Origin of the sequence: Roseovarius sp. CH_XMU1461, from assembly GCF_037027165.1 — a bacterium.
Classification (GTDB): Bacteria; Pseudomonadota; Alphaproteobacteria; order Rhodobacterales; family Rhodobacteraceae; genus Roseovarius; species Roseovarius nubinhibens.
In genome coordinates this window covers 509,425-621,134 of record NZ_JAYMDV010000002.1, presented here as the reverse complement: position 1 = coordinate 621,134, position 111,710 = coordinate 509,425, and the positions used below count along the sequence as shown (strand labels likewise).

Sequence of the window (111,710 nt, the reverse complement as noted above, 5' to 3'; positions counted from 1 at the left end):
GCTGCAACCAGAGATAAGGGCAGGGGCCGGTCGCAGGACCGGCCCTTTTCCATGAGGACCCCCTGAGCGAAGGAAGGAAGCCCGCATGTCCATCTCCCGCGACACGGCCCCGCATTACATCTGGGGCGCTGCCTGCGATGGCTGGCATCTGGTCGCGGGCGCGGATCTCTCGGTGATCGAGGAACGAATGCCGCCCGGTACGTCCGAGACCCGCCACAGCCATGCGCGGGCCCGGCAATTCTTCTATGTGCTGGGCGGCGCGCTCACCCTCGAACGGGACGGCAAGCGCCATGTGCTGAGCCAAGGGCAGGGGATCGAGATCGCCCCCGGCACGCCGCATCAGGCGCTGAACGAAGGCGATGCGGACGCGGTCTTTCTGGTGATCTCCAGCCCCCGCGCGCAAACCGACCGGCAGCCCGCCTAGAGCGGCAGCTCGGTCGTGTCCTTGATCTCTTCCATCACGAAACTGGCCGAGACATCGCCCATCGGCACCCGCGCGATGAGCCGCTGATAGAGCCGGTCGTAATCCTTCATATCCGCCACCCGCGCCCGGATGAGATAATCGAGATCGCCGGTCATCCGGTAGACGCTCTGGATTTCCGGCATCGCCTTGGTGGCCCGGGCAAAGGCGCTGAGCCATTCCGCATCATGCCGCTCGGCCCGGATCTGCATGAAGACGGTGAGGCCGAGGCCCAACCGGTCGGGATCAAGCAGCGCCACCCGGCCGAGAATCACCCCCGCCTCGTCGAGCGCCCGGATGCGCCGCCAGCAGGCATTGCGCGACAGCCCCACCTTGTCGCCCAGCGCATCGAGACCGATCGCCGCGTCACGTTGCAAAATGGCGAGGATACGCCGGTCTGTGTCATCAATTTTCACCATGACCGACTATATGCGTTGAAAATATCCCATGAGTCACGCATTTTTCGCAATCATTGGGAAAATCTCACCTCCCTCGCGCGGTATCTTGGAGGAAATCGCATCACAGGAGGCAAACCCATGATCACCCGCATTTTCCTCGCCCATCCCCGCAGCGTCGATGAGACCTATCTGCAACATGCCCGTTTTGCCGGGCTCTTTGCGCTCACGCTCTTCGCGGCGGCTTTTGCCGCGCTGATCCACGCGATCATCCCCGCCGCCTTTGAAAAGACCGCAAGCCGCATCATCACCCGGCTCTATGAGCGCATCCACAACCGCGGCTGAAGCGGCAAAACCTCCACAGTCGCTTTACCGCCGCGATACCGACGTGTCACCGACATGCCATTTCCGGGGCTTGCGCGGCGGCCCGCGCCCTGCTTAGGCTAAGGTCCGACAAGGAGGAGCGCCCCATGAAGCTACTGGTACTGCTGCACGAAGACACCGACCGCCCCGGCGTGTTTCATGAGTTTCTGGACGAGGACGGGCACAGCTATGACCCGGTCCATATGCACCGCAACACGCCCCTCCCGAGCCTCGATGGCTATGACGCGCTCTGGGTCATGGGCGGGCCGCAGAACACCTGGGAAACCGAGCAATATCCGTGGCTTGTGGCGGAAAAGGCGCTGATCCGCGAGGCCGTCGAACAGCGCGGATTGCCGTTCCTTGGCATCTGTCTCGGGCATCAATTGCTGGCCGAGGCGCTGGGCGGCGAGGTCGGCCCCGCCACCACGCCCGAGATCGGCGTTTTCGACGTACAGCTCACCGAAGCGGGGGCCACCGGCGTGTTCTTCGACGGGGTCACCGAACGCTTTCCGGTGCTCCACTGGCACAGCGCCGAGGTCCACAAACTCCCCCAAGGCGCCCAAGTCCTCGCCACCGCCCCCGCCTGCGCCGTCCAGGCAATGCGTTGGGGAACAAGGGCTTTTTCGACGCAGTTTCACCTCGAGGCCGACGAGGACACGATCACCCGCTGGATGGGGCAGCCCGATGGCGTGGCGGCTCTGGTCGACACGCTCGGCAGCGACGGACCGGCCCGCTATGAGGCCGCCGCGCGCGACCGGATGAGCACGCTCAACGAGACGGCAGAACGGCTTTATATCAACTGGTTGCAATGCGCGGCGCAGGCCGTGCCGGCCTGATCACGCATCCGCCGCCCGCATCAAAGACACCCGCGCGGTTTCGAGATGGACCTTCATCGCATTCGCAGCCTCTTCCGGTTCCCGGCTGCGGATCGCGGTGAGGATGCGGCGATGTTGCTCGTTATATTTACGAATAATTGACGGCTCTAGCGTCACATGGCGCATGCGGGTCCAATCATCCATCGAGCGTACCGCGTTGATCTGACCGATCACCCAGATCAACAGGTTGTTGCGCGAAGATTTGGCCAGCGCGTGATGAAAGGCGGTATCGGCCTCGGAAAAGGCGACGGGATCATGCTCGGCGCGTTCCATCCGTTCGCATTGCCGGGCCATTTCCTCGAAATCGGTCTGTCGGCCCTGCAGGACGCTCAACCGGCACAGATGCGGTTCGAGCGCGAAACGCGCGTCGATAAGTTCAAGCGGGTTGGCATGTTCCAGCGCCTCGATGGTCTCTGTGCCTTTTTGGTAGGTCACATAGGTGCCGCTGCCCGCCCGCGTCTGGATCAGCCCTTCGCGTTCCAGCTGGGACAGCGCATCGCGCAGCGTGTTGCGCGCCACGCCATGGGTTTCGGCCATCTGGCGTGAGGCAGGCAATCGCTCATGCTGCCGGTAGATTCCCTTGATGATATCGCGCCGGATCAGTGATGCCACATCCGCAGAGCCCAGTTTTGCCATGAAACCTCCTTACAAACTGATCCGTAGATGAACCAATTGACGGCATTTGTCCAGAAACCGGGCTTCATTGGTTCAAAAAACTTGCTTGAAAAATCGATTCGTCCCTAACGTCAACCACAGCAGGGTCCGGGCTCATTCTCCCGGAGCCAGCGAATTAAGAGCTTAACGGTAACAATCGGTGCTTTTGCAGGGCGTATCGCCTCATGACCACAGGTCAGGGTTGAACGGAAAGCAGGGCCAAAATCGAAAGGCGAACAAGATAGGGCCTAAACCAGGTCTGAACCAAAATAGTCCCAGCAATTCAAAAAGACGCGGCACCAAAGATCGCGGACCCGACCAGCAAGGAGAGACAGACGTGGCTGAAACAGACCTCGAAAGATTCGTCGAAGCGCCAGGGCGTGACGAAAAGATCAAAGAAGTCCGTAAGATGATCGATGCCAAGGGGATCGAATATCTTTACCTCCAATTCGTTTCCGTAACCGGCAAGATCATGGGCAAAGGCATCCCGGCAGATCACTGGGAAAGCGTTGCCAAGAAAGGGTTCCAACTGGTCTACGGGGCCACGGTGAACCTCTTTACCAACCGCGCCGGTGAATATCTGGGCTATGGGCCCGAAGCGGCCGAGCTGATCGGCATTCCCGAGCCAGAAACCTTCATGCAGCTGCCTTGGGCGCCGACCATCGGCCGGTTCTACTGCACGCTCTTCCGCAACCGCGAGGAAAAGGAAAACCCGGGCGGCTATCTGACCTCGGATTGCCGCGGCAACCTGCGCCGCATGCATGATGATTTCGAGAAGAAACACGGCCGCCGCCTGCGCATCGGCACCGAGCCCGAAATGATGTGGCTCAAATTCGATGAAAACGGCAAGCCGCGCGACGGCTATTCCAAACCCTATTGCTATCACATTGATCAATTTGAGAGCCTGCGCCCGGTATCGATGCAGGTGATCCGCTATGCCCGTCAGATGGGGCTCGACATGATCCAGGGCGACCACGAGGATGCGCCCGGCCAGCTCGAATTGAACTGGATGTTCGACGACGTGCTGCGCAATGCAGACCGGCTCACCACCTATCGCCAGATCTGCGCCCAGGTGGCGCGGGAGAACGGGATTTTCGCCTGTTTCATGACCAAACCCTTCATGGGCGTGTCGGCCTCGGGCTGTCACCACAACATGAGCCTGTGGCGCGGTGGCGAGGATGAGTTCGTCAAATGCGGCAACGATCCGGATGATCTGCCGGGCATGGCCGAAAACTACATGTATGTGCGCGGCGGTGAAAACACCTTTATGCCTGATGACGACGATCCGCAAATGCCCGGCAAGGAAGGGCTCGAGGCGATCGGCGGGGTGGTGCATCACCTGCAGGCGCTGACGGCAGTGGGCTGTTCCACCGTTAACTCCTATCGCCGGCTCTGGGACACCGGGTTCTGGGCACCGGTCTTTGCCGACTGGGGCTTTCAGAACCGCACCACGGGTCTGCGCGTCTCGGCCCCGGGGCGGTTCGAATACCGCTCGGTCGACAGCATGGTGAACCCCTATCTCATGGGCACCACCTTGCTCGCGGCGATGGATGACGGGATCGACAATCAGCTCGACCCCGGCGCGCCCGAAGAGCGCAACATCTATGCCGCCATCAAGGCCGGCAAAGAGGTCAAGAAGCTGCCGATGAGCCTCGGTGAGGCGCTCGAGTTCCTGAAAAACAGCGAGGTGGTCCGGCGCGGCATGCCCGGTGAGATGTACCGCCTCTATGACGAGTACAAACAGGACGAGTACGCACGGTTCATGTCCACGGTCACCGATTGGGACAAGGATACCTATATGGAGTGCCTGCCCTAAGGCGCCCCGAAAAACTGAGCGAAGGCAGGGTGTTACACCCGCCTTCACCCATCAACGCAACCTGGAACGAAGGAGGCGCATTCAAGATGTGCGGGATTGCAGGATTGATACATAAGGGCAAAAGCAGCTCGGTCGGGTCAGAGATGACCGCCATGCTGCAGGCGCTCAAACACCGGGGGCCGGACAGCACCGGCTATGCGGTCTACGGCGAACCGACAGAGGGCGACTATATCATGCGCCTCAAGGTGGCCGAGGCCGAAGACATGGACCGGGGCCGGGGCATCCATCAGGTGATCAAGGACCGGATCACCGAGGTGGAAACCATCCTCGCGGAACATGGCGCCAAGGTGAAATCGAAATCAGCGCCGCGGGAATATTCGCTGCGCTATGTGCTGACCCATTCCGGTGACACCGGCGAGATGGCGTCACATATCGAAGAGACCGAAGGGGTCGAGATCCTCAGCATGGGCAACGGGCTCGAGCTGATCAAGGATCTGGGCGACGCGAGCGTTGTGTCCGAGGCCTATGGGCTCAATGATTTCAAGGGCACGCATGGCATCGGCCACACCCGGATGGCCACGGAATCGGATGTGGATATCAAATCCGCGCACCCGTATTGGGCCTTTCCTTATAATGACGTGAGCGTCGTCCATAACGGCCAGATCACCAACTACTGGATCATGCGCCGCGAGATGGAGCGCAAGGGCCATCGCTTCATGTCGAACTGCGACAGCGAGCTTTTGGCGGTCTACACGGCGCATAACCTCGCCAATGGCGTGTCGCTGGAGGAAAGCCTGCGCAATTCGATCAACGAGATCGACGGTGTCTTCACCTACCTGGTGGCGACCAAGGATCAGCTCGGCATGGCCAAGGACACGATGGCCGCGAAACCGCTGGTTCTCTACGAGAGCGATGATCTCATCGCCATGGCATCCGAAGAGGTGGCGATCCGCGCGATCCTGCCCGAGGAAATCGACACATATGATCCCTATGATGAGGAGGTTCGGGTATGGCAGGCGTAAGCGACGCAGAGCTCAAGACCATGAGCCAGGACGAGCGCGCCAAGGCGCTCGGCATGACCACCGAACAGCTGACGGGCAAATCGCTCTATGTCGAGTTCGACCCAGACGCCGAAGAGCGCTTTACCTATCCTTGGGCGCCCGAGGTGGATTTCAACAAGCGGACCGAGATCGACACGGATGACATGACCTCGACCCAGGTCAACAGCCGCATCCGGTCGCTGATGGCCGAAGGCTATGGCACGATCGTGCTCAAGAACCCGCGCGGCAAGCACAGCCTTGGCGTCGGTATCCTGAGCAAGCTCAACCTGATCATCGAAGGTTCGACCGGCTATTTCGGCGTGGGGCTTCTCGATGGGCCGAATGTGCGCATCACCGGCCGCGTCGGCTGGTCCTGCGGCGAGAACATGATGTCCGGCACGGTTCTGGTGGAAAAGAACGCAGGTTCGACCTTTGGCGCGGCGATCCGGGGCGGTGATCTCGTCTGTCGCGGTTCGGTGGGCTCGCGGACGGGGATCGACCAGAAGGGCGGCACGATCATCGTCGGTGGCGACACCGGCGCGCTCTCGGGCTTTATGATGCAGCGGGGCCGGATGGTGGTCTGCGGCAATGCCGGCAAGAACCTGGGCGACTCGATGTATGACGGCACGATTTTCGTGGGCGGAGACATCAAATCGCTCGGCGTCGATGCGGTCGAGGCCGAGCTGACCGAGCTCGACAAGAAATGGCTCACCCGCAAGCTCACCCAATATGGGTTGATGCCGGACAAGGGTGTGGATCATTTCACCAAGATCGTCGCGGGCAAACAGCTCTGGAACTACGACAATCTCGAACCCTCCGAGAAGAAACTCATTCTGTGATGGCTGGCGCGCGCCCGGGTGTCACCGGGCGCAGTTCTCCAGCTCTCCGCAAGACAAGGAACACCACCATGGCTGACGGTGACATGCCGAAAAAACCAGCGCTGGCCCGCGATGTGAACCGCATCGGTGACAGCTTTATCTTCCCGCCGAGGGTGATGGATGACATCCACATCAAGTCCGAGCTCGGGCGTTATCGGATGCGGGGGTTCTCGCTCTTCAAGAAGATCCCGCATTGGGATGACCTGACCTTTCTGCCTGGCACGCTGACGCGTTTCGTGATCGAAGGCTACCGCGAGAAATGCGAAACCAAGACGGTCATTGGCCCGCGCGCCAAACGCCCGCTCGAGCTTGATATCCCTGTCTATATCACCGGCATGTCCTTTGGCGCACTGAGCTATGAGGCCAAGACCGCGCTGGCGCGGGGGGCCACCATGGCGGGCACCGCGACCTGTTCGGGCGAGGGCGGCATGATCCCCGACGAGCGGCGCTATAGCTCGAAATGGTTCTACCAATGCATCCAGTCGCGCTATGGCTTCAACCCCAACCACCTCGTGCTTGCCGATGCGTGCGAGTTCTTCATCGGGCAGGGCTGTAAGGTCGGGCTTGGCGGGCATCTCATGGGGCAGAAAGTGACCGATCAGGTGGCCGAGATGCGGTCCTTGCCTGCCGGCATCGACCAACGCTCGCCCGCGCGGCACCCGGATTGGCTCGGTCCTGATGACCTTGCGCTCAAGATCCAGGAGATCCGTGAAGCGACCGATTGGCAGATCCCCATTCAGCTCAAGCTTGGCGCGAGCCGCGTCTATGACGATGTGCGGATGGCGGTGAAATGCGATCCCGACAGCATCTATATCGACGGGATGGAAGGCGGCACAGGGGCCGGCCCGCACCTCGCCACGGAGGACACCGGCGTGCCTGGCATGGCGGCGATCCGTCAGGCCCGCAAGGCCATCGACGACCTCGGCAAGCGCGGCGAAATCAGCCTCGTCTATGCCGGCGGTATCCGCAACGGCGCGGATGTGGCCAAGGCGATTGCCCTTGGGGCGGATGCCATCGCCATCGGCCATTCGGCGATGATGGCGCTCAACTGCAACAAAGACATCCCCGAGGCCAACTTCCCAGAAGAGATCGGCGCCGAGCCGGGCTATTGCTACCATTGCCACACGGGCCGTTGCCCGGTCGGCGTGGCGACGCAAGACCCCAAGCTGCGCGAGCGGCTTGACCCGGATGCGGCGGCGGAGCGCGTCTATAACTTCCTGCACACGCTGACCATCGAGGCCCAGCTCTTTGCCCGCGCTTGCGGCAAGACCTACATCCACAGCCTCGAGCCCGAAGATCTGGCGGCGCTGACGATGGAAGCCTCGGCCATGGCCGGGGTGCCGTTGGCGGGCACCAATCACACGGTGGGCGTCGAGGACTACCACCACCTGTAAGAGCTGCGTGTCGTTCGCCCAGAGCCCCGAGGGGCAGGGCGGACGACCCCCAAAACGGAGGAAAGACCAAATGGCTGGAACACAGTATCGCGGCTCCGAGATCAAGGATGTCGACCAGTTCCTGAAGGACAAGGACGGGCTCGAGAGCGAGCGCGAAAAGGAAATCGGGCAGCACATCGGCTATCGCTATGATGTGAACCTCGTGCCCGATTACGAACGGATCACGCCTTTTCTGACCAAATATATGGAGACGATGGGCTGGGACGATCTCAATTGGCTTGAAGATGTCCATATGGGCTATGAAGAGGGCAGCCCGGCGGTCTTCGACCGCAACAACAATGGCTGGGTCCGGGTGCCCGACACGATCTCGCTGCCCGACAATCAGCAGGATCGGGACATGATCGCGCGCGAGCTGCTCATCAAGTTTCAGATGTCCGACAGGCATCCGCTGGTGAACCTGCGCAAAGCCTATATGAAGTTTTGAACCCCGTGCCGCGCCCGCTGCATATCGCCTGTCTGCAGACCCGGCCTCTGGCCGGGTTTCAGCCCGCCTTGGACGAGGCCATCGGGCTGGCCGAAGAGGCGGTGGCGGCGGGCGCGGAAATTCTGTTCCTGCCAGAATATTGCGGCGGGCTGCGCACCGAAGGCGGGCGGCTTGCCCCACCGGTGGCCGAGGAGGAGAGCCATCCCGTCCTGCAGGGCCTGAGCGACTGGTGCGCGGGCGCGGGCGTCTGGCTCAATATCGGCTCGATTGCCGTTCGCGGGCCAAGCCCCGAGAAATTCATCAACCGTGGCTATATGGTCGCTCCCGATGGCACCATCGCGGGGCGTTATGACAAGATCCATCTCTTCGATGTCGATCTCGGCCCTGGGCAGACCTATCGCGAAAGCGCCACGGTCACGCCGGGCGGACAGGCTGTAATCCATGACACCCCCAAGGCGCGGATCGGTCATGCAATCTGTTATGATCTGCGCTTTCCGGCGCTGTTTCACGCGCTGGCCCGCGAGGGCGCCGATATCCTGTGCTGTCCCGCGGCCTTTACCAAGCTTACCGGCGAGGCCCATTGGCATATCCTGAACCGCGCCCGCGCCATCGAGACCACGCGTTTCATGGTATCGGCCTGCGCGACAGGCCCGGTGCCGGGCGGCGGCGAAACCTATGGGCATTCCCTGATCATCGACCCTTGGGGGCGCGTGCTGGCCGATGGCGGCCGCGACAAGGGCATCATTTCCGCGACCATTGATCTCGACATGGTGGCCGCCACCCAATCCCGAATTCCAAGTCTCAACAACGCGAGGAGCTTTGACACCCCAACAGCTTTTTCAACGCAAGAGCGCGCCTGACCTCTCCGAGTAACGCCGAACATAGTCCGAGTATTGCGGGGGTCGGCACGAAAATCAGCGAAAAATAACAAACTGAACAGTGGAGATGTGAGAAATGACTTTGGCAAATGAAAATGTCGGGGCGGCGTCAGGGGACGGAACCCTGCACCGCGCCATTCGATGGCCTCAGGCCTTTTGGCTCGCCAGCGGTGTTCCGGCTCTGGTTCTGTTTTCCATCGGCGGCATTGCCGCCACCATTGGCAACCCGTCCTGGGTGATCTGGATGCTCTCGGTAAGCTTCGGCTTTCTGCAGGCCTTTATCTATGCCGAGATCGCCGGGCTTTTCCCGTCGAAAAGCGGTGGCGCCTCGGTCTATGGCGCGGCGGCTTGGGTGCGCTATAGCAAGCTTTTGGCGCCACTATCAGTCTGGTGCAACTGGCTCGCCTGGACGCCGGTTCTGGCGATCGGCGGCGGGCTTGCAGCGGGCTATATTCTCAACGTCTTCTTCGATCCCGAAAGCGCCATTCGCAGCTGGCAGATCACGCTGGTCAATCTCGATGGTCTGAAAGAGGGGCTGAGCCTGCGGATCGACGCGACCTTTATGCTCGGCGCGATGATCCTTTTGGTGGTCTTTGGCGTTCAGCATGGCGGCATTTTGCGCGCGGCCAAGTTCCAGACGATCATGGGGCTTGCCGTGGTGATCCCGCTTTTGATCGTGGGGATCGTGCCGCTCCTGACCGGGGATGTTCTGGCGGAAAACCTCACGCCGCTCAAACCTCTCGCTTTTGATGCGGATGGCAATGTGACCCAAGGCCAGTGGGATATCCCCGGCTGGACGCTCTTCCTCGGCGGGCTATTCATTGCGGCCTGGTCGGCCTATGCTTTCGAGACGGCGATTTGCTATACGTCCGAGTTCAAGGACCCCGCCTATGACACGCCTCGGGCGATCCTCTTTGCCGGGCTTCTGTGCATCTTGGTCTATACGCTGGTGCCGCTCTCGTTTCAGGGGGTTCTGGGCGTCGAAGGCATGTTGCAGGACGGCATTGTCGACGGCTCGGCGGTGGCAGGGGCCATGGCCGGCATGGTCGGCGGTGGATCCTTCGTCTTCTCGCTCATGGTGATCATGCTGATCCTCGCGCTGCTGCTGGCGGTGATGACTTCGATGGCGGGGTCGTCGCGCACGCTCTATCAGGGCGGTGTCGATGGCTGGCTGCCGCGCTACCTGGCCAAAGCCAATAGCCATGGCGCGCCGACCAATGCGATGTGGACGGACCTTGGGTTCAACCTGATCCTGCTGATGATGTCGGATTACCTCTTCGTGCTGGCGGTGTCGAACTGCTGCTATCTGATCTTCAACTTCCTCAACCTCAACGCTGGCTGGATCCACCGGATCGACAGCCCCGACACACCGCGCCCGTGGCGCTGCCCGACGCCGTTGATGGCGGTGGGTATCGTGCTCAGCTTCATCAACGCGATCCTGCTTGGGGCCGGTGCGAATGTCTGGGGCGAGGGGACGCTGATGTCCGGGATCATCGCGGCGCTGCTCATCCTGCCGGTCTTTGCCTATCGGCATTACGTGCAGGACAAGGGCCAGTTCCCCGATGCAATGCTCGACGATCTGCATCTGAGCTCGCGCGATCTCAGCGTGAAGAAGGCGGGTATGCTGCCCTATCTGGCGCTGGCCGGGGGTATCGCGGTGGCGATCATCGCCAACCAGATCTTCCAGCTCTGAGCTACCAAAGACCACCCGGAGGGCGCAGGCCGCGCCCTCCGACCCCAAGAAAGAAAAGAGAGTATGGCCCGTGTCGATGCTTCAGGACCAGTTCGGAATAGCCCGCGATCCCAACCCGCTGCAGATGACCTTTCTGCGCTGGCAATGTCGTGTGCGGCAAATGGCGATGCGCGATCAAGAGGGGCGGCCCGATGACGCGATCACCCCGGCGGTCTTTCTGCCCGGCGAGGACGACGCCATGGGCCATATCATCACGCTCTTGAACAAGAGCCCCGGCTATTCGGTGACGGCCGAGCTCGATTACATGGCGGCCAAGACCAATGACCCGGCCCAGCGCCGCGATCAGGCGCTGCAGTTTCTGGCGGCAGGCTATTATCAAAACGCGGTCGAATTTTCCGACATCCTGACGGCCACCTTTCCGCCGGGATCGGAAGGGGCCAAGACCCTGCATGAGGCGGGCCATGTGACCTTGGTCTTTGAGGCGTTCAATCAGCGGTTTGATCTCAAGTGCAAGGTCTGGCGGCTGGCGGCGCATAATCCGCTCCATGCGGCGACCATCGCCCATAACCGCCTGTTCAACCCGGCACTGCCACCGGGCACCGAGGTGCTCGGGTTCGAGCCGGATTGGGACGCCTCAAGCGCGGTCGCGCCGGGCCGTTAACCGAGGCTATGGGCAGGCTGCGCCGGCGGCGTGTAGCGTTTGCGCGCGGCGCTTTCCTGCAAGAGCCAATCCTCGACGATCTGACGCTCGGGAAAGGCCTGCTGTTCGGTCGGGCGCAAGAGGTGATAGCCTGACTTGGTGCGCAGGCAGGTGTCGCCCAGAGGCCGCACCAAGCTGCCCGCTTCGAGCTGCCGATCGACCAGATGCGCCCAGCCCAGCGCCACGCCGAGCCCATCCACCGCTGCCTGCACCGCCAGAGGATAGGTGTTGAGCTGTATCCGGCTGCCGGTGTCATGGGTCAGGTCGTAATTGACGTGGTTCTGCGTGAGCCACGTGCGCCAATTCATCCATTCCGTATGCTGGTTCGCCACCTCGATGAGATCATGTCGGGGCAGGGCCGCAGCGCAGTCGAGCTCTGGGTGCGCCTCGAGATAATCGGGCGAGCAGACCGGAAACACCGTTTCGCCAAAGAGCTGGCTCGCCTGAAAACAGGGCCAATGGCCTTCGCCACGCAGAATGGCAAGATCGACCGTATCGGCCAAGCATTCACCGTCATCATCCGACGCGATGAGCGTGATCCGAATCCGCGGATTGGCCCGGTTGAACCGCGCCAGCCGGGGCATGAGCCAGAGCGCCGCGACCGAATTGGTGGCGGACACCGTCACCGTGTTGCGCTGATGTTTTGACAGCATGTCCTGCGATGTGTTGCGGAGCTGGTTCATCGCCTGCTGCACCGGCACCAAGAGGCTATGCCCCTGCGGGGTGAGCGTGACAGAGCGATGCCCGCGCACGAAGAGTGGCACGTCGTAATGCTGTTCCAACAGCCGCACTTTGCGGCTGATCGAGGTCTCGGAGATGTTCAAAAGCCGCCCGGCGCGGGCAAACGACCCGTGCTGCGCCGCCGCCTCGAAGGCCAGCAGGTAATCCAATGGGGGCAGTAATTTTCCGGCTCGGCCCATGATGGTGACACCTTTTGCGACGTCATGCGGCAGGGACAGAGGGTAGATCCCTTTGGCCTTCCTGCGCAACAGGTTGATTAGACCAGAAAAACCCTGCCAAGGCTATAAAATATGAAGGCTCAGCCTCGCAAATCTCTTATTCAGGATTTGCCCCTCCTGACGTCACAATACGGCAGCCCGGCGGCGTAGCGCTGCAAGAGGCAAAACAAAATCAGATATCAGGGAGTTGTCATGAAACTGAACCGTAGTTTGCCCATCGCGTTACTCACCTCGGGGCTGGCCCTCAGCGGCCCGGCTCTGGCCGAGGACAGTTCTGATCCGATCGTGATCCCGGTGCACAACTGGTCGAGCCAGATCGTCATGTCGAATGTCACCGGCCAGATCATGGAAGAGGCCGGGCTCGCCGTGGAATATGTCACCACCGACAGTCAGGCGGTCTACGAATCCGTGCGGCTCGGCGATGTGACCCTCGAAATGGAAGTCTGGGAAGGGGCGTTTGGCGCGTCCTTCCGGGCTGCGATGGAAAAGGGCGGGATCGTCGATGTGGGCGATCATGACGCCGTCACCCGCGAGGATTGGTGGTATCCCATGTGGACGAAGGAGGCCTGCCCGGGCCTGCCCGACTGGAAGGCGCTCAACGATTGTGCCGAGAAATTCGCCACACCCGAGACCGGCGACAAGGGCCGTTATCTCGACGGGCCGGTGGACTGGCTCAAACATGGTAAGGAACGTGTCGAAGCGCTCGACATGAACTTTACCGTGATCAACGCGGGCTCTGCTGCGGCGCTCTGGGCCGAGATCGGCTCGGCCGAGGCAGACAAACGCCCGGTGGTGGTGTTCAACTGGACGCCAAACTTTGCCGAAGCCGTCTGGCCCGGCGAATTTGTCGAGTTCCCGGAATGGGAAGAGGGCTGTGACACCGATCCCGCGGTGGGGCCCAACCCCGACGCGCTCTATGATTGCGGCAACCCATCGGCTGGCTACCTGAAAAAGGCCGCCTGGGAGGGTATGGAGGCCAAATGGCCCACCGGCTACTGCCTGCTTGAGGCGATCAGCTTTACCAACCCGCAAATCGCCGAGATGGCCAAGCTGGTCGACACGGACGAGCTCGAACCCGAAGAGGCGGCGGCCGAATGGCTCGATGCCAACACCGACGCCTGGGAGCCCTGGGTCGCGTCCTGCAAAGCCTAAGCCTTTCACCTAAAGCCAACGTCGCGCCCGCCGTCGCGGGCGTGACCCCAGCAGCCCCAGGGGGACCAATGACCACAGATCAACCAGTGATTTCCGCGCGAAACGTATGGAAGCTTTTTGGCGCCAACCCCAAGAGCTATCTGTCCAAAATGCCGCAAGGGCATTCTTTCGACGCCATTCGCGCAGATGGGTATATTGCCGGCGTCAAAGATGTGTCGATTGATGTGGGACGGGGCGAAATGCTCGTCATCATGGGGCTGTCGGGATCGGGAAAATCTACGCTTGTGCGTTGTTTTTCGCGGCTCCATGACATCACCGGCGGCACGATCGAGGTGGATGGCGAGGACATCATGGCGATGTCTGAGCAAGAGCTGATCGAGCTGCGCCGCTCCAAGATGGGGATGGTGTTTCAGTCTTTCGGGCTTTTGCCGCACCGTACAGTTCTCGACAATGTGGCCTTTCCGCTCGAAATGCGCGGGCAGGATCGACATGCCCGCCGCGAACGGGCGATGGAGGTGATCCAGCTCGTCGGTCTCGACGGGCGCGAGGATTATTTCCCGCGCGAACTTTCCGGCGGTCAGCAACAGCGCGTCGGCATCGCCCGCAGCCTCGCGATTGAGCCGGATATCTGGTTTCTCGACGAACCGTTCAGCGCGCTCGATCCGCTCATCCGGCGTGAAATGCAGGATGAGTTCCTGCGCCTGCAGGAAATGCTCGGCAAGACCATCGTGTTCATCACCCATGATTTCGACGAGGCGCTGCGCCTTGCTGACCGGATTGCCATCATGCGCAACGGCGCGGTGGAACAATGCGACACGCCGGACAAGATCGTGCTCAACCCGGCGACAGACTATGTGCACAAATTCACCGAAGATATCGACAAGGCGCGGGTTGTGCGCGCCCGAGGGCTGTTGCGCCCGGTCAATGGCTCTGCCGTCGAAGGCCAGCCCATCGCCGGTCACCTGACCATTCACGCGCTGGCCCGGCAATTGGTCAATGACCCGCGTGAATTGATGCCCGTCAGCGACCGCCAAGGCGCTGTGATCGGCGTGCTCGAACGCAAGGCAGCTCTGGATGTGCTGCTGGGGGCGGAATAATGGCCGAGACGCAGCTTGTGACGGAGTTGGAGCCGACGCGCTCGATCTGGCCGCAGAACCCGGTGCTCTGGGCGCTCTTGGGGGGATCGGTGGCCCTTGTGCTGCTGCATGCGCTCGGGGCGCTACCTGCCTGGCTCGTGCGGGTGCCCGAATGGGCGGTGCCGCCGATGGCGGTCTGGCTTGACGCGGTGTTCAATTTCATCAAGGACGATCTGGGCCTGATCCATCTCACCCGAACGCTGACCGCCGGGCTCGAGGTGATCCTGGACGCCACGGCCAACCTCTTTTACGGCAAGCGGCGCTGGCCCAACATCGGCCCGATCCCATGGACGGCGATTGCCGCGTCAGCGGCGGTTCTCGGCTACTACCTTGGCGGCTGGCGCTTTGCACTGCTGGCGGGCGGGACATTCGTCTGGACCGCGCTGATCGGCCAATGGGACATCGCGATGCAGACCATGTCGGTGCTCGTCGTGGCCGCACCTTTCGCCTTTGTCATCGGGCTGACCCTGGGCATTCTCGCTTGGAAATTCCGCGGCTTTGAGCGGATGATCAAGCCGATCCTCAGCGTGCTTCAGACCCTGCCGTTCTTTACCTATCTCCTGCCGGCGGTGATCTTTTTCAAAGTGGGGCCGACGGCGGGCGCGGTGGCGACGATCATCTATGCCATCCCGCCGATGGTTCTGATGACGACGCTCGGCCTCAAGAAGGTCAGCCCCGAAGTGGTCGAGGCGGGCAAGATGTCGGGCTGTACGCGCTGGCAAATGCTCAGCCGGGTCTATGTACCTTCGGCGCGGACCGAGATCCTCGTGGGGCTCAACCAGGTGATCATGCTCTGCCTTGCGATGGTGGTTCTCACCGCCTTTATCGGGATGCCGGGGCTTGGCGCCAAGCTCTTGGCGATGATGGGCAGCTTCAAGCTCGGCCGGTCGTTCGAGATCGGCGTGACCATCGTCCTTCTGGCAATCATGCTCGACCGGCTGAGCAAGGCCTGGGTCGTCAAACAGCCCGAACATTTTGAGCGCGGCACGCCCTGGTGGAAGCGGCATATCTACCTGCTGGCAGGCGTCGGCGGCTTTGTCCTCTTCCTCTTGCTGTCGCAGGTGATCGAGGTTTTCGCCGAGATCGGCCGCCGTCAGCATTTCAGCCAGGGCAAGGAAATCGACAATATCATCAAGAACTTCCTCGCCCTCGAGGCGGTGCGCGGCGTAACGGATTGGCTGCGCTGGTTCCTCAATGTAAAGATCCTAATCCCGTTCCGGGATGCGCTCTTGTGGGTGCCGACGCCTGCATTCGTGCTCGCCATCGTGGCCTTTGCCTATGGGGTAGGCGGGCGCAAACCGGGGATCTATGCGGCGGTGTTTTTCTCGATTGTCGCCTTCTCGGGCTGGTGGGATCGGTCGGTGATCACGCTCTATACGGTGATCTCGGCGGTGATCCTCGCGACGCTTCTCGGCATTCCGCTCGGCATTGCGGCGGCGCGGTCGGAGAAATGGTCGAAACGGGTGCTGCTTGCCTGTGACACGGCGCAGACCTTCCCGAGCTTTATCTACCTGATCCCGGCGATCATGCTCTTTGGGGTGAATGATGTGGCGGTGGTCTTCTCCATCCTGATCTTCGCCATGGTGCCGCTCTGCCGCTACACGGTGGAAGGCCTGCGCTCGGTGCCGCCAGAGATGACGGAATCTGCCGATATGTCGGGCGCGACGCGGCGGCAGAAGATGCGGTCGGTGCAACTGCCCATCGCGCTGCCGACCATGGCGGTGGGGTTCAATCAGGCCATCATCTTTGCCTTTTTCATGGTGATCATCGCGGCCTTTATCGGCACGCAGGATCTCGGTCAGGAGCTGCAGCGGACTCTCGCCGGGACCGAGATGGGCAAGAATTTCGTGCTCGGGATGAACGTCTCGCTGATGGCGCTGACCTTCGATCTCGCGATCAGCTCTTGGGCCGAAAAACGTAAGAAATCATTGGGGTTAGGGTGATGAATATAACACCGGTTTTTGAGGTGCCGTGGGAGCGGCAGGGGGTGTTGACGCCGGGGTTGCCGATCCTGCCGCCGGGGGTGGAGAGGCATCCGGTGCCGGGCGGGGGCAGCCGGGCGGTGGCGGTCTGGCGCGGCGATGAGATCATGGTGCTCGACCGTGAGGGCATGCAGCCGGTGGAGATGGTCTTTTTTGGGCCCGACAAACGCTCGGACGCCGGGCGGCTTGGGGCCAAGGGCTATGGCCGGCCCGAGGGCATCATCGCGACGCTCAACAATGGCTCAAGATCAGGCGCCAAAGTGTTGAAATCGCTGGATGCGGCCGGGTTCAACATTGGCCGGGGTGACGCCATAAGGGCGCTGGGCGAAGGCTCGCGGCCGGGGGATATGGCGCGGTTCACGGCCGAGCAGGATGGGCTGTTGATCGTGGCGGCGCCGGGGGGTGAAATGGGCCCTGAGGGCGAGGGTCTGGCCACGGAATTAACCCTTTATATCCGTAGGGCCGATCCGAAGCTGGTCAAAATGACCGGGCAGAGTCACGATCCGCTGGCTGATCCGCTCTTGGATGCGACCATTATGCCGGGCGAGGCGAAACCCTATGAGGTCCGAAAAGGCCAATATATTCAGATCCTTGACGTGCAAGGCAGAGAGTGTTCGGACTTTCAGGCCTTCTCGATGCGGGCGCTGGACAAGGGGCTCGAGCGCGAGATCGACCCGACGACGACACGGGCGTTAATGGGAAATCTTTACCCGACCCCCGGAATTTTTTCGAAATACTGGTCGTCGGACCAGGAACCGCTCGTCGAAATCGTGCAGGACACCTGCGGGCGGCACGACACGTTCGGGCTCGCCTGTACGGCGCGTTATTACGAGGATTTGGGCTATCCGGGCCATGTGAATTGTTCGGACAATATGAACGCCGAACTCGCCGCCTATGGCATCCGGCCGCGCGGCGGCTGGGCTGCGATCAACTTCTTCTTCAACACGATGCTGGACGACGCCAATGCGATCGGGATGGACGATCCCTGGTCGCGGCCGGGCGATTTCGTGCTGCTGCGGGCACTGACCGATCTGGTCTGTGTCTCGACGGCCTGCCCGTGTGACGTGGACCCGGCCAATGGCTGGAACCCCACGGAAATTCAGCTTCGGACCTATAAGGAAACCGAGAGTTTCCAACGGAGTATCGGTTACAGGAAATCCACGGAGGCAGATGTGGAAGAGACCAAGAAAACAGCGTTCCACGAGTGTTTCGCACGCCATACCCGCGATTTCATCGAGTATAACGGCTATTGGCTGGCCAATACGATGACCAACCACGGGGCGATTGCCGAATATTGGGCCTGTCGGGACAAGGTCGCGGTGATGGACCTCAGCCCGTTGCGCAAATACGAGGTCACGGGGCCGGATGCCGAGGAGCTCATGCAGCTCTGCGTGACGCGCAACATGAAGAAGCTCAGCGTCGGGCAGGTGGTCTATACCGCCATGTGCTATGAGCATGGCGGGATGATCGACGATGGCACGGTCTACCGGCTCGGCGAGACCAATTTCCGCTGGATTGGCGGCAATGACACGAGCGGGCTCTGGCTGCGCGAACAGGCCGAGCGGCATGGGCTGAACGCCTGGGTCCGCAACTCGACCGATCAGCTGCATAATATCGCGGTGCAGGGGCGGCACAGCCGCGATATCCTGTCTAAGATCTTCTGGACCCCGCCGCAGCAGCCCACCATCGACGAGCTGCCGTGGTTCCGGCTCACCATCGCGCGGCTTGGCGATCTGTCGGGGCCCTCGGTGGTCATCTCGCGCACCGGCTATAGCGGTGAGCTCGGCTATGAGATCTTTTGCCACCCGAAACACGCCGTTGAAATCTTTGACAAAGTCTGGGAGGCGGGGGCGCCCTATGGGATCACCCCGCTGGGGCTGGCGGCGCTCGACATGCTGCGGATCGAGGGCGGGCTGATCTTTGCCGGCTCCGAGTTCGACGACACCACGGACCCCTTTGAGGCGGGCATCGGCTTTACCGTGCCGCTCAAATCCATGGAGGATGATTTCATCGGCCGTGCGGCGGTCGAGCGGCGCAAGGCCAGCCCGCATCGCAAGCTCGTGGGCTTTGAGGTGCAGGGCGGCGTGGTGCCGGTGCCGGGCGATTGCGTGCGCGTCGGCAAGGCGCAGGTGGGCGAGATCACCAGCGCGATGAAATCGCCCATTCTGGGCAAGGTCATCGCCCTGGGCCGGGTGGCCCCGGAATATGCCGAACCCGGCACGGTGATCGAGATCGGCCAGCTCGACGGGCTGCAAAAACGGCTGCGGGCGACGGTGTCGGCCTTTCCGCATTTCGATCCGACAAAGTCCCGGGTGAAGGGCGAATATGCGAGTGAGATGGCCTGAGACCGGGCCATGAGGTAGATGGTTAACGGCGGCGGGTGCATGGGATCGCACCCGCCGTTTTCTATGGGGTTGGGGTTTTGCAAGTTTATTACATAAGTGCAGTATTACAGGTGCTTAAGGGCCATTCTTAAACAATTAACCGAAATGCCGTCTGAGCGGGTTTTGACCGCTTGTCGCGCCGCGTTAACCTTTGGAGAGACCCCGATAAGAGGGTCAAAATGGCCCGTCGGCCGCGCGTCGGTATCACGTCGGTATTGCGACGGTGGGGGAGTCGGGCGCGGTTGTGGAGGGCGCAAAGCTTGCCACAAGGGGCGATGGCTTAGCGTAGCAGCGTCCGCATGCCGCGATCGAGCCCTTCGAGCGTCATCGGCACCATGCGCCCGTCGAAAATCTCGGAGATCATCGCGATGGATTGGGTGTAGCCCCAATGCCGTTCCGGCACCGGGTTGATCCAGAGATTGGCCGGCCATTGTTCGCGGGCGCGGATGAGCCAGAGCTGACCGGGTTCTTCGTTCCAATGCTCGTTGGCGCCGCCGGGATAGGCGATCTCATAGGGTGACATGCTCGCATCGCCGACAAAGATGCATTTGTAATCGGGACCATAGGTGTTGAGCACCTCCCAGGTCGGGGTTTTCTGATCCCAGCGGCGGTGATTGTCGCGCCAGACGCCTTCGTAAAGGCAATTATGGAAATAGTAATATTCGAGGTGTTTAAATTCGGCACGGGCGGCGGAAAACAATTCCTCCACCACTTTGATATGCGGATCCATCGAGCCGCCAACATCGAGAAAGAGGAGGATTTTAACCGCATTGCGCCGTTCCGGGCGGGTCACCACATCGAGATAGCCGTGATCGGCGGTGGCGCGGATCGTGCCGTCGAGATCGAGCTCTTCTTCGGCGCCATCGCGGACCCAGTTGCGCAGCCGTTTCAGCGCCACCTTGATGTTGCGCGTTCCGAGCTCGACGCTGTCGTCGAGATTGCGAAACTCGCGCTTGTCCCAGACCTTGACGGCGCGCTGGTGGCGGCTCTCGTCCTGGCCGATGCGGATGCCTTCGGGGTTGTAGCCATAGGCCCCGAAGGGCGAGGTGCCGGCGGTGCCGATCCATTTGTTGCCGCCCTGGTGGCGGCCCTGCTGCTGCTTGAGCCGCTCTTTCAACGTCTCCATCAGCTTGTCAAAGCCGCCCAGCGCCTCGATCTCGGCCTTTTCCTCGGGGGTGAGGTGTTTGTCGGCCATCTTCTCGAGCCAGTCGGCGGGCAGGTCGACGGCGTCGAGCACCTCTTGGGCGGAGAGGTTTTCAAGGCCCGAAAAGCTCGCGGAGAAGGCGCGGTCAAAGCGGTCGATGTGGCGCTCGTCTTTGACCATGGCGGAGCGAGCGAGGTAGTAGAAGGCCTCAGGGTCATAGGTCACGAGACCGGCGCGCATCGCTTCGAGAAAGGTCAGGAATTCGCGCAGGCTCACCGGGACGCCGGTTTTGCGCAGGGTCTCGAAGAAGGGCAGGAACATCGCGGCGCGCCCCCCGGATCAGGCCATCAGGCGGAAAAAGACGATGCCGCCAAAGAGCGCCAGAAGGGCGAAGATCAGCGCGTGGACCGCGCCATATTGCACCATGTCGGCGCTGTTGCCCTTGCGGCGGCGCGCCCGGAGTGCGCCAAGGGCGGCGCCCAGAAGCGCCGCGAGTAGAATATGCATGGCGGTCCTCGTCAGAAGCTTGGCCTTGGAGGCCCAAGCCCCCGGTTCAGAAGGACTTGAGCGGGTTGAGCGCCGCGACCTCGCGCATTTTGGCGCGCACGGCCCAGTCGGCCCCGTATCCGTATCGTGCCCAGCCGAGGCTGTCCAGCCGAACGGTCTTGGCCTCGGAGCTGCGCCCGGTGAGATCGAGCGCCTCGGCGCGCAACAGCAGGAGCGTGGCCAAAAGCGCCGCGTTTTCATAGCGTTCCGCGACTTCGATCTGCGGGTTGATGAGCATCAGCGCGACATCGCCACGGCCTTGCGAAATGGCGTTGGCGGCCAGTTGCGAGGCGGTCAGCGCGCGGTGCGGCGCGGTGGCGGGGCTTTGGCGGTAATAGGCGTCGGCGGCGGAGAAATGTTTCTGCGCGGCGGCGGGGTCGGTCGATTGCGCGATGCGACCCATGGCGTAATGGGAAAACCCGCGGCGGTGATCGGTCCAGCCCATGGTCTGGGCGATCGAGACGGCCTGGGACGCGGCGCGCTGGCGCTGGCCATAGCTCGCGCCCGGGCCGAGCGCCGTCTGCACCGCCTGGATCCAGGCGCGCGGGGTGCTCGAGATGGCGCCGGAGGCCACGCTATTGCCGCGCGGGTTAAGCCGCGACAGAAGGGCGGGCAGCCGTTCGGCCACCTGATTGTAGCTCATGCCGGAGCGCAGTTCGGGCGCGTAATAGGCGCGCAGGATCAGCATGTCGAAGCCGGTGAGTACGGTGTGGACATTGTCGTCGTTGAAGACGCTGTCGGGCAGGCGGTAGAGATCGTTGAGCGGGCCGATGGCCTGGGCCAGTTCCTCGTGCAGGCAGTCGCGGACCTCTTGCGGGCTCGCGTCATTGGGCAGGAAGATGGCGATCTTGTCGCGGCGGGTGAGGCTCGACCAATTGGTGCGGCCCGCCATCCGGGCGCGGCGATATTGCGAGATGTCGTCGATATTGGGGACGACGAAACAGGCGGCCTGGGGCAGGTGACGGCGGATTTCGGCGCGGCTCACGGCCTGAATGGTCAGGTTGGCGGGCGCGTTGGAGCCGGCGTGATCGATGTCGATCCCGGCCTCGCTGCGCAGGCGGTGCAGCACGCGGGCCAGATCGGGCAGCAATGTGGTGGGCGGTGCGCCGGTGACGCGGACCCGGATCGGGGCCTCGAACCGCGAGAAGCTGCGCAGCTGGCGGCCGCTTTCGAGCTGCATCGAGAGATCGAGGAAATCGCGGGCGATGTCGCGGTTGGAGCGCATCGGCGGCGTCGGATGGGGCACCGAGAAGAGCTTGATCGAGCCGATGTCAGCCGGTGAGGGGGTCGCGGCGCGCGACGGAATATCGCCCGAGTTTCCGGGCATACAGGCGCCCAGAATCAGGCAGATTGGAAGAAGGATGCGGCGCATAAGCCCCCCGATATTTGTCAGTTTCACCCATCCCGCCACACACACGGCGGGGATACACGGCCACGTACCAGATCGGATCACGCCGAGCAGGTGATGTGGTCAAGGGTGACACTCTTGCCCCTTCCAGTCACCTGTAAGGTTGGATGAGGGCAATAATGTGACTTTTGCCACCGGAGCAAATTAACAACCGGAGCGCGAGGGACAAAGCTTTTGTTGCGAGGGGGCCGACAGCCGTGGGCTAGCGTTGCCGGCGTGCCATAAAGGCGAGCCGCTCGAAGAGATGCACATCCTGTTCGTTTTTCAGCAAGGCGCCATGCAGTTTCGGCAGCGCATCGGTGGCACCGGCGCGCAGATCCTCGGGCGCCAGATCCTCGGCGAGGATGAGCTTGAGCCAGTCGAGCACCTCGGAGGTGGAGGGTTTCTTCTTGAGCCCTTGCTGATCGCGAATCTCGTAGAACTGGGTGAGGGCGGTGGTCAAGAGCGCCTCTTTGATGCCGGGGTGATGGACCTCGACGATCTTCTTGAGCGTCTCCATGTCGGGAAACTGGATGTAGTGAAAGAAGCAGCGGCGCAGAAAGGCGTCGGGCAGCTCTTTTTCATTGTTGGAGGTGATGATGATCACCGGGCGCTGTTTGGCGCGGATCGTCTCGCCGGTCTCGTAGACATGGAATTCCATCCGGTCGAGTTCCTGCAGCAGGTCGTTGGGAAACTCGATATCGGCCTTGTCGATCTCGTCGATCAGGAGCACCACCTGATCGTCGCTGTCGAAGGCCTGCCAGAGCTTGCCGGGGCGGATGTAATTGCGCACGTCATGCACCCGGTCCTCGCCGAGCTGGCTGTCGCGCAGACGGCTCACCGCGTCATATTCATAGAGGCCCTGGGCGGCGCGGGTGGTCGATTTGATATTCCATTCGATCATCCGAAGGCCCAGCGCCTGCGACACCTGACGCGCCAGTTCGGTCTTGCCAGTGCCGGGCTCGCCCTTGACCAGCAGCGGACGCTGAAGGGTAATGGCCGCGTTCACTGCAACCTTAAGGTCATCGGTGGCGACATAGGCCTCGGTGCCTTGGAATTTCATGTCTTTTCAACCCTTTTCTGGAAATTGCTCAGGCGCTGCACGCGGCAAGCTATCGCGAAGCTCAATTCACCGCAACTCTGTGTGATTGGCTAGTGACAATCGGGTTTCATTGGAGTAAACGCCACGTCATGAGGGGCCAGAGTCTGAAGGTAAGATTGTATGACGACAGACAATGGTATTGACGAGGGGGACCTAATGAAGTCCGAAGTTTTTCTTCCGGAAGATTACCAACCGGTCGAGGACGAACCGTTCATGAACGAGCGTCAGACCGAATATTTTCGACGTAAATTGATCACGTGGAAAAATGAGATCCTGGCAGGCAGCCGCGACACGATCGAAGGCTTGCAGGACGGCACGCGGGCCATTCCCGATGTGGCGGACCGGGCCAGCGAAGAGACCGACCGCGCGCTTGAATTGCGGACCCGGGATCGGCAGCGCAAACTGGTCGCCAAGATTGACCAAGCACTGCGGCGTATCGAGGATGGCGAGTATGGCTATTGTCAGGTGACGGGCGACCCGATCAGCCTCAAGCGGCTGGACGCGCGACCCATTGCCACCATGAGCCTTGAAGCTCAGGAACGTCACGAACGGCGCGAAAAAGTACACCGCGACGACTGATAATAGATCGTCGCACGTATAAAGAACTCGGCGCCGGGGCAATGGCCTCGGCGTTTTTGTTTTCGGAACGGATTGGGGGTTTTGGGGTCTGTGAAGGGACGCAAGGTCATCATCGTGGGGGCCGGGATCGGCGGGCTGGCGGCGGCAACGGCGCTGGCGCGGCAGGGCGCGATGGTGACGGTTCTCGAACAGGCCGAAGCGATCACCGAAGCCGGGGCGGGCATTCAGGTCAGCCCCAACGGGTTTGCGGTGCTGCGCGCCTTGGGGCTGGCGCAGGAGGCCTGTGACCTCTCGACCAAGGCCAGCGGCGTCTGTCTTTATGATTACCAGCGTGGGCCGGTTCTGCCGCTCGATATGGCGGGCGGCCAGTATCGGCTGTTTCATCGCGCCGATCTCATCGATCTCTTGCATTGGGCGGCGCGGCGGGCCGGGGTGCGGGTGCTTCTCTTGCAAAAGGTGCGCGAAGTGGTGCCGGGGCCCGAGCCTTTGGTGCGGCTGGCGTCGGGGGCCGAGCTCTGTGCCGATCTGGTGGTCGGTGCCGATGGGCTGCATTCGGTGCTGCGCCAGGCGCTCAACGGCGAGGAAGAGCCGTTTTTCACAGGCCAGGTGGCGTGGCGGGCGGTGATCGACAACCCGACCGAGCGGCGCGATGACGTGACCCTGCATATGGCGCCGCATCGGCATCTGGTGACCTATCCGCTGCGGCAGGGGCGGCAGCTCAACATCGTGGCGGTGCAGGAACGCGCGGCCTGGGTGGGCGAGGATTGGCGGCAGCAGGACGACCCGGAGGCGCTGCGCGCGGCATTTGCCGATTTCGCGCCGGATGTGCGGGCGCTGCTCGATCGGATCGAGACCGTGCATCTCTGGGGCTTGTTCCGGCATCGGATCGCGCCGGTCTGGCATCGCGAGGGCGTGGCGCTTTTGGGCGATGCGCTGCATCCGACGCTGCCGTTTCTGGCGCAGGGGGCGAATATGGCGCTCGAGGATGGCTGGGTTCTGGCCGAGGCTTTGGGCCGGGCCGAGGCGATCGAGCCGGGGCTGGCCGAGTATCGCGCGCGGCGCGAGGCGCGGGTGGCGCGGGTGGTGCGGGCGGCCAGTGGCAATGCGCGCAAATACCATCTGGCCTTTCCGCCGCTGCGCTGGGCCGCGCGCACCGGGCTGCGGATGGCGGGGCGGGTCGCGCCGGGCATGATGCTGCGCAGTTTTGACTGGCTCTACGGGGTCGATGTGACCGAGGGCAGCGCCGCGCGGTCGCGCAAGTAAGGCAGGCGGGCGCGGGCGAGGCTGACTTGCGCCGGGTCGAGCGTGGCGCGGATGAGACCCGGGGTTTGCGCGGCGCGGGCGAGGGGCGTGCCCCAGGGGTCGGCGATCACCGAGCCGCCGAAATAGCCATGGCCGTTTTGGGCGCCAGCGTGATCGGCATAGGCGACATAGGCGCCGTTTTCAAAGGCGCGGGTCGGGATCAGGTGGCGCGAGACGACGCCCCAATCCCCCCCGAGCGCGGTCGGCACGAGGATGAGATCGCAGCCCGCCATGGCCTGGGCGCGGGTGTTTTCGGGAAATTCCACGTCATAGCAGATGAGAAAGCCGCAGGTGAGCCCGCCAAGGGTGAACTGGCTCAGCTCTGCGCCGCGGGTGAAATGATCGGCCTCATAGCCGGGCGGCAGGGTGAGCTTGCGGTGATGGCCGATGGGTTGGCCTGATTTATCAAGGCATTGCGCGGAATTGTAGAGGCGGCCCTCGGCGGCCTCGGCATAGCCATAGGCAAGGGCCAACCCGTGCTGACGGGCGAGATCCGCCATGGCGCGGGCGAAGGGGCCGTCGCGCGGCTCGGCCCGCTCGGGCAGGGCGTCGCCGATGTTGTAGCCGCAGTGGAAAAGCTCGGGCAGCAGCAAGAGATCGGTGGCGGGCAGGGTGGCGAGATGGTCGCGCAGCCAGCCGAGACGCGCCTCGGGCAGGCCGAGATCGCCCGGTGGCTGGGCGATGGCGAGGGTGAACCCCATGATCAGTCCTTGGATTTGTCGAGCGGCACGCCGAAGAGCTCCATCCGGTGGCCTTGCAGCTTGTAGCCGAGGCGGCGGGCGATCTTTTCTTGCAGCGCTTCGATTTCGGGATCGACGAATTCCACCACATCGCCGGTGGTGACGTCGATCAGGTGGTCGTGATGTTCGCGCTCGGCATCCTCATAGCGGGCGCGGCCGTCGCCAAACTCCAGCTTTTCGAGAATGCCCGCCTCTTCGAAGAGCTTGACCGTGCGATAGACCGTGGCGATGGAAATGCCCGGATCGACCGCCGAGGCGCGGGCGTAGAGCTCGTCCACATCGGGGTGATCATCAGAGCTTTCAAGGACGGTGGCGATGGTGCGGCGCTGTTCGGTCATCCGCAGCCCGCGGGCTTCGCAGCGTTCAAGGATCGTCGTATCGGTCATGGGCTCTTCCGCGGTAAATCTCGGCTTGGACAGTAACGGGGGGCAATAACGGGTCGGGCCGGGCAGTTCCAGTGTTTAAACCAAATCCGGCTCGCGGCCAAAACGATTGGCAAGACGGGCCACGGTGAGCCCTTGGACGATGATCGAAAAGATCACCACGAGATAGGTGGCGGTGAGGATCACCGGCTTCCATTCGCTGTCGGGCAGCGAGAGCGCCAGCGCCACCGAGATACCGCCCTTGAGCCCGCCCCAGGTCATGATCGGGATGACGCCGTTTTCAAAGGTGCGGAAGGGGCGCAGGATATAGATCGGCACCAGCACCGCGGCGAGCCGCCCCAGAAGCGCCAGCGCGATGGAGGCCGCGCCAATCAGCAGGTAATCGGTCTCAAACGCCACGGCGAAGACCTCGAATCCGATCATCAGGAAGAGCACGGCGTTGAGGATCTCGTCGATGAGTTTCCAGAACCCGTCGACATATTGCCTTGTGGTTTCGCTCATCCCGTGTTTGGCGCCGACCTCGCCGATCAGAAGACCGGCGCAGACCGCCATGATCGGGGCCGAGACATGGAGATAGACCGCCAGCTCATAGCCGCCGAAGGCGAGGCCGAGGGTCAGCAGCACTTCGAGCGAATAGTCGTCGATATGGCGCATGACGCGGAAGGTGGCCCAGCCCAGCGCGAGGCCGAGAGCTGCACCGCCCAGAGCCTCTTGGACAAAGAGCTTGGCCGCGCCGGCAAGACCGCTGCCATGGGCGTCGCCGGTGGGAAAGGCGAGGCCCACGAGCACCAGAAAGACCACATAGCCGACGCCATCATTGAAGAGGCTTTCGCCCGCGATCTTGGTCTCGAGCGCCTTGGAGAGATTGGCCTCGCGCAGCACGCCGAGCACCGCCACCGGATCGGTGGGCGAGACCACCGAGCCAAAGACCAGCGCAATGAGGAACGGCGCGCCGGTGAGCCAGGAAAACCCGGTGCCGATGACGAGGGTGGAGAGGCCGACGCCGAGCGTCGCCATGAGAAACACCGCCCGCCACTGGGCGCGCAGGTCGGAGATCTTGACATGAAGCGCCCCGGCAAAGAGCAAAAGCCCCAGCATCCCTTCGAGCAGCGCATCAGAGAAATGCAGCCCGGTGACCAGGCGCCGGATTTCGTCGGAAATCCCCAGATGCGGCAGCATCCAGTCGACCCCCATCATCCCGAAAGAGGCAACCAGCGCCACCACCAGAATGCCGATGGCGGAGGGCAGTTTGAGAAAGAGGTAATTGATGGCCCCGAAGACGCCTGCGAGCACGATGAGCAGCGAGGAAATCTGCAGAATGGTCATGGGCGCGCTCCGGGCGAAAGATCAATCCTTGCCAAAGACCTAGCACGGGGGGCGCGATGGGGCCAGAGTCATGGGCCAGTGCGATGGACCAGTGTGATGGGCCTGAGTGATGGCCCAACGCGCTCCTGTCTCAGGTGCCGCAGAAGGTCTGTTGCACGCGCTCTTCGGGCAGCGGCGGCCGGGTCAGATCGGCAAACTCGTCGCGCGTCTCATAGGGGCTGGCGAGCGCCGTCATCAGCCGGTCGAACGGGGCGTAATCGCCGTCGCGCGCGGCCGCGATCATCTGCTCGATGCGGTGATTGCGCGGGATCACGTAAGGGTTGGCGGCGCGCATCACGGTGTCTGGGTCGGTCTCGTCCGCAATGCGGGCCTGCCAGCGCGCGTGCCAGGCGTCGAAAGCGTCGCGGTCGGTGAATTGATCGCGGGGCGCGCCGTCGCCCAGGCTGCGGAAGGTGTTGGTGAAATCCGCGCCATCCTGCTGCATCAGCGTCAGAAGATCATCGACCAGCGCATCATCGCCGTCCTGGACGCGGCTCAGGCCGATTTTGCGGGCGAAGACCTCGCTTCGGTATTTGGCGATGAGGGCGGGCATGTCATGGACGAGCTTGGTGAACTCCTCGACCGCCAAATCCTGATCCGGGGTGAGCGGGACGAGGCAGGTGGCGAGCTGGGCGATGTTCCAGACGATCACATGCGCCTGATTGGCATAGGAATAGCGGCCCTGGGCGTCGATCGAGCTAAACACCGTTTGCGGGTGGTAGCGGTCCATATAGGCGCAAGGCCCATAGTCGATGGTCTCGCCCGAGAGGGTGGTGTTGTCGGTGTTCATCACGCCATGGATAAAGCCCAGACCCTCCCAAAGCGCGATGAGCCGGGCCTGCCGTCCGATGACGCCTGCGAGCATCTCGCCCGGGGTGCCGGCCTGCGGGTAATGGCGGGCGCGGGTGTAGTCGAAAAGCGCGCGCAGCCGGTCGAGATCGCGGCGGGCGAGGAAGAATTGAAAGGTGCCCACGCGGATATGGCTGTCGGCGACGCGGGTCAGCACCGCGCCGGGCAGGGCGCCGCTCTCGCGGAAGACCTTTTCGCCGGTCTCGACGGCGGCGAGCGCCCGTGTGGTCGGCACGCCCAGCGCATGCATCGCCTCGCTCACCACATATTCGCGCAGGACGGGGCCGAGCCAAGCGCGGCCATCGCCCATCCGGCTATAGGGGGTGGGGCCGGAGCCCTTGAGCTGAATATCGCGGCGGCGGGCTGAGGCGTCGATCACCTCGCCCAAGAGATTGGCGCGGCCATCGCCGAGCTGGGGCGAGAAGCCGCCAAACTGATGCCCGGCATAGGCCTGGGCCAGCGGATCGGCCCCATCGGGGATGCGGTTGCCGGCGAGCATGTCGGCCAATGCGGGATCGGAGGCATCGGCCTCGATCCCGAGATCGCGGGCGAGCTCCTCGTTAAAGCGGATGAGGCGCGGGGCGGCGACGGGTTTCGGGTTGATCCGCGTGAAAAAGCCCTCGGGCAGGGCGGCATAGCTGTTGTCGAAGGGGATCTGCAGGGTCATCGGCTCTCCTTTCGCGGCGCTCTGAGAGGGGGCGAATGGGCGGTCAGAGCTTGCGGCTCATCAGAATATAGTCATCGCGGGGCGTGAAATGGAGACGTTGGTAGAGCTTGCGCGCCTTTTCATCGCTGCGCGACACCTCGAGATGGATGGCCTTGAGGCCGTGCCCGGCGAGCGCCTTGGGCAGCGCGGTGAGCAGTTCAGAGCCGATGCCACGGCCGCGCACGCCGGGGCGGATGTAGATCTCATCGAGAATGGCGTCGAGCCCGCCAAATTCGAGCGACCAGCCAAAGGAGAGCGCCGCATAGCCGATGGGGGCGCGGCGCGGTCCGGCGAGATAGATCACCCCATGCGGCGAGCCGGTCAACAGCGGTTCGAGCGCGGCCCGGCGGCCCGCGTCATCCTGGGCGATCCCGGCCTCGGCATGGAAGGCGGTGACCAGCGGCAAGAGCCGGTCGAGATCGTCGAGTGTGGCAAGGGTGAGCGCGGTCATAGGCGGGCGAGCCTTTCGGTCAGGAGCGAGAAGAAGCCATCGGCGTCGATATCACCGAGAAACAGGGCATTGGGGGCGCGGGAGGTGACACCCCACCAGTCGGCGACGCTCATGCCCATGGTGAGTTCGGACGTGGTCTCGATCTCGACATTGACGTGGCGGCCGGAAAAGAGATCGGGGCGCAGAAGGTAGGCGATGACGCAAGGATCATGCAGCGGTGCGCCGGGCGAGCCGTATTTCTCGCGGTCGTAGCGTTCAAAGAACTCGGTCATCTGGGCCACGGCGATGCCCACCGGGGTGCCCAGGGCGCGGAAGGCGGCGTTGCGGCGCTCGGTGACCAGCGCCTTATGGGTGAGATCGAGCGGCACCATGGTGATGTCAATGCCGGATTTCAGCACGATGTCCGCGGCTTGCGGGTCGACATGAATGTTGAATTCAGCGGCGGGGGTGACATTGCCCACGGCGAAATAGGCGCCGCCCATGAGCACGATCCGGCGGATGCGGGGCGCGATGTCGGGGGCTTTTTGCAGGGCGGTCGCGATATTGGTGAGCGGCCCGAGCGGGCAGAGCGTGACGGTGCCGGGATCGTGGTCGCGCAGGCAGGCGATGATGTGATCGACGGCGTGGACGTCCTGCAGCGGCATGGTGGGTTCGGGCAGGTCGGGCCCGTCGAGCCCGGTCTTGCCATGGACATGTTCGGCGGTGACGAGGGCGCGGCCCAGAGGCCGGTCGCAGCCTGCGAAGACCGGGATGTCGCGGCGGCCCGCCAATTCGCAGACCATTCTCGCGTTGCGCGCGGTGAGCGCCAGCGGCACATTGCCCGCGACACAGGTGATCGCCAGCAGATCAATCTCCTCCGGACTGGCCAGAGCCAGCAGGATCGCCACGGCGTCATCCTGGCCGGGGTCGGTGTCGATGATGATCTTTTCTTTGCTCATGGCCGCACCTTGGGACCCGGCGGGGCGGATGTCTAGGCCGAGGCTTCGAGGGCGCTGACGATGGGGGAGAAATCGGCGGCCTTGAGCGAGGCGCCGCCGACCAGCGCACCGTCGACATTGGAGACGGCAAAGATCGAGGCGGCGTTTTCGGGTTTGACCGAGCCGCCATAGAGCAGCCGCACCGAGCGGCCAACGCCCGCACCAAAGCGCCGTTCGAGACGGGCGCGGATGAAATCATGCACCTCGCCAATCTGATCGGTGTCAGGCACCAGCCCGGTGCCGATGGCCCAGATCGGCTCGTAGGCGATGACGGTGTTTTCGCCGGTGGCGCTGTCCGGGACCGAGAGGGCGAGCTGGGCGCCGATGATGTCGAGCGTGTTCTGGGCCTCGCGCTGGGCGAGGCTCTCGCCGAGGCAGATCACGGTCAGGAGGTCTGCCGCATGGGCGGCGCGGGCCTTTTCGCGGACCTGATCGCTGTCTTCGTCATGGTCTTCGCGGCGCTCGGAATGGCCCAAGATCACCGCCGTGGCCCCGGCATCGCGGAGCTGGGCGGCGGAGATGTCGCCGGTATGCGCGCCCGAGGGCGCGGCATGGCAATCTTGGCCGCCGATGCGGATCGGGCCGGCGCAGGAGACGGCGCGGGAAATCAGCGTGGCGGGCGGGCAGATGAGCAGATCGACGGAGGCCTCGGCATGACGTTGGGCCAATATGGCCAGCTCATCCAGCGTGGCGCTGTCGCCATTCATCTTCCAATTGCCGGCGGCCAGCTTGCGTCGCATATACTCGTCCCTGATTTGTTTCTCTTATCAACGGCTTGCGCCGCGACGTTCACATCCCTTCGAAACGGATGGATTCGCCGCAGCCGCAGGCTTCGGTGACGTTGGGGTTATTGAATTTAAAGCCGGATTCCAAGAGCGACACCTCGTAATCGATCTCGGTTCCGAAGAGAAACATCTGGGCCATGGGGGCGATCATGATGCGCGCGCCCTCCTGTTCGACCACCTCGTCATTGGGGTCGACCTCGGTCACGTAATCCATCGTGTATTCCATACCCGCGCAGCCGCCTTTCTTGACGCCGATGCGCAGCCCCTGATGGCCGTCCTTGGTCATCAGCTTGGCGATCTGGGCAGCGGCGGCCGGGGTCATGGTCACGGCCTGTTTTCCGGGGATTCCGAACATGGGCAAGTCTCCTTATGCGCCATATCTAGGCGCTTGGGCGGATGATCTCAAGCAGGGGCAGACCGAGAAGGCTGTGCAACAGGGCGAGCGTGCCCATCGACACCGCCAGCGCCCAGGCAAATGAGGCCAGCGTACCGATGATAACATATTCCGCCATCTGGCGGCTGTCGTCTTCGCCGCCGCTCTGGATCGTCTCGAATCGCAGCACCGATTTGGCGGCGATGAGAAACCCGATCCCGGCGGGCAGCCCGGCGATCATCAGCCCGAAAATGAGCCCGCGTTCGAGAATGCCGATCATCTGGCCACCGCCCGGCAGGCTCTGGCGGGTGAGCTCGGGGCTGAACGGTTCCATCAGCTTGCCCACGGCAAAGCCGCCGGCGCGGGTGGCGTAGAGGAGGCCCGCGAGCAAGAGCGCGCTTTCGGGCAGCCAGGTGAGCGGGGCGAGCGGCGCATCGGCCCAGAGCGTGGGCGCGAGGGCGGCGGTGATCAGCAGGGTGGCGATATGGGCGATCTGGTCGAGGATATGGGCGCGAAACCGGTCGTCGAAAAGCTGCACCTTGATCGTGTCGATAAAGATATGGCTGAGCGCCAGCAGATAGAGCGCCGGGGCGTCCCATTGGCCGAAGATGAGCAGCAAGCTGCCCAGCACGATGAGGAAATGCAGCGCCAATGTCGCGCCCTTGTCCTTGGTCTCGACCATGCGGCGGGTTTGCAGCACGTAATCGGCGAGCACATGGGCAAAGAAGAGAAGGGCGAGAGTTTCGGGCATGGCGCTCAGTCCGGTGCGGCGGGGTGTTCGAGGGCGGAAAGCGCCAGTTCGATCGCCGGGAAATGCGCCGCGTCGAGCGATTTGGTGACGCTCTGGCGGGATTTGCCGACGGTTTCGGCCAGCGCGGTAAAGCTTGGCCGGGGCGGCGGGGCGAGGGCCTGGGTCAGGATCTCGGCCTGCACCGGGGTCCAGCCGCGCGACAGCGTGTCGAGCAGGTAGAGCGTCGCCTGATGCGCGCCGGTGGCGGCATCTGTGCCGTGGTAATGGAGGCGAGAGGGCGCGGCTTTGCCCAGTTTGATCGCCTCGAGCGCATGGCCGGAGGCGGCAAAGACCGGGTCGGTTTCGGCGTTGAGATCGGGGCCGAGCGGGGCGGTGACGGGGCCGATGGCGAGGCCGATATAGCTGTCGTAGCCGTCCCCCAGCGCGCGCAGGGCGGCGCGGAAGGCAAGGCAGGCGCGAAAGGCCAGCTCGGGCCGCCCCAGCGCCACCTGCCAGCCATCGCCCCGGTGACGGGTAAAACGCAGGCTGTCGCCTTGCCAGGCGGCCTGTGCCGTGGCGCAGGCGGCCAGCGCGTCAAAGGCGCGGGCGACACTTGCCTCGCCCAATCCGGTCGAGTTCACGAGGTCGCCGGTGAGCACGGCAATATGATCGGGTGTGCGGGTCATTGCGCATCCAGTATAGGCTGCGAATGGGTAAATGCAATATGTTTGGGCTGCGGTAGGAAGGGCGCATCCTGTAGGGGCTGCGGAGGGGGAGATGCATCCCAAAGGGGCTGCCACGAAAAAGGCGGCCCGCAGGCCGCCCGATCTTCGCGTTACATTTCGCGTTACATGAAGCCCAGTTCGAGACGGGCCTCGTCGCTCATCATCTCCATGCCCCAGGGCGGCTCCCATGTCAGTTCGACATCCACCTGCTTGACCCCGGCCATCGGTTCGATCGCCTCGGCGACCCAGCCCGGCATCTCGCCCGCCACCGGACAGCCCGGAGCGGTCAGCGTCATGATGATCTTGACCGCGCTCTCGTCGTCGATGTCGATCGTGTAGATCAGGCCAAGGTCATAGATATTCACGGGAATTTCAGGGTCATAGACCGTGCGGCATGCTTCGACCACGCCGTCATAGAGCGGGTGATCCGTCGAGGAGGGGGCGATCAGCGGAGCGCCTTCGAATGTTTGGGTGTTCTCGGTCATCAAGCCTATCCGGTCATGTATCCGAGCAATCATATAAGGATTAACAGGGCCGAGGTCCAGAGGCGGTGACCTTTGGTCCATGGGCGGGTTTTTGCAGAAAATGACCCCTCTGCGACGGAATGCTGGCGCGAGACCGTATCAGGGCTGTAATCGGATGCGAGCCAGGGCCGCATCGAGCCTTGTGGAGAAAAAAACAATGAAACGATCGAGCACAGTACTGAGCCTTGCCGTGATGGCCACGTTGATCGGGGGGGCGGTGCAGGCCGGCCCGTCGCGCCATGAGGATGACAAAGGCCGTGACGGCTATTCCCAGCGCAGCGAGCGCGGCGAGCAACGCGACCAGTCAAAGAGCCGTCAGGTCACCGTCAAGAAGGTCACCGTGACCAAGGGCAATTCGGGCAAGACCCATGCCAACAAGGGCCATTCGGCCAAGACCCATGGCAGCCAGCGCGCCCAGCGCCATGCCGTCGGGCAGCGGCTCGACCGGAACAAGGTGGTGGTGGTGAACAATTACCACAATCATGGTTTCAAGGCGCCGGGGCGTGACCGGGTCTATGTGCAGCAGGGCGATGCGATTTACCTCGCCGCCGCCGCGACGCTGGCGATTCTCGCCGTGATGAACTGAGGGGGCGGGTGATGTCGGCCAAATGGATCGCGGTGGTTGGAGCGGCGGCGCTGGCCGTGACGCTGGGATCGGTGGTGATGACCGAACGGCAGGCGGCGGCGGAGAATATCACGCCGCATCTGCCGGGCATCCCGCCGGTGTCGGTGCAGGATCTCGACAAGGATCTGGCCCGCAACGGGCCGGAGCCGCAGAAGATGTGGGTTCGGAAATCAGGACAGCAATCGGGCCGGGGCTAACCCCCGACCCGGTGTTTTCAGATCAGTCCTGAGAGGCGGTGCCCTTGCGGCGTCGGATCGGGGCCGGGCGCACCTGGCCTTCGATCGCCTCATAGAGCTTGCCCACGATATTCTTGGCGGTGGATTTCTCGATCCCCTCAAAGCCCGGCGACGAGTTCACCTCGAGCACTTTGGGCCCGGCGCTCGACCGCAGGAGATCGACCCCGGCCATGTTGAGGTTGAAGGCGCGGGCGGCGCGCAGGGCGGTGTCCCGCTCTTCCTTGGTGATGCGCACCGATTTGGCGGTGCCGCCACGGTGCAGGTTGGAGCGGAAATCGCCATCCGCGCCGGTGCGTTTCATCGAGGCCACCACCTTGCCCGCGATCACCAGGCAGCGGATGTCTTCGCCGGCGGCCTCCTTGACGAAATCCTGCACGAGAAAGTTCGCCTTGAGCCCGCGGAAGGCGTCGATGACGCTCTCGGCGGCCTTTTTGGTTTCGGCCAGAACCACGCCCTTGCCCTGGGTCGATTCCAGAAGCTTCACGATGAGCGGCGCGGTGCCCACCAGCCCGATGATGTTATGGGTGTCGCGGGGGCTTGCGGCGAAGGCGGTGTTGGGCATGCCGATCTTGGCGCGGGCCATGATCTGATGGGCGTAGAGCTTGTCCCGGCTGGCGGTGATGCCGGCCGAGCCGTTGACGCTATAGGTGCCGATGGTTTCGAACTGGCGCACGATGGCGGCGCCATAGGGGGTGATCGAGGCGCCGATGCGCGGGATCACCGCGTCGAACCGGGGCAGGCGCTTGCCGTCGTAATGGACCTCGGGGGCCATGGCGTTGATCGCCATATAGCAGCGCGTGGTGTCGATCACCTCGACCGTGTGGCCGCGTTTCTCGCCCTCTTCGACGAGACGGCGGGTCGAGTAATTGTCCTCGCGCGACAAGACCGCCACGCGCAGCGCGCGTTCGGGCGCGGCATGGCGCATCCGGGCGGAATGGTAGACGTCATAGCTCAGCTCGGGCTGCATGAAGCGGTCGGTGGCGACGATGGAGATGTGATCCTTGAGCGCCTGACGGCCCAAGAGCATCCGCGAATTCATCGTGGCGCGGTTGGTCAGCGTGATCTCGATCGGCCAGCTTTCGCCCGCCACATTCATCGGCGTCTGGATCACATAGCGGTTTTCCTTCTCGCCATTGGAGGAGGTGACATCGCGCCGGTCGATGATCGTGGCCGAGCAGGGGATCACCAGATCCTCGCGCCCCGGAATCGGGTGCAGGGTAAAGCGCACCTTGGGCTTGTTCTGCGGGCCAAAGGTTTCGATGTCGAACGCATGCAGCGCCGAGGTCCGCGCGCCGGTATCGACCTTGGCGCGGATCGCGGGCACGCCCAGACCGGGTAACGAAATCCATTCCTCCCAGCCGAATTGCAGCTGTTGCGGGGTGTCGTCATCGGTCATGGGATACTCCTTGGTACGTGCGTTTACTGGCGTCCCCCCATCATCGGGGATTCGCCGCGAGGTGCAACCAATGCCCCCGGAACGCCGTCCACACCAGTGGGAAAGATCACTGGTTGATATCTTCGTCGATATAGCGCGTCTGGTCATTCGGAGCGCGGAACACCCGCCGCAGGATCATCCACGCAATCAATGACAAAATCGCAAAGATCGCCAAGGTTGGCGCAAGTCCCGGCGCCCATGGCAGCACCAGAAAGACGAGCGCCATGAGCGCCGCCGCCGCCGCAAAGCCGAGGAAGAGAAACCCCGGCAGGAACACTTCGAGTACGGCCAGCGCGAGCCCGGCAGAGAGCCAGACCCACCAGATTGTCCAGAGCTGGCCCATCATGCGCCTCCCTTGAGCATCTTGAACGCGTCACCGAAGGCTTCGAGCGCCTGGGCGGGCAGCACGATGGTCTGTTTGCCAGTGCCCGCGCCAAGCGCATTGAGCGCCTCGACCTGTTTCAGCGCGACCTGATAGCGCGCGGCCTCCAACCCGTGATCGGCGATGGCCTTGGCCACCACCCCGGTGGCGAAGGCCTCGGCCTCGGCCTCGATCCGGCGGGCCTTGGCGCTTTGCTCGGCGGCGTAAAGCTCGGCATCGGCGTTCAGTTCGACCGCGCGTTTGCGGCCCTCGGCCTCGGTCACATGGGCGCGGCGGGCGCGTTCGGCGTTGAGCTGTTGCAGCATCGCGTCGCGGGTCGCCTGATCGAGATTGACGTCGAGGATCTCGGCCCGGGTGACTTCGATCCCCCAATTGTCGACGGCATCCTCGACCGTGGCCTTGATCGTCGAGATGAGCTGTGAGCGGTTCGATTGCACCTCATCGAGATCCATCTTGCCGATCTCGGCGCGGACGATCCCGGCGACGGTGGTGGCTATGGCGGCATCGACGTCGCGGATGCGGTAGACCGTCTTTTCCGGTTGCACGATGCGGTAGAAGACCGAGGTTTCCACCTGCACCAGCACGTTGTCGCGGGTGATCGCGTCCTGGCTCGCCGTCGGCAATTGCCGTTCCAGAATGGAGATCCGGTGCCGCACCACATCAAGGAAGGGCACGATGATGTTGATCCCCGGCCCAAGCACCGAGCGCAGCCGCCCGAAACGTTCGACCACATGCTGTTCGGACTGCGGCACGATCTTGATGCCGCGGAAAATGATCACCACCACCAGCAGCGCCAGCAGCAGGTAGATCAGATTGGCAGAAAGGAAGTCGTTGAAAAAATCGGGGTCCATGAAAACTCACCTGTGAAGAGAAGGGACGGGATCAGACTGCGGCAGGGCGGGCGGTTTTACAAGGCTGCGGTTTCGGCCTAAAGGGGGCGCAAACCTGTTTGAGGAACGACCCATGACCCGCAGTTTCGGCTTTACGCTGTCCGCCACCGACGGGCGCGCCCGCACCGGCCGCATCGACACGCCGCGCGGCGAGATCCGCACGCCTGCCTTCATGCCGGTGGGCACGGCGGCGACCGTCAAGGCGATGATGCCCGAGAATGTCCGCGCCACCGGGGCGGATATCCTGTTGGGCAACACCTATCATTTGATGCTGCGCCCCGGCTCGGACCGGGTGGCGCGGCTGGGCGGGCTGCACAAGTTCATGAATTGGGAGCGGCCCATCCTCACCGACAGTGGCGGGTTTCAGGTGATGAGCCTCGCCGGGCTGCGCAAGCTCACCGAGGAGGGCGTCAAGTTCAAGAGCCATATCGACGGCTCGGTCCATAACCTCACGCCGGAACGGTCGATGGAGATCCAGGCCGAGCTTGGCAGTGATATCGTCATGTGTTTCGACGAATGCCCGGCCTTGCCCGCCGATGAAAAGCGCGTGGCCGAGAGCATGCGGCTCTCGATGCGCTGGGCGCAGCGGTCGCGCGACGCCTTTGGTGACCGGCCCGGTCATGCGCTCTTTGGCATCATGCAGGGCGGGCTCAGCCCCGAGCTGCGCGAAGAGAGCGCCGAGGCGCTGCGCGGCATCGGCTTTGACGGCTATGCGATTGGCGGGCTCGCCGTGGGCGAGGGGCAGGAGGCGATGTTCGACGTGCTCGACTATGCGCCGGGGCTTCTGCCCGAGGATCAGCCGCGCTACCTCATGGGGGTGGGCAAGCCCGATGATCTCGTCGGTGGGGTCAAGCGCGGCGTCGATATGTTCGACTGTGTGCTGCCGTCGCGGTCGGGGCGGACGGGGCAGGCCTTTACCCGCCGGGGCGTCGTCAACATCAAGAACGCGCGCCATCAGGACGATCCGAGGCCTCTCGACGAGAGCTGTGATTGCCCCTGCTGCCGCAACTATAGCCGCGCCTATCTGCATCATGTGATGCGGGCCAAGGAAATCATCAGCTCGATGCTCATGACATGGCACAATCTGCATTATTATCAGGTGCTCATGGCCGAGATGCGCGAGGCGATTTCTGCAGGTCGGTTTGAGGCCTGGGAGGCCGGGTTTCACGCCGAGCGGGCGCAGGGCGATATCGAGCCGCTGTGATCGCTCAGGGGCCGTCCGGCAGAGGCGGGCCGGAAAATTTCGCAAGAAATGGAACCATTTGCCCGCGCCGCGCATTCCCTTTGCAGACCACATCTGGAGGGGAAGATATGCATTTCGCGGTATTCATGCAGGGTTGGATCATGGTGGCAATTGTCGCGGCAACGACGCTCGCCTGATCCGTGATCCGGGGCCTGATATTTACGGGAAAGCGTCGCGCTAGCGGCGCTTTCTTGCGTTTGGAGGGATGGGGAAGGGACGTCATGGCGCGGTTTGGCCAAAACGACCTTGCCCCCTTTCGGCGCAGAGGCCATTGTGGGGCACAGGCGGTTGAAAGGGGGCGTGAGACCCCCCAGATGTAGCCGGTAAACGGAGAGGATCGGGGCTGCCGCCCAGCGGGGCCAGTATCCTCTTGCCAAGAATAGGGTGCCAATGAGCGCCCGAGACAAAGGATAGAGCATGCAAGAGCCACTCAACGCTTCCTACCCGGTCCTGCCGCTGCGCGACATCGTGGTGTTTCCGCATATGATCGTGCCGCTGTTCGTGGGGCGTGAAAAATCCGTGCGGGCGCTGGAAGAGGTGATGCAGGACGACAAGCAGATTCTGCTGTCGAGCCAGATCGACCCGGCCGAGGATGAACCCGATACCGATGGCATCTATGCCACCGGGGTGCTGGCCAATGTGCTGCAGCTGCTGAAACTGCCCGATGGCACCGTCAAGGTGCTCGTCGAAGGCGTGGCGCGGGTGCGCATCAAGGATTACCTTGAAAATGACGAATATTTCGAAGCCACCGCCGAGTATCTCACCGAGATGCCGGGCGATCCGGCGACGATCGAGGCGCTGCTGCGCACCGTGAATGACGAGTTCGCGCGCTATGCCAAGATCAAGAAGAACGTGCCCGAGGAGGCGCTGAGCGCGGTGTCGGAGGCCGAAGAGCCCGCCCGTCTCGCCGATCTCGTGGCCGGTCATCTGGGCATTGAAGTGGCGCAGAAACAGGATCTCCTCGAGACCCTGTCGATCAGCGAGCGGCTTGAGAAGGTCTATGGTCTGATGCAGGGCGAGATGAGCGTTCTGCAGGTCGAGAAAAAGATCAAGACCCGCGTCAAGAGCCAGATGGAGCGCACCCAGCGGGAATATTATCTGAATGAGCAGATGAAGGCCATTCAGAAGGAACTTGGCGATGGCGAGGAGGGCGAAGGCGAAGTGGCCGAGCTCGAGGCGCGGATCTCCGAGACCAAGCTCAGCAAGGAAGCCCGCGAAAAGGCCGAGGCCGAGCTCAAGAAGCTCAAGAATATGAGCCCGATGAGCGCCGAGGCGACGGTTGTGCGCAACTATCTCGACTGGATGCTGTCGATCCCGTGGGGCGTCAAATCCCGCGTCAAGAAAGACCTGAGCCGCGCCGAGAAGATCCTCGACGCCGATCACTACGGGCTCGAGAAGGTCAAGGAGCGGATCGTCGAATATCTCGCGGTGCAGCAGCGCTCGAAAAAGCTCAAGGGGCCGATCATGTGCCTTGTGGGCCCTCCGGGTGTGGGTAAGACCAGCCTCGGCAAATCCGTGGCCAAGGCGACGGGGCGCGAGTTCATCCGCATCAGCCTCGGCGGGGTACGTGACGAGAGCGAGATCCGCGGCCACCGTCGGACCTATATCGGCTCGATGCCCGGCAAGATCATCCAGGCGCTGAAAAAGGCCAAGACCACCAACCCGCTCATCCTGCTCGACGAGATCGACAAGATGGGTCAGGACTTCCGTGGTGATCCGGCCTCGGCCATGCTCGAAGTGCTCGATCCGGAACAGAACGGCACCTTTGTCGACCATTACCTCGAGGTGGAATATGACCTCTCGAACGTGATGTTCCTGACCACGGCCAACAGCTATAACATGCCCGGGCCGCTCTTGGACCGGATGGAGATCATCCCGCTGGCCGGCTATACCGAGGATGAAAAGCGCGAGATCGCCAAGCAGCATCTCATCGCCAAACAGGTCAAGAACCACGGGCTCAAGCCCAAGGAATTCAGCCTGCGTGACGATGCGCTGACCGATGTCATCCGCCACTATACCCGCGAGGCGGGGGTGCGGAACCTCGAGCGCGAGCTGGCCAAGGTGGCGCGGAAAGCGGTGACCAAGATCGTCAAGAAAGAGGCCGAGCGCATCGAAGTGACGGCGGACAATCTCGACGATTTCCTCGGCGTGAAGAAGTACCGCTATGGTCTGGCTGAAGAGAAGGATCAGGTCGGTGTTGTCACCGGGCTGGCCTATACTTCGGTCGGTGGCGAGCTTCTCAACATCGAGGCGCTTCGCCTGCCGGGCAAGGGCCGGATGAAGACCACCGGCAAACTTGGCGACGTGATGAAGGAATCGATCGACGCGGCCTCGAGCTATGTGCGCTCGATCAGCCCGCAGATCGGGGTCAAGCCGCCGAAGTTCGAGAAATGGGACATCCACGTGCACGTGCCGGAAGGGGCGACGCCCAAGGACGGGCCGAGCGCGGGGCTTGCCATGGTGACCTCGATCGTTTCGGTGCTGACCGGCATTCCGGTGCGCAAGGACATCGCTATGACCGGCGAGGTCACGCTGCGCGGCAATGCGCTGGCCATTGGCGGGCTCAAGGAAAAGCTTCTCGCGGCGCTGCGGGGCGGCATCAAGACGGTGCTGATCCCGGAGGAGAACGAGAAGGATCTGGCCGATATTCCTGACAATGTGAAGGAAGGGCTGACGATCATTCCGGTGACCCATGTCTCCGAAGTGCTCAAACATGCGCTGGTCGAGGCGCCCGAGCCGGTGGAATGGGATGAGGCCGCCGAAGAGGCAGCCGCCGCCGAGGCGGCGCTCAAATCCTCGGGCGGGGCCGAAGCCACAGCCCATTGATCTGGATGAAAAGTAACGGAAAGCCCCCTGATTTCAGGGGGATTTTTTGTTTTCCGATATCCACGAGACAAAGCGTCTCTGAAGCAAGGCACCGTTTTTTCAATTGGCACCTTCGCATTTCTCAGAGTTCAGACCAGAACGCGGAAGATGGCACACAAAGATTTCGCAATGGCGCGATAAATCGTTCGGGGTGTTCAATTCGGTCAAACCGAAAGCGACGGGGGGACCAGTTGAAATACTGACGCCCATCATTGTCATCCACCATTAGGATACCGTGAAAATACCAACCGGAAGACGATTTGTATCCCGAGTCCGTTGTGTAGAAAGAAAACCCTCGCAAATCCCAGATCGAGCTGACCTCCGACGACGGTCCGTGGTGTGAAATGCAACTCGGATGGCCCGCGGAAATGCGGTTGGCTTGGAACAATACAGAGGGAACTGACAGAAGAGACCACGCGGCAGCGGCGGCTGACAAAGCCAGTCCCGAGAATGCCAGCCGCGCTCCATTTGAGCCGATACGTCCGATTGCCAAACAAAGCACGCTTGAGGCACCTGCGACTGAGAGAACCCCTCCATGTGTCATCGACAAAAGCGTGGAGTGAGGCGACGAGAATGCAGTGCTGGCAAGTGTTAGAAACAACCCAATCAGAAGAACCGCGATTGCCAATGGCCATATAAGGGCTGGTGATACGGGCCTTGGTAAGGCAATCCGCAAAATGACCATTGCTGCCGGTAGAGCGGGAGCAAACCAAGCGAGCAACAACGCCGCCGTGCCCACATCCATTGCCTCTTCAAACAGCTTTGTATCCATGGGCTGGATGAGGCCTGCGAAAATCAGTGCCGCACAGGCAAGGAGAACAATTGACATTCGTTTCAAGTTTCGCGGCTCCCTGCCTATAGTGGCTTATGCAGTATCCAGGAGAAATCAGCACTTTGTTGCGTAGATGAACCGCAATTGGAGGGCTTTGCTCGGAGGAGCTGCCTGCGCAGTGTTATCATGGATAATTGGGTCAAGCTTTTCAAAGCCGACCCGCGAGCGCGGTGAGGTCCGACAGGAGCTCTTCATACATCCGGCGTGCGGCGCGGATGCGGCGGTCTGGCAGGTTGCGGTTTTCCACCCGCAACAGCGCCTCGACCCCGAGGAAGAAGGGCAGCAGGATCTCGGCCTCGAAGGGGCTTAGCTCGAAGCTGGTCTTGAAGGCCTGAGCCAGCGCGGCATCGACGCCCATCCAGCGCGCGCCCGAGGGCAGGAGACCGCGCCGCCCGAGATGCATCAGAAACCGGGCCATATCCTTGTAGATCGGCAGCCGGTGACTGCCGCCAAAGTCGATGCCCGAGAGATGCTGCGCGCTGCGCAAGAGATTGTCGGGATGGAAATCGCCATGGATGATCGCGACGCGCCAGTTCTGACCTGAGATATGTTTCTCAAGCTGTTCCAGAATAACAAGAATTTCATCTTCCAGCGCGCGCAAACCGGCAAAGGGCTGTTTCGCGGCGGCCTTGGCGGCGCGGGCGCGCCAGGGGCCGGGACGTGCGGCGCGGTCTGCCTCGCTGTCTCGCGTGGCGTGGCGCAGCCATTGCGCCGCCTCGCACAGCATCGGCAGCGCCTCGGGCCCCGGCATCTGCCGCGCCAGCGCGAAGAGCGGCTGCCCCTCGGCCCGTGACACGATCAGCGCGCCTTGGGCGGCGTTATAGTAGAGCGGCTCGGCCATGGTCAGCCGTCCGTCCCGCAGATGCGGCCAGAGGCGGTTCATCTCTTCCCAGGTCTGATCGAGCCCGATGTCGACAGAGCCGGTGGCAAGCCGAAGAATGGCGTCCACCCCATTGTATTTGCAGTGCAAAATCGCATGCCGCCCCGGCACATTGCGGATGATTTCGCCAAATTCGACGGCCGCGAGAACCGGATCGGCGGCGGCGATGGCCTCGAGCCGCGCCGAGACGTCCATGAGCGCCGCGATATCACTGGCCAAATCGGGGGTCTGGTTGTTGGTCTGGGGTCCGGTCATGGCGCAGCATCCCGCAGCGCGCGGTTGCGGTCAAGCTACGGTCGCGCGGGGCGCTTAGCGAATTGAACCCCGGCGCGGCTCTGGCTATGGTGCCGCGAACCCGCACGCGGGGCAGGAATCCTGCGTCTGGAAGAGGAGAGCGAGATGAGCACAGCCGATGTCAATGAAATGAGCTTTGAAGACGCCATGCGCGAGCTTGAGGCCGTGGTCAACAAGCTCGAACGCGGCGATGTGGCGCTCGAGGAATCGATCACCCTCTATGAGCGTGGCGCGCTTCTCAAAAAACGCTGTGAAAAGAAGCTCAAGGAAGCCGAAGAGAAGGTGGCCACCATCACGCTCGACGGGCAGGGACAGCCCACCGGCACGACGCCCACCAAGGATATGTGATCATGCAAGAGCGTCTGGCGGAGGTGGCAGCCGGGGTTGCCGCCCATCTCGATCATGTTCTGGCGCCATTTGGCACGGGCGAGCTGGCGCAGGCGATGCGCTATGCCACCGAGGGCGGCAAGCGTCTGCGGGCTTATCTGGTGATCGAGGGCGCGCGGCTGCATGGGGTGCCGGCGGAACAGGCGATCTGGCCCGCCACCGCGATCGAGGCGCTGCACGCCTATAGCCTTGTGCATGACGACATGCCTTGCATGGATGACGACGATCTGCGCCGGGGCCGTCCGACGGTGCATCGCAAATGGGATGAGGCGACCGCTGTTCTGGTCGGCGATGCGCTGCAATCGCTGGCCTTTGAATGCGTCGCCGATCCGCGTGCGGGCAGTGCCGAAGTGCGGGCCGAGCTCTGCCTCGGGCTGGCACGCGCTGCGGGCGGGCAGGGGATGGTGCTGGGCCAGGCGCTCGATATCGCGGCCGAGACCGCTGGCACGCCGCTCAACCTTGACGAGATCACCACGCTGCAGGCCGGCAAGACCGGTGCGCTCATCATCTGGTCGGGCATTGCCGGGGCGGTGATGGCGGGGGCGGATCCCGCGCCGCTCACGCGTTATGCGCAGGCCGTTGGTTTGGCTTTTCAGATCGCCGATGACATATTGGATGTTGAGGGTTCTGCCGAAGAGACCGGCAAGGCGGTGGGCAAGGATGCCGCGGCGGGCAAGGCGACTTTTGTGTCGCATCTCGGGCTGGCCGGGGCGAAATCCCGCGCAAGCGCCCTCATCGACGAGGCGATTGCCGCGCTCGATATATATGGTGAGGATGGCGATGACTTGCGGGCTCTGGCGCGCTTCGTTATCGCAAGGTCCAGTTGATTTCCCCCCAAAGGAGGGGTGTGCCAGATGTCTGATGCTCCAGTAACACCGATCCTGGATCGTGTTTCCAGCCCGTCCGATCTCAAGCGGTTGTCCGATGCCGAGCTGCGTCAGCTGGCCGATGAGCTGCGCGCCGAGACGATTTCCGCCGTGTCGCAGACCGGTGGCCATCTGGGCGCGGGGCTTGGCGTGGTCGAGTTGACCGTGGCGCTGCATGCGGTGTTCGACGCGCCGCGCGACAAGATCATCTGGGACGTGAGCCATCAATGCTATCCGCATAAGATCCTCACCGGGCGCCGCGACCGGATGCGCACCCTGCGCCAGAAGGACGGGCTGTCGGGTTTTACCAAACGCTCCGAGAGCCCCTATGACCCGTTTGGCGCGGCGCATAGTTCGACCTCGATCAGCGCGGCGCTGGGCTTTGCCGTGGCGCGCGATCTGGGCGGCGCGAGCGAGACCGGCCATGGCGATGCGATTGCGGTGATCGGCGACGGTGCGATGAGTGCGGGCATGGCCTTTGAGGCGATGAACAACGCGGGCCATCTGAAGAAACGGATGATCGTCATTCTCAACGACAATGAGATGTCGATAGCGCCGCCGGTGGGCGCGCTGTCCTCCTACCTGAGCCGGCTCTATGCCGAGGCGCCGTTCCAGGAGCTCAAGGCTGCCGCCAAGGGCGCGGTGAGCTTGCTGCCCGGACCGTTTCAAGAGGGTGCCAAGCGGGCGCGCGACATGCTCAAGGGGCTCGCCGTCGGCGGCACGCTCTTTGAAGAGCTGGGGTTTTCCTATCTTGGGCCGATTGATGGCCATGACATGGATCAGCTTCTGCCGGTTCTGCGCACCGTGCAGGACCGCGCGACGGGGCCGATCCTCATCCATGTGCTGACCAAGAAGGGCAAGGGCTATGGCCCGGCCGAGGCGGCCCGCGATGGCGGGCATGCCACCGCGAAATTCGATGTGGTGACCGGCAAGCAGAAGAAATCGCCGAGCAACGCGCCGAGCTATACGGCGGTTTTCTCCGACGCGATCCTGGCCCATGCCGCCGAAGATCAGCGGATCTGCGCGGTGACGGCGGCGATGCCCGATGGCACCGGGCTCAAGCTTTTCGAGGAACGCTATCCCAGTCGCTGTTTCGACGTGGGCATTGCCGAGCAGCATGCGGTGACCTTTGCTGCAGGGCTGGCCGCCGGGGGGCTGCGGCCCTTCTGTGCGCTGTATTCGACCTTCCTGCAGCGCGGCTATGATCAGGTGGTGCATGACGTGGCCATTCAGCGCCTGCCGGTGCGTTTCGCCATTGATCGCGCGGGGCTTGTCGGTGCCGATGGCGCGACCCATGCCGGGAGCTATGACGTGGCCTTTCTGGCCAACCTGCCGGGGATGGTGGTGATGGCCGCCGCCGACGAGGCCGAGCTTGTCCATATGGTAGCGACCGCCGCCGCCCATGACGAGGGGCCGATTGCCTTTCGCTATCCGCGTGGCGAGGGCGAGGGCGTCGAGATGCCCGAACGGGGCGTGCCGCTCGAGATCGGCAAGGGCCGCATCATCCAGGAGGGCAAGGGCGTGGCGATCCTGTCCTTTGGTACGAGGCTCGGCGAGGTGCGCCGCGCCGCAGAGGCGCTGGGCGCACGCGGCATCACGCCAACCATCGCCGATGCGCGCTTTGCCAAGCCGCTCGACCGCGACATGATCCTCGATCTGGCGGCGCGGCATGAGGCGCTCATCACCATCGAAGAGGGGGCCGTTGGCGGCTTTGGCAGCCATGTGGCACAGCTTCTCTCGGAGGAGGGCGTGTTCGATCATGGGCTCAAATTCCGCCAGATGGTGCTGCCCGATATCTTTATCGATCAGGCGAGCCCGGAGGATATGTACCGGGTGGCGGGGCTGAGTGCCGAGGATATCGAGGCCAAGGTGCTCGAGCTGCTGGGCGTGGCCCGGATCAGCGATCAGCGCGCCTGACCCTCGCAATCCTCGGATCAGCGCCTAGATTACTCCTGTCCCCCAAAGGGAGAGGAGCCATGCCCCGATTTCCAATGATATTTGCCTGCCTGGCGCTCTGGGCGCTGCCTTTGCAGGCGCTGGAGAGCTCGCAAGGCGCGTTGCGCGTCGAAGAAAAGGCGCAGGGGCTCTCTGCGCCTTGGGGGTTTGGATTCTTGCCCTCGGGCGAGGTTCTGATCACCGAGAAAGCCGGGCGGCTCTTGCGGCTGGACCCGGATGGTCGGCTGAGCGAGATCACAGGGCTCGGCGAGATTGCCAATCGCGGGCAAGGCGGGCTGTTGGATATTCTGGTGCCGGGTGATTTCGAGACGCGGCGCGAGCTGTTCTTTACCTTCGCCAAACCGCAGGGGCAGGGTGAGGGCACGGCGGTGGCGCGGGCGCGGCTCAGCCCGGCGGGCGATGCGTTGCAGGATTGGACTGTGATCTATGAGATGTCGCCCGGGTCCAGCGGCGGACGGCATTTCGGCTCGCGCCTTGTCGAGGCCCGCGATGGCACGCTTTTTGTCACCATCGGCGAGCGTGGCGACCGGCCATCGGCGCAGGACCTGAGCCGCGAAAACGGTTCGGTGCTGCGCATCACCCGCACGGGCGAAGTGCCGCATGACAACCCGTTTGTCGGGCAAGAGGGCGCGCGCGGCGCGATCTGGTCCTATGGGCATCGCAACCCGCAGGGCGCGGCGCTCGACCTCGATGGGCAGCTTTGGGTGAGCGAACATGGCGCCAAGGGCGGTGACGAGGTGAACCGCGTGGTGAAAGGCGCGAATTACGGCTGGCCGGTGATTTCCTATGGCCGGCATTATTCCGGGGCCAAGATCGGCGAGGGCACGGCCAAGCCGGGGATGGAACAGCCTGCGCATTACTGGGACCCGTCGATCGCGCCCTCTGGGCTCATGATCTATTCCGGTGCGCTCTGGCCCGAATGGTGCGGCGATCTGTTCACCGGCAGTCTCAAATTCGGGTTTCTGTCACGGCTCGATCCGTCAGACGGCTGGGCCGAGGAACGGATCGAAGGGCCGGAGACCGGCCGGCTGCGGGATCTGCGCGAGGCTCCTGATGGGGCGATTTGGATCTTGTCGGAAGAGCAGGGCGCGCTCTATCGGCTCAGCCCGTAATACGACTCCGAGAGGCCCGCGTCAGATCGACAGCCGCGAGGCCTGCGAGCCGCGTTCGCGATAGGGCGTGGTGTTGTAATGCGCCCGGTAGCATTTCGAGAAATGCGAGGGCGAGGAAAAGCCGCAGGCCAGCGCCACGTTGATCACCGTCATATCGGTCTGCATCAACAGGTTACGCGCCTTTTGCAGCCGCAGCTCCATGTAATAGCGCTTGGGTGAGCGGTTGAGATAGCGCCGGAAAAGCCGTTCGAGCTGTCGCGTCGACATGCCCGCATCCTTGGCGAGGATCGAGGGGCTGATCGGCTCTTCGATATTGCCCTCCATCATCTGGATGACCTGGCTGAGCTTGGGGTGGCGGACGCCGATGCGGGTCGGCACCGAGAGACGCTGTGTGTCCTGATCGGTGCGGATCGTGTTGTAGATGAGCTGATCGGCCACGGCATTGGCCAGTTTCTCGTCGTGATCCTTGGCGATGATATGCAGCATGAGATCAATGGATGAGGTGCCGCCCGCCGTGGTCATCCGGTTGCCATCAACGGTAAAGACCGATTTTGTCAGGTTCACCTCGTCGAATTCCTCGGCGAAACTGTCGTGGTTTTCCCAATGGATCGTCGCCCGTTTGCCATCCAGAAGCCCGGCGCGCGCCATCGTGTAAGAGGCGGTGCAGAGCCCGGCCACGGGCAGCCCGCGACGGGCCTCGCGGCGCAGCCAGCTCAGCAAGCGTTTGGTGGTGGCGAGATGAATGTCCATGCCACCACAGAGCATCACCGTGACGTCGCGGTTGAGTTCGCTCAGCGGGATGTCGATCTGAAACCGCGAGCCGGCGGAGCAGGAAATCGTCTCTTCGGTGTCGCCGGAGACCTGCCATTCATAGATGGGTTTGCCGGCCATCCGGTTGGCAATACGCAGACATTCCACGGCCGAGGCAAAGCTCAGCAGGGTGAATCCCTCCATCAAAACGAACACAAAGCGCCGGGGCGCGTCTGCGTTGGACCCGCGGGTCTGTTTTGCCTGTACTGTCATCGGCCGCCACTCCGATTGGCTGTGGAATTGAACCGTCTTCTGTGAAATCGCGCACAAACACAAGGGGTCGCGCGGAATTTCCGGTTTTTACTATATCTCGGATATGGCGATTTGGCCCGTGGCGCGTTATATGGCTATTTCAGACTTCTGAAGGTGGAGAGAGAAGATGAGCGAGTGGCAGAAAAAAGGATGGCGCAACAAGCCGCGGATCCAGATGCCCGACTATCTGGATATGGATGCGCTGCAGGATGTCGAGGCGCGCCTTAGCCAGTATCCGCCGCTCGTCTTTGCAGGCGAAGCGCGGCGGCTCAAGGCCCAGCTTGGGGCGGCGGCGCGCGGCGAGGCCTTCCTGTTGCAGGGCGGCGATTGTGCCGAGGCCTTTGACCAATTCAGTGCCGATGGCATCCGTGACACGTTCAAGGTGATGCTGCAGATGGCGATGGTGCTCACCTATGGCGCCAAGGTGCCGGTGATCAAAGTGGGCCGCATCGCGGGCCAGTTCGCCAAGCCGCGTTCGGCGCCCACGGAAACCCAGGGCGATGTCGAGCTTCCGAGCTTCCGGGGCGATATCATCAACGAGCTGGACTTCACGCCCGAGGCGAGAATTCCCAACCCGTCCAAGATGTTGCAGGCCTATACTCAGGCTGCGGCGACGCTCAACCTGATCCGGGCTTTTTCAACGGGCGGCTATGCCGATGTGCATCAGGTCCATGCCTGGACGCTGGGCTTTACCGAGGGCGAGAAGGCCGCGCGCTATCGTGAGATGGCGAACCGGATCAGCGATACGCTCGACTTTATGAAAGCGGCCGGTGTCGACAGTGACAGCGCCCATACGCTGCAGACGGTCGATTTCTACACCAGCCACGAGAGCCTGCTTCTGGAGTATGAAGAGGCGCTGACGCGGGTGGATACGACCACGGGCAAATGGCTGGCGGGGTCGGGGCATTTCCTGTGGATCGGGGACCGCACGCGGCAGCCGGATGGCGCGCATGTGGAGTTCCTGCGCGGCGTGCAGAACCCGATCGGGTTCAAATGCGGGCCGTCGATCACGCCGGAGGATCTCAAGCAGCTCATCGGCATTCTGAACCCGAAGAACGAGCCGGGCCGGATCACGCTGATCAACCGCTTTGGCGCGGGCAATGTGGGCGAGCATCTGCCGCGTCTGATCCGCACCGTGGCCGAGGAAGGCTTTGACGTGACCTGGGTCTGCGACCCGATGCATGGCAACACGATCAAATCGGCCAGCGGCTATAAAACCCGGCCTTTTGAACGGGTTCTGCGCGAGGTCCGCGAGTTTTTCGCGATCCACAAGGCCGAGGGCACGATCCCCGGCGGGGTGCATTTCGAGATGACCGGTCAGGACGTGACCGAGTGTATCGGGGGCGTCCAGGCGGTCAGCGAGGAAAACCTGAGCGACCGCTACCACACTGCGTGCGATCCGCGTCTCAACGCGTCGCAATCGCTCGAGCTGGCCTTCCTCGTCGCCGAGGAATTGTCGAGCCTGCGCGAGGACCGGCAAGCCGTCGCGGTGTAACTCAGCCGATACAAGAAACGAATAAAGGCGGGGGAACCCCCGCCTTTTTTTATGTCGGTATCGCGTCGGTAAAGCGACGGCAGCGCGTCGGTGGGCATTTTGCCGCCACGACACGCCCCGATTTCGCGCCCCGGATCAGTAGCGGCCGAGTTCAACCTGACCGCGATCGAGCACCTGACCCTTGGCCAAGATCGCCTTGACCACGGCGAAATAGGCGTTGCCCTTGCCACCGGAACAGGGCGGCAGATAGCCGCTCGATTTATACTTGCCGGTGCCGCGCGCCGGTTTGATGACCTTGGCCTGACCGGGGAGCTTGCCGGCGAGACCGGGGACCGAATGCAGATTGGCCGAGGCGCCTTTCACCGGGTAGCCGATGACGCCATGACCGCCGTCGCGCGACAGCGGTTTGTAGCTGCGGTCGTTGAATTCCACATAGACCCAGGCCGTGCCCTGGGGCAGGCCGCTCACCTGCATCGGCGGGGTCGCGCCCTTGCCACCGAAAAGCGGGCAGTGCTGACCGGCGGGCACCCGTTTGCCATCCCAGCCGCCGCCGAGCTTGACCGAAATCTCGGCAAGGGCGGCGGGGGCTGTGGCAAGGCTGGCAGCGGTGGCGAGAAGAGCGGGGATAATGAGAGATTTCATGAATGGCCTCCGAAATGGCATCGCGCAAGGTACACGGGCGCGGAAACTGCGCCCGAGATCAGCTTAGCCAAGAGGGGTACCCGGTCAATTCCTTTCCCGGATCAGAGTTTCCGGCAGGAGGCTGTCAGGGTCTTAGCGGACCAGCCGCAGGTAGGGCCGCTCGCTCGGATAGCTGGGCGCGTCCGAGCCGGGGGCGAGAAAGTCGAGCTGACCCTCGGCAAAGCCGGGCTGTGGCGCGGGATGGGCGGTGGGAGAAGCGGTGGGCAGCGGGTAGCCGGGCGGGAGGCCCTGTGGCTGTGCGATGCGCTGGACCGAGCTGCTGGTGATGCCAAAGCGGTTGACGCCGCTGCCCACCGGGCCGCGCGTGCGCAGGATGCCAAGGGCGCGAGAGACATCGCCGAGATCGCTGCGCAGCGGCAGGAGCAGCATCGCGCCGGTGAGCCGCGCGCACGAGCGCAGGCGCATCCGCAGGATGGCCGGTTCCTCGAAGAGCCGCACCAGATCGGCTTGCAACGCGTCACGGCTGCCGAGCTGGATCAGCGCGCTCAGCGGCATGCCGCGCAGGTCCATGCCCATGACTTCGCTCACCTGTTGGCCGGCGATGCGAAACCGGGCGAGGCCGGGGGCGATTTTTTCCAGTACGAAGACGGAGGAGACATGATCCGAGAAGCCGCGCGGGTCGAGATCGGCGCGGCGTGGCACCGCATGGCCGCGCCGCAGCCCGTGCCAATAGTCGGAGATCGCATCGAGCGCCGCGTCTTCCTGGGTCGCGCGGCGCAGGAGCCGGGTGAGACCGCTGAAGGGCTGCGGCGTGTCCGGGGTCGCACCAGAGGAGGCACGCCGGTCCGCGCCGTCGAAGCGCTTGCCCTCGTCGTCCCGTGGTGTGTCGTGCCGATCATCTTGCATGTCATCGCGTCCTTGCTGCTGTCCGGTCAACGCGGCCCTCAGACCTCCGGTTGCCACCATGATGACACAAGTCCCATGAGAATTGACTCAAATCCTAAACGATTGGTTAACCTCTGGCCGCAAGGCCTCTGGCAGGTTCCTGGCAAGCATCTGGCGGGCCGCGACCTTGCGCGAGGGGGCAAGCCCGCGTAGGACGAGGCGCGAACCAAAAGCGGAGACTAAGCGTGCTGATATCAATGACAGGGTTTGCCTCGGGCCGGGGCGCGAGCGAGGGCTATGCCTGGGACTGGGAGCTGCGCTCGGTGAACGGCAAGGGGCTCGACCTGCGGCTGCGCGTGCCGGATTGGGTTGAGGGGCTCGAGACCGCCTTGCGGGCGCGGCTTGGCAAGGGTTTGGCGCGCGGCAATGTCACGGTGAACCTGCGGCTGCAGAGCGAGCAGCGCGCTGCACGGATGCAGGTCAACGAGGCGCAGCTCGACGATGTGCTCGAGGCGATTGCCCGGATCGAGAGCGAAGCGATGGCGCGTGGCATCTCGCTCGCCCCGTCGCGGCCCGGCGATATTCTGGCGCAGCGCGGCGTGCTCGAGATGGCCAGCAGCGAGGCCGACACCACCGCGTTGCAAGCGGCGCTTTTGGCGGATTTCGAAGCGGTGCTCGACGGGTTTTTGGATATGCGGCGCGGCGAGGGCCGGGCGCTCGAGGAGATCCTCGCAGGCCAGCTCGACGAGATTTCGCGGCTGACAAGCGAAGCGGCAGAGGCCGCCCAATCGCGGCGCGAGGATGTGGCGCAGGCGCTGCGCGATGCGCTGGCGCGGGTGCTCGACAACAGCGAGGGGGCCGACCCCGACCGGATCGCGCAGGAGCTGGCGCTCTTGGCGGTCAAATCGGATGTGACCGAAGAATTGGACCGGCTTCATGCGCATGTTACAACAGCGCGCGACATGATCGCCACTGGCAGCCCGATTGGCCGCAAGCTCGATTTTCTGGCGCAGGAATTTAACCGCGAGGCCAATACCTTGTGTTCCAAGGCGCAATCGGGCGCGCTGACCAAGATCGGGCTCGAATTGAAAACGGTGATCGACCAGATGCGGGAGCAGGTGCAAAATGTCGAGTGACGCGAAAAAACTGCCGTCGCGGCGCGGCTTGCTCATCATTCTCAGCTCGCCCTCGGGGGCGGGGAAGTCGACGCTCACCCGGCGGCTGCGGGCATGGGACGAGAGCCTGAGTTTCTCGGTCTCGGCCACGACGCGGGCGCCGCGCGAAGGCGAGGTCGATGGGCAGGATTACTATTTCCTCGACGAGGCCGGGTTTCGCCATCAGGTGAGCGAGGGGCAGATGCTCGAACATGCGCATGTGTTCGGCAATTTCTATGGCTCGCCCAAGGGGCCGGTGGAAGAGGCGATCAGCGCCGGGCGCGATGTGCTCTTCGACATAGACTGGCAGGGCGCGCAGCAAATCCAGAACTCGGACCTTGGCAAGCACACGCTGTCGATTTTCATCCTGCCGCCGTCGATCGCAGAACTGCGCCGCCGGTTGGAGAGCCGGGGCCAGGACAGCGCCGAGGTGATCGCGAAACGGATGCAGAAGAGCTGGGACGAGATAAGCCATTGGGCAGAATATGATTTCGTTTTGGTCAATGACGATCTTGACGCGACCGAAGAGCGGCTCAAATCCATCGTCGAGGCGGCGCGGCTCAAACGTATTCAGCAGCCGGCGCTGACCGACCATGTGCGCGCCTTGCAGGCGGAATATGAGGAGACGGCATGACGCTCTATACGCTCGACGGGGTTGCCCCGCAGACACCCGAGGATGGCGATTTCTGGGTCGCGCCCGATGCCAATGTGATCGGCAAGGTGGCGCTTGAAAGTGCCACATCGGTCTGGTTCGGGGCGACGTTGCGCGGCGATAATGAGCTGATCCGCGTCGGCGCGGGCAGCAATATTCAGGAAAACGCGGTGCTGCACACCGATATGGGCTATCCGCTGGTGATCGGCGCGGGCTGTACCATCGGCCATAAGGCGATGCTGCATGGCTGTGTGATCGGCGACAATAGCCTCATCGGGATGGGGGCGACCGTGTTGAACGGCGCCAAGATCGGCCGCAATTGCCTCATCGGGGCAGGGGCCTTGATCACCGAGGGCAAGGAGATCCCCGATGGCAGCCTGGTGATGGGCGCGCCGGGCAAGGTGGTGCGGGCGCTGGATGCGGCGGCGGTGGATCGGCTCAAGCTGAGCGCGCTGGGCTATCAGAAGAACATGCGGCGGTTTCGCGACGGGCTTGAGAGGATCTGAGGATGGAGCTGGTGCGCGGCGAGATCGACGGGCTGATCGCGGCATTGCCGCTGGCGGCACTGGTGATCGGGCGCGACGAGCGCATCCATGCGGTCAATGATCAGGCGCGGGCGCTGTTGGGCGAGCATCTGGTGGGGCGGCATTTCATTACCGCCTTGCGGCAGCCGGCGGTGATGGACGCGATCGAGGATTGCCTCGCGAGCCAGGTGCCGCAGGTCGGGCGCTATCTCGGCAATGACGGGGCGCAGGACACCACCTATCGGGTGCAGGCGGCCTGGGTCGAATTTGCCGGCAAGGCCGGGGTTCTGGTGTCCTTTGAAGATGTGACCCCGATGGAGCGGGCGGGCCAGATGCGGCGCGATTTCGTCGCCAATGTGAGCCATGAGCTGCGCACGCCGCTCACCGCGATGATGGGGTTCATCGAGACGCTGCAGGGCCCGGCGCGGGGCGATACCGCGGCCTCGGACCGGTTTCTGGCGACGATGTATTCCGAGGCCAACCGCATGGAGCGGCTGGTGCGCGATCTGCTGGCGCTGAGCCGGGTCGAGAGCGAAGAACGGGTGCGCCCCAATCAGACGGTCGATCTGGCGGGGCTGGTGCGCAGCGTGGCGCATACGCTGCGGCCGCTCTTGGAAAATTCCGAGGTGACGCTCGATCTCGAGCTGCCGCAGAGCGACACCGAGCTGCCGGGCGATGCCGATCAGCTGCGTCAGGTGGTGACCAACCTGATCGAGAACGCGGTCAAATACGGCGGCAAGGGCAAGACCGTCACCGTGACGCTGAGCCATGCCGAGAACGATCCGATGCTGCGCCGCGATGCGCTCTTACTGTCGGTGCGTGACGAGGGGCCGGGGATTTCCGAGATCCATATCCCGCGCCTGACCGAGCGATTCTATCGGGTCGACAGCCACCGGTCGCGCGAAATGGGCGGCACCGGGCTTGGCCTCGCCATCGTCAAACATATCGTGAGCCGCCACCGCGGCCGCCTTCGCATCGAAAGCGAGCTGGGGCAGGGCAGCGTGTTCCGGGTGATTCTGCCTCGCTGAGCTCGTCTCAGGGGTGCAGATGTCATGATTCCCCTCTGGCGTGCGGTTGTTCGCGGTTTTTCAGCCGGTGGCAGGGCAAAAATTCGGCTGTTTTGTCTGGTTTTCTTCAACAAATCCACGCTGTCATAAAACCGTTACAAAATCGTAACAAAAGCTTTGTCCGTGGGGCGTAGACCGCCGCTGTAGGCCACGCAGATGTGGCCGCTGCCAAATTCAAATCGCATCTAAGGAGCGACACATGTCCCGTTTCACCCTCAGCACTTCGGCTCTGGCCATCCTGGCCGTGTCGGCCACCGCCGCCGCCGCCCGCGACAACGTTCAGGTTGCCGGTTCCTCGACCGTGCTGCCCTATGCCTCGATCGTGGCCGAAGCCTTTGGCGAAAACTTTGACTTCCCGACGCCCGTCGTCGAATCCGGCGGCTCGTCGGCTGGTCTCAAGCGCTTCTGCGAAGGTGTTGGCGAAAACACCATCGACGTCGCCAACTCGAGCCGCAAGATCCGCGAAAAAGAAATCGAAGCCTGTGCCGAAGCCGGCGTGACCGACATCATCGAAGTCCGCATCGGCTATGACGGGATCGTCTTTGCCAGCCAGAAGACCGGCCCCGAGTTCACCACCTTCACCCAGTCGGACCTGTTCAACGCGCTGAGCCCGAAAGTGGTCATCGACGGCAAGCTGGTCGACAACCCCTATGAAAAATGGTCGGATTTCAACGCCGATCTGCCCGACGTGGAAATCGCCACCTTCATCCCCGGCACCAAGCACGGCACCCGTGAAGTGTTCGAAGAAAAAGTTCTGGTTCAGGGCTGTGAAGACACCGGCGCCTATGAGCTGCTGAAAGCCGAAGCCGAAGGCGAAGACGACAAAGCCAAGGGCAAAGCGGCGCATAAAGCCTGCTACAACGTCCGCACCGATGGCAAATCGGTCGACATCGACGGCGACTACACCGAGACCCTCGCGCGTCTCGACAGCAACTCGAACGGCGTTGGCGTCTTTGGCCTGGCCTTCTACGAGAACAACACCGACAAGCTCAAGGTTGCGACCATGGCCGATGTGGCCCCCTCGACCGAGACCATCGCCAGCGGCGAATACCCGGTGTCGCGCCCGCTCTACTTCTACGTCAAGAAAGCGCATATCGGCGTGATCCCGGGCCTCAAAGAATACGCTGAATTCTTTGTCAGCGACGAGATCGCAGGCCCCGATGGCCCGCTCTCCGACTATGGCCTCGTGTCCGATCCGGAACTGGCCGCGACCCAAACTCTGGTGGCTGACGAAGCGACCATGGGCGAAGGCATGTAAGCCAAAGGCTTGCTCTGGGGCGGCGCGGGTTCTCGTGCCGCCCCTTTTTGATGTTTGCACGCCTCTGGCCGCTGGGACATCTGGGGACGAAAAAGGGCTTGGGGGACCGCAATGCCTGTATTCTGGTTAGTTTTGATTGTCGGCGCGATGGCGTTGATCGGCTATGGGCTGGGACGGGCCCGGGCCCTCAAATCGGCAGGCGGCGACAGTCGTGTGCTGCACTCCTTGCCAAGCTTCTACGGCGCCAATGTGGCGCTGAGCGCGCTTGTGCCGGCGCTGGGCCTTGTGCTGGTCTGGCTCATCGCGCAGCCGCTGGTGATCAATGCGAGCATCTCTGGCGACATCCCGCAAAGCGCCATTCCCGAGAGCAGCACGCTCAGCCTCGTGATGAGCGATGTGCGCCGGGTGGCCGATGGACTCGACCTCGCGGTGAGCCAGGGCGTGCTGAGCGCCGATGCCGCCAAGACGCTGAGCGCCGATGGCACGATCCGCGACACGCTCGGCGCGGTCGGTGTGGCGCTGGGCTCTGATGTGACCCCTGAAATCCTCTCGGCGGCGCAGACCTACCGCACGATGAATGCCGCTGGCAGCTGGATGCTCACCGCTTTGGTGTTGGCGCTGGCCTTTGGCGGCTTTGTCTTTGCCATGTCGCGCACCAAGGCCGAGTTCCGCGCCCGCAACGTCGTCGAGAGCGGCATTCGCGTGCTCTTGGTCGCGGCGGCCTCGATCGCCATTCTGACCACGCTCGGCATCGTGCTGTCGCTGATCTTCAACACGATCGAATTCTTCAAGCTCTACCCGGCGTCGGAGTTCTTCACCTCGCTGACCTGGGCGCCGAGCTTTGGCGGCGGGTCCGAGCTTGGCATTCTGCCGCTCCTGTGGGGCACGCTCTATATCTCGATCATCGCGCTTCTGGTGGCGGTGCCCATCGGGCTCTTTGCGGCGATTTACCTGTCGGAATATGCCAGCCCCGCTGTGCGCGGTGTGGCCAAGCCGCTCATCGAGATCCTCGCCGGTATCCCGACCATCGTTTACGGTCTCTTCGCGCTGCTCACTGTCGGGCCGCTCTTGCTGCAGGTCTTTGGCGACGAGGGCCTTGGCTGGATGCAGGCGGGGACGGCGGTGATGACCGCGGGCCTCGTCATGGGGGTGATGCTCATCCCCTTCGTGAGCTCGCTCAGCGATGACATCATCAACGCGGTGCCGCAGGCGATGCGCGACGGCTCCTACGGGCTCGGCGCCACCAAATCCGAGACGATCCGTCAGGTGATCCTGCCTGCCGCGCTGCCGGGCATCGTGGGCGCGATCCTGCTCGCTGCGAGCCGCGCCATCGGCGAGACGATGATCGTGGTGCTCGGGGCAGGGGCCGCGGCCCGGCTCAGCATGAACCCGTTCGATGCGATGACCACCGTCACCGCCAAGATCGTGAGCCAGCTCACCGGGGACGCGGATTTCGCCAGCCCCGAAGCGCTGGTGGCCTTTGCGCTCGGCATGACGCTTTTCGTCATCACGCTGGGTCTCAATATCTTCGCGCTCTACATCGTGCGCAAATACCGGGAGCAATACGAATGACCGACGCGACCGCAACTCCGCAAGCCGCGCCCGCGACCTCGCTGGTGGCGGCGGACGCCCGCACCCAAAAGCGCAACAGGGCCGAACGCCGGTTCCGCGCCTATGGCATGGCGGCCATTCTCACCGGTCTGTTCTTCCTCGTCGTGCTGGTGTCCTCGATCCTCTACAATGGGGTCGGCGCCTTTCAACAGAGCTTTGTCAACGTACCGGTCTATCTCGACCCGGCCAAGCTCGACAAGAACGGCACGGGCGACATCGAAGAGATCAAGAAAGTGTCGACCTTCGGCTATGCGCCGCTGATCCAGGATGGGCTTCTTTCGGAGGTTCAGAAAAGCGGCATCGAGACCCCGCTCACCAAGTCCAAGGACATGAAGAACCTGCTGTCGGCCTCGGCCGCGGCGGAGGTCCGCGACTATGTGGTGGCGAACCCCGAGCAGATCGGCGAGACGGTCGAATTCCGCCTGCTCGCCTCGAGCCGGGTCGATGGTTATCTCAAGGGCCGGGTCAAACGCGAAGACGTGGCCGATGACAAGAATATCTCGGTCGAGCAGCTCGATCTCACCGATCAGCTCCGCGATGCGGGGATCGTCAGCAAGGGCTTCAACCTGAGCTTTATCACCGGCGCCGATGCCTCGGAGAGCCGCCCCGAACAGGCGGGGATCGGGGTCTCGATGCTGGGCTCGTTCTTCATGATGCTGGTGGTGCTGGTGCTCAGCCTGCCGATCGGGGTGGCCGCCTCGATCTATCTCGAGGAGTTTGCGCCGCAGAACCGGTTCACCGATCTCATCGAGGTCAATATCTCGAACCTCGCCGCGGTGCCGTCGATTGTGTTCGGTATCCTTGGCCTCGCGGTGTTCATCCAGTTTGCCCATCTGCCGCAATCCGCGCCTCTGGTGGGCGGTCTGGTGCTGACGCTGATGACCCTGCCGACGATCATCATCTCGACGCGTGCCTCGCTCAAGGCGGTGCCGCCGTCGATCCGTGATGCGGCGCTGGGCGTCGGGGCCTCGAAGATGCAGTCGATCTTTCACCATGTGCTGCCGCTTGCCATGCCCGGCATCCTGACCGGCACGATCATCGGCCTGGCACAAGCGCTGGGCGAGACCGCGCCGCTGCTGCTCATCGGGATGGTGGGGTATATCGCCTCGAACTATCCCGACGGGTTTGCCTCGGGCTTCCTCGATCCGAACTCGGCCATGCCCGCGCAGATCTATGAATGGGCGAAACGCGCCGACCCGGCCTATTATGAACGGGCCTGGGGCGGCATCATCATCCTGCTGGTGTTCCTGCTGACCATGAACGCCATTGCCATCATCCTGCGCCGTCGCTTTGAGCGCCGCTGGTAAGAGAACGAGGATCAAACCAATGTATGACGCTCCAAACCGGGAGATGAAAGTGGACCAGAAGACAACCAAGATTTCGGCGCGCGGCGTGCAGGTCTATTATGGCGACACCCATGCCATCAAGGACGTGGATGTCGATATCGAAGACCGCACTGTGACCGCCTTCATCGGCCCGTCGGGCTGTGGCAAATCGACCTTTCTGCGCTGTCTCAACCGGATGAATGACACGATCGACGTCTGCCGCGTCAAGGGCGAGATCAAGCTCGACGGCGAAGACATCTATGACAAGCGGGTCGATCCGGTGCAGCTCCGTGCCAAGGTCGGCATGGTGTTCCAGAAACCCAACCCGTTCCCCAAGTCGATCTATGACAATGTGGCCTATGGGCCGCGCATCCACGGGCTCGCCCGCGACAAGGCCGATCTCGACGAGATCGTCGAACGGGCGCTGCGCCGGGGGGCGATCTGGAACGAGGTCAAGGACCGTCTCGACGCGCCAGGCACCGGTCTCTCGGGCGGCCAACAGCAGCGTCTGTGCATCGCCCGCGCCGTTGCGACCGAGCCGGAAGTTCTGCTGATGGACGAGCCCTGTTCGGCGCTCGACCCCATTGCCACGGCCCAGGTCGAGGAACTCATCGACGAGCTGCGCGAGAGCTATTCGGTGGTCATCGTCACCCACTCGATGCAGCAGGCCGCCCGGGTGAGCCAGAAGACCGCCTTCTTCCACCTCGGCAATCTGGTGGAGTTCGGCGAGACCGGACAGATTTTCACCAACCCGCAAGATTCACGCACTGAAAGCTATATCACCGGCCGGATCGGGTAAGAGGACAGGACCATGCAGGACACACATATCCAATCGGCCTTCGACCGCGACCTCGAAGGCATTCAGGCCAGCATCATGAAGATGGGCGGCCTCGTGGAAGAGGCCATTCTCGACGCGGCGCAATCGCTCGAGACCCGCGACGAAGAGCTGGCCGAAACCGTCCGCCGCCGCGACAAGGTGATCGACGCGCTCGAAGAGCAGATCAACGAAGAGGTCGCCCGCGTCATCGCGCTGCGTGCGCCCACGGCGGTCGATCTGCGCATCGTTCTGTCGGTGCTCAAGGTGAGCGGCAATCTCGAACGGATCGGCGACTATGCCAAGAACATGGCGAAACGGACCACGGTCCTGTCGTCCATGGCCCCGGTGCATGATGCCGCCGCCGCGCTGCGCCGCATGGCGCGCGAGGTGGAGCGGATGCTCAAGGATGCGCTCGACGCCTATATCCAGCGCGACGCGGGCCTCGCCCGGGACGTGATGGAGCGCGACCGCGACATCGATCAGATGTATAATGCGCTGTTTCGCGAATATCTCACCTTCATGATGGAGGATCCCCGCAACATCACGCCCTGTATGCATCTGCATTTCATTGCCAAGAATACCGAGCGGATGGGCGACCATGTGACTTCGATCGCCGAGCAGGTGATCTATCTGGTGACCGGCGAGATGCCCGAGGACACCCGTCCCAAGGGCGATCAGACCTCGGTCAATCCCGATCTGTCCCAAGGGGCGGCAAGCTAGGACTGGATACGGACCATGAGTGCAGAACAACCTTGCGTGTTGCTGGTCGAAGACGAACCGGCCCAGCGCGACATCCTGACCTATAATCTCGAGGCCGATGGCTTTGAGGTGGCGGCGGCCGAGAATGGCGAAGAGGCGCTTCTTTTGGTGGATGAGGTGTCGCCCGACATCATCGTGCTCGACTGGATGCTGCCCAATGTGTCCGGCATCGAAGTCTGTCGTCAGCTCAAATCGCGCAGCGACACGCGGGGCGTGCCGATCATCATGCTCTCGGCCCGCTCGGAAGAGGTGGACCGGGTGCGGGGCCTCGAGACCGGCGCCGATGATTACGTGGTGAAACCCTATTCCGTGGCCGAGCTCATGGCGCGGGTGCGGGCGCAGCTGCGCCGGACCCGGCCGGCGGCGATGGGCGCGCGGCTCGAATTTGACGATATCGTGCTCGATGCGGAAACCCATCGGGTGACGCGGGCCGATCAGTCGCTCAAGCTCGGGCCGACAGAGTTCCGCCTGTTGTCGACCTTCATGGAGAAACCGGGCCGCGTCTGGAGCCGCGAGCAATTGCTCGACCGGGTCTGGGGCCGCGACATCTATGTCGATACGCGCACCGTCGACGTCCATATCGGGCGGCTGCGCAAGGCGCTCTGTCAATATGGCGGCGATGACCCGCTGCGCACGGTGCGCGGCGCGGGATATGCGCTGGGCTAAAAGATTTACGAGTGACGCGAAGTGGGTGTCCGGGGCAGGGGGAACTTTGCCCCGGTTTTACGTTCAGCGCGGCAGCATGTCCTCTTCGTCGACCACCGCCGCCAGCCAGTCGCGAAAGGCCCGCAAGGCCGGATCGGTGGCGCGCGCCTCGGGCCAGACGAGGTAATAGGCGCCGGGCAGCTCTACGGGACGCGGGGCGAGCGCCACGAGACGCCCGGCGGCAATCTCCGGCTCGGCCAGATAGAGCGGCAAGAGCGCCACGCCAAGCCCATGCAGCGCCGCCTGAATGATCGTCGAGAACTGATCATGCACGGTGCCGGTGAGCCGGGGGGCGGCCACATCATGCCGGGCAAACCAAGTGGGCCAGGCCTCGGGCCTTGTGTCGATATGCAAAAGCGGCAGCTGCGCCAGCGCCGCCGGTTCGGGCAGCGCGTCGGGTTTCATGCCGGCCAGCAGATTGCCCAGCAGATCGGGGGCCGCGACCGGCAGGACCTGTTCCTGCATCAGCCGCAGCGCCTGGGTTCCTGGCCAATCCGCATCGCCGAAATGTATTGCCGCATCAATGCCTTCGCTGGCGAAGTTGAACTTCTGCAACCGGGTCGAGAGATTGATCGTCACCTCGGGATGGGCGCGGGCAAATTCCGGCAGGCGCGGCACCAGCCAGCGCATCCCGAAGGTCGGCAGGATGGCAAGGTTGAGCCGCCCGTGATCGACCGGGGCGCGCAGCCGCATCCCGGCCTGCGTCAGCCGTGCCAGCGCCTCGCGCGCCTCGGCGGCATAGGCCTGCGCCGCCGCGCTCAGCACCAGATTCCGGCCCTCACGATGAAAAAGCGCCACGCCAAGCTGCTCTTCCAGCGTCTTGAGCTGCCGGCTCACCGCGCTTTGCGTGAGGCCGAGCGCGTCACCGGTGGCAATGGTGGTGCCGAGCCGGTCGAACGTCTCGAGCACCCGCAGCGCGGCGGTCGAGGGGATATGGGCGCGGGGCAGGGGCATAATATATGCGGTTCTCTCATAGGATTATGCGGATAAATCGTTATTCACCGCAGGTTTTCTCATACATACACCGGTCAAACCCCGAAATGAATGCCTGTTTCGCATGGAAAGGACCGCAAGATGTCACTGGATGCCCCGAGCCTGAAGCCGAAAGACAAACCCGATCTTGGCAGTTTTGACTGGCAGGATGCCTTCCGCCTCAACGATCAGCTTGAAGAAGACGAGCGGATGATCGCGGAAAGCGCCCGTAGCTTTGCCCAGGAAAAGCTGCAGCCGCGGGTGATCGAGGCCTATGCGCAGGAAAAGACCGATCCCGAGATTTTCCGCGAAATGGGCGAGATGGGCCTGCTTGGCACCACGATCCCCGAGGAATACGGCGGGCTCGGCGGTGGCTATGTCGGCTATGGCCTGGTGGCGCGTGAGATCGAGCGGGTGGATTCGGGCTATCGCTCGATGATGTCGGTGCAGTCGAGCCTGGTGATGTACCCGATCTATGCCTATGGCAGCGAAGCGCAGCGGCAGAAATACCTGCCGAAACTCGCCAGCGGCGAATTCATCGGCTGTTTCGGCCTGACCGAGCCTGATGCCGGTTCGGACCCGGCGGGGATGAAAACCCGCGCCGAGAAGATCGAGGGCGGCTATCGCCTCAAAGGGTCCAAGATGTGGATTTCGAACAGCCCGATCGCCGATGTGTTCGTGGTCTGGGCCAAGTCCGACGCCCATGATGGCAAGATCCGCGGCTTTGTCCTCGAGAAGGGAATGAAGGGGCTGAGCGCGCCGAAGATCGAAGGAAAACAAAGCCTTCGCGCCTCGATCACCGGCGAGATCGTGATGGATGGCGTCGAGGTGGGCGAGGATGCGCTGTTGCCCAATGTCGAAGGTCTCAAGGGGCCGTTCGGCTGTCTCAACCGGGCGCGCTATGGCATTGCCTGGGGCGTGATGGGCGCGGCCGAGTTCTGCTGGCACGCGGCGCGTCAATATGGGCTCGACCGGCAGCAGTTCCGCAAGCCGCTCGCGCAGACGCAGATTTTCCAGCTCAAGCTCGCCAATATGCAGACCGAGATCACCCTGGGCCTGCAGGCGGCGCTGCGGGTCGGGCGGCTCATGGATGCGGCCAATGCGGCGCCCGAGATGATCAGCCTGATCAAACGCAACAACTGTGGCAAGGCGCTCGAGATTGCGCGCCACGCCCGCGACATGCATGGCGGCAACGGCATCTCGGAAGAATTCCAGGTGATCCGCCACATGATGAACCTCGAGACGGTGAACACCTATGAGGGCACCCATGACGTGCACGCGCTGATCCTCGGCCGGGCACAGACGGGGCTTCAGGCGTTCTTCTGAAGCGCTTGAGAGAGTCTGGATGACAGAACGGCCCGTCAGGATCTCTGGCGGGCCGTTTCATTATGGGTATTTGGAACCAGAAAGAGCGGCAGCAGGGTCCCTGTCAGCCCACAGGCATTGTTGCAACCAAGTAGAAATGTCACTGGCTTTGCAAAGCAGGAATGTCACCAAAGAGCGGAACGGTAGCAAGGCTTAGCAGCCCGGAGACCTCAAACATCGCAGGGTTGAAAAGCCTTGCGGGGGTCAGTGGAAGAGCTGGCGTTTCTCTTTCTTGGTGAGGAAGGCGGCGAGGCCTTCTTCCTTCACTGTCTTCTCGAACTGGTGCCAGGCAAGGCCGTCTGCGATGAACGGGTCGTCGAATACTGTTGAGGTTCCGAACTCGTTGACGACCTCCAGGATCCAGCTGGGGTCGATGTCTGTTTTGTAAATCTCGACCGTCAGAAAATGCCCGTCGATCTCTACATCGGCGCACAGGTCTGAGAAGATCACTTCGACGTTGTCATCGGCAGTCATGCGCGCAGCTTGCGGTTATTCCGCCGCGTGCGCAATCTTCTTATTTGCCCGCGAGCCTAATGGTCTGCCTGGACGCCGCCCATTCGGTTTATAGCCCATCTTCTCAGAGTTTGTCCGAACCTTCGGCTTTGGAGGGGCGGCGTCCTGTATCTCCTTGATATGTTCCAGGACCGCGCTCAGGCGTTTGTTCTCGGTGATTGCCGCGTGGGTCACGCGTTGATCCATGTCGAAGATTTTGTAGGGCAAGGAGCGGCCCTTTGAGCGCACCTCGAACCGCCCGTCGACGAAGGCATAGGTGTCCACGTATTTGCCGACCAGACCGCGGGTGACGTCATTCTCTTCGAGCATGATCCGCTTACGATCATAGGAGAACGTCAGTTGCTTGCCGACATAACGGTTCTCGCGCCAGCACAGGACATCCGCCAGCCGATCTGGCTCCATATTCAGCGAGCGGTGCAGGTTGTCTGGCTTGGCTGGGGCTTTGGCGAACCTGGCGTTGTGACGCTCCTTGAACCCTTGCAAATAAACGTTCCCAACCTCCATGTCTGAGATACCTGCGAGCCGCAGCTCTTTGACGAGGCGGTCTTGTAGCGTGCGATTAGCCCGTTCAACGCGACCTTTGGCCTGGCTCGAATTAGCACAGAGAATCTCGACGTTCAGCTCGCTCAGCGCCCGCCCGAACTGAGTGATCCGTGCGCCGCCTTTGGCGTCCTCCTTGGCCACGCGAAACACGGTGTGTTTGTCGGAATAGAACGCGACAGGGCGACCGTGCTTGTGCAAATAGCCCTCAAGCGCCTCGAAATAGCTGAACGTGCTTTCTGACTTCACGAACCGTAGCTCCATCAAGGCACTGGTCGCGTCATCGATGAAAACGAGCAGGGTGCAGGGCGGGGCGCGATCCTCAAACCAGCGGTGATCCGAGCCGTCAATCTGGATCAACTCGCCGAAGCATTCCCGGCGCAGGCGCGGTTGGTGAATTTGCCGGCGCTGTTTGCGCGAAAGCCAAAGCCCATCTTCCACCATCCACTTGCGCACCGTCTCGCGTGAGACCTTGAACCCGTGATGCTCAGCCAGCATCTCAGCCGCAAGCGTCGGCCCGAAATCCGGATACTGTTGCTTGATCACCGTCAGAGCATAGTCGCGTTTGGCTGCATGAAACTGATTGTTCGGTGCGCGACCACGAGACTTGTGGCGGATCGCCGACGCGCCGCCCCGACGATAGCGCTTCAACAACCGGAAGACTTGCCGCCGTGTCAGAGCCAAAATGTTCGCCGCGTTGTCGACGCTCAATCGTCGGTCATCGACCTGCGCCAAAACCTCAACACGATTCAACTCGCGATCGCTCATCATCACCCATCCCATGTCCACTTATCCTCACATCGTTTTGCGAGGAGAGTGACACTTCTGAATTGCTCATGGGTGACATTATTGCATTGCGGCTACAGGCATAAGTCGCATAATCAGTATTATGTTAATATAGCACGTGCAGCCCGCATGAAAACAACGGCCCAACCAATTGTTTTGGCGTCTGTTTTCTCAGAATGCGTTGAAGGTCAATGTGGTGAGCGTGCGCTCGACCCCCTCGATCATCGCGATATTGTCGTTGATATAGACGCCGACATCTTCGCCCGCGGGCACGTAGAGCTTGAGCAGCAGATCATATTCGCCGCTGGTCGAGAACAGTTCGGAATGGATTTCGCGCAGGACGATGGCATCGGCGACCTTGTAGGTCGTGCCGGGCTTGCAGCGGATCTGGACGAATACGCAGGTGGTCATGGTCCCTCTCGTGTGGCAGGATGAAATGGCTTGGGGCGCAGCTTTACGTGGCTTTGTCCCGATTGCAAATGTCCAAATGCCGGTGACCCATTGTCCGCACAGCCGTCGCGCATGACACTTAAGATGGCTTGTGACGCTCGACAGCGTCAGTTTTGAGCGGTATTGCAATGGTCACGAAAAGGAAGCTGATCATGACCTCACTGCTCATTCTGAACGGCCCCAACCTCAACCTCTTGGGCACACGTCAGCCCGAGATCTACGGGGCGACCACGCTGGCAGATATCGAGGACATGTGCCGTGCCCATGCGCGCGAGACCAATGTCAGCATCGGCTTTGAGCAGAGCAATCACGAAGGCGCGCTGGTCGAGGCCATCCATGGCGCGCGCGGCAGCCATGACGGGATCATCCTCAACGCCGGGGCCTATACCCATACCTCCATCGCCTTGATGGATGCGATCAGCTCGGTCGAGCTGCCGGTGGTGGAGCTGCATCTGTCGAATGTCCATGCGCGCGAGGAGTTTCGCCACAAATCCTATATCGCGCGGGTTGCGGTCGGTGTGATTTGCGGTTTCGGCGCGGCAGGTTATCCTTTGGCGATGGACGCTCTCATCAGTTACTTGCACATGTCCAAATGATCGACAGTACCGAACTTAACGATTTTCTGCATGCGTCAGAGCTTGAAACCCTCTGGGATCATCTGGTGCGCCGGATGGCGGGCTATGGGTTTGATCGGCTGATCTATGGCGCGACCCGGTTTCGCACCGCGACCTCGCTCGGCGATGCCGAGGATTTCGTCATCCTGACCAACCACGATCCCGAGTATATGGACGGGTTCGTGAATGGCGGCCTCTATTTTCACGCGCCCATGGTCAAATGGGCGCTGGAACATGAAGGCCCGTGTTCCTGGTCGGTGCTGCATGAGATGGCGGAGACCGGCACGCTCAGCGCGCAGGAGCGCAAGGTCGTCGCGTTCAACATCTCGCATCAGGTGACCGCGGGCTATTCGATCTCGTTTCAATCGGTCAGCGCCCGGACAAAGGCGGCGATTGCGCTCACCGCGCGGGCCGGCATGGGACAGGACGAGGTCGATGCGATCTGGGCCGAGCATGGCGACGATATCCTGCTGCTCAACAACATCGCGCATCTGCGCATCCTCTCCCTGCCCTATACCAGCCCGACCCGCAGCCTGACGGCGCGGCAGCGCGAGGTTCTGGGCTGGGTCGGCGATGGCAAGACGGTGCAGGATATCGCACTTTTGCTCAATCTGACGCCCGCTACGGTTGAAAAGCATCTGCGGCTGGCCCGCGATGCGCTGAGCGTCGAGACCACGGCCCAGGCGGTGCTCAAGGCCAGTTTCCAGAACCAGATCTTCACGCTGGAGCCGTCCTAAACCGCCCTAAGGTTTAATCATTCTTAATATACACTGCTTAAATTTGCATTCATTTCATTGAAGGTACGGATTTCCTGACTTTCATTCCATGAAATTATTTTGCAATTTAGACGTGTTCCGTGAGTGGTGGCAATTTTCGCCTGGGAACATCGGGCCCACAATCCTTGGCATTTCAAGGCTCGGTGGACCGGTCCGGTACAACCGGAGCTGGTGGTCAGTCTCTATTTTTCGGGGCTGATCATCGGCACTTTAAAATCGGCCCTATCCCCCATCTTCACAGCTCTTAACGCGCGGCGCGGCGACGCCCTTTTGGGGCACCCCCTGCCCCCAGAATTCGGGCCTTTGTCAGCCTGCGGCGGGCCAAGAAAAAACGCGCCCCGAGAGGCGCGTTTTCATAATCGTTTCAAACCGTTGAACGGGGCTTAGCCCGAGGCTTAGCCCTGGGCGGCCTTGGCCACTTCGGCGGCGAAATCTTCTTTTTCGACTTCGATGCCTTCGCCCACTTCGAGACGGACAAACCCGACGATCTCGGCACCGACCTCTTTGGCGGCGGCCTCGACGGTGAGGTCGGGGTTGATCACGAAGGATTGGCCCAAGAGGGTCACTTCGGACATGAATTTCTTCATGCGGCCGACGATCATTTTCTCGATCACGGCGTCAGGCTTGCCCGACTCACGTGCGATGTCGATCTGAACCTGCTTTTCCTTCTCGACGACGGCCGGGTCGAGCTCGGCCTCGTTGAGCGCAGCGGGGTTGGTCGCGGCGATATGCATGGCAACCTGCTTGCCGAACGCCTCATCACCCCCTTTGAGAGCGACGAGAACGCCGATCTTGCCCATGCCGTCTGCGGCGGGGTTGTGGATGTAGGAGACGACCGTGTCGCCCGACACCGACGCCATGCGGCGCAGCGACATGTTCTCGCCGATGGTGGCGATCTTGTCGGTGATGGTGTCTGCCACGGTCTTGCCGCCGAGATCGGTCGCCTTGAGCGCCTCGATGTCGTCTGCCTTGACGGCCGCATCCGCGATGCTTGCCACCATCGCCTGGAACTCGGCGTTCTTGGCGACAAAGTCGGTTTCGGCGTTCACTTCGACGGCGACGCCACGGCCACCTTCGACATTGACCGCAACGAGACCTTCGGCCGCGGTGCGGCCCGATTTCTTGGCCGCTTTGGCCAGGCCCTTGGTGCGCAGCCAGTCAACAGCCGCCTCCATGTCGCCATCGGTTTCGGTCAGCGCTTTTTTCGCGTCCATCATGCCTGCGCCGGTCGTGTCGCGCAGCTGTTTCACCAATGCAGCAGTGATTGCCATCGTGGCTCTCCTCGAATCTGTGGATTACGGGGACAGGTCTGCCCTGCCCCCCATGTCATTTGCGTGAAACCCGAGGCTTAGCCTTCGGCGTTTTCCTTGACTTCCTCGGACGATTTGATGTCCAGGGGCGCATCTTTCGACATGGCGTCGTTATGCGCGGTCTCGTCGCTGACATTGCCGGTTTCGACGCCGTCCGACAGCGTCTCTTCGACAGGGGCCTCGGCCAGGGCACCGAGATCGACGCCTGCAGCGCCCATCTGGGCCGACATGCCGTCGAGCGCGGCACGGCTCACCAGGTCGCAGTAGAGCGAGATGGCGCGGGCCGCATCGTCGTTGCCGGGGATGATGTAGTCGATGCCATCGGGCGAGCAGTTGGTGTCAACCACGGCCACAACCGGGATGCCGAGCTTGTTGGCTTCGGCCACGGCGAGGGCTTCTTTCTTGACGTCGATGACGAAGAGCATGTCCGGCACGCCGCCCATTTCGCGGATACCGCCGAGCGAGGCCTGCAGCTTTTCCTGGTCGCGTTCGATGCCGAGACGCTCTTTCTTGGTGAGGCCTTCGGCGCCACCTTCGAGGGCTTCGTCGATCTCTTTGAGACGCTTGATCGACTGGCTCACGGTCTGCCAGTTGGTCAGCGTGCCGCCGAGCCAGCGGTGGTTCATGTAGAACTGGGCCGATTTTTCGGCGGCTTCGGCGACGGGGCCTGCGGCCTGACGCTTGGTGCCGACGAAGAGAACCCGGCCGCCTTTGGCCGCGGTGTCACGGATCGCGTTCAGAGCCGCGTCCAGCATCGGAACGGTCTGGGTCAGGTCCATGATGTGGATGCCGTTGCGCGCGCCATAGATGAACTCGCCCATACGGGGGTTCCAACGCTGCGTCTGGTGACCAAAGTGAACGCCTGCTTCGAGCAGCTGACGCATGGTGAACTCGGGAAGAGCCATGTCTTTTTCCTTTTCCGGTTTTCGCCTCGGCATGGGGTGAGAAGCGGCGCTTCAACCGGTGGACCGCCGGGGATGTCTCCCCCGATCAGCCCGCCCATACCTGCGGATTTCAGTGCCGCGCGTATAGACCGCCCCAACCAAAGGCGCAAGGGCAAAGGCGCGAGGACAAAGGCACAAAAGCCGCAAACCGCCGCAAAAGATGGCAGAAGACCGTTCAGGCGGCCCAAGTCCGTGCCAAACCGGGGAAAAGAGAGCGGCAATCTGCCCCTGCCCCGTTGCCGCCCGGCCGCTTTCCGCCTACATACGGGTGACCCTTATCAGTGGCATCATAATGAACACACCTTTCGACGACGAGCCGAAACCACCGCGCCGCCCCGGGCGCTTTGCAGGGCTCCGTGCCAGCTTTCTCACCGGGCTGGTGGTGATCGCGCCCGTGGGCATGACCGTCTGGCTGGTCTGGACGCTGGTGGGCTGGGTCGACGGGGTGGTTCTGCCGCTCGTGCCCTATGATCTGCGGCCCGAGAAATACATCGGCATCAACCTGCGCGGCGTCGGCGTCATCTTCTTCTTTGTCTTCACCATTCTGGTGGGGTGGATCGCCAAGGGGCTCATTGGCAAATCGATGATCGGCTTTGCCGAACGTCTGGTCGACCGGATGCCCGTGGTGCGCTCGATCTATTCGGGGGTGAAACAGATCGCCGAGACGGTCTTTGCCCAGAGCGAACGCAGTTTTGAAAAGGCCTGTCTCGTGCAATATCCGCGCAAGGGGATCTGGGCCATCGGCTTTATCTCGACCACCGCCAAGGGCGAAGTGGCGCGGCGGGCGGAGACCTCGGGCGCGCTGATGTCGATCTTTGTGCCGACGACGCCGAACCCGACCTCGGGGTTTTTGCTGTTCTTCCCGCGCGAAGATGTGATCGAGCTCGACATGTCGATCGAGGACGCGGCCAAGCTGGTGATCTCGGCGGGTCTCGTCTATCCGGGCAGCAAGGACCGGCCGGAGGATGCCGACGGCTGATCGCCCGATGCCCGTGGCCTAGCTGAACATCTCGGCCAGATTGATCGTGTCACGTTCGCCCAGATCGTCGAAATGCGCGGCAAGAAATTCTTCTGCCGCCGCGCGCCCCGCCTCTTTGAGACGGCGCAGCAAGGCCGGCACCGGCACCATTTTCGTGGCCACCGACAGATCGCGCATCAGCCCGTCATCGGCGATCATATGGATGAGCACCCGCTTCATCGCGCCGCCCGGCATGGCGCCCTCGTCGAGCAGACGCTGGGCAAAGCTGATGGCGCGCAGCTCGCGCAATAGCGAGCTGTTGAAGCTGATCTCGTTGATCCGGTTCTGGATGTCCTGGGCGCTGCGCGGCACCGCGTCGCGTTCCAGCGGGTTGATGTTGATCACCACGATGTCGCGCGGGAAATCCGGGCGAAACAGCGGAAAAAGCGCCGGGTTGCCGGTATAGCCGCCATCCCAGTAATGCTCGCCACCGATCTCGACCGCCTGAAACATGGTCGGCAAACAGGCCGAGGCCAAGAGTACATCGGTGCTGATCTCATTGTCCTTGAAGACCCGGATCTTGCCCGTTTTCACATTGGTCGCACCGACAAAGAGCGCCGGCCCCGCCTCGGAACAGATCTTGTCATATTCAAACGCCTCGGCCACCGGGCGCAGCGGGTTGCTGTAGAACGGCCCGTAGACATAGGGCGACACCGCCCGGCTGACCGCATCGGCCATGAGGAAGGGCGGTGAAAAGCTCACCGCGCGGCTGAGCTCGGCGCTGGGCAGGTCGAGCCCGAACCACGCAGGCCAGCGCAGATCATTGACCGCGCCCATCTGCCCCCAGAGCCAGTTGAGCCGCTCTCGCGCCCCGTCGCGCCCATCCGCGACCCAGCCCGATTTCACCGCCGCGCCATTCATCGCGCCCGCCGAGGTGCCGGACATGGCGGCGATCTCGATCCGCTCGTCTTCGAGCAGCCGGTCGAGCACGCCCCAGGTATAGGCGCCATGCGCCCCGCCGCCCTGCAGCCCGAGATTGATCCGCTTGGTCGCGCGTTTGGCCATGGTCCGCCTCTCTCATAAATGCGGTGGTGAATGCGGTCGGGGCAGAGGCCCGCCCCCTGCCCTGACATTTACGCCTCTGCGCTGGCTCAGAGCGCCGTCCAGCCGCCATCGACGCTGATCGTCGTGCCGGTCACCTGCGCCGCCGCATCCGAGCAGAGATAGAGCGCCGTGCCGCCCAGCTGTTCGACCGTGGCGAACTCTTTCGACGGCTGCCGGGTGAGCATGACATTCTTGATCACCTCTTCGCGGCTCATGCCATATTCCTTCATCGTGTCGGGGATCTGTGCCTCGACCAGCGGGGTGAGCACATAGCCCGGGCAGATCGCGTTGGCGGTGATCGGCTCTTCTGCGGTCTCGAGCGCGGTCACCTTGGTGAGCCCGACGATGCCATGTTTCGCCGCCACATAGGCCGATTTGAAGGGCGAAGCGGTGAGACCATGGGCCGAGGCCACGTTGATCACCCGGCCCCAGCCCGCCTTGCGCATCAGGGGGAGCGCCGCGGCCGTGGTGTGAAAGGCCGAGTTGAGGTTGATCGCGATGATCGCATCCCATTTCTCGGTCGGAAATTCTGGCAGCGGGGCGACGTGCTGAATGCCCGCGTTGTTGACGAGAATATCGCAGACCCCGGCCTCTTCGATCAGCGCCCGGCAATCCGCCGCTTTCGACATATCCGCCTTGATATAGCGCGCCTCGACGCCATGGGTCTTGGCCAGCTCAGCGGCCAACGCGTGATCCTCGTCGCGGTCGGTGAACGAGTTCAGAACCACATTGATCCCGGCGCGCGCCAGCTCGGTGGCGATGCCCAGACCGATCCCCGAATTGGACCCGGTGACGACAGCAGTTTTACCTTGAACGCTCATGCATAGCTCTCCTCATGCTTTCCGCTTGCACCCTACATGCTGCACATGCGAAATGCACCAGCCGGATGTAGGACCAAGCGCAGCCCACGCCCGGCAAAATCGCACAACACGACAACGTGATCCCCGGGACCGGATTGCCGCAGTCTGCGCCATGGGAATCGCCGCCCCGAGGCCCTAGATGGATCAGGGGTGATGGCCGTCCCCGATGCGGGGCGCGATCAGAGGCGCAAAGGGATGCAAAGAAGGGCTGCGGCCAAAAAAAACGCCGGCACGAGGCCGGCGTTAAGTTATTGAGGCAGGTTTCATACAGGCAAGAAACCTATCGAGCAGTGACACCTTTATAAGCAATCTCGCGCTGGCATCCAAGCTAAAAGTTTGAAACTACGGAAATCTGTTACTACCCTGAGGGGCAGACAAATAAGGGCAGTCGGGAATTGTTGCCAAAATGATATCAGATATTTTCCGGCCCTTCGCGGTCGCGTTTACCTTTTTCGCAACGGGTTTTGGCCTCTCGCCCGCGCTGGCAGAGCCGAGCCATGGCATAGCTATGTATGGCGACCCGGCGCTGCCACCGGATTTTGTGTCGCTGCCCTATGCCAATCCCGATGCGCCCAAGGGCGGCAAGGTGGTCACGGCCAATGTCGGCGGCTTCGATTCGCTCAATCCTTTCATCGTGCGCGGCACCCCGCCCTGGCAATTCCGCTATCTCGCCTATGAAAGCCTGATGCTGCGCTCCGAGGACGAACCCTTCACCCTCTACGGTCTTCTGGCCGAATCGGTGGAGACCGATTCGTCGCGCAGCTGGGTCGAGTTCACCCTGCGCCCCGAGGCCCGGTTTTCCGATGGCAGCCCGGTCACCGTCGAGGATGTGATCTGGTCGCTCAGCGAAATCGGCTCGCGCGGGCATCTGCGCTATCGCGGGCTTTGGGACAAGATCGAGAAGATCGAGGAAACCGGCCCGCGCAGCCTGCGCATCAGCTTCAATTCGAACGAGCGCGATCTCGCGCTCCTCGCCGGGCTGCGCCCCATCGTCAAGAAATCGCAATGGGACGGGCGCGATATCACCGAGAGCACGATCCACGACATCCCGATCGGCACCGCGCCCTATGTGGTCGAAAGCTATGAGATCGACCGCTATGTCACCCTGCGCCGCAATCCCGACTATTGGGGCCGCGACCTGCCGATCAAACGCGGCACCGACAATTTCGACGAGATCCGCATCGAGTTCTATGGCGACAACAACGTCATGCAGGAGGCATTCAACGCCGGGGCCATTTCCTATCTGCGCGAATTCAACGCCGAGAAATGGGAGAGCCAGTATGATTTCCCCGCCGTGCAGCGCGGCGATATCGTCAAATCCGAGATCCCCCATCAAAAACCCTCGGGCATCAGCGGTTTCGTGATGAACACCCGGCGCAAGCCGCTCGATGATTGGCGGGTGCGCGAGGCGCTCATCCGCGCGTTCAATTTCGAGTTCATCAACGAGGCGCTCACCGGCGGCCGTCAGCCGCGCATCACCTCCTATTTCTCAGGCTCGGAACTGGCCATGGATCACGGCCCCGCCACCGGCGCGGTGCGCGAGCTTCTCCTGCCCTTTGCGGACGAGCTTCTGCCCGGCGCGCTCGAGGGCTATGCCCTGCCCGTCTCGGACGGCACCAAGCGCAACCGCGCCAATATCCGCAGCGCCGCCAAGCTTCTCGATGAGGCGGGCTATCCGGTGGTCGACGGGCTGCGCCGCGATGCCGGGGGCCGGCCGCTGACCCTCACCGTGGTGCTGAAACAAGACGGGCTCATCCAGCAGGCCAATGCGATGATGGCGATCTATGCCCGTGCGCTCGAACGGCTCGGCATCGCGCTCACCGTGCAAAGCGTCGACAAGGCGCAATATGGCACGCGCGAGGCGAATTACGATTTCGACCTCACCTTCATGCGCCGCTCGCTGTCGCTCAGCCCCGGCAATGAGCAATATTTCTACTGGGGGGCCGAAGGCGCCGACACGCCCGGCAGCCGCAATCTCATGGGGATGAAATCCGCCGCCGCCGAGGCGATGATCGCCCGGATGCTCGAGGCCGAAAGCCGCGAGGACTTCATCCACGCCACCCGCGCGCTCGACCGGGTGCTCACCACCGGGCGCTATGTGATCCCGATCCACCAATATGCGGTGGGCCGCATCGCGCATAAGAAAGAGCTCAAATACCCCAAGGAGCATCTGCCGATCTATGGCGATGGCGTGGCGTTCCTGCCGGCGGTCTGGTGGTACGAGGCGGAGTAATCGCCGCTCAGGTCAGCGACGTCACCCACAACAGGGTGGCGTCTTCTTCGCTGATCGAGATGACGTTATGGCCCATGGTCCCGTCATAATAGGCGCTGTCGCCGCGCCGCATCTCGACCGGTTCGTAGAACTCGGTATAGAGCCGCACCACCCCGGTCAGCACGAACAGGAACTCTTCGCCATCATGGCGCACCCAGCCGTCGAACTCTTCCATCGACCGCGCCCGGATGCGGGCATGATAGGGCAGCATCTTCTTCTTGGTGAGCGTGTCTGACAGCAGCTTATGCTCATAGGTGGTGGTGAGATAGGGCGTGCCCTCGCCGAGCTTGGTCACCGTCATCCGCCCCGTCACCTGATCCTTCTGCGGCGCGGTAAAGAGCTGCGGCACGGAAATCTCGAGGCCAACCGCCAGCTTTTTCAACGCCTCATAGGTTGGCGACATCTGACCGTTCTCGATCTTCGAGAGGGTCGACCGGGCCAGCCCCGCCTGCTTGGCGGCCTGTTCCAGCGTCCAGTCCCGCGCCTTGCGCAGCTCGCGCACACGCTGGCCGAGGTTGAGCGGCTCGCCATGCTCCTCACCGCCGCTGTCGCGGGCGATCCGGATGAGATTGTCAGAGGTCGGTTTTTCCATGGCGCGATGTATAAGAAGAGCCCTCGCCACTTGCAACTGCCCCGGCACGCCCCTACCCCTAAGCCCATGCTGTCTGTCTTCGATCAAGGCCCGCCTGCCCCCTGTCCCACGCCGTTCAACATGGCGGGCTATGTGCTCGGCGCGGCGGATGCGACGCCCGAGAAACTGGCGCTGGCGGTGGTTGGAGAGACGGGGGCCGAGCGCTGGACCTATGCCGCGCTCGAGGCCGCCGTGCGCGGCACTGCGACCGGCCTCTTGCAGGCCGGGCTGCGCCCCGGTGACCGGGTGCTGATGCGGCTTGGCAACCGGGTGGAATTTCCCATCGCCTATCTCGCCGCGATCACTGCCGGGCTCATCCCGGTGCCAAGCTCGGCGGCGCTCACCGCGCGCGAAGTGGCCAACATGCTGCCCGAGCTTGCCCCCTCCGTCATCCTGCGCGCCCCCGATGTGGCCTGCCCCGAAACTGACCTGCCGGTGATCGGCGCCGAGGCGCTGGCCGCGATGCGCGCCCTGCCGCCCGCCGGTTATGACATGGGCGATCCGAACCGCCCGGCCTATATCGTCTATACCTCCGGCACCTCCGGCAAGCCGCGCGGCGTGGTCCATGCCCATCGCGCCATCTGGGCGCGGCGGATGATGCATGACGGCTGGTACGGCATCGGCCCCGAGGACCGGCTCTTGCACGCCGGCGCGTTCAACTGGACCTATACGCTCGGCACCGGGCTGATGGATCCGTGGAGCGTCGGCGCCACCGCCCTGATCCCCGCCGAGGGCACCGATCTCGCCGCCTTGCCGGGGCTGATGGAGGCGCATGGCGCCACTATTTTCGCAGCCGCACCGGGGGTTTACCGCAAGATCCTCAACGCAGGCACGGCACGAGCCATCCCCAGCCTGCGCCACGGCCTCTCCGCAGGTGAGAAACTGCCCGCAAGTATCGAAGATAACTGGCAAAAGGCCACGGGCACGCCGATCTACGAGGCCTATGGCATGTCGGAATGTTCCACCTTCATCTCCGGCGCGCCGAGCCGCCCCGCCACCCGTGGCACCCTTGGCCGCCCACAGCCCGGACGCCGCATCGCGATCCTCGGGACTGACGGCCCCGTGCCGCTCGGCACCGAAGGCACAATCGCCGTGCACCGCAGTGATCCGGGGCTGATGCTTGGCTATCTCGGGGCCGAGGACGAGACCAGAGACCGCATGCGCGGCGACTGGTTTATAACAGGAGATCAGGGGGTTATGGATGACAGCTCATCCATCACCTATCTCGCCCGCAACGATGACATGATGAATGCCGGCGGCTACCGCGTCTCGCCGCTCGAGGTGGAACAGGCGCTGTCGGACATCCCCGGCATCACCCAGATCGCCGTCACCGATATCGCCGTCCGCTCCGATGCCCGGCTCATCATGGCTTTCTACACCGGCCCTGCGCCGCTCTCAGAGGCCGAGCTCGCAAGGCTGGCCTCCGAGCGGCTGGCAGGCTACAAGACCCCGCGCGGCTTTTTCCATGTGGACGCCCTGCCGCAAAACCCGAATGGCAAGCTGCAACGCCGCGCGCTTGCCCAGATCTATGAGGCCCTGCATGATCCGTCTTGATATCGTTTCCGACCCCATCTGCCCCTGGTGCTACATCGGGAAAACCTATCTGGATCAAGCGCTTGCAGAGCGTCCTAACCATCCGTTCACCATCCTGTGGCACCCGTTTCAGCTCAACCCCGAGATGCCCGCCGAAGGCATGGACCGCCGCGCCTATCTCGAAGGGAAATTCGGCGGCAAAGAGGGCGCGCTGCGCGCCTATGCCCCCATCGTGCAACGCGCCGAAGAGATCGGGCTCAACATCGATTTCGCCGGGATCAAGCGCACGCCGAGCACCATCGACGCGCATCGCCTCATCCATTGGGCCGAGGCCGAGGGCGTGCAGCAAGAGGTCGTGGACGCGCTCTTTCGCGCCTATTTCGAGGAAGGCCGTGACATCGGCGATGCCGCCACCCTGACCGAGATCGCCGAGAGCGCCGGGATGGACCGCGCCGTCACCGAACGGCTCTTGGCGGGTGAGGATGACAAGGCTGACGTGCGTGCCCGCGACACGCAGTTCCGCGAAATGGGCGTCTCTGGCGTGCCCTTCTTCATCGTGGCAGGCCAGCATGCGGTGCCCGGTGCGCAACCCAAGGAAACCTGGATCAAGGTGATCGACGAGGTGCTCGAACAGCTGGCACAGGCCGCCGACAACCCGGACGCCGCCAATCAGGGTTAACGCCTCCCCCCTAAGCACTCCTACGCAGTCCTGTGCATTCTTGCGCGCAACCCTGTGCGCAACCCGCCTATAGCGCGCTTGATCACAACGTGATAGCGGCGGGACATGACCGAGACCGCACAACCGCAGGCTGCTCCGCAGGCCACGACGCCCCTCGCCGAACCGGCAATCGGGCGCACCGAATTCATTGCCCTGATGGCGATGATGATCGCCACCGTGGCCTTTTCCATCGACGCGATGCTGCCCGCCCTGCCCGAGATCACCGCCGAGCTTTCGGCGGATAATCCGAACCGGACACAGCTTCTGATCACCAGCTTTGTGCTCGGCATGGGGGCCGGCACGCTCTTTGTCGGGCCGATCTCGGACGCCTTTGGGCGCAAACCGGCGGTGGTCGGCGGTGCGGCGCTCTATTGCTTTGCCTCGCTCCTCGCCTGGGCCGCGCCCAATCTCGAACTGGTGATCGCGGCGCGGGTGCTGCAGGGCCTCGCGGCCTCGGCGGCGCGGGTCGTGCCCATGGCCATCACCCGCGACTATTTCAAAGGCCGCGGCATGGCGCGGATCGTCTCCTTCATCATGATGGTCTTTACCCTCGTCCCGGCCATCGCGCCCCTGGCGGGCAGCGTCGTCATCGGCTTTGCCGGCTGGCGCGGGCTCTTTGCGGTGCTGGTCGGGTTCGTTCTCATCTCGACACTCTGGCTCGTGCTGCGCGTCCCCGAACCGCTGCCCCGCGACCGGCGCACCCCGTTCAACGCGCGCGCGCTCTGGCGCAATGCGGGCATCGTGCTGGCCCACCCGGCGGTGCGGATCAGCACGCTGGCCCAGACGCTTTGCCTCTCGGTTCTCTTCGCCTCGATCAGCAGCATCCACCAGATTTTCGACGTCACCTATGATCGCGCCGAGAGCTTTCCGCTCTGGTTCGCCGCCATCGCGCTGCTGTCGGGCGGGTTCAGCCTGATCAACGCGGCGCTGGTGATGCGGCTCGGCATGCGGCGGCTCATCCGGGTCGCCATGGTCGGCATGATCGCCCTGTCGCTCGCGGTGCTGGGGCTCGGCCTCGTCACCGGCGGCGCGGCGCTGCCCTTCTGGGTCTATGTGGTCTGGCAGGGCGGGATCTTCGTCCACACCGCCATGACCATGGGCAATCTCAACGCCATAGCGCTCGAACCGATGGGCCATCTCGCGGGCACCGCGACGAGCGTCTTCAGCGCCGCCGCCACCATGGGATCGGTGGTCATCGCCATCCCCATCGGGCAGGCCTTCAACGGCACGCCGCTGCCGCTCATCATCGGGGCGCTTCTGGCGATTTCGCTGGCCTTCCTGTCGATGGCTTTCATGCCCGAGGAAGAGCGCGACGCCTGACCCGAGACCCGCGCCAAAGGATTTCGGTATACAACTGCATACCTGACTTCCCTTTGCTGCGATTTTCCGCTAGCAACGCGCCAGATACGATTCCTCACACATGATCACATGAAAGGTGCGCCCCATGTCCAAGATCAAGGTAGCCAACCCGGTCGTCGAACTCGACGGCGATGAAATGACCCGGATCATCTGGGACTTCATCAAGAAGAAACTCATCCTGCCCTATCTCGACGTGGATCTGCTCTACTACGATCTCGGCATCGAAGAGCGCGACCGCACCGATGACCAGATCACCATCGACGCCGCCAACAAGATCAAGGAAATCGGCGTTGGCGTGAAATGCGCCACCATCACCCCCGATGAAGGCCGGGTCGAAGAGTTCGGCCTCAAGAAGATGTGGCGCAGCCCCAACGGCACCATCCGCAACATCCTCGGCGGTGTGGTCTTCCGCGAGCCGATCATCTGCTCGAACGTGCCGCGCCTGGTGCCGGGCTGGACCCAGCCCATCGTCATTGGCCGTCACGCCTTTGGTGACCAGTACCGCGCCACCGACATGAAATTCCCCGGCCCGGGCAAGCTGTCGATGAAATTCGTCGGCGAAGACGGCACTGTGATGGAAGAAGAGGTGTTCGACGCGCCCTCCTCCGGCATCTACATGGGCATGTACAACCTCGACCAGTCGATCATCGATTTTGCCCGCGCCTCGTTCAACTACGGGCTCAAGCGCGGCTACCCGGTCTATCTCTCGACCAAGAACACCATCCTCAAGCAATATGATGGTCAGTTCATGATCCTCTTCCAGAAAGTGTTCGACGAAGAGTTCAAGGATCAGTTCGAAGAGGCCGGCCTCACCTATGAGCACCGCCTGATCGACGACATGGTCGCCTCGGCGATGAAATGGTCGGGCGGCTATGTCTGGGCCTGCAAAAACTACGATGGCGACGTGCAGTCGGACACCGTGGCACAGGGCTTTGGCTCGCTTGGCCTGATGACCTCGCAGCTGATGACGCCGGACGGAAAGATCGTCGAGGCCGAAGCGGCCCACGGCACCGTCACCCGTCACTACCGTCAGCACCAGAAGGGCGAAGAGACCTCGACTAACTCGATCGCGTCGATCTTTGCCTGGACCGGCGGCCTCAAGCACCGCGCGAAACTCGACGAGAACGCGCCGCTCAAAACCTTTGCCGAAACGCTGGAAAAAGTCATCGTGGACACCGTCGAAAGCGGCCACATGACCAAGGACCTGGCGCTGCTCGTCGGCCCCGATCAGGGCTGGCTCACCACCATGGGCTTCCTCGAGAAAGTCGACGAAAACCTCGGCAAGGCCCTCAAGGGCTAAGCCAGACGGCATCGCAAAGATCGAAAACGGGGCGTCCTCACGGCGCCCCGCTTTATTTTGTGGCTCTCATAAGCTGGACCCCAAGCTGCGACAAAATTTCACCCGGCGCGGATTGACAGTTTTTTCCCGCTCTGGTCTGGCTGGACCATAGTCCCAAAAAGAGATTGCCCCATGACCCGCGCCTATCTTCTGCTTGTCGTCGCCGTCCTTTTCGAAGGGCTCGGCACCACCAGCCTGCAAGCCTCACAGCAATTTACCCGGCTTTGGCCGTCGCTCGGTGTGATCCTGGGCTTTGGCGCGGCGTTCTTTTTCCTTATGCAGGTGCTCAAGGTCATGCCGCTCGGCGTGACCTATGCGCTCTGGTCCGGTCTCGGCATCTGCCTCACGGTGTTCCTGGGCTGGCTCGTCTTCAACCAAAAGGTTGATTTGCCAGCCTTTCTCGGCCTGTCGATGATCGTGGGCGGCATCGTGGTGATCAATCTCTTCTCCTCGACCGCCACCCACTAAATCCCATCGTCAGAGCGGCAGTTCGGTGGTCGATTTGATCTCTTCCATCGACAGAAGGGCGGTGACGTTATGCACCTTCACCTCTGAAATCAGCGCCTGATAGAACGTGTCATAGGCCCGCGCATTCTGCACCCGGACCTTGAGGATGTAATCGATATCCCCCGCCAGCCGATGCGCCTCCTGCACCTCGGGCCGATCGCGCAGCGCCTTGAGAAACGCCTTCTGCCAGGCCGCGTCATGTTCGGATGTGCGGATAAGCACGAAAAAACAGGCCTCAAAGCCCAGCGCCTCGGGGTCGAGAAGATAGGTCTGCTGACGGATCACCCCGGCCTCGCGCAGCTTGCGAATCCGGTTCCACACCGGGGTCTTCGAACTGCCCACGGATTTGGCGATATCATCGAGCGACTGACCGCCATCCTGCTGCAGTTGCAAAAGGATTTTTCGGTCAAGATCATCGATACGAACGGACATTCCAGCTTTCCTCTTTCCTTGGAACGGGCGGCCTAACCGGCGGCTGATCTGGAACATATGTCCTTATTCGCCCGCCCATCTAGCGCGTTGGCGGGAATAAATTCTATATATCAGGGCAAGTCAACCGCAAGCCGAGGCCCCGCCCCATGAAACACTTTCCCATTTTCGTAGCCCTCGAAGGCCGCCGCGTCGTGCTCTCGGGCGGTGGCGATGCGGCCCTTGCGAAACTGCGGCTCCTGCTCAAGACCGAGGCCGCCATCCATGTCTATGCCAAGACCCCCGCGCCCGAGATCGTGACCTGGGCCGATGAGGCCCGGCTGACCCTGCACCGGCGCACATTGGCCGCAGGCGACTGCGAGGGCGCCACGCTCTTCTATGCCGCAGATGAGGACGCCACCGAAGACGCCCGCACCGCCGCCCTTGCCACCGCCGAGGGCGCGCTGGTCAATATCGTCGACAATCTGAGCGACAGCCAGTTCATCACCCCCGCCATCGTCGACCGCGATCCGGTCACCGTGGCCATCGGCACCGAAGGCGCCGCCCCGGTCCTCGCCCGCGCCATCAAGGCCGATCTCGAGGCGCGGCTGCCCGCCCATCTCGGCCTTCTGGCCCGCATCGGCAAGGCCTTCCGCCATGCCGTCGACGTGCTGCCCATGGGCCGCCGCCGCCGCGACTATTGGGCCGATTATTACTTCCGCCAGGGCCCCCGCGCCCTCGAACAGGGCGGTCCGGACGCGGTGCGCCGCACCCTCGCCACCCTGCTCGACGACTACAAGACCCGCGAAGACCGCGCCGGTCACGTGGCCTTTGTCGGCGCTGGCCCGGGCGATCCCGAGCTGCTGACGCTCAAGGCCCGCCGCGCCCTCGACGAGGCCGATGTGGTGATCCATGACCGCCTGGTGACATCCGAGATCCTCGAACTGGCCCGCCGCGAGGCGGTGCTCGTCGACGCGGGCAAAGAGGGCTTTGGCCCCTCGATGACCCAGGACGAGATCAACCGCCTCATCGTCGCCCATGCCGAAACAGGCGCCCAGGTGGTGCGGCTCAAGGGTGGCGATCCCACCGTGTTCGGCCGTCTCGACGAAGAGATCGACGCCGTGACCGAGGCCGGCATCACCTATCACGTGGTGCCCGGCATCACCGCCGCCTCGGCCTCTGTCGCCGCCATCGGTCAGAGCCTCACCAGCCGTGGCCGCAACAGCTCGGTCCGCTTTCTCACCGGCCATGACACCCGCGGCTTTGCCGATCACGACTGGGCGGCGCTGGCCCGGCCCGGCGAAGTGGCGGCGATCTACATGGGCAAGAAATCCGCCCGCTTTATCCAGGGCCGGCTGATCATGCATGGCGCCGACCGCGCCACCCCGGTCACCGTGATCGAAAACGCCACCCGCCCCGATCAGCGCGTGCTCTCGACGACGCTCGACGCGCTGCCCGCCGATCTCACGGCCGCCGGTCTCACCGGCCCCGCCCTCACCTTCTATGGCCTTGCGCCGCGTGCGGCCCAGGCCGCGCTGACCCAAACGAAACAGGAGTTCGCCTGACATGGCCCGCGCCTTTACCCCGAAAATCATCACCGCCAATGCCCTGCTCGAGGGCGATGTGGTCTATCTCACCGCCGATGATCGCTGGTCGCGCCAGATCTCCGAGGCCGAGCTGCTGACCGACGAGGCCCATGCCCAGCTGCGCCTTCTGGGCGCAGAGGCCCAGACCGGCACCGTCGTCGGCGTCTATCTCGCCGATGCCAAACCCGGCGAGACCGGCCCCGAGCCCACCCATTTCCGCGAGGAATTCCGGCGCACCGGCCCCTCCAACTACTTCCACGGCAAGCAAGCGGAGCAAGCCTGATGTACAGCTACAATGAATTCGACGCGGCCTTTGTCGCCGAACGCAACCGCCAGTTCCGCGCCCAGGTCGAACGCCGCATTGACGGCTCGCTCACCGAGGACGAGTTCAAGCCGCTGCGCCTGATGAATGGCCTCTACCTGCAGCTCCACGCCTATATGCTGCGCGTGGCGATCCCCTATGGCACGCTCAATTCGCGCCAGATGCGCCAGCTCGCGCTGCTCGCGGAAAAGTGGGACAAGGGCTATGGCCATTTCACCACCCGCCAGAACATTCAGTACAACTGGCCCGAGCTGCGCGACGTGCCCGACATGCTCGACGCGCTGGCCGAGGTGGAAATGCACGCGATCCAGACCTCGGGCAACACGATCCGCAACGTGACCGCCGACCATTTCGCCGGGGCCGCCGCCGATGAGGTGACGGATCCGCGTCCCGTGGCCGAACTCTTGCGCCAATGGTCGACCGACCACCCCGAGTTTCAGTTCCTGCCGCGCAAGTTCAAGATCGCCGTCACCGGGTCCGAAAATGACCGCGCGGTGATCCGCGCCCATGACATCGGCATTCAGGTGGTCGAGCGCGACGGTCAGATCGGCTATCGCATCCTCGTCGGCGGCGGCCTTGGCCGGACCCCGATGATCGGCAAGGTGCTCAATGATTTCGTCGCCCAAGAAGACCTGCTGCCCTATGTCGAGGCGGTGGTCAGCGTCTGGAACCTGCTCGGGCGTCGCGACAACAAATACAAGGCCCGGATCAAGATCACCGTGCATGAACACGGCATCGACGACATCCGCGCCCGCGTCGACGCGGCCTATGCCCGCATCCGGCCGAGCTTTGGCGGGCTCGATCTCGACCTTTTTGAGGAGATCAAATCGGCCTTTGCCGCGCCTGCCTTTTCGCAAAAGCCCACCGCGCTCTTTGACACGGCCTATCAGACCGATCCGATCTTCCGCGCCTGGGCCGACACCAACCTCGCCGAGCACCGCGCGCCGGGCTATGCCATCGTGCAGATCAGCCTCAAGGCCCATGGCGAGACGCCGGGCGACGCCACCGCCGAACAGATGCGCGTCATGGCCGATCTCGCCGAACGCTTTGGCCATGACGAGCTGCGCATCAGCCATGAGCAGAACGTGATCCTGCCGCATGTCCATAAATCGGATCTGCCCGAGATCCACGCCACGCTCAAGAAACACGGGCTCGCCACCGCCAATATCGGTCTCATCTCCGATATCATCGCCTGCCCCGGCATGGATTACTGCGCGCTGGCCACCGCCCGCTCGATCCCCGTGGCGCAACAGATTGCCACCCGCTTTGACGAGCTCAAGCTCGAGCATGAGATCGGCGATCTCAAGATCAAGATCTCGGGCTGCATCAACGCCTGCGGCCATCACCATGTGGGCCATATCGGCATTCTCGGCCTCGATCGCGCGGGCGTGGAAAACTATCAGATCACCCTCGGCGGTGACGGCTCGGAAAATGCTTCGCTCGGCGAACGCACCGGACCGGGCTTTGCCTATGATGAGATCATTCCCGCCATCGAACGCCTGATCGCCGCCTATCTGCAGCACCGCGACAGCCCCGAGGAAACCTTCCTCGCGGCCTATCGCCGGCTGGGCATGGCACCGTTCAAGGCGGCGCTCTATGACGAGGCACAGGCCTATGCAGCCGAATGAGGATCTTGGCACACGGGTCTCCGGGCTCAACGACTGGTACCGGCTGAACTCGGCCACCAGCGTGCTGCGCCACGCGCTGACTGACCCCGCCGCGGGTCAGCTGGCGCTGGTGTCGAGCTTCGGGGCGGAATCGGTCGTGCTCTTGCACATGGTGTCGGTGATCGACCGGACCACCCCGGTGATCTTTCTCGACACCGAGCTGCTCTTTGCCGAAACGCTGGTCTACCAGCAGGAGCTGAGCGAGCGGCTCGGCCTCAAGGATCTGCGCATCATTTGCGCGGACCCGAACGAGGTTCAGGCCACCGACCCGGAACAGTCGCTACACCGACGCGATACCGACGCCTGCTGTGCGCTGCGCAAGACCCGACCCCTGGCCCGTGCGCTTGACGGGTTCGACGGCTGGATCACCGGGCGCAAACGCTATCAGGGCGGTGCCCGCGCCACGCTCGATTTCTTCGAGACCGAAGAGGGCACCGGCCGGATGAAGGTCAACCCGCTGGCCCATTGGCGCCCCGAAGACGTGCGCACCTATATGGAAGAAAATCGCTTGCCAAAACATCCGCTTGTGGCACGCGGCTACCCGTCGATCGGCTGTATGCCCTGCACCAGCCCGGTCACCGATGGCGACACAGACCCCCGCGCCGGACGCTGGCGCGGCCAAGACAAAACCGAATGTGGCATCCATTTCGTGGATGGAAAATTGATCAGAACCGGAGAAAACGCATGAGCATTCTCGTACAAGACCAGGGCTTTCAGCCCGACGATTGGACCGCCCCGATCACCGCGCTCGAAGATGCGCGCGCGGGCTATGGCATCGACCTTCCTTCCTCGACCGACCCGGTCGAGCTGGCCGGTCGCCTGGACAATATCCCCCTGATCCGGGTGGATTTTCCGAGCTTCGCCGACGGCCGCGGCTTTACCATCGCGCGGCAATTGCGCCTGATGGGCTACACCGGCCGGCTGCGCGCCCGCGGCCATGTGATCGCCGATCAATACGCCATGGCGCGCCGCGCGGGCTTTGACGAGGTGGAGATTTCCGAAGATCTCGCCGCCCGCCAGCCCGAGGATCAATGGCTCTTCCGGGCCGATTGGCGCAACCATGACTATCAGGCCCGCCTGCGCGGCTAGGTCTTTCGCCTCTTCCCATAACCGACTATCAGGAGGTGCCGGCGCGCGACGCCGGCACAGACATGCATGAACGAGATTGCCGACGTGACCGACGCCAGCCCTATCAAGGCCAAACCCGCCCTGCCCGACGCCCAGAAAGTGACCGAAGTCACCCATTGGACGGACCGGCTGTTTTCCTTCCGCGTGACCCGCCCGGCAAGCCTGCGCTTTCGCTCGGGCGAGTTCGTGATGATCGGGCTGATGGGCGATCCGCATCCCGAAACCGGCAAGCAAAAACCGCTCCTGCGCGCCTATTCCATCGCCTCGCCCTCCTGGGATGAAGAGCTCGAGTTCTACTCGATCAAGGTGCAGGACGGCCCGCTGACCTCCAAGCTGCAGCACATCCAGCCCGGCGACGAGATCATCCTGCGCCCGAAACCCGTGGGCACGCTGGTCCATGACGCGCTCCTGCCCGGCAAGCGGCTGTGGTTCTTTGCCACCGGCACCGGCTTTGCGCCCTTCGCCTCGCTCTTGCGCGAACCGCAGACCTACCACGACTATGACGAGGTGATCATCACCCACACCTGCCGTGGCGCGGACGAGCTCAAATACGGCGCGGCGCTGATCGACAGCATCCGCAAGGACGACATGCTGGCCGAGCTGATCGGCGAAGGCTTTGCCGACAAGATCCGCTACTACCCGACCACCACCCGCGAAGAGAGCCCCAAGATGGGCCGGATCACCGATCTGCTGCGCAAGGGCGAGGTGTTCGAGGATCTCGGCATCGATCCCATCGCGCCTGAACATGACCGCGCGATGATCTGCGGCAACCTCGCCTTCAACCTCGAGCTCAAGGACCTGCTCGAAGAGTTCGGGCTCAAGGAAGGCGCCAATTCCGATCCGCAGACCTATGTGGTGGAAAAAGCCTTCCTCGACTGAGGCCTGGCCCCCATCCGGGGCACCCAGCCAAGGCACAGCCATAAAAAAAGGCCCGCATCACGCGGGCCTTTTTCGATTATGAAAACCGGGTTTATTCGGTCACTTTCTTCATCGCATCCTTGGCGGCGTCGGTCGCTGCATCGGTCGCGTCCTTGGCGGCGTCGGCGGCACTGTCCATCGCTTCCTTGGCGGCGTCTTCGATCTTCTGCATCGTCGCGTCGCTGGTGGCGTCCGAAGTGGCCTCGGTGGCAGTATTGGCCGCATCCGTGGCGGTCTCGGCGGCCGCATCGCCCGCGTCGCTCGCCGCGCCGGACACATTGCTGGCCGCGTCGCCTGCGGCCTCGGTGGTGGCCTCAGTGGCCTCAGTGGCTTCCGTCGCGGTCTCTGTCGCGGTTTCGGTCGCGCTCTCTGTGGCCGCTGCCGCCGCATCGCCGGTGGCCTCGGTGGCGTTCTCGACCGCTTCGGCCGTGCTCTCAGCCGCTGCATTGGCCGCGTCACCCGCTGCCTCAACCGCATCGCCTGCGGCCTCGGTCACGGCCTCGGCCCCTTCGGCCACGGCATCAGCGGCCTCGGTGGCCATCTCGGTGGCGGTTTCCGCCGCCGCATTCACAGCGTCCCCGGCTGCATCGGCGGCTTCGCTTGCGGCTTCTGCCGTCGCGTCCACCGCTTCCTTGGCTTCGTCCATGGCGGTTTCGCCCATGGATTTGCCGTCCTCGACGAGCTCCTGAGGCGATTTACCTGTGATGAGAAAATAGCCGCCGATGAGAACGGCCCCGGCCAACGCAATCCAAAGAAGATTTTTCATTTGCTTAGTCCCTTGCAAAATGGCCGACATACCGTGATCGGCCTGAAAACTACCGACCTCAAATGACCCATGCCGAGGCTCCCGACAAGGGGGAAACTCATCCCGCCCAGCGCAAACCGGCGCTCTCCCACAGTTTGTGCGCAAAGCCCGGTTTTCCGGTGTAAATTCGTAAAAACCCTTGATTTGCCGCTTGAAACACCCGCAACGCGGGTCTATTTTGCACCCTCGAACATTCGTCCATTATTCAAGGAACAAAGCCATAGCCCGCAGACCTCACAACGCGCCGCCGACACGGGACACTGGTCCCCGGATCAACGATCGCATCCGTGCAGACGAAATCCGCCTGATCGGCGCAGACGGCGAAAACGTCGGGGTCGTAACCCCGACCCGGGCGATGGAGATGGCCGAAGAGGCCGGTCTCGATCTGGTCGAGATTTCCCCCAATGCCAATCCCCCGGTCTGTAAGATCATGGATTTCGGCAAATACAAATACGAACAGCAAAAGCGGGAATCTGAAGCCCGCAAAAAGCAAAAGGTGATCGAGGTCAAGGAAATCAAATTCCGGCCCAACACCGACACGCATGACTATGAAGTCAAAATGCGCAGCGTGATGAAATTCCTCGAGAACGGCGACAAGGTGAAGATCACCATGCGTTTCCGGGGCCGCGAAATGGCGCACCAGGATCTGGGCCGCCAGCTGCTGCAACGGGTCTCCGGCGATATCGAAGGCGTGGGCAAAGTGGAAAACATGCCCAAGATGGAAGGCCGTCAGATGATCATGATCATCGCGCCCGCCGCCCGCTAACGGGCCAGCGCCTCCAGGATTGCAACGGCGTCCCGCTTGGGGCGCCGTTTGCGTTTCGGGCCTTAGGCGATCCGCCAGCTGCTCTTGCCGCGCAAGACCGCGATCATCTCGGCCAGGGTCGAGACCGCAATCTCCGCCGGTGTCGCCGCCCCGATATCGAGCCCCACCGGCCCTTGAATGCGCGCGATCTCCTCAGCGCTGGCCCCCAGCAAGCCCAAGCGCACCGCGCGCTTGTCCCGCGACCGGGTCGAGCCCAGAGCGCCGATGTAATAGGCCTCTGACCGTAGCGCCGCCATCAGCGCCGGATCGTCGATCTTCGGATCATGGCTGAGCACCACCACCGCCGTGCGCGCGTCGATGCCGAGCGCCGCCAACGCCTCGTCGGGCCAGTCATCGACCAATCTCTCGCCGGGAAACCGCGCCGCGCTGGCAAAGCTCTCGCGCGGGTCGACGATCACCACGTCATAGCCCGCAATCCGCGCCATCGGCACCAGCGCCTGCGCGATATGCACAGCCCCCACCACGATGAGCCGCAGCGACGGGTTGTGGATGGTGACAAAACGCCCATCCGCCTCGAACCCCGACAGATCCTGCCGAAACCGCGCCTCGAACCCCTCGCGGGTGATCTCTGCCGGGCGGTCGCCGCCGGAAATCACCGCCACCGGCTCCTGCGCCGCCCTTGCCGCCACCAACTCGGCCATCAGCGCTTCGCTCAGCACCGATCCCAGCGGCTCGACCATCACCCGGATCGTGCCGCCGCAACCAAGCCCCACGGCGAAGGCATCGTCATCGCTCACCCCAAAGGTCAGCGTCGCCGAGCTGCCGCGCTCAATCGCGTCGAGCGCCTCGGCCACCACCGCGCCCTCGACACAGCCGCCCGAGACCGATCCGGCAATCTCGCCCGCCCCGGAAATGGCGAGCTGACTGCCCACCCGGCGCGGCGCGCTGCCCCATGTCTCGACCACAGTGGCGAGCGCCGCCCCGCGGCCCTCGCGGAACCAGGCCAGCGCCTGTTCGGGAATGTCATCAAACCTGTCCATGGCCCAGATGTGCCGCGTCGCCGCGCCACTTGCAAGAGGCGCCTCACAGGCCGCTACCGCACCCGGACCCCGGCCCGCCACCGTGCCAACGCCAAGAGCATGAGCCCGTCCCCGGCAAAGGCCAGCAGCAGCCCCACGACATTGACCGCCACCGCCCCGGGACCGAGCGCCGCCACATCGAGAAACGGATAGGGATAAAACCCGCTCAGCGCCCCCCGGATCCACGCATAGGCGCAGTAAAGCGCGGGCCAGAGGAGCCAGATCGCCGCATGGCGCCGCCGCACTCCGCTCTTGTCGGCTTGGCCTCCCCACCAGAGCACCACCAAGAGCGGCACCGCCGTATGCAGCCCCTGATCGGCCCACCAGGCGAGCCCCTCAGGCCGCCACAGCCCGGCCAGCACGAGGTGGTAGACAATGCCCACCGCAGCGATCCACAGGGTCAGCCCCCCGGCCCAGATCGGGCCGACCCGCTGGCCCGTCGCCACCACGTAGAGAAACGTCACCGCCACCAGCGTATTGGTCAGCACGGTGAAATACCCCGCCATCCGCCACAGCACCGCGCCGAGCCCGGGCGATCCCATGAGCGCCTCGGAGACCAGAAACTGCGCCCCGAGCGACATCACCGCCGTGCCGCAAATCAGCGCCGCAAACCCTCTGTGCATGGCCTGTCCTACCCCTTTGGCGTGAATGATATGCCTCTGGAAACAAGCATAGAATGTCCCGCGGCCCTTGGGAATGACAGACGACCACCCGCGCATGACAAAGGGGCAAGGCTTGCGCCCTGCCCCCTGTCATCTTTTCTCAACCGATCGCGCGCTTATTGCGCGGCAGAGGCCTGCAAGAGCGGCGTGATCCGGCGCACGGTGGCGCGGCGGTTCTGACGCTCGGGCCCCGGCGTGCGGATCTTGAGGTTCGCCTCGCCATAGCCCTGCACCACCATGTTCTCTGGCGGCACGTCGAAATATTCGGTCAGCGCCAGCGCCACGGATTCGGCGCGACGGTCCGACAGGGCGAGGTTATAGCTCGCGCTGCCCACCGCATCGGTATGGCCCTCGACGAGGAACACTTCATTCGGGTTGCGCTCGATGAGCTCGCTCATCGCAAGGCCCAGCGCCCGCAGCTCTTCGGCCTCCGAGGCGGTGATCGCGGCACTATCGGTGGCAAAGTTGATCGCCTCAAGCTCGATCACCGGCACCAGATCGCGCACGGCGCGGATCTCACGCACCTGTTGCAGCGTATAGTGACGGTGCAGCTGGTCGCGCTCTTTCTCGGCCAGCGCGGCGCGCAGCTCTTCCTCGCTCAGCTCAGAGAGCTGAATGCTCCGCGTGCTGGTGCGCGGCAGCTCGGTCACTTCGACCGGCTCGACCGTCACGGTGTCGTCAAAGAGCACGATCTGTTGCCCATCGGGCATCACACGCACCCGGCGCAGCACCTGACCGTTCGACGCCTTGATGGTCACCACCTTGACGCCATTGGCGCGGGTCACCGTCTCGCGGACCGACCCATCGCTGAACCGTTCGGTGGTCACTTCGGCCCCCGGACGACGCAGCAACACGTTGTCATCCTTGAGAACTTCGATCTCACCATCGCTGCGTTCCACAACAACCCGGTCGCCCGAGTTCGACAGAACCTTATTGCCATTGTTGAGGATGGTGCCCACGGCCACAGCCCCCAGAGCGCCCAGCGCGAATTTCTCGAAATTGCTGAGCCCGCTGTCGCTTTCGGTCACCGTGGTGGCATTGGCGGCGGTCGAGAAATCTTCGTCGCTCGACCGGGCGTTGTCCTCGGTCACGGTCTCGGTCTCGACCTCGACACCTTGGGCATCGGGGTTGCTGGCCGCTTCGGCCTCGACCGCCTGGTTGGCGTCCGCGGTGGTGCTTTCGCTGTCTTCTTGCGGCACGATCATGGTCTTGGCGCCCTCGACGATGGGCTCGACCTCTTTGCCTTCGGAGACCGTCGCATCGCTCTCGGCGGTGGTCTCAGCCGTGGTTTCAGCCGTGGTTTCAGCCGTGGCCTCACCAGTCGTCTCAGCCGTCGCGCTGGCCGCCGGGTCCGACGCCTCGGCCGCCTTGAGCGCCTGCTCAAGCTCGGCTTCGGTCTGCGCCGCTTCTGCCGCGGTGCGCGCCTCGGCTTCGGCTTCGGCCGCTGCTTGGGCTTCAGCCTCAGTCACGGTCTCGGCCATGGTCCCCGTCGTGGTCTCCGTGGTGGTCTCGGTTTCCAGAGGCGCCACCACATCCTCCGAGACGCTCAGCTCTTCCTCGGGCTTGGTCTCGGCCTCCTCAGCCGCGGCCCCAACGGTGGCCTCTGCCGGCGCATCGGCGCTGGCCTCTGCACTCGTATCGGCACTCGCATCCGCGCTCGCATCGGCGCTCGCTTCAGGCGTCACCTCTGCCTCGGGCAGCGGCGTCGATGTCACAGCCTCCGCCGTCGCACCGGCGGTCGCGCCCACATCGGCCAGCGGCACGATCACGCCCGCTTCGGTCAGCGCGACCTCGACATCGCTCTTGCGGGCATAAACCTCGCCCGCATGGGTCTGCGAGCCTTCCACGACGAGCTTGGCCCCCGCCTCGCCTTCGATCACGCAATGACCCATCGCGCCGGTCGGCTTGACGACAGGGCTTGCATCCAGCTCGCCAATCGCCGGATCGAGCGTCATTTCGACCCCCGCCTGCAGCGGCGGCAGGATCGGCCAAGGCGCGCCCTCTGCGGTCACACAGGGCTGCAGCGTGTCGGGATCGGGCAGCACGCCGCTCTCTTGTGCGAAGAGCGGGGCGGGCATGGCCAGCGTGGCACTCATCACGAGCGCCGTGGTGGACTTGAGAACTCTCTTGCTCATCTTTGAACCTCTCAGATTCTGCGTGTGATTATCTCGACCCCCCAACGCCTCGGAGCGATAGAAGTTTCCTCACCGTGCCATATTTCGCCGAAACCCCAGTGTTTCTTTGCTGCCACAAACCGACCACGGCCCCCGAAAACCGGCCCAATCCGCCGCTTGGCCTGCGAATTTCGCGCTCTTGTCCTTTCAAATCTCATGGAAATTCCCCATTTTAGACAGGATTGCCGCCTACGCCTGTGGTTCACGTAGCCGGCTGAGACCGGTAAACAGTGATTGAGGAAAGTGCGATGCAGAATGCCACCAACACGTTTGACATGCCCCTGTCGGGTCTTGAGTCGCGTGAGGCCTGGCTGGCCAAAGTGTCAGACCTGGTAGACGAAGATGGCTATGCAGAGCGTCTCGACGACCGTCACAGCGCAATTTTCGTCGAAGATGGCAAGACCTTGCTCGTCACGTTTGAAACCCATGACAGCATCGCGCGGCTCTCCGAGGATGGCCAGCCGCTGGGCTGGGATATGGTCAAGGCGCTCGGCTGGTCGCATCTGTGCCTGCTGAGCGATGGCGATACCTGGTTTCGCGCCCCCCGCGTCTATGGCTATTTCGACCGGCTCATCGACGATGGCTTTTTTGAGGATTTCGATCAGGTGATCTTTTACGGCGCCGGCCCCTGTGGCTATGCCGCCGCCGCCTTTTCCGTCGCCGCCCCCGGCGCGCGCCTGGTGCTGGTGCAGCCGCAGGCCACGCTCGATCCGCGCGTCGCCGAGTGGGACGACCGCTATCGCCACATGCGCCGCACCTCCTTCACCGACCGCTACGGCTATGCGCCCGATATGATCGACGCGGCGCAGGAGGTGTTCCTGCTCTACGATCCCGAGATCGAGCTCGACGCGATGCACGCCTCGCTCTTCACCCGCTCCAATGTGACCAAGTTCCGCATGCGCCACATGGGACCCGATCTCGAAACCGTGCTGATGCAGATGCAGCTTCTCTACCGCATTCTTGCCCAGCTCAGCGCTGACAAGCTCACCGTGACCAATCTCGCCCGGCTCTTCCGGAACCGCCGCGAACATCCGGGCTATCAATTCGGGCTCTTGCAGCGGCTGACCGGCGCGAACCGCGACCGGTTGACCATCCGGCTCGCCGATTTCGTGCTCGAGCGGCGCAATGGCCGCCCCTTCCGCAAGGCCCGCGAGGCCGCCGAGGCCCGGCTTGCCGATGCCGCCGCCGCACAGCACAGCCCCGAGACGAGCGACATCCAAGACTGATCTAAAGCTCAGGCATCGACACCTCTGGCGCAGCCCGGCGCGATTGTGTAATCGATCCCCATGACACAGAGCCTGACCCTCCGCCGCCCCGACGACTGGCACCTGCATCTGCGCGATGGCGCGATGCTCGGCGCTGTCCTGCCCGAAACCACCCGGCATTTCGCCCGCGCGATCATCATGCCGAACCTCGTACCCCCGGTGGTCACCGGCGCTCAGGCCGCGGCCTACCGCGACCGCATCCTCGCAGCCCTGCCCGAAGGCGCGGACTTCACCCCGCTGATGACGCTCTACCTCACCGAGGACACCGATGCCGAAGACGTGGCCAAAGCGCACGCCAGCGGTCTCGTCACGGCGGTCAAGCTCTACCCGGCAGGTGCGACCACCAACTCCGCCTCAGGGGTTGCGAATTTCGACAAGGTGCGCGGCGTGCTCGACAAGATGGCCGAGATCGGCCTGCCGCTCTGCCTGCATGGCGAAGTCACCGACGAGGACATCGACATTTTCGACCGCGAGGCGGTGTTCATCGACCGCGTGCTCGACCCGATCCGCCGCGCCACCCCCGGTCTGCGCACCGTGATGGAACATATCACCACCCGCGACGGGGTCGAATATGCCAAGTCACAGGACAATCTCGGCGCGACCATCACCACCCATCACCTGGTGATCAACCGCAACCACATCCTCGTGGGCGGGATCAAGCCGCATTACTACTGCCTGCCGGTCGCCAAACGCGAAGAGCACCGCCTCGCCCTGCGCGCCGCCGCCACCTCGGGCGATGCGCGCTTCTTCCTCGGCACCGACAGCGCGCCGCATCTCGACGCGGCCAAGCTGAGCCCCTGCGGCTGTGCCGGCTGTTTCACCGCGACCAACACCATGTCGATCCTCGCCGAAGTGTTCGAACAGGATGGCGCGCTCGACCGGCTCGAAGGTTTTACCTCCTTGAACGGCCCGGCCTTCTATGGCCTGCCCGCCAATGACGAGACGATCACCCTGACCCGTGGCACCCCGGTGGACTACCCCGCCCAGATCGCCACGCCCGAAGGCCCGGTCACGCTTTTCGATCCGCAAATGCCGCTGCACTGGTCGGTCAGCTAGCCGCCTCGTAAAGCTCGCGCAGCGCCGCAATCACCAGCTGGGGATGCTCATAGAACATGAGCTGCCCGGCCGATTGCACCTCATGCAGCGCGATCCCGTCGATCCCGTCGAACCCGGCCCGCACCGCGTCGGGCCGGTTCACGTGATCCTTGGCCCCCATCAGATAGACCACCGGCGCCGGCGCCTCACAATCGAGCATATCGCTCCAGTCGCGCACCATATAGGGCGCGTCGCCGAGAAACCCGAAATGCCCCTGATGCACCGAGAGCCGATAGCCCGCCTGAATGAGCGGCGCGATCTCGAGCCGCGCAATCACCTCGCGGTCATGCGACCCTTCGGGGTAGAGCCCGCCCATGAAATTCTTCACATCCTGACTGTCGATCTGCGCCACACCGGCGCGCAGGATCGTCGGCAGGAAGGATGGCAGATAGCGCGCGGTAAAGGCCACGATCTTCTGCCGCGGCGCCATATCGACCAGTTGCCGCCGCGACCTGATCGGCGCCACCGACCCGATGCCGAGCATCCCCGACACCTTGTCAGGGAAGCGGTGGCACAGGATATGGCCATGAAACCCACCCGCCAGATGGCCGAGAATCACCGGCCGCTCGAGCTCGAACCGCGAGATGAGCTCGACCAGATGCGCCATGAAACTCTCGAGAACCGGGGTCTCGTCGCATTGCTCCGACTGGCCATAGCCGGGCCGGATCGGCGCCACCACCCGAAGACCCGCCCGGCTCAGCACCTCTTCGAGATGGCGCAACACCGCCACCCCTTCGAGCATCCCGTGCAAAAACAACACCGGCATCCCATCCGGCGGCCCGAGGCTGAACACCTGCATGTTGAGCCCGGTGCCCATCCGAAGGATCTGCGCATCAAGGCCCAGCGACGCCCCCGGCGGCGCCTGCGACGGCGACAATTGGTTGATCATATAGACCACCAGCCGGATAAGCTCGGCCTGCCCCGGCGCGCCGGTCTTGGCGAGCACCGCCTTGGCCTGATTGCGGATCGTATGTTTCGACTTGCCGGTCATCTCGGCAATCGCGCCAAGGTTATGCCCCGCCAGAAGATGCTCGACCACCGACAGCTCCGCCCGGCTCAGCGCAAAGCTCTGGACGAGCATCCGCTCCGCCGCCGGGCTCCAGTGGTAATCGAGCGATTCGAGCAACACGGCCGACCCGGTCGCCCCCTCCAAGGGCACCAGCCGCGCCAAGAGATGCCGCAGCTCCCCCTCCACCGCGAGCACCACAGGCGAGGCATCGCCCGGCACATCCGCCAACCGACCGAGCAGCGCCTCCATCAGCTCCGCCCCATGCGGATCGAGCCGCTCTTGCAACGGCTGCCCGCCAAGCCAATCCTGCGCCACCCGGCTCTGCGCCAGAACCCGGCTCCCCCGCCCGAGCAACAGCATCCAGGTATTCGACTGCGCCACCTCATCCTTCAGGCTCTGGCGCGGCGTCTGCCGTCCCAATTGGTCAAGGATCATCAAGGCCCGGGTGAAATGTTCGGTGAGCACCGGATCAATGCCCAGCGCATCGGATTGGCCCGCCGTGTCCAAAGGCTCCGGCGCCGTTTCCATCGCCTCGCAGATGTGATCGCCCCAGAGATCCATGAAATCGGCATAGCGCTCCGGTCGGATCACCGAATCGTAAATAGCTGCGATCACTTTGTCTCTGTTGGATGTCGGCATGCGCGCTTCACCCCGTTGCTTGGCATGGACCGGAGAAACACAATCTTGGCACTTTTTTACCAAATGGTACGTTTTTGGCCCAAATGGGTCATGCCAGACCGGCATGACTAGACCTAAATTAATACTACCAAAACCTTTTAATCAGTAGCTTTTCTTCAATTTATTTTATCAGCGGCCGCTAAGCCGTGAGCGAAGGCCGCCTCAGGAGACTGGGGCGGCCACTCTCTTTGCGGCGCAGTTCAGCCCATTTGCGTGCTAATTTCCGCCCCAACCTCTCCCGATCCCCTCCGGTTCCCTGCCACCGCGGCGTGGCCCGCAGGCCGCGCCCCGGCCTGACCCGGCGCCGCCGGCATCGCGCGGCTTGACAAGACCCCCTCTCGAGGCGGAAAAGCCCCTGCGCCTGCCAAAAGGACCCCGACATGATCCCCACCAGCTATCCGCCCCGCGAAGAGATCGCCCGCCTGACCGCCCGTATGCTGCTCGAGATCGGCGCCGTGCATTTCAACGCGGCCGAGCCCTTTACCCTCGCCTCCGGCCTGCCCTCGCCCACCTATATCGACTGCCGCAAGCTGATCAGCTTCCCGCGCATCCGCTCGACGCTGATGGATTTCCTCACCGTGACGGTGATGCGCGACGCGGGCTTTGAGGCGTTCGACAATGTCGCAGGCGGCGAAACCGCGGGCATCCCCTTTGCCGCGCTGGTCGCCGAACGCATGGCGCTGCCGATGACCTATGTGCGCAAAAAGCCCAAAGGTTACGGTCGCAACGCCCGGATCGAAGGCGCCATGTCCGAAGGCGAACGGGTGCTGTTGGTCGAGGATCTGACCACCGATGGCGGCTCCAAGCTCTCTTTTGTCGACGCGATCCGCGAAACCGGCGCGAGCTGTGGCCACACCGCCGTGATCTTCTACTACGGCATCTTCCCCGAGACCGAGAAAACCCTCGGCGATCACGGCGTCGCGCTGCATTATCTCTGCACCTGGTGGGATGTGCTGGCCGAGGCCCGCGCCCAAGGTGTCTTTGACGCCGAAACGCTCGACGGGGTCGAAAGCTTTCTCAACGATCCCCGCGCCTGGCAAGAGGCCCGCAAGGGCGACTGACTTAGGGGGAAATTTCCCTCAAAAGTCACCCTAAAGACACGCGCCCCCGTGGCGCACTCAACATATCGCTGTGCGAAACCGCCTGACCGCTATATGATGCGGTCAGTTTATCCACAGCTTTTGCACAGCGATATACAATTTGCCCAAGACCCGGCCCGCCGCTTATGTGATCGGCACGCGGGACAATGAGGACAGGATGACCAAGGTAGAAGCCTTCAACGCCACCGGCACCGAAGTTCAGGCCGCCGACACCATGCCCCATTCGATTGAGGCCGAGCAGCAGCTCCTGGGCGCGATTCTGACCAACAATGATGTCTACGACAAGATTGCGTCGATCATCGGCCCACAGCATTTCTACGACCCGGTCCACGCGCGGATCTACGAGACCGCCGCCGCCCGCATCGCCCGCAACAACCTCGCCTCGCCGGTGACGCTCAAGGCGTTTTTGGAAGATGACGAAGGGCTCAAGGAGCTTGGCGGCCCGGCCTATCTGGTGAAACTCGCAGGCGCCGCGATCTCCTCCTTTGCCGTGCGCGATTATGCCCAAATGATCTATGACATGGCGATCCGGCGCGAGCTCATCACGCTGGGCCATGACATTGCCGGCAAGGCGATGCGCGCCGATGTCAAAAGCGAACCCAAGGACCAGATCGTCGAGGCCGAACAGAGCCTCTACAAACTCTCCGAACAGGGCCAGGCCGAAAGCGGCTTTCAGAGCTTTCTCAAGGCGGTCACCGATGCCGTCAACGTGGCCAACGCCGCCTATCAGCGCGACGGCGGCCTCGCCGGCGTCTCCACCGGCCTCATGGATATGGACAAGAAGCTCGGCGGTCTGCACCCGTCCGACCTGCTGATCCTCGCCGGTCGCCCCTCGATGGGCAAGACCTCGCTCGCCACCAACATCGCCTATAACATCGCCAAGGCCTACAAGCGCGGCAAGCGCCACGACGGCACCGAAGGCGCCATCGACGGCGGCGTCGTGGGCTTCTTCTCGCTCGAGATGAGCGCCGAACAGCTCGCCGGTCGTATCCTCGCCGAAGCCTCGGAAATCTCGAGCCACAAGATCCGCCAGGGCGACATGACCGAAGAGGAATTCCGCCGCTTCGTCAACGCCGCGAAAGAGCTCGAGAGCTGCCCGCTCTTCATCGACGACACCGCCGCGATCCCCATCGCCCAGCTCGCCGCCCGCGCCCGCCGCCTCAAGCGGACCCATGGGCTCGACCTGCTGATCGTCGACTATCTGCAGCTGGTGCGCGGCACCTCCGACAACCGGGTGCAGGAGATCGGCGAGATTTCCATGGGTCTCAAGGCCATCGCCAAGGAACTCAACATCCCGGTCATCGCGCTCTCGCAGCTGTCGCGGGGCGTCGAGAGCCGCGACGACAAACGGCCACAGCTCTCGGACCTGCGCGAATCCGGCTCGATCGAACAGGATGCCGACGTGGTCATGTTCGTCTTCCGCGAGGAATATTACGTCGAACGCGAAAAACCCTCCGAGGAAAAGCTCGACGAAATGGCCGAATGGCAAGAGCGCATGTCGCGCCTCCACGGCAAGGCCGAGGTCATCATCGGCAAACAGCGTCACGGCCCCATCGGCACGGTCGAGCTCAGCTTTGAAAGCCAGTTCACCCGCTTCGGCAATCTGGTCAAACCCTGGCAGCAGGGCGGCGACGGCGAATTCTGATCGCCGCAGGCCTGTCCGCCTTGGGCAAGCCTCGGGAATTTGGGTATTTTCAACCAGAAAGAGGCCCAGGGAAGAGGCTCTCCCGCCTGCTCCGTGGCTCCTCTGTGGCCCCTCTGCGCAGGCGCATGGGAATTTCCCCGCCCGGCCCGCGCTTTCCACTTGACGCGCCCGGCTGGGATGGCATCTACCCGATGCCATGAGTACCGCGACCCTGACCATTGATTTGAACGCCGCCGTCGCCAATTGGCGCGCGCTTGATGCGAAAACCGATTGCGAAACCGCCGCTGTGGTAAAGGCCGACGCCTATGGGCTCGGCGCTGACAAACTGGCGCGCGCCCTGGCCCGCGCCGGCGCCCGGAGCTTTTTCGTGGCCGTCGCCGAAGAAGGCGCGGCGCTCCGCCAGGCCCTCGGCCCCGGCCCCAATATCTGCGTGTTTTCCGGCCATATGCCGGGCGATGCCGACATGATTGGCGATCTTGAATTGACGCCGATGATCAACTCGCTCGATCAGATGATCCGCCATGTCGAGGCCCTGCCCGGCCATGCCTTTGGCCTGCAGCTCGACACCGGGATGAACCGGCTCGGCATGGAGCCCTCGGAATGGTCCGCCGTGCGCGATGTGGCGCTGGCCCAGAACCCGGTGCTGATCATGAGCCATCTCGCCTGCGCCGATGAGCCCGATCACCCGATGAACGCCCAGCAGCTCCGGACCTTCCGCGAGATGACCGACGGGCTCGACGTGCCGCGCAGCCTCGCCAACACCGGCGGCGTGCTCCTGGGGCGCGACTATCATTTCGATCTCTGCCGGCCCGGCATCGGCACCTATGGCGGCGCTCCTTTTGCCGAGGCGCGCCATGTGGCGACGCTCGACATCCCGGTGATCCAATGCCGCGACGTGGCCCCCGGCGAAACCGTGGGCTATGGCAATTCCTACGTCGCCTCGCGCCCGACCCGCATCGCCACCATCAGCGCCGGCTACGCCGATGGCATCCTGCGCGCCATGGGGCCGAAAACCGGGCTCTGGTGCGATGGTAAACGGCTGCCCATCGCGGGCCGCATCTCGATGGACCTCATTGGCGTCGACGTGACTGCCCTGGGCCAAGACCCCAAGAGCCTGCAGCTCCTCGGTCCCAATCAGGGCGTCGACACGCTCGCCGATGCGGCGGGCACCATCGGCTATGAAATCCTCACCTCTCTGGGCGCGCGCTACACCCGGCGCTACCTGACCGCATGAGCATGATCGCACAGTTCCTCGCCAGCATCGGCGCCACCGTTCTGGGCTTTCTCGCCACCATCGGCCGGGTCACGATCTTTGCCGGCAACACCGTGTCGCATCTGATCCGCCCGCCCTTCTACGGGCGCGAATTTGGCGCGGCGCTGATCCAGATCGGCTGGCTCTCGCTGCCCGTGGTCGGCATGACCGCGCTCTTCACCGGCGGCGCGCTGGCGCTGCAGATCTATGCCGGCGGCGCGCGGTTCAACGCCGAAACCGTGGTGCCCTCGATCGTCGCCATCGGCCTCACCCGTGAACTCGGCCCGGTGCTCGGCGGTCTCATGGTCGCGGCTCGGGTGGCAAGCTCGATCGCCGCCGAGATCGGCACGATGAAAGTCACCGAACAGATCGACGCGCTCACCACACTTTCGACCAACCCGATGAAATACCTGACCCTGCCGCGCGTTCTCGCCGCCACGCTCGCCGTTCCGGTGCTGGTCGGCGTCGGCGATGTGCTCGGCATCATGGGCGGCTTTCTCGTCGGCGTCGGCCGGCTCGATTTCGGCGCCGCCACCTATCTGCACAACACGCTCGACTTCCTGACCCTCTGGGACGTGACATCGGGCCTGATCAAAGGCGCGGTCTTCGGCTTTCTCGTGGCCCTCATGGGCTGCTATTTCGGCATGAACTCCGGCCGCGGCGCCCAGGGCGTCGGCCGCGCCACCAAATCCGCCGTGGTTGCCGCCTCGGTGCTGATCCTCGCCTCCAATTACCTCCTGACAGAGCTGTTTTTCTCCGCATGATCGAGCTTCGCGACGTCCATAAATCCTTCGGCCCCATCGATGTGCTCCGGGGCGTCAACCTGTCGATCCCGACCGGCAGCTCGATGGTGATCATCGGCGGCTCGGGCACCGGCAAATCGGTCACGCTGAAATGCGTGCTCGGCCTCGTGACCCCGGATCGCGGCAGCATCACCCTCGACGGCCAGGACGTGACCCGCGGCGACCGCGACGCCTTTCTCGCCCGTTTCGGCATGCTCTTTCAGGGCGGCGCGCTTTTCGACTCACTCCCGGTCTGGCAAAACGTCGCCTTCCGCCTCTTGCGCGGCGCGCTCAAACGCCCCAAGGACGAGGCCCGCGCCATCGCTATCGAGAAACTGCGCCGCGTCGGGCTCAAACCCGAGGTCGCCGATAAATTCCCCGCCGAGCTCTCGGGCGGCATGCAAAAACGCGTGAGCCTCGCCCGCGCCATCGCCGCCGAGCCCGAGATCATCTTCTTCGACGAACCCACCACCGGGCTCGATCCGATCATGTCCGGCGTCATCAACGACCTGATCCGCGAGATCGTGGTCGAGATGGGCGCCACCGCCATGACCATCACCCATGACATGAGCTCGGTGCGCGCTATCGCCGATAATGTGGCGATGCTGCATGACGGGGTGATCCAATGGTCCGGCCCCGTGGCCGATCTCGACCAATCGGGCGATCCTTACGTGGATCAGTTCATCTCGGGCCGCGCCGACGGCCCCATCGAAGCGGTCCGCTAACCCCTCTTTCTGGTCCCAAATACCCGCCTGCGCCACGCCCGCCCCAAGGGGCAAAATCGCGGCCTGAGACACGACCGACGCCAAACCGCCCCAGTACCGCCGCGATACCGACGTGACGCCGAGCCCGGATTTTTCCCCCAATCCAAGCACTTGATCGGCGCGCCCTCCCCGCATAGCTTGGATAGTGACAACGGAGGAACCGGCTTCATGCTCCGCTTCGCTAACCTGAGCCTCTTGCTCCTCTTCCCCCTCTCGTGGTTCGCGCCCCTGATGCGCGCGAGCCTCCTGCCGATCTTCGGGCTGAGCGAGATTTCGGTGATCTCGGGCCTGCAATCGCTGTGGACGACGGACGTGTTTCTGGCGCTGATGGTGACCTTCTTCGCCCTCGTCGCGCCCTATCTCAAGACCATCGGGCTGGCCCTCATCCATTTCGGCCTGATGCGCCGCAAACTGTTGCCCTATCTGCAGATCATGGGGAAATTGGCGATGGCGGATGTGTTCTTGATCGCGGTCTATATCACCCTTGTCAAAGGCTTGGGCATGGGCCGGATCGAAACCGCCTGGGGCCTGTATTTATTCACCTTCTGCATCCTCGCCTCGCTGGCGGTCGGGTTGCTGACGGCGAAACGAACTGTTTCGTGATGCCCGGGTTTCGCCTTTTTTCTTAGAATAATCGCAAAGCAGGACTACACTTACTCCACACGCTTAAGTCGAAGGGGGAAGCGACCATGGGCGAGTATGCCAAAACCACCACCGGGGTGATCTTCACCCTGTCACAATATGTCTCCGGAACGATCCTTGCGGCCACGGCCCTTGGGTTGCTCCTCATCACCGGGCTGAGCGCCGCAGGCGTCCTGCCCTGGCTCGATCTATCCCTTGCGTTTGGGGCGCAGCCGATAGAGCAGGCCGGGATCTGGGTGCAGTCGGGGGTCACCGTCTTTGCCGTGATGCTGCTGTTTTACCTGCCCTCGCATTTCCGCGTGGCGCGGCTCGAAACCTCGCATCGTCAGTTTCAACTGAGCATGGAAGATGTGGCCCGGGCCTATGCACGGGTCCATGCAGAGGATCGCAAGGGCGCGTTTCGCATGTCGGCAGAGTTCGACGCGGTGCGCGAACGGCTGGTCTTTCTGCGCGACCATCCCGAGCTTGGCTCGCTCGAGCCCGAAGTGCTCGAGGTGGCGGCCCAGATGAGCCGGGTGAGCCAGGAACTGGCCTCGACCTATTCCGACCGCAACGTGGCGCGGGCGCGCGAGTTTCTGCGCCAGCGGCAGGATGAGGTCGAAGAGCTCGAACAGCGCATCGTCATGGCCAAGCAGATCAACTCCGAACTGCGCCGCTGGACACAGGAAGTCGAGCTCGAGGAGAGCATGGCCGAAAGCCAGCTCCGCCGCCTGCGCGACGACCTGCGCGAGATCCTGCCCGAGCTCGACGGTCTCGATGTGGAACCCGGCCCGACGCACAGCCGCGTCATCGGCCTGCCGCATCGCGCCGCCGCCGAGTAACGGCACCGCGCCCCGGCACGGGAGACGCCTACGCTAAATCACCCGGCCTGCCGCATCCGGCGGGCCCGGGCCAAGAAAGCCTTTACCCCGCCGCGCCGCTGGGGCAAGAGAAGACATGGCCAAGACCACCAGTTTCTCTTGCAATGCCTGCGGCGCGGTTCACTCGAAATGGTCGGGCCGTTGCGACGCCTGTGGCGAATGGAATTCCATCGTCGAGGATGCCGGCATCTCCACCGGCCCGGCCAAGGCAAGCCTCGGAAACGCCAAGGGAAAACGCGTCCCCCTCACCAATCTCACCACCGAAGAGGCGCCGCCGCAACGCACCATGTCCGGCCTCGCCGAACTTGACCGCGTGCTGGGCGGCGGGCTGGTCGAGGCCTCGGCGCTTTTGGTCGGTGGCGATCCCGGCATTGGCAAATCGACGCTGCTCTTGCAGGCCGCCGCCGCCTTTGCCCGCAAGGGGCTCAAGACGATCTATGTCTCCGGCGAAGAGGCCAGCGCCCAGGTGCGGCTCCGCGCCGAACGGCTCGGGCTCTCCGACGCGCCGGTACAGCTCGCGGCCGAGACCAATCTGCGCGACATCCTGACCACGATCGAGGCCGAACGCCCGCGCCTCGTCATCATCGACTCGATCCAGACCATGTGGTCCGACAGCGTCGGCTCCGCCCCCGGCTCGGTGAGCCAGGTCCGCGCCGCCGCCCATGAGCTCACCAGCTTTGCCAAACGCGCCGGGGTCTCGATCATCCTCGTCGGCCATGTCACCAAGGACGGCCAGATCGCCGGCCCCCGCGTCGTCGAACATATGGTCGACACCGTGCTCTATTTCGAGGGCGAGCGCGGCCATCAGTTCCGCATCCTGCGCGCCGTCAAGAACCGCTTTGGCCCGGCCGATGAAATCGGCGTCTTCGAGATGACCGGGGGCGGGCTCTCCGAGGTGCTCAACCCCTCCGCCCTCTTCCTGTCGGAACGCGGCACGCCGAGCGCTGGCAGCGTCGTCTTCTCCGGCATCGAAGGCACCCGCCCGGTGCTGGTCGAGCTGCAAGCTCTCGTCGCCCCCTCCCCCCATTCCCAGCCGCGCCGCGCCGTGGTTGGCTGGGACGGCGCGCGGCTGGCGATGATTCTCGCCGTGCTCGAGGCCCGCTGCGGCATCCCCTTCACCGGGCTCGACGTCTATCTCAACGTGGCGGGCGGCATGAAAATTTCGGAACCAGCCGCCGATCTGGCTGTTGCTGCAGCGCTACTCTCGGCCCGCGAAGACACGGCGCTTCCCGCGGATACGGTTGTTTTCGGTGAAATCAGCCTGTCTGCTGCGCTCAGACCCGTAGGTCAGAGCGAAAACAGGTTGAAAGAAGCCCAAAAACTTGGTTTCTCCTCCGCAATTCTACCCGCAGGCGGAAAATCCGGCTCGGGCAATGGTATGAACCTGACACGGGTCTCTGATCTGACCGGGTTTGTGGGTGATATTTTCGGCGCCGGGTAGGCGCATCCTAGAACAGAGGCAGGGCATGGAAGGCTTTACCATCATCGACGGCATCGTGGCGCTTGTGATCGTGCTCTCCGCACTTCTCGCCTATTCCCGTGGCTTCGTGCGCGAGGCCCTGGCCATCGCCGGCTGGGTCGTGGCGGGCATCCTCGCCTTCATCTTCGCGCCACAGGTCGAACCTCTGGTCAAACAGGTGCCCTTCGTGGGCGAATTCATCGCCGACAGCTGCGAGCTGAGCATGATCGGCGCCTTTGCCGCCGTCTTTGCCGTGGCGCTCATCGTCGCCTCGCTGATCACGCCGCTGTTTTCCTCGCTGGTGCAGCGCTCGGCGCTGGGTGGTCTCGATCAGGGCGCGGGCTTCCTCTTTGGCGTGGCGCGCGGCATCCTTCTCGTGGCCATCGCCTATTTCGTCTACGAAACCGTCGCCTCGAGCCAAGAGGTCGCGATGATCGACGACAGCCGCTCGGCCCGCGTCTTTGCCAAGCTCACCGGCAAGATCGAAGACGGCAACCCCGAACAGGCGCTCGGCTGGGTCACCCAGCAATATGAGCAGCTCATCGGTCAATGCGACGGCGGCGCCGACACCCCCGCCCCGGCCGAGTAAGCGCCATGCAACAGCCGATCCTGATCGCCTCGCTACTGATGATTGCGGTCGGGTTCGGTGTGACCGTGCAAAGCCCGATCAACGCGGCCCTCGGCCGCGCGATCGCAAGCCCGCTGGCCGCCGCCACCATCTCCTTTGGCGTGGGCTTCACCGCGCTCCTGCTGGTGACGCTCTTCACCGGTCAGGCCCCGGCACTGGCCCGCGTGGGCAACGCGCCGCTCTGGCTCTTGATCGGCGGCTTCTTCGGGGCGCTCTTCGTGTTTGGCTCGCTCTGGACGGTGCCGATCCTCGGCGTGCTCACCATGACCATCATGATCGTCTTCGGTCAGGTCATCGCCGCCGGGGTGCTTGACGCCATCGGCGCCTTCGGGCTCGAGCCCCGCCCCTTTACCCTGCCGCGCATCCTTGCTGCGCTCTGCCTCCTGGCAGGGGTTGTATTGTCGCGCTTCTAGGGCCATATGCTGGGCGTGTTCACCACACTCACCAGGAACGATCCTGACAGAGCGCCACTTTCTATGATAGTTTCGTGACAGCACGGGCGATCCCGCGTAAAGGGAAGCCCATATCGCGCAACGGATTCGGAGCCGCACCTTGTCCCGACAGATGCCACCAGCACACCCTTTCGACGACGACAAACTGAAGGAGGAGTGTGGCATATACGGCGTCATCGGCGTTGCCGACGCTGCCAACTTTGTCGCCCTCGGCCTGCACGCCCTGCAACACCGGGGCCAAGAGGCCGGCGGCATCGTCTGCCACCACCCCGATCACGGGTTCAACAACGCCCGCCGCTTTGGCTATGTGCGGGACAATTTCACCGATCAGAACCTGATGGCGACGCTGCCCGGGCCGCTGGCCATCGGTCACGTCCGCTACTCCACCGCAGGCGGCAAAGCCCCGGTGATCCGCGACGTCCAGCCCTTCTTCGGCGAATTTTCCATGGGCGGCGCCGCCGTCGCCCATAACGGCAATATCACCAATGCCGACGCGCTACGCCGCGAACTGATCGAGCGCGGCTCGATCTTTCAGTCCAATTCCGACAGCGAATGCATCATCCACCTGATGGCGCGCAGCCTGCAGAAAACCATCCCCGACCGGATGGAAGACGCGCTGCGCCGGGTCGAAGGTGCCTTCTCCGTGGTCGCCATGACCCGGACCAAGCTGATCGGCGTCCGCGACCCGCTCGGCGTGCGCCCGCTGGTCTTGGGCCAGATCGGCGACGGCTGGGTGCTGAGCTCGGAAACCTGCGCCCTCGACATCATCGGCGCGCGCTATGTGCGCGAGGTCGAGCCGGGCGAAATGGTGGTCATCACCGACCAGGGCGTCGAGAGCCGCCGCCCCTTCCGCAAACAGCCCTCGCGCTTTTGCATCTTCGAACATGTCTATTTCTCGCGCCCCGACAGCATCATCGGCGGCCGCTCGGTCTATGAGACCCGCCGCCAGATCGGCATCGAACTGGCCAAGGAAAGCCCCGTCGACGCCGATCTCGTCTGCCCGGTCCCCGACAGCGGCACCCCGGCGGCCATCGGCTTTAGCCACGAATCGGGCATTCCCTACGCCATGGGGATCATCCGCAACCAATATATGGGCCGGACCTTCATCGAACCGACCGAGCAGATCCGCAACATGGGCGTGCGGCTCAAGCTCAACGTCAACCGCGCCCTGATCGAGGGCAAGCGCGTCATCCTCGTCGATGACAGCGTGGTCCGTGGCACCACCTCGCGCAAGATCAAGGAAATGATCCTCGACGCCGGCGCCAAGGAGGTCCACTTCCGCATCGCCTCCCCACCGACCGCCTGGCCCTGCTTCTATGGTGTCGACACGCCCGAACGCGAAAAGCTTCTGGCCGCCACCATGTCCGAGGAGGAAATGCGCGATCACCTGCAGGTCGACAGCCTGCGCTTCATCTCGCTCGACGGTCTCTACCGCGCCGTGGGCGAGGCCGAGGGCCGCAACGCCAAATGCCCGCAATATTGCGACGCCTGCTTCTCCGGCGAATACCCGGTGGCCCCCTCCGATCAGATCGAAAAGGGCTTCACGCTCAAAGCGGCGGAATGATCCTGCCCTGATGGGGCACCCACAGGCGGCTGGGCCCGGAGGCCCGGCCGCTTTTTTTACGCTTTCCGCGCGAGCCAGACCGTCGCCCCGCCACAGGCCGGGTCGCTTTCCTGATGCGCGATCACCTCGAACCCGGCCCTTTCCAGCCGCGCCCGATATTCGGCCCTGTCGAGACTGCCATGATAGAGCGGCTGCCCGGCAAACTCGCCGATCTCTTCCCCTTCCGACGTGCCACTCGTGAACATGAGCGCGGCACCGGGGCGGCAGAGCGCGCCAAGCCGCGCCAAGAGCGGGCGCTGATCCTCTGGCCTGAGGTGAAACAGGCTATGCCAGGCCAGCACCCCGTCGAATTTCCCGAGCTCGGGCAAGTCCCGCATATCTGCCTTGATCCAGACCTGATCAGGAAAGGTCAGGCGCGCTGTCTCAATCTGCGCCGCTGCGCCATCGACGCCGGTGACCCGGAAGCCCCTTTCGATCAGATAGCGGCCGATCGGCTCTCCCGTGCCGCAGCCAAGGTCGAGCAGCTCTGGGCCCGCCTGTCGCGCGATCTCGACAAAGCGATCCAGCCACCGCGTCTCGATCAGATCGCCAGAGCGCAGCGCCCGCCAGAGGGCGGTATGGTCGTCATAGAGACCCACGACCCTCTCCGAGGCCTGCCGGGCCTGCGCCGCCCGATCCGTCCCGGCGCTGGCCGCCCCCTTATGTCTGCGCATATCGCACCGTCGCCTTACCGTCGTTTTACCGACAGCTTACCGACCCGCCATTTCGCCGCCAAGCGGCGCTTCTCCGCCGCCCCGATGCCGCAACGCGGCATGATCCTGCCGAGCGGCATTTGCCCCGGTTTACCCCCCTCTCGCAACCGGCTACGGAGCGCTCTGACCCACGTTCCGGCACCGCCTGCGACAGGCCCGGACCAAACAGCTAAGGACGAGACAGATGGCAGAGGGGACACCGACCCCACGTAAGGTCACCGCCGCCGCGACCCAGCAAGACGCATTGCCGATGCGCGGCATGGTGCTCTTGGGGACCTTCATGAATGACAAGGCCCCCGAGGCCCTAATCCGCGACCCCCATGGCCGTATCGAAAAGATCGGCCTCGGCGACAAGGTCGGCCGTCAGCAGGTCGTGGCGATCAACCCCGGGCTCGTGGTGCTCATGCGCAATGGCGCGACCGAGCGCCTGACCATGCCCCGCGGCTAAGCGCTTGACGGGCGGTCCCGCAATGCGGATTGTGCGCCGATGACTGACGCACCGATCCGCTACCGCCCGCATCATTTCCTTTGTTCTCTGGGGTTTCAGGGCAAGGGCTATTCCGACGAGTTCACCGCCAATATGGCCTCCATCGTCCTCGGCCGCCTGCGCGCGCCGGGCGGCGATGACACGGCCATCCAGGTGGTCGGCGCCACCGATGACATCTGCGCGCCCTGCCCCAAACGGCGCGGCACGCTCTGCGAAAGCCAAGACAGCATCAGCCGTCTCGACACCCGCCACGCCCGCGCGCTGGGCCTCTTTGCGGGCACTGAACTCACCTGGGGCGAGGCCAAGCGCCGCATCGTCAAACGGGTGCCCCCCGGCAGTCTCTCGACGCTCTGTCAGGGCTGCCGCTGGCTCGAATTCGGCCTCTGCGACAGCGCGCTAAACGCGCTCCATGACGAGGCCCGGCTCACCTCCGAGGAAAGCTAACCACCCGGCTTATAACGCAAAACGCCGCCCCGAAGGGCGGCGTTCGCATATAGTGATGTAACGCGAGGCTTAGCCGCGGCGCGACTTGATCGCCTGCCAGCCACCCCAGACAACCATCGCCGCCATGACGGCCTTGATCGCGTCGCCCAGCAGGAACGGTGCCATCCAGCCCGACCACAGCGCTGCCGCCGATTTGCCGAGAACGGCCGCCGGCCATGCGAGGCCCGGGATGTAGAGCAGCAGCGAAATCACGATGCCGCAAACCGCGGTCGACACGACACCGCGTGCGAGACCCTTTTCAACCGCCAGACCGGCCAGGTAGGCCATGCCGACAAAGCCATAGAGGAAGCCCGCTGTCGGACCGAACAGGGCCGGACCGGTTGCGCCATTGGCAAAGACCGGAAGACCCATCGCGCCTTCGGCCAGATAGGCCAGAAGCGCCGCCGCGCCAAGACGCGAGCCCAGCGTCAGGCCAACAGTCAGAATGGCAAATGTCTGCAGCGACATCGGCACCGGCCAGCCCACGCTCACCTGTGCAGCAGCTGCAATGAACAGCGATCCGCCCAGCACGAGGGCTGCTTTTTTGAGGATACTGTCAGTGCCAAGAACGGCTTGGCTCAAAACTCTTTCGCCCATAGGTCAAGGTCCTTTCCCTGATTTTTCTTATCTGCACGACTTTTTCGCTGCGCCTGCTAAAAAGTCAAGCAAAAGACCTTGATTATTACGCGCCGCAATGGGATTTGCCGCCCATGACCCAGACACATGCACAAGACACCGCCCGCCCCATCGCGCTCATCACCGGCGCGTCGCGCGGGCTTGGCGCGGCGCTGGCCGAGGCGCTGGCCCCCACCCATCACATCGTCGCCGTCGCCCGCACCGTCGGCGCGCTCGAAGAGCTCGATGACCGGATCAAGGCCAAGGGCGGCGAGGCGACGCTGGCACCGATGGACATCGCCAACCCCGACGCCATGGCGCAGCTCTGCCGCTCGATCCATGACCGCTGGGGCGGCGTGGCGCTCTGGGTGCATAGCGCGGTCCACGCCGCACCGCTGACCCTGACCGGGCATCTCGATGCCAAGGATATGGAAAAGTCCTTTACCATCAACGCCATCGCCACCGGGCGGCTCATTCCCTTCGTGGCGCCGCTGCTGGGTGAGACGGGCACCGCCGTCTTCTTTGACGATCCCCGCGCCGGCGAGAAATTCTTTGGCGCCTATGGGGCTAGCAAGGCCGCGCAGATCGCGCTCGCCAAGAGCTGGCAGGCCGAGACCGCCAAGACCGGCCCCCGGGTGCAGATCCTCGCGCCGAACCCGATGCCCACGGCGACCCGCGCCCGGTTTCACCCCGGCGAAGACCGCGCCACCCTGGCCGATCCCCATGCCGAGGCGGCCCGCCTTCTTCCCGCGCTGCTTTAACACCCTTGCGTTAATTCCCGCGCAACGCTTGCCGCAGCAGGCCCACCCGGCTAGACAAGACATCAAACAGGGGCAGACCGCGCGCGCCCCGGCGGGCGCGGGTTTCAGAAGGCGACGCAATGCGCATTCTACTCACCAATGACGACGGCATCTCGGCCCCCGGGCTCGAGGTCTGTCAGCAGATTGCCAGCGATCTCGCCGGACCCGAAGGCGAGGTCTGGACCGTGGCCCCCGCCTTTGAGCAATCGGGCGTCGGGCACTGCATCTCCTACACCAACCCGATGATGGTCTCGGAAATGGGCCCGCGCCGCTATGCGGTGCAAGGCAGCCCCGCCGATTGCGTGCTCGCCGCGCTGCATGACATCATGGTCGACTGCCCGCCCGATCTGGTGCTCTCCGGCGTCAACCGGGGCAACAACTCGGCCGAAAACGCGGTCTATTCGGGCACCGTCGGCGGTGCGATGGAGGCCGCCCTCCAAGG

113 protein-coding genes (1 of these 113 running past the window's edge) are annotated in these 111,710 nt (G+C 63.4%); 70 read left to right on the top strand and 43 right to left on the bottom strand.

Translation table 11 applies throughout. The annotated features are described in order from the left end of the window. Positions 1–85: 85 nt before the first annotated feature. On the top strand, positions 86–424 hold the full coding sequence (locus WA237_RS08360; protein WP_336097323.1) for a cupin domain-containing protein: 339 nt from the start codon (positions 86–88) through the stop codon (positions 422–424). On the opposite strand, the gene WA237_RS08355 is transcribed toward WA237_RS08360, so the two are convergent. Next, entirely contained in the window at positions 421–879 is a 459-nt protein-coding gene (locus WA237_RS08355) for an Lrp/AsnC family transcriptional regulator (protein ID WP_216017170.1), read from the bottom strand. The genes WA237_RS08360 and WA237_RS08355 overlap by 4 nt on opposite strands. A 117-nt stretch (positions 880–996) precedes the next feature. On the opposite strand from WA237_RS08355, the gene WA237_RS08350 reads away from it, so the two are divergent. Together WA237_RS08350 and WA237_RS08345 are read left to right on the top strand one after the other, a co-directional pair. Next, positions 997–1,200, top strand: coding sequence for a DUF6356 family protein (locus tag WA237_RS08350; protein WP_009815072.1), 204 nt, complete (start codon positions 997–999; stop codon positions 1,198–1,200). 125 nt (positions 1,201–1,325) lie between these two features. Continuing rightward, positions 1,326–2,054, top strand: a complete 729-nt coding sequence (locus WA237_RS08345; RefSeq protein WP_336097322.1) for a type 1 glutamine amidotransferase — start codon at positions 1,326–1,328, stop codon at positions 2,052–2,054. On the opposite strand, the gene WA237_RS08340 is transcribed toward WA237_RS08345, so the two are convergent. Then, positions 2,055–2,729, bottom strand: a complete 675-nt coding sequence (locus WA237_RS08340) for a FadR/GntR family transcriptional regulator (protein WP_336097321.1) — start codon at positions 2,727–2,729, stop codon at positions 2,055–2,057. 355 nt (positions 2,730–3,084) lie between these two features. Here WA237_RS08340 and WA237_RS08335 point away from each other — a divergent pair, with 355 nt between their 5' ends. From WA237_RS08335 to WA237_RS08300, 8 genes are all read left to right on the top strand, one after another. After that, positions 3,085–4,563: a glutamine synthetase family protein gene (locus WA237_RS08335; RefSeq protein ID WP_040618130.1), complete on the top strand. Its 1,479-nt coding sequence runs from the start codon at positions 3,085–3,087 to the stop codon at positions 4,561–4,563. Positions 4,564–4,706: 143 nt separating this feature from the next. Further along, a complete protein-coding gene (locus tag WA237_RS08330; RefSeq protein WP_009815076.1) occupies positions 4,707–5,585 on the top strand; it encodes a glutamine amidotransferase in 879 nt (292 codons plus the stop codon). Then, complete coding sequence (locus tag WA237_RS08325) at positions 5,573–6,442, top strand: GXGXG motif-containing protein (protein WP_009815077.1); 870 nt, start codon at positions 5,573–5,575, stop codon at positions 6,440–6,442. Before WA237_RS08330 ends, WA237_RS08325 begins: the two co-directional genes overlap by 13 nt. Before the next feature lie 68 nt (positions 6,443–6,510). Next, a complete protein-coding gene (locus WA237_RS08320; protein ID WP_156783415.1) occupies positions 6,511–7,875 on the top strand; it encodes an FMN-binding glutamate synthase family protein in 1,365 nt (454 codons plus the stop codon). A gap of 70 nt (positions 7,876–7,945) precedes the next feature. Further along, complete coding sequence (locus tag WA237_RS08315; protein ID WP_009815079.1) at positions 7,946–8,359, top strand: hypothetical protein; 414 nt, start codon at positions 7,946–7,948, stop codon at positions 8,357–8,359. Positions 8,360–8,364: 5 nt separating this feature from the next. Beyond that, the gene (locus WA237_RS08310) at positions 8,365–9,219 is read left to right on the top strand and encodes a carbon-nitrogen hydrolase family protein (RefSeq protein WP_336097320.1); all 855 of its coding nucleotides are present in this window, start codon (positions 8,365–8,367) and stop codon (positions 9,217–9,219) included. 94 nt (positions 9,220–9,313) lie between these two features. Further along, positions 9,314–10,930, top strand: a complete 1,617-nt coding sequence (locus WA237_RS08305; RefSeq protein WP_336097319.1) for an APC family permease — start codon at positions 9,314–9,316, stop codon at positions 10,928–10,930. A 76-nt stretch (positions 10,931–11,006) separates the two neighbouring features. Then, positions 11,007–11,591, top strand: a complete 585-nt coding sequence (locus WA237_RS08300; protein ID WP_336097465.1) for a hypothetical protein — start codon at positions 11,007–11,009, stop codon at positions 11,589–11,591. On the opposite strand, the gene WA237_RS08295 is transcribed toward WA237_RS08300, so the two are convergent. Continuing rightward, complete coding sequence (locus WA237_RS08295; protein ID WP_040618135.1) at positions 11,588–12,550, bottom strand: LysR substrate-binding domain-containing protein; 963 nt, start codon at positions 12,548–12,550, stop codon at positions 11,588–11,590. The genes WA237_RS08300 and WA237_RS08295 overlap by 4 nt on opposite strands. Positions 12,551–12,781: 231 nt before the next feature. Between WA237_RS08295 and WA237_RS08290 the strand changes: the two genes are divergently transcribed. From WA237_RS08290 to WA237_RS08275, 4 genes are all read left to right on the top strand, one after another. Next, complete coding sequence (locus WA237_RS08290) at positions 12,782–13,741, top strand: ABC transporter substrate-binding protein (RefSeq protein ID WP_009815084.1); 960 nt, start codon at positions 12,782–12,784, stop codon at positions 13,739–13,741. Positions 13,742–13,809: 68 nt separating this feature from the next. Beyond that, positions 13,810–14,838, top strand: coding sequence for a quaternary amine ABC transporter ATP-binding protein (locus tag WA237_RS08285; protein ID WP_216017161.1), 1,029 nt, complete (start codon positions 13,810–13,812; stop codon positions 14,836–14,838). Beyond that, complete coding sequence (locus tag WA237_RS08280) at positions 14,838–16,820, top strand: ABC transporter permease (protein ID WP_336097318.1); 1,983 nt, start codon at positions 14,838–14,840, stop codon at positions 16,818–16,820. The genes WA237_RS08285 and WA237_RS08280 overlap by 1 nt, the downstream gene beginning before the upstream one ends. Further along, the gene (locus WA237_RS08275) at positions 16,820–19,204 is read left to right on the top strand and encodes a DUF1989 domain-containing protein (RefSeq protein ID WP_336097317.1); all 2,385 of its coding nucleotides are present in this window, start codon (positions 16,820–16,822) and stop codon (positions 19,202–19,204) included. Before WA237_RS08280 ends, WA237_RS08275 begins: the two co-directional genes overlap by 1 nt. Positions 19,205–19,523: 319 nt before the next feature. Here the strand turns inward: WA237_RS08275 and WA237_RS08270 are convergent, their stop codons facing one another. The 4 genes from WA237_RS08270 to WA237_RS08255 form a co-directional block, all read right to left on the bottom strand. Further along, positions 19,524–20,708: a vWA domain-containing protein gene (locus WA237_RS08270; protein ID WP_336097316.1), complete on the bottom strand. Its 1,185-nt coding sequence runs from the start codon at positions 20,706–20,708 to the stop codon at positions 19,524–19,526. 18 nt (positions 20,709–20,726) lie between these two features. Next, positions 20,727–20,894, bottom strand: coding sequence for a hypothetical protein (locus tag WA237_RS08265; protein ID WP_009815089.1), 168 nt, complete (start codon positions 20,892–20,894; stop codon positions 20,727–20,729). Between the two features lie 46 nt (positions 20,895–20,940). Further along, positions 20,941–22,260 (bottom strand): DUF2927 domain-containing protein, encoded by a 1,320-nt coding sequence (locus tag WA237_RS08260; RefSeq protein WP_336097315.1) that lies wholly within the window; start codon positions 22,258–22,260, stop codon positions 20,941–20,943. 283 nt (positions 22,261–22,543) lie between these two features. Further along, positions 22,544–23,383 (bottom strand): AAA family ATPase, encoded by an 840-nt coding sequence (locus WA237_RS08255; protein ID WP_336097314.1) that lies wholly within the window; start codon positions 23,381–23,383, stop codon positions 22,544–22,546. A 159-nt stretch (positions 23,384–23,542) separates the two neighbouring features. Here WA237_RS08255 and dksA point away from each other — a divergent pair, with 159 nt between their 5' ends. Next, positions 23,543–24,001, top strand: coding sequence for an RNA polymerase-binding protein DksA (dksA, locus tag WA237_RS08250; protein ID WP_083780936.1), 459 nt, complete (start codon positions 23,543–23,545; stop codon positions 23,999–24,001). Between the two features lie 90 nt (positions 24,002–24,091). Beyond that, positions 24,092–25,264, top strand: coding sequence for an FAD-dependent monooxygenase (locus WA237_RS08245; RefSeq protein ID WP_009815093.1), 1,173 nt, complete (start codon positions 24,092–24,094; stop codon positions 25,262–25,264). Here WA237_RS08245 and WA237_RS08240 read toward each other — a convergent pair. From WA237_RS08240 to WA237_RS08190, 11 genes are all read right to left on the bottom strand, one after another. Beyond that, positions 25,216–26,004 carry a carbon-nitrogen hydrolase family protein gene (locus WA237_RS08240; RefSeq protein WP_336097313.1) on the bottom strand — a complete coding sequence of 263 codons (789 nt, stop codon included), beginning with the start codon at positions 26,002–26,004 and terminating at the stop codon, positions 25,216–25,218. The two genes, WA237_RS08245 and WA237_RS08240, sit on opposite strands and share 49 nt — an antisense overlap. A gap of 2 nt (positions 26,005–26,006) precedes the next feature. Next, positions 26,007–26,429 carry a Fur family transcriptional regulator gene (locus WA237_RS08235; protein WP_009815095.1) on the bottom strand — a complete coding sequence of 141 codons (423 nt, stop codon included), beginning with the start codon at positions 26,427–26,429 and terminating at the stop codon, positions 26,007–26,009. Positions 26,430–26,504: 75 nt separating this feature from the next. Next, complete coding sequence (locus WA237_RS08230) at positions 26,505–27,752, bottom strand: cation:proton antiporter (RefSeq protein WP_336097312.1); 1,248 nt, start codon at positions 27,750–27,752, stop codon at positions 26,505–26,507. Positions 27,753–27,882: 130 nt separating this feature from the next. After that, positions 27,883–29,307 carry a protein adenylyltransferase SelO gene (locus WA237_RS08225; protein ID WP_336097311.1) on the bottom strand — a complete coding sequence of 475 codons (1,425 nt, stop codon included), beginning with the start codon at positions 29,305–29,307 and terminating at the stop codon, positions 27,883–27,885. Between the two features lie 43 nt (positions 29,308–29,350). Then, positions 29,351–29,797: a GNAT family N-acetyltransferase gene (locus WA237_RS08220; RefSeq protein ID WP_336097310.1), complete on the bottom strand. Its 447-nt coding sequence runs from the start codon at positions 29,795–29,797 to the stop codon at positions 29,351–29,353. Next, positions 29,794–30,735 carry a nucleoside hydrolase gene (locus tag WA237_RS08215; RefSeq protein ID WP_336097308.1) on the bottom strand — a complete coding sequence of 314 codons (942 nt, stop codon included), beginning with the start codon at positions 30,733–30,735 and terminating at the stop codon, positions 29,794–29,796. Before WA237_RS08215 ends, WA237_RS08220 begins: the two co-directional genes overlap by 4 nt. Positions 30,736–30,767: 32 nt before the next feature. After that, positions 30,768–31,514, bottom strand: a complete 747-nt coding sequence (tpiA, locus tag WA237_RS08210) for a triose-phosphate isomerase (protein WP_336097307.1) — start codon at positions 31,512–31,514, stop codon at positions 30,768–30,770. A gap of 49 nt (positions 31,515–31,563) precedes the next feature. Then, the gene (locus WA237_RS08205) at positions 31,564–31,914 is read right to left on the bottom strand and encodes a HesB/IscA family protein (RefSeq protein WP_009815101.1); all 351 of its coding nucleotides are present in this window, start codon (positions 31,912–31,914) and stop codon (positions 31,564–31,566) included. Between the two features lie 25 nt (positions 31,915–31,939). Continuing rightward, positions 31,940–32,683, bottom strand: coding sequence for a DUF3307 domain-containing protein (locus WA237_RS08200; protein ID WP_216017149.1), 744 nt, complete (start codon positions 32,681–32,683; stop codon positions 31,940–31,942). A 5-nt stretch (positions 32,684–32,688) separates the two neighbouring features. After that, positions 32,689–33,348 (bottom strand): hypothetical protein, encoded by a 660-nt coding sequence (locus WA237_RS08195; protein ID WP_336097306.1) that lies wholly within the window; start codon positions 33,346–33,348, stop codon positions 32,689–32,691. Positions 33,349–33,509: 161 nt separating this feature from the next. Further along, positions 33,510–33,872 (bottom strand): SUF system Fe-S cluster assembly protein, encoded by a 363-nt coding sequence (locus tag WA237_RS08190; protein WP_009815104.1) that lies wholly within the window; start codon positions 33,870–33,872, stop codon positions 33,510–33,512. 196 nt (positions 33,873–34,068) lie between these two features. On the opposite strand from WA237_RS08190, the gene WA237_RS08185 reads away from it, so the two are divergent. Then, complete coding sequence (locus WA237_RS08185) at positions 34,069–34,497, top strand: hypothetical protein (RefSeq protein ID WP_336097305.1); 429 nt, start codon at positions 34,069–34,071, stop codon at positions 34,495–34,497. Positions 34,498–34,508: 11 nt separating this feature from the next. After that, positions 34,509–34,733: a hypothetical protein gene (locus tag WA237_RS08180; RefSeq protein WP_336097304.1), complete on the top strand. Its 225-nt coding sequence runs from the start codon at positions 34,509–34,511 to the stop codon at positions 34,731–34,733. A gap of 22 nt (positions 34,734–34,755) precedes the next feature. Here the strand turns inward: WA237_RS08180 and rimK are convergent, their stop codons facing one another. The 3 genes from rimK to WA237_RS08165 all read right to left on the bottom strand — a co-directional run bounded on the left by rimK (position 34,756) and on the right by WA237_RS08165 (position 37,440). Then, positions 34,756–36,168 carry a 30S ribosomal protein S6--L-glutamate ligase gene (gene rimK, locus WA237_RS08175; protein WP_336097303.1) on the bottom strand — a complete coding sequence of 471 codons (1,413 nt, stop codon included), beginning with the start codon at positions 36,166–36,168 and terminating at the stop codon, positions 34,756–34,758. A gap of 106 nt (positions 36,169–36,274) precedes the next feature. Continuing rightward, positions 36,275–36,550 (bottom strand): hypothetical protein, encoded by a 276-nt coding sequence (locus WA237_RS08170; RefSeq protein ID WP_336097302.1) that lies wholly within the window; start codon positions 36,548–36,550, stop codon positions 36,275–36,277. After that, on the bottom strand, positions 36,550–37,440 hold the full coding sequence (locus WA237_RS08165) for an SPFH domain-containing protein (RefSeq protein ID WP_009815109.1): 891 nt from the start codon (positions 37,438–37,440) through the stop codon (positions 36,550–36,552). The genes WA237_RS08170 and WA237_RS08165 overlap by 1 nt, the downstream gene beginning before the upstream one ends. A gap of 112 nt (positions 37,441–37,552) precedes the next feature. Between WA237_RS08165 and tgt the strand changes: the two genes are divergently transcribed. Together tgt and lon are read left to right on the top strand one after the other, a co-directional pair. Continuing rightward, a complete protein-coding gene (gene tgt / locus WA237_RS08160; RefSeq protein WP_336097301.1) occupies positions 37,553–38,683 on the top strand; it encodes a tRNA guanosine(34) transglycosylase Tgt in 1,131 nt (376 codons plus the stop codon). Positions 38,684–39,139: 456 nt separating this feature from the next. Further along, a complete protein-coding gene (gene lon, locus WA237_RS08155) occupies positions 39,140–41,548 on the top strand; it encodes an endopeptidase La (protein WP_336097300.1) in 2,409 nt (802 codons plus the stop codon). A 121-nt stretch (positions 41,549–41,669) separates the two neighbouring features. On the opposite strand, the gene WA237_RS08150 is transcribed toward lon, so the two are convergent. Together WA237_RS08150 and WA237_RS08145 are read right to left on the bottom strand one after the other, a co-directional pair. Beyond that, positions 41,670–42,425 (bottom strand): hypothetical protein, encoded by a 756-nt coding sequence (locus WA237_RS08150; RefSeq protein WP_336097299.1) that lies wholly within the window; start codon positions 42,423–42,425, stop codon positions 41,670–41,672. A gap of 142 nt (positions 42,426–42,567) precedes the next feature. Next, on the bottom strand, positions 42,568–43,554 hold the full coding sequence (locus WA237_RS08145) for a phosphotransferase (protein ID WP_336097298.1): 987 nt from the start codon (positions 43,552–43,554) through the stop codon (positions 42,568–42,570). Between the two features lie 144 nt (positions 43,555–43,698). Between WA237_RS08145 and WA237_RS08140 the strand changes: the two genes are divergently transcribed. The 4 genes from WA237_RS08140 to WA237_RS08125 are packed head-to-tail and all read left to right on the top strand — an operon-like array spanning position 43,699 to position 47,914. After that, entirely contained in the window at positions 43,699–43,941 is a 243-nt protein-coding gene (locus tag WA237_RS08140) for an exodeoxyribonuclease VII small subunit (RefSeq protein WP_286906594.1), read from the top strand. A 2-nt stretch (positions 43,942–43,943) separates the two neighbouring features. After that, positions 43,944–44,807 (top strand): polyprenyl synthetase family protein, encoded by an 864-nt coding sequence (locus WA237_RS08135; RefSeq protein ID WP_336097297.1) that lies wholly within the window; start codon positions 43,944–43,946, stop codon positions 44,805–44,807. A 27-nt stretch (positions 44,808–44,834) separates the two neighbouring features. After that, on the top strand, positions 44,835–46,763 hold the full coding sequence (dxs, locus tag WA237_RS08130; RefSeq protein WP_336097296.1) for a 1-deoxy-D-xylulose-5-phosphate synthase: 1,929 nt from the start codon (positions 44,835–44,837) through the stop codon (positions 46,761–46,763). Between the two features lie 59 nt (positions 46,764–46,822). Further along, on the top strand, positions 46,823–47,914 hold the full coding sequence (locus WA237_RS08125; RefSeq protein WP_336097295.1) for a PQQ-dependent sugar dehydrogenase: 1,092 nt from the start codon (positions 46,823–46,825) through the stop codon (positions 47,912–47,914). Positions 47,915–47,935: 21 nt separating this feature from the next. Here WA237_RS08125 and WA237_RS08120 read toward each other — a convergent pair whose 3' ends face one another. Continuing rightward, on the bottom strand, positions 47,936–48,937 hold the full coding sequence (locus WA237_RS08120; protein ID WP_336097294.1) for a GlxA family transcriptional regulator: 1,002 nt from the start codon (positions 48,935–48,937) through the stop codon (positions 47,936–47,938). 166 nt (positions 48,938–49,103) lie between these two features. Here WA237_RS08120 and WA237_RS08115 point away from each other — a divergent pair, with 166 nt between their 5' ends. Next, positions 49,104–50,471: a class II 3-deoxy-7-phosphoheptulonate synthase gene (locus WA237_RS08115; protein ID WP_336097293.1), complete on the top strand. Its 1,368-nt coding sequence runs from the start codon at positions 49,104–49,106 to the stop codon at positions 50,469–50,471. Between the two features lie 135 nt (positions 50,472–50,606). On the opposite strand, the gene WA237_RS08110 is transcribed toward WA237_RS08115, so the two are convergent. Together WA237_RS08110 and WA237_RS08105 are read right to left on the bottom strand one after the other, a co-directional pair. Beyond that, positions 50,607–51,113, bottom strand: coding sequence for a hypothetical protein (locus WA237_RS08110; protein ID WP_336097292.1), 507 nt, complete (start codon positions 51,111–51,113; stop codon positions 50,607–50,609). A gap of 132 nt (positions 51,114–51,245) precedes the next feature. Next, positions 51,246–52,019, bottom strand: coding sequence for a PAS domain-containing protein (locus tag WA237_RS08105; protein WP_336097291.1), 774 nt, complete (start codon positions 52,017–52,019; stop codon positions 51,246–51,248). Positions 52,020–52,255: 236 nt separating this feature from the next. Between WA237_RS08105 and WA237_RS08100 the strand changes: the two genes are divergently transcribed. The 10 genes from WA237_RS08100 (at position 52,256) to phoB (ending at position 61,831) form a co-directional block, all read left to right on the top strand. Beyond that, on the top strand, positions 52,256–53,134 hold the full coding sequence (locus WA237_RS08100; RefSeq protein ID WP_009815123.1) for a YicC/YloC family endoribonuclease: 879 nt from the start codon (positions 52,256–52,258) through the stop codon (positions 53,132–53,134). Further along, entirely contained in the window at positions 53,124–53,786 is a 663-nt protein-coding gene (gmk, locus tag WA237_RS08095; RefSeq protein WP_216017135.1) for a guanylate kinase, read from the top strand. Before WA237_RS08100 ends, gmk begins: the two co-directional genes overlap by 11 nt. Beyond that, on the top strand, positions 53,783–54,310 hold the full coding sequence (locus WA237_RS08090) for a gamma carbonic anhydrase family protein (RefSeq protein WP_009815125.1): 528 nt from the start codon (positions 53,783–53,785) through the stop codon (positions 54,308–54,310). Before gmk ends, WA237_RS08090 begins: the two co-directional genes overlap by 4 nt. Positions 54,311–54,312: 2 nt before the next feature. After that, positions 54,313–55,356 carry a sensor histidine kinase gene (locus WA237_RS08085; RefSeq protein WP_216017134.1) on the top strand — a complete coding sequence of 348 codons (1,044 nt, stop codon included), beginning with the start codon at positions 54,313–54,315 and terminating at the stop codon, positions 55,354–55,356. 238 nt (positions 55,357–55,594) lie between these two features. Continuing rightward, the gene (locus tag WA237_RS08080) at positions 55,595–56,653 is read left to right on the top strand and encodes a substrate-binding domain-containing protein (protein ID WP_336097289.1); all 1,059 of its coding nucleotides are present in this window, start codon (positions 55,595–55,597) and stop codon (positions 56,651–56,653) included. A 111-nt stretch (positions 56,654–56,764) separates the two neighbouring features. Beyond that, on the top strand, positions 56,765–58,225 hold the full coding sequence (pstC, locus tag WA237_RS08075) for a phosphate ABC transporter permease subunit PstC (RefSeq protein WP_040618142.1): 1,461 nt from the start codon (positions 56,765–56,767) through the stop codon (positions 58,223–58,225). Beyond that, positions 58,222–59,571: a phosphate ABC transporter permease PstA gene (gene pstA / locus WA237_RS08070; protein ID WP_009815129.1), complete on the top strand. Its 1,350-nt coding sequence runs from the start codon at positions 58,222–58,224 to the stop codon at positions 59,569–59,571. Before pstC ends, pstA begins: the two co-directional genes overlap by 4 nt. Before the next feature lie 19 nt (positions 59,572–59,590). Continuing rightward, entirely contained in the window at positions 59,591–60,388 is a 798-nt protein-coding gene (gene pstB, locus WA237_RS08065; RefSeq protein WP_009815130.1) for a phosphate ABC transporter ATP-binding protein PstB, read from the top strand. Between the two features lie 12 nt (positions 60,389–60,400). Beyond that, on the top strand, positions 60,401–61,126 hold the full coding sequence (phoU, locus tag WA237_RS08060) for a phosphate signaling complex protein PhoU (protein ID WP_009815131.1): 726 nt from the start codon (positions 60,401–60,403) through the stop codon (positions 61,124–61,126). Between the two features lie 15 nt (positions 61,127–61,141). Further along, the gene (gene phoB, locus WA237_RS08055) at positions 61,142–61,831 is read left to right on the top strand and encodes a phosphate regulon transcriptional regulator PhoB (RefSeq protein WP_040618143.1); all 690 of its coding nucleotides are present in this window, start codon (positions 61,142–61,144) and stop codon (positions 61,829–61,831) included. A 63-nt stretch (positions 61,832–61,894) separates the two neighbouring features. On the opposite strand, the gene WA237_RS08050 is transcribed toward phoB, so the two are convergent. Continuing rightward, entirely contained in the window at positions 61,895–62,824 is a 930-nt protein-coding gene (locus WA237_RS08050; RefSeq protein WP_336097288.1) for a LysR family transcriptional regulator, read from the bottom strand. A 120-nt stretch (positions 62,825–62,944) separates the two neighbouring features. Between WA237_RS08050 and WA237_RS08045 the strand changes: the two genes are divergently transcribed. Further along, complete coding sequence (locus tag WA237_RS08045) at positions 62,945–64,168, top strand: acyl-CoA dehydrogenase (protein ID WP_336097287.1); 1,224 nt, start codon at positions 62,945–62,947, stop codon at positions 64,166–64,168. A 243-nt stretch (positions 64,169–64,411) separates the two neighbouring features. Here the strand turns inward: WA237_RS08045 and WA237_RS08040 are convergent, their stop codons facing one another. The 3 genes from WA237_RS08040 to WA237_RS08030 all read right to left on the bottom strand — a co-directional run bounded on the left by WA237_RS08040 (position 64,412) and on the right by WA237_RS08030 (position 66,457). Continuing rightward, on the bottom strand, positions 64,412–64,681 hold the full coding sequence (locus WA237_RS08040; RefSeq protein ID WP_336097286.1) for a hypothetical protein: 270 nt from the start codon (positions 64,679–64,681) through the stop codon (positions 64,412–64,414). A 15-nt stretch (positions 64,682–64,696) separates the two neighbouring features. Next, positions 64,697–66,043 carry an ISNCY family transposase gene (locus WA237_RS08035; protein ID WP_336097285.1) on the bottom strand — a complete coding sequence of 449 codons (1,347 nt, stop codon included), beginning with the start codon at positions 66,041–66,043 and terminating at the stop codon, positions 64,697–64,699. 174 nt (positions 66,044–66,217) lie between these two features. Further along, on the bottom strand, positions 66,218–66,457 hold the full coding sequence (locus tag WA237_RS08030) for an Lrp/AsnC ligand binding domain-containing protein (protein WP_009815137.1): 240 nt from the start codon (positions 66,455–66,457) through the stop codon (positions 66,218–66,220). A gap of 191 nt (positions 66,458–66,648) precedes the next feature. Between WA237_RS08030 and aroQ the strand changes: the two genes are divergently transcribed. Further along, on the top strand, positions 66,649–67,092 hold the full coding sequence (gene aroQ, locus WA237_RS08025) for a type II 3-dehydroquinate dehydratase (protein ID WP_040618606.1): 444 nt from the start codon (positions 66,649–66,651) through the stop codon (positions 67,090–67,092). Continuing rightward, positions 67,089–67,847 carry a LuxR family transcriptional regulator gene (locus WA237_RS08020; RefSeq protein ID WP_009815139.1) on the top strand — a complete coding sequence of 253 codons (759 nt, stop codon included), beginning with the start codon at positions 67,089–67,091 and terminating at the stop codon, positions 67,845–67,847. The genes aroQ and WA237_RS08020 overlap by 4 nt, the downstream gene beginning before the upstream one ends. Positions 67,848–68,281: 434 nt before the next feature. Here the strand turns inward: WA237_RS08020 and tsf are convergent, their stop codons facing one another. Continuing rightward, a complete protein-coding gene (tsf, locus tag WA237_RS08015; protein ID WP_336097284.1) occupies positions 68,282–69,157 on the bottom strand; it encodes a translation elongation factor Ts in 876 nt (291 codons plus the stop codon). Between the two features lie 77 nt (positions 69,158–69,234). Further along, positions 69,235–70,101, bottom strand: a complete 867-nt coding sequence (gene rpsB, locus WA237_RS08010; protein WP_040618146.1) for a 30S ribosomal protein S2 — start codon at positions 70,099–70,101, stop codon at positions 69,235–69,237. Positions 70,102–70,432: 331 nt separating this feature from the next. On the opposite strand from rpsB, the gene WA237_RS08005 reads away from it, so the two are divergent. Then, entirely contained in the window at positions 70,433–71,119 is a 687-nt protein-coding gene (locus WA237_RS08005; protein ID WP_009815142.1) for a DUF502 domain-containing protein, read from the top strand. An 18-nt stretch (positions 71,120–71,137) separates the two neighbouring features. Here the strand turns inward: WA237_RS08005 and WA237_RS08000 are convergent, their stop codons facing one another. Next, a complete protein-coding gene (locus tag WA237_RS08000; RefSeq protein WP_009815143.1) occupies positions 71,138–72,163 on the bottom strand; it encodes a patatin-like phospholipase family protein in 1,026 nt (341 codons plus the stop codon). A gap of 86 nt (positions 72,164–72,249) precedes the next feature. Next, positions 72,250–73,023, bottom strand: coding sequence for a 3-hydroxybutyrate dehydrogenase (locus tag WA237_RS07995; RefSeq protein ID WP_009815144.1), 774 nt, complete (start codon positions 73,021–73,023; stop codon positions 72,250–72,252). Positions 73,024–73,468: 445 nt separating this feature from the next. Between WA237_RS07995 and WA237_RS07990 the strand changes: the two genes are divergently transcribed. Then, the gene (locus tag WA237_RS07990; protein WP_442970250.1) at positions 73,469–75,295 is read left to right on the top strand and encodes an extracellular solute-binding protein; all 1,827 of its coding nucleotides are present in this window, start codon (positions 73,469–73,471) and stop codon (positions 75,293–75,295) included. Positions 75,296–75,302: 7 nt separating this feature from the next. Here the strand turns inward: WA237_RS07990 and WA237_RS07985 are convergent, their stop codons facing one another. Further along, positions 75,303–75,926 carry a helix-turn-helix domain-containing protein gene (locus WA237_RS07985; protein WP_009815146.1) on the bottom strand — a complete coding sequence of 208 codons (624 nt, stop codon included), beginning with the start codon at positions 75,924–75,926 and terminating at the stop codon, positions 75,303–75,305. A 66-nt stretch (positions 75,927–75,992) separates the two neighbouring features. Here WA237_RS07985 and WA237_RS07980 point away from each other — a divergent pair, with 66 nt between their 5' ends. From WA237_RS07980 to WA237_RS07960, 5 genes are all read left to right on the top strand, one after another. Next, the gene (locus WA237_RS07980; RefSeq protein WP_336097283.1) at positions 75,993–77,519 is read left to right on the top strand and encodes a class I adenylate-forming enzyme family protein; all 1,527 of its coding nucleotides are present in this window, start codon (positions 75,993–75,995) and stop codon (positions 77,517–77,519) included. Then, positions 77,506–78,177 (top strand): DsbA family oxidoreductase, encoded by a 672-nt coding sequence (locus WA237_RS07975; protein ID WP_336097282.1) that lies wholly within the window; start codon positions 77,506–77,508, stop codon positions 78,175–78,177. The genes WA237_RS07980 and WA237_RS07975 overlap by 14 nt, the downstream gene beginning before the upstream one ends. 105 nt (positions 78,178–78,282) lie before the next feature. Next, positions 78,283–79,536 carry a multidrug effflux MFS transporter gene (locus tag WA237_RS07970; protein ID WP_216017122.1) on the top strand — a complete coding sequence of 418 codons (1,254 nt, stop codon included), beginning with the start codon at positions 78,283–78,285 and terminating at the stop codon, positions 79,534–79,536. A 124-nt stretch (positions 79,537–79,660) separates the two neighbouring features. Next, positions 79,661–80,875: an NADP-dependent isocitrate dehydrogenase gene (locus WA237_RS07965; RefSeq protein ID WP_009815151.1), complete on the top strand. Its 1,215-nt coding sequence runs from the start codon at positions 79,661–79,663 to the stop codon at positions 80,873–80,875. Between the two features lie 171 nt (positions 80,876–81,046). Next, positions 81,047–81,382 carry a DMT family transporter gene (locus WA237_RS07960; RefSeq protein WP_009815152.1) on the top strand — a complete coding sequence of 112 codons (336 nt, stop codon included), beginning with the start codon at positions 81,047–81,049 and terminating at the stop codon, positions 81,380–81,382. A gap of 9 nt (positions 81,383–81,391) precedes the next feature. Here the strand turns inward: WA237_RS07960 and WA237_RS07955 are convergent, their stop codons facing one another. Next, on the bottom strand, positions 81,392–81,853 hold the full coding sequence (locus WA237_RS07955) for an Lrp/AsnC family transcriptional regulator (protein WP_009815153.1): 462 nt from the start codon (positions 81,851–81,853) through the stop codon (positions 81,392–81,394). Positions 81,854–81,999: 146 nt separating this feature from the next. On the opposite strand from WA237_RS07955, the gene cysG reads away from it, so the two are divergent. The 6 genes from cysG to WA237_RS07925 all read left to right on the top strand — a co-directional run bounded on the left by cysG (position 82,000) and on the right by WA237_RS07925 (position 87,411). Then, on the top strand, positions 82,000–83,394 hold the full coding sequence (gene cysG, locus WA237_RS07950; RefSeq protein ID WP_336097281.1) for a siroheme synthase CysG: 1,395 nt from the start codon (positions 82,000–82,002) through the stop codon (positions 83,392–83,394). 1 nt (position 83,395) lies between these two features. Then, positions 83,396–83,698: a DUF2849 domain-containing protein gene (locus WA237_RS07945; protein ID WP_336097279.1), complete on the top strand. Its 303-nt coding sequence runs from the start codon at positions 83,396–83,398 to the stop codon at positions 83,696–83,698. Further along, positions 83,698–85,365, top strand: a complete 1,668-nt coding sequence (locus tag WA237_RS07940; RefSeq protein ID WP_216017118.1) for a nitrite/sulfite reductase — start codon at positions 83,698–83,700, stop codon at positions 85,363–85,365. Before WA237_RS07945 ends, WA237_RS07940 begins: the two co-directional genes overlap by 1 nt. After that, positions 85,352–86,092, top strand: a complete 741-nt coding sequence (locus WA237_RS07935; protein ID WP_336097278.1) for a phosphoadenylyl-sulfate reductase — start codon at positions 85,352–85,354, stop codon at positions 86,090–86,092. Before WA237_RS07940 ends, WA237_RS07935 begins: the two co-directional genes overlap by 14 nt. After that, the gene (locus tag WA237_RS07930) at positions 86,089–86,493 is read left to right on the top strand and encodes a DUF934 domain-containing protein (protein ID WP_336097277.1); all 405 of its coding nucleotides are present in this window, start codon (positions 86,089–86,091) and stop codon (positions 86,491–86,493) included. The genes WA237_RS07935 and WA237_RS07930 overlap by 4 nt, the downstream gene beginning before the upstream one ends. A gap of 66 nt (positions 86,494–86,559) precedes the next feature. Further along, positions 86,560–87,411: a ferredoxin--NADP reductase gene (locus WA237_RS07925; protein WP_336097275.1), complete on the top strand. Its 852-nt coding sequence runs from the start codon at positions 86,560–86,562 to the stop codon at positions 87,409–87,411. A 91-nt stretch (positions 87,412–87,502) separates the two neighbouring features. On the opposite strand, the gene WA237_RS07920 is transcribed toward WA237_RS07925, so the two are convergent. Beyond that, entirely contained in the window at positions 87,503–88,216 is a 714-nt protein-coding gene (locus tag WA237_RS07920) for a translation initiation factor 3 (protein WP_336097274.1), read from the bottom strand. Between the two features lie 178 nt (positions 88,217–88,394). Here WA237_RS07920 and infC point away from each other — a divergent pair, with 178 nt between their 5' ends. After that, on the top strand, positions 88,395–89,021 hold the full coding sequence (gene infC / locus WA237_RS07915) for a translation initiation factor IF-3 (RefSeq protein ID WP_336097273.1): 627 nt from the start codon (positions 88,395–88,397) through the stop codon (positions 89,019–89,021). 62 nt (positions 89,022–89,083) lie between these two features. On the opposite strand, the gene WA237_RS07910 is transcribed toward infC, so the two are convergent. The 3 genes from WA237_RS07910 to WA237_RS07900 form a co-directional block, all read right to left on the bottom strand. After that, on the bottom strand, positions 89,084–90,061 hold the full coding sequence (locus WA237_RS07910) for an XdhC family protein (protein ID WP_336097272.1): 978 nt from the start codon (positions 90,059–90,061) through the stop codon (positions 89,084–89,086). Between the two features lie 53 nt (positions 90,062–90,114). Continuing rightward, a complete protein-coding gene (locus WA237_RS07905) occupies positions 90,115–90,723 on the bottom strand; it encodes a Pr6Pr family membrane protein (protein WP_336097271.1) in 609 nt (202 codons plus the stop codon). Positions 90,724–90,878: 155 nt separating this feature from the next. Next, positions 90,879–92,897 (bottom strand): OmpA family protein, encoded by a 2,019-nt coding sequence (locus tag WA237_RS07900; RefSeq protein ID WP_336097270.1) that lies wholly within the window; start codon positions 92,895–92,897, stop codon positions 90,879–90,881. A gap of 287 nt (positions 92,898–93,184) precedes the next feature. Between WA237_RS07900 and WA237_RS07895 the strand changes: the two genes are divergently transcribed. Beyond that, on the top strand, positions 93,185–94,162 hold the full coding sequence (locus WA237_RS07895; protein WP_336097268.1) for a phosphoadenosine phosphosulfate reductase: 978 nt from the start codon (positions 93,185–93,187) through the stop codon (positions 94,160–94,162). A 60-nt stretch (positions 94,163–94,222) separates the two neighbouring features. Then, positions 94,223–95,257 (top strand): dihydroorotase, encoded by a 1,035-nt coding sequence (gene pyrC, locus WA237_RS07890; RefSeq protein WP_286906522.1) that lies wholly within the window; start codon positions 94,223–94,225, stop codon positions 95,255–95,257. Here pyrC and WA237_RS07885 read toward each other — a convergent pair. Next, positions 95,250–96,920, bottom strand: coding sequence for an alpha/beta fold hydrolase (locus WA237_RS07885; RefSeq protein WP_336097267.1), 1,671 nt, complete (start codon positions 96,918–96,920; stop codon positions 95,250–95,252). The genes pyrC and WA237_RS07885 overlap by 8 nt on opposite strands. Positions 96,921–97,363: 443 nt before the next feature. Between WA237_RS07885 and WA237_RS07880 the strand changes: the two genes are divergently transcribed. The 11 genes from WA237_RS07880 (at position 97,364) to purF (ending at position 108,131) form a co-directional block, all read left to right on the top strand. Further along, entirely contained in the window at positions 97,364–98,044 is a 681-nt protein-coding gene (locus WA237_RS07880; protein ID WP_216017108.1) for an orotate phosphoribosyltransferase, read from the top strand. Positions 98,045–98,240: 196 nt separating this feature from the next. After that, the gene (locus WA237_RS07875; RefSeq protein ID WP_040618610.1) at positions 98,241–99,728 is read left to right on the top strand and encodes a replicative DNA helicase; all 1,488 of its coding nucleotides are present in this window, start codon (positions 98,241–98,243) and stop codon (positions 99,726–99,728) included. Positions 99,729–99,924: 196 nt separating this feature from the next. Further along, entirely contained in the window at positions 99,925–100,962 is a 1,038-nt protein-coding gene (gene alr / locus WA237_RS07870; protein ID WP_336097266.1) for an alanine racemase, read from the top strand. Continuing rightward, positions 100,959–101,744, top strand: a complete 786-nt coding sequence (locus WA237_RS07865) for an MlaE family ABC transporter permease (protein ID WP_009815171.1) — start codon at positions 100,959–100,961, stop codon at positions 101,742–101,744. The genes alr and WA237_RS07865 overlap by 4 nt, the downstream gene beginning before the upstream one ends. Continuing rightward, complete coding sequence (locus tag WA237_RS07860; protein WP_009815172.1) at positions 101,741–102,487, top strand: ABC transporter ATP-binding protein; 747 nt, start codon at positions 101,741–101,743, stop codon at positions 102,485–102,487. The genes WA237_RS07865 and WA237_RS07860 overlap by 4 nt, the downstream gene beginning before the upstream one ends. Before the next feature lie 207 nt (positions 102,488–102,694). After that, complete coding sequence (locus WA237_RS07855; RefSeq protein WP_336097265.1) at positions 102,695–103,129, top strand: paraquat-inducible protein A; 435 nt, start codon at positions 102,695–102,697, stop codon at positions 103,127–103,129. An 86-nt stretch (positions 103,130–103,215) separates the two neighbouring features. Next, positions 103,216–103,989 carry a DNA repair protein gene (locus tag WA237_RS07850; protein WP_336097264.1) on the top strand — a complete coding sequence of 258 codons (774 nt, stop codon included), beginning with the start codon at positions 103,216–103,218 and terminating at the stop codon, positions 103,987–103,989. A 115-nt stretch (positions 103,990–104,104) separates the two neighbouring features. After that, a complete protein-coding gene (radA, locus tag WA237_RS07845; RefSeq protein WP_009815175.1) occupies positions 104,105–105,469 on the top strand; it encodes a DNA repair protein RadA in 1,365 nt (454 codons plus the stop codon). Between the two features lie 25 nt (positions 105,470–105,494). After that, on the top strand, positions 105,495–106,076 hold the full coding sequence (locus WA237_RS07840) for a CvpA family protein (RefSeq protein ID WP_336097263.1): 582 nt from the start codon (positions 105,495–105,497) through the stop codon (positions 106,074–106,076). Positions 106,077–106,081: 5 nt separating this feature from the next. Next, entirely contained in the window at positions 106,082–106,528 is a 447-nt protein-coding gene (locus tag WA237_RS07835) for a DMT family transporter (RefSeq protein ID WP_009815177.1), read from the top strand. A gap of 151 nt (positions 106,529–106,679) precedes the next feature. Then, positions 106,680–108,131: an amidophosphoribosyltransferase gene (gene purF, locus WA237_RS07830; protein WP_009815178.1), complete on the top strand. Its 1,452-nt coding sequence runs from the start codon at positions 106,680–106,682 to the stop codon at positions 108,129–108,131. Between the two features lie 56 nt (positions 108,132–108,187). Here purF and WA237_RS07825 read toward each other — a convergent pair whose 3' ends face one another. Beyond that, the gene (locus tag WA237_RS07825) at positions 108,188–108,844 is read right to left on the bottom strand and encodes a class I SAM-dependent DNA methyltransferase (RefSeq protein ID WP_336097262.1); all 657 of its coding nucleotides are present in this window, start codon (positions 108,842–108,844) and stop codon (positions 108,188–108,190) included. Positions 108,845–109,067: 223 nt separating this feature from the next. Here WA237_RS07825 and WA237_RS07820 point away from each other — a divergent pair, with 223 nt between their 5' ends. After that, a complete protein-coding gene (locus WA237_RS07820; RefSeq protein ID WP_040618152.1) occupies positions 109,068–109,331 on the top strand; it encodes an amidophosphoribosyltransferase in 264 nt (87 codons plus the stop codon). Positions 109,332–109,370: 39 nt separating this feature from the next. Then, complete coding sequence (locus WA237_RS07815; protein ID WP_336097261.1) at positions 109,371–109,814, top strand: DUF1284 domain-containing protein; 444 nt, start codon at positions 109,371–109,373, stop codon at positions 109,812–109,814. A 69-nt stretch (positions 109,815–109,883) separates the two neighbouring features. On the opposite strand, the gene WA237_RS07810 is transcribed toward WA237_RS07815, so the two are convergent. Continuing rightward, positions 109,884–110,450, bottom strand: a complete 567-nt coding sequence (locus WA237_RS07810) for a biotin transporter BioY (RefSeq protein ID WP_336097260.1) — start codon at positions 110,448–110,450, stop codon at positions 109,884–109,886. Positions 110,451–110,563: 113 nt separating this feature from the next. Between WA237_RS07810 and WA237_RS07805 the strand changes: the two genes are divergently transcribed. Together WA237_RS07805 and surE are read left to right on the top strand one after the other, a co-directional pair. Next, entirely contained in the window at positions 110,564–111,229 is a 666-nt protein-coding gene (locus tag WA237_RS07805) for an SDR family NAD(P)-dependent oxidoreductase (RefSeq protein ID WP_336097259.1), read from the top strand. Positions 111,230–111,348: 119 nt separating this feature from the next. Continuing rightward, positions 111,349–111,710: the start of a 5'/3'-nucleotidase SurE gene (surE, locus tag WA237_RS07800; RefSeq protein WP_336097258.1), read on the top strand. The gene runs 421 nt beyond the window's last position; 362 of the gene's 783 nt are visible here — the first part of the coding sequence; the start codon lies at positions 111,349–111,351; its stop codon lies beyond the right edge, outside the window.

What these genes read in the sequence shown, in the direction of transcription:
- WA237_RS08360 (WP_336097323.1), top strand. Translation starts at nt 86, where the DNA reads ATGTCCATCTCCCGCGACACGGCCCCGCATTACATCTGGGGCGCTGCC.
- WA237_RS08355 (WP_216017170.1), bottom strand. Translation starts at nt 879, where the DNA reads ATGGTGAAAATTGATGACACAGACCGGCGTATCCTCGCCATTTTGCAA.
- WA237_RS08350 (WP_009815072.1), top strand. Translation starts at nt 997, where the DNA reads ATGATCACCCGCATTTTCCTCGCCCATCCCCGCAGCGTCGATGAGACC.
- WA237_RS08345 (WP_336097322.1), top strand. Translation starts at nt 1,326, where the DNA reads ATGAAGCTACTGGTACTGCTGCACGAAGACACCGACCGCCCCGGCGTG.
- WA237_RS08340 (WP_336097321.1), bottom strand. Translation starts at nt 2,729, where the DNA reads ATGGCAAAACTGGGCTCTGCGGATGTGGCATCACTGATCCGGCGCGAT.
- WA237_RS08330 (WP_009815076.1), top strand. Translation starts at nt 4,707, where the DNA reads ATGACCGCCATGCTGCAGGCGCTCAAACACCGGGGGCCGGACAGCACC.
- WA237_RS08325 (WP_009815077.1), top strand. Translation starts at nt 5,573, where the DNA reads ATGGCAGGCGTAAGCGACGCAGAGCTCAAGACCATGAGCCAGGACGAG.
- WA237_RS08320 (WP_156783415.1), top strand. Translation starts at nt 6,511, where the DNA reads ATGGCTGACGGTGACATGCCGAAAAAACCAGCGCTGGCCCGCGATGTG.
- WA237_RS08315 (WP_009815079.1), top strand. Translation starts at nt 7,946, where the DNA reads ATGGCTGGAACACAGTATCGCGGCTCCGAGATCAAGGATGTCGACCAG.
- WA237_RS08305 (WP_336097319.1), top strand. Translation starts at nt 9,314, where the DNA reads ATGACTTTGGCAAATGAAAATGTCGGGGCGGCGTCAGGGGACGGAACC.
- WA237_RS08300 (WP_336097465.1), top strand. Translation starts at nt 11,007, where the DNA reads ATGCTTCAGGACCAGTTCGGAATAGCCCGCGATCCCAACCCGCTGCAG.
- WA237_RS08295 (WP_040618135.1), bottom strand. Translation starts at nt 12,550, where the DNA reads ATGGGCCGAGCCGGAAAATTACTGCCCCCATTGGATTACCTGCTGGCC.
- WA237_RS08290 (WP_009815084.1), top strand. Translation starts at nt 12,782, where the DNA reads ATGAAACTGAACCGTAGTTTGCCCATCGCGTTACTCACCTCGGGGCTG.
- WA237_RS08285 (WP_216017161.1), top strand. Translation starts at nt 13,810, where the DNA reads ATGACCACAGATCAACCAGTGATTTCCGCGCGAAACGTATGGAAGCTT.
- WA237_RS08280 (WP_336097318.1), top strand. Translation starts at nt 14,838, where the DNA reads ATGGCCGAGACGCAGCTTGTGACGGAGTTGGAGCCGACGCGCTCGATC.
- WA237_RS08275 (WP_336097317.1), top strand. Translation starts at nt 16,820, where the DNA reads ATGAATATAACACCGGTTTTTGAGGTGCCGTGGGAGCGGCAGGGGGTG.
- WA237_RS08270 (WP_336097316.1), bottom strand. Translation starts at nt 20,708, where the DNA reads ATGTTCCTGCCCTTCTTCGAGACCCTGCGCAAAACCGGCGTCCCGGTG.
- WA237_RS08265 (WP_009815089.1), bottom strand. Translation starts at nt 20,894, where the DNA reads ATGCATATTCTACTCGCGGCGCTTCTGGGCGCCGCCCTTGGCGCACTC.
- WA237_RS08260 (WP_336097315.1), bottom strand. Translation starts at nt 22,260, where the DNA reads ATGCCCGGAAACTCGGGCGATATTCCGTCGCGCGCCGCGACCCCCTCA.
- WA237_RS08255 (WP_336097314.1), bottom strand. Translation starts at nt 23,383, where the DNA reads ATGAAATTCCAAGGCACCGAGGCCTATGTCGCCACCGATGACCTTAAG.
- dksA (WP_083780936.1), top strand. Translation starts at nt 23,543, where the DNA reads ATGACGACAGACAATGGTATTGACGAGGGGGACCTAATGAAGTCCGAA.
- WA237_RS08240 (WP_336097313.1), bottom strand. Translation starts at nt 26,004, where the DNA reads ATGGGGTTCACCCTCGCCATCGCCCAGCCACCGGGCGATCTCGGCCTG.
- WA237_RS08235 (WP_009815095.1), bottom strand. Translation starts at nt 26,429, where the DNA reads ATGACCGATACGACGATCCTTGAACGCTGCGAAGCCCGCGGGCTGCGG.
- WA237_RS08230 (WP_336097312.1), bottom strand. Translation starts at nt 27,752, where the DNA reads ATGACCATTCTGCAGATTTCCTCGCTGCTCATCGTGCTCGCAGGCGTC.
- WA237_RS08225 (WP_336097311.1), bottom strand. Translation starts at nt 29,307, where the DNA reads ATGACCCTGCAGATCCCCTTCGACAACAGCTATGCCGCCCTGCCCGAG.
- WA237_RS08220 (WP_336097310.1), bottom strand. Translation starts at nt 29,797, where the DNA reads ATGACCGCGCTCACCCTTGCCACACTCGACGATCTCGACCGGCTCTTG.
- WA237_RS08215 (WP_336097308.1), bottom strand. Translation starts at nt 30,735, where the DNA reads ATGAGCAAAGAAAAGATCATCATCGACACCGACCCCGGCCAGGATGAC.
- tpiA (WP_336097307.1), bottom strand. Translation starts at nt 31,514, where the DNA reads ATGCGACGCAAGCTGGCCGCCGGCAATTGGAAGATGAATGGCGACAGC.
- WA237_RS08205 (WP_009815101.1), bottom strand. Translation starts at nt 31,914, where the DNA reads ATGTTCGGAATCCCCGGAAAACAGGCCGTGACCATGACCCCGGCCGCC.
- WA237_RS08200 (WP_216017149.1), bottom strand. Translation starts at nt 32,683, where the DNA reads ATGCCCGAAACTCTCGCCCTTCTCTTCTTTGCCCATGTGCTCGCCGAT.
- WA237_RS08195 (WP_336097306.1), bottom strand. Translation starts at nt 33,348, where the DNA reads ATGACCCGCACACCCGATCATATTGCCGTGCTCACCGGCGACCTCGTG.
- WA237_RS08190 (WP_009815104.1), bottom strand. Translation starts at nt 33,872, where the DNA reads ATGACCGAGAACACCCAAACATTCGAAGGCGCTCCGCTGATCGCCCCC.
- WA237_RS08185 (WP_336097305.1), top strand. Translation starts at nt 34,069, where the DNA reads ATGAAACGATCGAGCACAGTACTGAGCCTTGCCGTGATGGCCACGTTG.
- WA237_RS08180 (WP_336097304.1), top strand. Translation starts at nt 34,509, where the DNA reads ATGTCGGCCAAATGGATCGCGGTGGTTGGAGCGGCGGCGCTGGCCGTG.
- rimK (WP_336097303.1), bottom strand. Translation starts at nt 36,168, where the DNA reads ATGACCGATGACGACACCCCGCAACAGCTGCAATTCGGCTGGGAGGAA.
- WA237_RS08170 (WP_336097302.1), bottom strand. Translation starts at nt 36,550, where the DNA reads ATGGGCCAGCTCTGGACAATCTGGTGGGTCTGGCTCTCTGCCGGGCTC.
- WA237_RS08165 (WP_009815109.1), bottom strand. Translation starts at nt 37,440, where the DNA reads ATGGACCCCGATTTTTTCAACGACTTCCTTTCTGCCAATCTGATCTAC.
- tgt (WP_336097301.1), top strand. Translation starts at nt 37,553, where the DNA reads ATGACCCGCAGTTTCGGCTTTACGCTGTCCGCCACCGACGGGCGCGCC.
- lon (WP_336097300.1), top strand. Translation starts at nt 39,140, where the DNA reads ATGCAAGAGCCACTCAACGCTTCCTACCCGGTCCTGCCGCTGCGCGAC.
- WA237_RS08145 (WP_336097298.1), bottom strand. Translation starts at nt 43,554, where the DNA reads ATGACCGGACCCCAGACCAACAACCAGACCCCCGATTTGGCCAGTGAT.
- WA237_RS08140 (WP_286906594.1), top strand. Translation starts at nt 43,699, where the DNA reads ATGAGCACAGCCGATGTCAATGAAATGAGCTTTGAAGACGCCATGCGC.
- WA237_RS08135 (WP_336097297.1), top strand. Translation starts at nt 43,944, where the DNA reads ATGCAAGAGCGTCTGGCGGAGGTGGCAGCCGGGGTTGCCGCCCATCTC.
- dxs (WP_336097296.1), top strand. Translation starts at nt 44,835, where the DNA reads ATGTCTGATGCTCCAGTAACACCGATCCTGGATCGTGTTTCCAGCCCG.
- WA237_RS08125 (WP_336097295.1), top strand. Translation starts at nt 46,823, where the DNA reads ATGCCCCGATTTCCAATGATATTTGCCTGCCTGGCGCTCTGGGCGCTG.
- WA237_RS08120 (WP_336097294.1), bottom strand. Translation starts at nt 48,937, where the DNA reads ATGACAGTACAGGCAAAACAGACCCGCGGGTCCAACGCAGACGCGCCC.
- WA237_RS08115 (WP_336097293.1), top strand. Translation starts at nt 49,104, where the DNA reads ATGAGCGAGTGGCAGAAAAAAGGATGGCGCAACAAGCCGCGGATCCAG.
- WA237_RS08110 (WP_336097292.1), bottom strand. Translation starts at nt 51,113, where the DNA reads ATGAAATCTCTCATTATCCCCGCTCTTCTCGCCACCGCTGCCAGCCTT.
- WA237_RS08105 (WP_336097291.1), bottom strand. Translation starts at nt 52,019, where the DNA reads ATGCAAGATGATCGGCACGACACACCACGGGACGACGAGGGCAAGCGC.
- WA237_RS08100 (WP_009815123.1), top strand. Translation starts at nt 52,256, where the DNA reads ATGACAGGGTTTGCCTCGGGCCGGGGCGCGAGCGAGGGCTATGCCTGG.
- gmk (WP_216017135.1), top strand. Translation starts at nt 53,124, where the DNA reads ATGTCGAGTGACGCGAAAAAACTGCCGTCGCGGCGCGGCTTGCTCATC.
- WA237_RS08090 (WP_009815125.1), top strand. Translation starts at nt 53,783, where the DNA reads ATGACGCTCTATACGCTCGACGGGGTTGCCCCGCAGACACCCGAGGAT.
- WA237_RS08085 (WP_216017134.1), top strand. Translation starts at nt 54,313, where the DNA reads ATGGAGCTGGTGCGCGGCGAGATCGACGGGCTGATCGCGGCATTGCCG.
- WA237_RS08080 (WP_336097289.1), top strand. Translation starts at nt 55,595, where the DNA reads ATGTCCCGTTTCACCCTCAGCACTTCGGCTCTGGCCATCCTGGCCGTG.
- pstC (WP_040618142.1), top strand. Translation starts at nt 56,765, where the DNA reads ATGCCTGTATTCTGGTTAGTTTTGATTGTCGGCGCGATGGCGTTGATC.
- pstA (WP_009815129.1), top strand. Translation starts at nt 58,222, where the DNA reads ATGACCGACGCGACCGCAACTCCGCAAGCCGCGCCCGCGACCTCGCTG.
- pstB (WP_009815130.1), top strand. Translation starts at nt 59,591, where the DNA reads ATGTATGACGCTCCAAACCGGGAGATGAAAGTGGACCAGAAGACAACC.
- phoU (WP_009815131.1), top strand. Translation starts at nt 60,401, where the DNA reads ATGCAGGACACACATATCCAATCGGCCTTCGACCGCGACCTCGAAGGC.
- phoB (WP_040618143.1), top strand. Translation starts at nt 61,142, where the DNA reads ATGAGTGCAGAACAACCTTGCGTGTTGCTGGTCGAAGACGAACCGGCC.
- WA237_RS08050 (WP_336097288.1), bottom strand. Translation starts at nt 62,824, where the DNA reads ATGCCCCTGCCCCGCGCCCATATCCCCTCGACCGCCGCGCTGCGGGTG.
- WA237_RS08045 (WP_336097287.1), top strand. Translation starts at nt 62,945, where the DNA reads ATGTCACTGGATGCCCCGAGCCTGAAGCCGAAAGACAAACCCGATCTT.
- WA237_RS08040 (WP_336097286.1), bottom strand. Translation starts at nt 64,681, where the DNA reads ATGACTGCCGATGACAACGTCGAAGTGATCTTCTCAGACCTGTGCGCC.
- WA237_RS08035 (WP_336097285.1), bottom strand. Translation starts at nt 66,043, where the DNA reads ATGGGATGGGTGATGATGAGCGATCGCGAGTTGAATCGTGTTGAGGTT.
- WA237_RS08030 (WP_009815137.1), bottom strand. Translation starts at nt 66,457, where the DNA reads ATGACCACCTGCGTATTCGTCCAGATCCGCTGCAAGCCCGGCACGACC.
- aroQ (WP_040618606.1), top strand. Translation starts at nt 66,649, where the DNA reads ATGACCTCACTGCTCATTCTGAACGGCCCCAACCTCAACCTCTTGGGC.
- WA237_RS08020 (WP_009815139.1), top strand. Translation starts at nt 67,089, where the DNA reads ATGATCGACAGTACCGAACTTAACGATTTTCTGCATGCGTCAGAGCTT.
- tsf (WP_336097284.1), bottom strand. Translation starts at nt 69,157, where the DNA reads ATGGCAATCACTGCTGCATTGGTGAAACAGCTGCGCGACACGACCGGC.
- rpsB (WP_040618146.1), bottom strand. Translation starts at nt 70,101, where the DNA reads ATGGCTCTTCCCGAGTTCACCATGCGTCAGCTGCTCGAAGCAGGCGTT.
- WA237_RS08005 (WP_009815142.1), top strand. Translation starts at nt 70,433, where the DNA reads ATGAACACACCTTTCGACGACGAGCCGAAACCACCGCGCCGCCCCGGG.
- WA237_RS08000 (WP_009815143.1), bottom strand. Translation starts at nt 72,163, where the DNA reads ATGGCCAAACGCGCGACCAAGCGGATCAATCTCGGGCTGCAGGGCGGC.
- WA237_RS07995 (WP_009815144.1), bottom strand. Translation starts at nt 73,023, where the DNA reads ATGAGCGTTCAAGGTAAAACTGCTGTCGTCACCGGGTCCAATTCGGGG.
- WA237_RS07990 (WP_442970250.1), top strand. Translation starts at nt 73,469, where the DNA reads ATGATATCAGATATTTTCCGGCCCTTCGCGGTCGCGTTTACCTTTTTC.
- WA237_RS07985 (WP_009815146.1), bottom strand. Translation starts at nt 75,926, where the DNA reads ATGGAAAAACCGACCTCTGACAATCTCATCCGGATCGCCCGCGACAGC.
- WA237_RS07980 (WP_336097283.1), top strand. Translation starts at nt 75,993, where the DNA reads ATGCTGTCTGTCTTCGATCAAGGCCCGCCTGCCCCCTGTCCCACGCCG.
- WA237_RS07975 (WP_336097282.1), top strand. Translation starts at nt 77,506, where the DNA reads ATGATCCGTCTTGATATCGTTTCCGACCCCATCTGCCCCTGGTGCTAC.
- WA237_RS07970 (WP_216017122.1), top strand. Translation starts at nt 78,283, where the DNA reads ATGACCGAGACCGCACAACCGCAGGCTGCTCCGCAGGCCACGACGCCC.
- WA237_RS07965 (WP_009815151.1), top strand. Translation starts at nt 79,661, where the DNA reads ATGTCCAAGATCAAGGTAGCCAACCCGGTCGTCGAACTCGACGGCGAT.
- WA237_RS07960 (WP_009815152.1), top strand. Translation starts at nt 81,047, where the DNA reads ATGACCCGCGCCTATCTTCTGCTTGTCGTCGCCGTCCTTTTCGAAGGG.
- WA237_RS07955 (WP_009815153.1), bottom strand. Translation starts at nt 81,853, where the DNA reads ATGTCCGTTCGTATCGATGATCTTGACCGAAAAATCCTTTTGCAACTG.
- cysG (WP_336097281.1), top strand. Translation starts at nt 82,000, where the DNA reads ATGAAACACTTTCCCATTTTCGTAGCCCTCGAAGGCCGCCGCGTCGTG.
- WA237_RS07945 (WP_336097279.1), top strand. Translation starts at nt 83,396, where the DNA reads ATGGCCCGCGCCTTTACCCCGAAAATCATCACCGCCAATGCCCTGCTC.
- WA237_RS07940 (WP_216017118.1), top strand. Translation starts at nt 83,698, where the DNA reads ATGTACAGCTACAATGAATTCGACGCGGCCTTTGTCGCCGAACGCAAC.
- WA237_RS07935 (WP_336097278.1), top strand. Translation starts at nt 85,352, where the DNA reads ATGCAGCCGAATGAGGATCTTGGCACACGGGTCTCCGGGCTCAACGAC.
- WA237_RS07930 (WP_336097277.1), top strand. Translation starts at nt 86,089, where the DNA reads ATGAGCATTCTCGTACAAGACCAGGGCTTTCAGCCCGACGATTGGACC.
- WA237_RS07925 (WP_336097275.1), top strand. Translation starts at nt 86,560, where the DNA reads ATGAACGAGATTGCCGACGTGACCGACGCCAGCCCTATCAAGGCCAAA.
- WA237_RS07920 (WP_336097274.1), bottom strand. Translation starts at nt 88,216, where the DNA reads ATGAAAAATCTTCTTTGGATTGCGTTGGCCGGGGCCGTTCTCATCGGC.
- WA237_RS07910 (WP_336097272.1), bottom strand. Translation starts at nt 90,061, where the DNA reads ATGGACAGGTTTGATGACATTCCCGAACAGGCGCTGGCCTGGTTCCGC.
- WA237_RS07905 (WP_336097271.1), bottom strand. Translation starts at nt 90,723, where the DNA reads ATGCACAGAGGGTTTGCGGCGCTGATTTGCGGCACGGCGGTGATGTCG.
- WA237_RS07900 (WP_336097270.1), bottom strand. Translation starts at nt 92,897, where the DNA reads ATGAGCAAGAGAGTTCTCAAGTCCACCACGGCGCTCGTGATGAGTGCC.
- WA237_RS07895 (WP_336097268.1), top strand. Translation starts at nt 93,185, where the DNA reads ATGCAGAATGCCACCAACACGTTTGACATGCCCCTGTCGGGTCTTGAG.
- pyrC (WP_286906522.1), top strand. Translation starts at nt 94,223, where the DNA reads ATGACACAGAGCCTGACCCTCCGCCGCCCCGACGACTGGCACCTGCAT.
- WA237_RS07880 (WP_216017108.1), top strand. Translation starts at nt 97,364, where the DNA reads ATGATCCCCACCAGCTATCCGCCCCGCGAAGAGATCGCCCGCCTGACC.
- WA237_RS07875 (WP_040618610.1), top strand. Translation starts at nt 98,241, where the DNA reads ATGACCAAGGTAGAAGCCTTCAACGCCACCGGCACCGAAGTTCAGGCC.
- alr (WP_336097266.1), top strand. Translation starts at nt 99,925, where the DNA reads ATGAGTACCGCGACCCTGACCATTGATTTGAACGCCGCCGTCGCCAAT.
- WA237_RS07865 (WP_009815171.1), top strand. Translation starts at nt 100,959, where the DNA reads ATGAGCATGATCGCACAGTTCCTCGCCAGCATCGGCGCCACCGTTCTG.
- WA237_RS07860 (WP_009815172.1), top strand. Translation starts at nt 101,741, where the DNA reads ATGATCGAGCTTCGCGACGTCCATAAATCCTTCGGCCCCATCGATGTG.
- WA237_RS07855 (WP_336097265.1), top strand. Translation starts at nt 102,695, where the DNA reads ATGCTCCGCTTCGCTAACCTGAGCCTCTTGCTCCTCTTCCCCCTCTCG.
- WA237_RS07850 (WP_336097264.1), top strand. Translation starts at nt 103,216, where the DNA reads ATGGGCGAGTATGCCAAAACCACCACCGGGGTGATCTTCACCCTGTCA.
- radA (WP_009815175.1), top strand. Translation starts at nt 104,105, where the DNA reads ATGGCCAAGACCACCAGTTTCTCTTGCAATGCCTGCGGCGCGGTTCAC.
- WA237_RS07840 (WP_336097263.1), top strand. Translation starts at nt 105,495, where the DNA reads ATGGAAGGCTTTACCATCATCGACGGCATCGTGGCGCTTGTGATCGTG.
- WA237_RS07835 (WP_009815177.1), top strand. Translation starts at nt 106,082, where the DNA reads ATGCAACAGCCGATCCTGATCGCCTCGCTACTGATGATTGCGGTCGGG.
- purF (WP_009815178.1), top strand. Translation starts at nt 106,680, where the DNA reads ATGCCACCAGCACACCCTTTCGACGACGACAAACTGAAGGAGGAGTGT.
- WA237_RS07825 (WP_336097262.1), bottom strand. Translation starts at nt 108,844, where the DNA reads ATGCGCAGACATAAGGGGGCGGCCAGCGCCGGGACGGATCGGGCGGCG.
- WA237_RS07820 (WP_040618152.1), top strand. Translation starts at nt 109,068, where the DNA reads ATGGCAGAGGGGACACCGACCCCACGTAAGGTCACCGCCGCCGCGACC.
- WA237_RS07815 (WP_336097261.1), top strand. Translation starts at nt 109,371, where the DNA reads ATGACTGACGCACCGATCCGCTACCGCCCGCATCATTTCCTTTGTTCT.
- WA237_RS07810 (WP_336097260.1), bottom strand. Translation starts at nt 110,450, where the DNA reads ATGGGCGAAAGAGTTTTGAGCCAAGCCGTTCTTGGCACTGACAGTATC.
- WA237_RS07805 (WP_336097259.1), top strand. Translation starts at nt 110,564, where the DNA reads ATGACCCAGACACATGCACAAGACACCGCCCGCCCCATCGCGCTCATC.